Here is a 112,836-nt window from a genome sequence, read left to right as displayed (position 1 = left end):
TTCGGTCTGCAGCAGGCGGATTTCGCGCTCCAGAGCGTCGATGTTTTTCGTCAAGGCGGTCTGAGCCGGCTCGGCGGAAGCGATGTTGGGTTCGTGACTGCCTGCCAGCAGCGTGCGCAGTAGCAGGAGCGCCTTGTCGAGTACGCTGGACAAGGCCGTCTCGCTGGCCAGACGGCGTGCCAACAGGTCCTGATCGGGATCGTCGCGCAGGGCTTCGATCACACCACGGGTCACCGGCAACATCGGGCTCGAGGCTTTAACCAGATTGTCAGGGGTAGGCGACAGCGAGCCGGACAGCAACCCTTGCAGGGCCTTGAGGCGTTCGCTGTAGGCCTCCTGGATCAGCGGCGTCAATCCGCTGCCAGCGGTCGAACGCAGGGTTTCGCAGGTGTCGCAGGTCGAGACTTCGCTCTCGCCCAACACGCGAACGGCCCATTCGGATTCCTCCTGCGGCGAGGCCCAGATCTGACAAATAGCCCCACCCAGGCAGTCGCTGCTACTGATTGAGGTACTGTCATCCACCGTCCGGTTATGCAGCAGGTTGTAGCCTGCATGCACCACGTCGGAGGTCACCCGGATGGGCGTCTGCCCGCTGCCTCCAGCTTTCTGGCCGCCGACCCAGGACACCCCATTGTTGCCGTTATGGGTCTCAGTGTTTTTCACAGCAGCCACCGCATCACCGCCGGTTTGCTCCAGATTGCCCTGCATCTCCTGGTTCTTGGCCAGCGCGCCCCAGCCGGCTTGACCGACCTTGTCCGCCATCTTCTCGGCCATGGCCTGGCAGGTCAGCTTGGAGCGGTCGAAGTCAATACGCCCCTGCATCACCCCGTTGCTCAACAACTCATAGAGACCGGGGTTAGCGCGCTGGATGATTAATGCTGGTAGCGACATCACCGCTTGGGTCGCGTTCTGCACGATGTTGCCCATGATCTGCTGGAAGCCTTCGGTGGCGCCATTCAGCTGGTTTTGCAGGGTATTGGTGAGGCTCATGTTTCCGCACATCATGTTTGCTCGCCAGGCCCCGCCGACACCGAGACCGCTGGGTCGGTAGAGCGAGCTCGGTGAGCCCACCGCCGAGCCGCCACCGACGGTGTACATCACTCGGTCGTCGAGTACTTCGCCCTGAGTACCTAGGCGATAATCGTCCTCGGCGGCGTAGACATGGAGGACAATGGTCAGCAGTCCGCAGAGCAGCAGGCTCTCCACGGCAAGCCATAGTCGCGCGCGCAACCGGATCATGATGCACCGCCTTCGAAGTCGATACTGAACAGAAAGGTCTGCCCCTCACGTTTGCAGCAGCTATAGGGACGCCACAGCGACCAGGCGTAGCCGCCATCTGCGCTCTGTACCGGATCGCTGGGGAAGAGGGCGCACGAGGGCTGAACCTGAGGGTAGAGCAATTGCCATGTGTGGGTCGAAGCGTCGTTTTCAATGATCGGGCCAGGCGGCCAGTAGCCGTCGCGTTTGGCGGGCGTGAGTGGTAAGTACACATGCGGCTGCCAGTTGCGGGTCATCACATCGCCGGCCCGTTGCGCCATGACCGCGGCCGCTTTGAAGTCGTCGGGCTGTACCAGAAAGCCCTGCCGGGGATAAACGTTGCCCCACATGTTTCCCGAGGTCTGACGCCCGACTTCACGGATCCCCGGCATGAGCGACTCGGGGTAGAAACTTTCCGGGATGCCCTGGCGCCAGGCCAGAGAGTCCAGGGTGCTCAGATAGTAAGGCATGAATGCAGTTGCACCGCTGGCACAGGCGTAGCCGGATTGCGAAGCCAGTTGCGTGGCGATCCAGCCACCGGGGTGGCCGATGCCATCGACGTTCTTGAAGCGGGGCAGGTTGTCGCGGTGGGTGTTCGGCGTGATCAGGTTGCCGCCCCCTTCCGCACCGTCGATGGGAGAGGAAAGGGTGGCCATCTCGGTCCAGGGGTTATTGCCGGTGGTGGCGTAGCTTGAGACCACCAGCTCCGGAATGAAATGACGAACCTTGGTCGAGGTTTTGACTGTGCAGCCGAAGGGCGTGCAGAGGAGCCAGAAACAAATGCCGATGACCCTGTAGTCGAGACAGCTTGGCGAAAGCACGGAGGACGTGATGCTGGCGGTGTCCAGCGCCACGCTGGGGCCGCACGCCAGCAGGATGCTCAACGCCAAGGGCCGTAGCTTTGTGGGCGGGATTGACGAGCAGGCAACCGACATGATCCAGGCTCTCGGTGATTGGCCTGGGCAGGTTCGGTTAGGGGCTGAAGACTGTCAGTGAAAATTATGAAGGCGGGTCTATCGGGTTTGTGAGGCGTAAGACTATTATTTGACGTGATGGGCGCTGCGCAGGATATCGGGTTCCACAAGTAACTGATCTGCGGTAATTTCGAAAATGTTGGCGAGCTTGCACAGGACCAACAGCGACGGATTGCCCGTGCTTCGTTCGATTTGACTGACGTAGGTGCGATCCACCTCGGCCATGAGCGCCAGCTGCTCTTGGGTCAGGTTTTTCATGCGTCGCATCCAGCGGATGTTTTCCGCCAGCTGCAGACGAAGCTGTTCGTAGTCTTGAGTCATGCGCGCAAATTGCGCCTTGAGGGACTCTCAATCCACGGGATATAGTCTACATTGGCATTGATTTAGGCTATCTGCTTCGAGTGTCATTCAGTCCGTGATGGCCTTCGTGGCTGGATCTAGCGTCTAACAATAAATTAGAAAAGGTGCATATGGACGACAACTACATTTCAATTCCAGCGGCCGATGGATGCGTCAGCCTGCTGACCCCCTGGGGCAACGAATTTGCGCCGATGATCGAACGTGGCGTGCAGAGTGCCCAAGCTTGGCTTGAGTCAGCTGGGGAGATTCCACTGTGGTGGGAGCTAGCGCAAACCCGCAAGACCTTTCCTGTCGGTGACTGCCAAGATGCTTTTGAAGCCGGATTCCTGTTGAGGATTCAGCAGCGGCTCCGGGGAACATCACAATAACCAGCCGCTCAATCTAGAGAGCGCGAGGAATAGACGTCCCTATGCGGGTTCTATTCCTCGCGCTCCATCGATTCGTTCAGCTACCCGATAAGCCGCTTCCAACTCCGAGCAACCGTTCTCCTGCATCAGTGTCCAGCGTTCGGCTTTTTCCTCGGGCTCGGTCATGGCCAGGGCGAGGTAAAGACTGGGCGGCACAGCGCGAAACAGCGTTTCGAGCTTCTTCGACAGCACGACCCCCTCAGTGTATTTCCCCGGCTCCTTACTGGCGGAGAGCAACAAGGCTTTCTGTGCCGGTGTGAGCTTCTTGAAGCGAGCAATCTCTTCGATCTCCGCGGGCGGCATGTTTAAACAAATCCACCATTCGATCATGTTGAGCATGGTCTGCGCAGCAGTGGGAAAGTCGGCAAGGTTTTGCGTGGCCAGCCAAAACCACGCGCCGAGCTTGCGCCACATTTTCGTGCCCTTGACCACGAACGGTGCCAGCAATGGGTTCTTGGTGATGATATGGCCCTCGTCGGTGACCATGATGATCGGTCGGCCCAGGTACTGGTCGCGCTCGGCAAGGTTGTTCACGGTGTTCATCAGGCTGATGTAGCTGATGGACATCTGTGCCTCGTAGCCTTCGCGGGCATAGGTGGCCAGATCGACAATGGTTACATCGCTCTCAGGCCAAGGCGTGCCCTCGCGATCGAACAGTGCGCCCTCGAAACCCTGGCAAAACAGGTCGATGGACTCGCCCATTTCCTGGGCACGCTCACGACGTTTGTCCGGTAAGTGCGGGTCGGCGGCGACGCGCAGCAAGGCGTTGCGTACGTCGCGGGTCAGCACCTGACGGCCCGCCGCGACACAGGTCTGTGCCGCATCGAGAATGCACTCGCGGATCAAGCTGCGGTCGGCTCGGTTCAGGCGCGCTTCTTCCTTGGCCTCGCCGCCGGTGATCATCAACCGGGCGGTGATTTCCAGTTCGCCGAGAACATCGCGCTGGTCTTCGCGACTGCTTACCGCCTCATCGTCCAGCTCATCGATCGACAGGCTCGCCACCTGATCCGACTGCTCGACCAGGCGCCAAGCATCGGCAAAGGGCGCGAGACTGACCGAGGCGCCAGGTTTCAATTGGACCTTGTTGACCGACAGGCCCTGTGTCGCGCAGTAGTCGCCCTGTAAGCCGAATGAATTGCCGGCCTCGACGATAAACAGGCGAGGGCGGTACACCGCCATGACCTGCATCAGCAGGGTGACCAGGGTGGCCGACTTGCCGGCACCGGTGGGGCCGAACAACAGCAGATGACCGTTCATGGCCCGGTCCAGGCGTGACAACGGATCAAAGCTTAATGGTGAGCCGCCACGGTTGAACAGGGTGATGCCCGGGTGGCCGGTGCCCGTGCTGCGGCCCCAGACCGGAACCAGATTCGCCAGGTGCTGGGCGAACATCAGGCGCGTGTACCAGTTGCGCGTGTCGCGGGCCGGGTTGTAAGCCATCGGTAACCAACGCAGGTAACTGTTGCAGGCGGCGACTTCATCGCCTTCACGTACCGGTTGCAGCCCTGCACCCAGTAGTGCGTTAGCCAGGCTAACTGAGCGCTGGTGCAATTGCTGTTCATCGAGACCGCGCACGTAGAACGCCAGCGTGCCGCGGTACAGCTTGTGCTGGCGGCCGATGATCGCGCGAGCCTCTTCGACATCCTGACGGGACTGGGTCGAGGCCAGGTTTTCACCGATGGCTTTACGGGCCAGGCGGTTCAACTGATCCTCGAGTACATCCTGCGGTTTAACCACCAAGGTCAGACTCATCACCGTACCTTCGGGTAACTGGTCGAACAGCGCATTCACCGCGTCACCCTTGCGGGTTTCGCCGGTGAGTTGACCAATCAAGGGCGCCCGGCGCAGTTTGTCCACCACCATGATCCGATGGGGTTGACCATCAAAAAACCAGAGTCCGTGCTGCACATCCGAACGCGGCTCGTTGAAGAACAGTCGCTCGGCAAAGTCATGATCGAAGGGCAGTTCCAGCGACTCACCGTCGCCCGACTCCGGATAGGCCACGCGTTGATAGAACTCCTCGGGCGCTTCATCGGTGAGCCTGGGGGCTGGATTGAACCAGGGTAACAACCAGGCATATAAACCTCGGCCATCGACTCGCGTCGATTGCACCCCGCACGCTTGCAACGAAGCCGCGATACGTTCGCAAGCCTGTTGCAGGGATTGCACTGGAGTGAGGCCTGTCTCCTCAGCGTCAGACTCAAGCCAGCGATAGACCACCAGGCGCACCCGCCGGTTGTTACCGCGCCAAGGTAGGCCCGTCACCACCTTATCTTCAAACAGACCACCGGGCTTGGCGATGGCCTTCAGATGACGGCGGCTGAGCTCCAAATAGGCCTCGGTGAAGACCGTGCCTCGCGCGCTGTCCTGAATATAATCGGTAAGCCGGGTCAGGTAGGGGCTGAAGTCGTTGTCGTCCTGGCAGAAAAACTGCGCCACCCAAGGCGCTTGATCCAGTTCATCAAAACTGTCCTGCAGGGCGTCCTCAAGGGCATCGCGGGCCGCCATCAGCCAATCGGGTTCGCGCCCTTCGGTGCCGATGGGCAGCAACTCGAACACCGCACCGACCGAGCGATTGTCATCGAGCAGAAAACACTGCTCGATGTTGAGGTATTCGACCCACGGCAGGTGATCGGTGAAGCTAGGGTTGTGCGCATACAGTGCGGCGTCATCGGCTAAGGTGGCACGAGGACGTAATGGGTTGCGCCAGGCTTTCCATGTGGGAGTGCGATTGCCCGAATCGCCGCTACGCACTACAAGTCTTCCTGACGTTCACCCGGCAATGCGTACTGCACACGTTGGTAGAACGGAAACACGGTCGAGTACCCCGGAATCGGTGCCTGCTCGGTTCCACTCAGGTGCGGGTACACGTACAGCACCAGATCGGGGTTGGGCAGGCGAGGGAACAGGTTGCGGATCTCGTTCGCCGCTGTGCGCGTGTACGGTTCCTGGCGAGACGCGGAGAAATCTGCCCGAGCCAGCGAGCGGCGAAGCTGCTGCCGAGCATCCAGCAATTGCTGCTGAGTGCCTTGCGAACCGACGCCGTTCCAGATGTCCAGCATGGTTTGCTCGCCATGGGGCAGCAATGTGTCCTTGTCGGTGGAACACCCTGCCAGGACTAGGCAGAGCAGGCTAATCCAGATCAGGCAGGGAGGCAGGGTCTTTTTCATGGCGAACGCTCCGGCCCTTGGGCTCGTAGTCGATGGTGATCTCATGGTCGAGGTGCAGTGCGACTTGGGCGGCTGGTGGCACGTACACGGCCGCAAAGGCTTCGCCATACAGTTTGTTGATCCACTCGCGGATGTCGCTGACTCCACCGCTGAGCATTGAGTTCAGTGCACTGTTGCCACTGCTGCTGGTGACCCCGAGCGTACTGCCGCCCGAACTGATCACGCTGCTGTTGTTGCGCTCATCCCCGAGCAGAGCGGCGACACCGGCGCCCGCCGCGGTGATCAGGCTCTGGCTGCCGAGGTACTGCTGGGCGTTCGAGCGGCGCTCGCCGGCAATGCACGGGATGCCATACGGATCGGACAGGTAACCGAGTCCGCCACGGATCTTGTCGGTGTTCGAACTCTGGGTGGCGGAGGCATTGCGACTGGCTACCGCCTTTGGCTGCGGCACCGTGCGGATGGTGCCATCGGTAAACACAAAGGTGATTGACTCGACCTGTCCGCGAACGCAAGACAGGGTCCAGTCACCGGATGCCGTGCCGCTTATCACAGCCCCCGCAACGTCCGGCAGGTCGATACCGTTGGCGGTCAGGTTCTCGGGGCCGACCAGCACCTTGAAGGGATAGGGATCATTCACCGTGCCGTCTACTGGGACGCGGCCGATCAGCGCGGTCATCGCGACCGAGCCCATCAGCGTGGCGTTTTCGGGAATGGTGTAGACCGGCTTCGCCCCTTCGGTACGATCAGCGGATCGTGTCAGGTCGCGCTCACCCTCGGTGACTGCCCGTAGCTGTTTCTGGCTGCGATCAATAGCGTTTTCTTTTAGGCCCTCCAGTGAGTTGAAAGTGGTAGGCAGACTCAGCGCGGAGGAAGTCTTGGTTTTGCCTCGGGCGTCGGTGGTCGGCGCATCCGAGGGCTCAATCCACTGCAGTGGATCATTGGCCGAATGCTGCCCTTCGAACTGAGCCCCGTCGCCCGGCTCAAGCCCCAATCCGATCGGCATATCCTTGCCTTTGCCGGTCAGCCCTGACAACTGCTCCTGCAATTGCGTCAGCAGACCGCGAGCCTGACGACTGTCTTGTTCCGCTTTGAGTCGGGCCTCGTTGGCTTGTCGGCGGCCTTCGTCTACCTGCTGGGTCACGCTGGCAAGCGCCGTCTGGATACGCGAATCGACACTGTTTTCCCGCTCGCGCAGGCGGGTGTTCTCCGTCTGCAGTGAATCGTTGTGTTTCTTCAAACCGAGCATGTCGCTGCGCATGGCCTTCACCTGACCGACCAGGGTGGCGACGGTGTCGCGCGGGGTATCGCCCGCAATGCCGAGCGACTTGGCTTGCTCGGCGGATAACTGAAGGTTGCCCTGATCGACCGGCTTCTCTGGAGAGGAACTACTGCCCCCCGCGACCCAGGTTTTCAGGATGATCAACACCACGGCCAGTAGCGCAGCCGGTACCAGCCATTTGAGCAAGGCGTTAGCTTTCATCGTCAGCACCTCGCGCAACGGGCGGAAGCAGCATGGCGTGTTCGAGGCCGGCACCGCGGGTGACGAGGTAGGCGAGCGTGGTGTCTTCCGCACTGCCGACAGGCCCGAGGAAAGCATGCTGGAAGGCCGCGGCAAATAGCTTGGCCTGAAGTCGGCGTGGATCGAGTTGCATCGCCTCTGAACCACGATTGCGCAACTTCACCGCCGTCACCCAGTAATCACCGAGTCGCCAGGCGGCGATGGGTGTGCTGGACACATTCTCGGTCGGCAGCAGGCTCGGCAGCTCGGTGCGCAGCTTGAGCGGGACGCGGCGTACACCGGGTAGGGACTCCACGGTACGCAGCGGCGCGTACAGACTCTGTGCGGCGTAGCGCGTCAACGCGACCGGGATCGGCGTACGTTCTGGAACAGGGGCGGTGCTGGTTTCAGCCTCGGTAGCCTGCACCTGAGCATTCTTGAGAATACGCACGGGTTCCAGTGGTTGATCACCAGGTGTGGTCGCGATATCCAGCAGGATGATCTCGCCCGTCGTGACCGATTGCAGTTGCAGTCGGGTCGGGGCAATGGTTTCTGATGCGCGCAGGTACAGCGTGCCGCCGGTTGATTGCACGCGCAGCTTGTCCGTCAGGGTTGAGGGCACGCCGACGCGAACATCCTCATCGACAAAGACCACCCGCTCCTGATTGATCACCAGTGGGACCGCGAGGGGTAGGCGCTCCCAGTGCATCAGCTCGACAGCCTGCGCTGCAGCTCCCCCTAGCATCAGGGAGACAGTGAGTCCCAGGGTAGACATCCGCTTCATGGCTCACCTCCAGGCAGGGAGATTTTTTGCGGCGTGCCCTGATAACAATCCAGCGCCAGCCCCCACTTATTGCGTTCGGGGTCCAGATCAAAACGCACCACGCGCAAGGGATAACGCACCACCACCCGCTTCACTGGTTCCGCGGCGTAATACTCATCGGCGTTGAGGTCGAGCTTGACCAGCCAGCTGTCGCGATCGAGTTGCTTGACCCGGAGTTCCGGATCTTCGCTGTAGCCTCGGCCCAGAATTTCGTAGACGCCACGCACCCGCTGGCGCAGTTCGCCGGCGGCCTTGCGGTACTCGTAGTCGCCCTCGAGGAAGGCCTTGCAGGCGGGTGTCAGGTAGGACTGCAAGCCATAGATGGCGCGGCGATAGTCCTGCTCGCCATCCGAGGGCCAGCGGTTGAGTTGACCGAAGATGTACAGGGCAAAGGCATAGACATTCTCCGAGGGAATATCCCACCACTTGCGCGTGCTGCCCGAGCGCAGATCCGGTGGTACATGCACGGTCAGATCGGTCGGTGCCGAGCGCCAGCCGTACCAGAGTCCGGCACAGAGCAGGGTCAGGATTATTACCGCCAGGCGTAGGCTGAAGATATGCGCCTGTTGGGCATCGACCTTGTTCCGAAAACGGCTCATGGCTGCCACCGAGACAGGGCAGGGCGCAGTCGACGCGAACGGCGAACCGTCCAGGCGCCGGAGTGGAGAATCAAACGTCCGCGACCAAGGCGCCAATGGCTGGCAAGTACCCATTCGAGCTTGCGGTACAACCAGGTCTCGGGGCGAGCCCGTTTGGCTCGACGCAAAAGCGTGCCGCCGGCAAATAATACCAACGCCATACCCACGATCATGCCGGTCGGCGCCACCGCAATGGACGCGGTGGCGATCGCCAGAGGCACGCCCAGCAGCAGGCCAATGACGGCGCCGGTGCCAAGCGCTATCCACATCTCATCATTGGTTAACCCCCGCAATACGGCGGGATCACGATTGAGTCGCTCCGGCAGAAAGACCAAGGTGCCGTCGGCAAGATGTTCGATTGTGTCGTTCATGTCGACCTCACAAAATCGCAGCAGCCTTGGTCAGGAACCAGATGATGATTACCACCAGCAGGGCGCCGATACCCACCACCGCGCCGAGATCCTTCCAGGTTTTGCGCTGGTTTTGCACGTCGGCATACACGGTGAGCGAATGCCAGGCCACGCCCAAAAAGGCGAGTAGGGCGATCAGCAGGCCGAGCAGAATGCCGCCGTCGTAGGCGTAGTTTTTGATGGTTTCGATCAAACCGGAGCCTTCGCCACGCGAAGGGGCCTCCATGGTCGGAAGTTCGGCAAAAGCCAGGCTGGGACCAAGCACCAGCAGCAGACCGATCAAGCGCTGGTTGGTGCGATCACGCAGATTGTGTATCAGAGGGACAAGGCACTTGAGCATGACGGCGATCTCCTGGGTTAGGACAAGGTGAAAAACATCAAAATCAGCAAGACGAGCAGTACCCGTGCGGTACTCCCGCCAAATGCGCCGAAGCGCACGCTGCCGACCGCCCAACCCCGGTAAGCGGTCCACATCACCCAGGCACACCAGAGCAACGCCAGGACCAGAACCAGGGACAGCCACAGCGTCGAACTGTTCTGTGCCGAGAAACCGGAGGCGTTTTGGAAAGCTGAGGACTGGGCGTCAGTCATGCTCATGGCGAGGGCTCCGCGGGCGGAGCGTCGAGACGGTAATCGCCGGTCAGCTCGCCGGGGTCGCGGGGTTGAGCGCGGGAGGGGGACAGGTAACCCTGTACCCCTCGGCGAATGCGCTGGATGTCCTGGGTCAAGCGGGGATAATCGAAGCGGTAGCGCTCGTTGGGTTCTGATGTACGGTTTGTTTCGGCGCGAGTGGCAAGACGTTCGATAGTGTCAAGCTGCTGTTGGACTAGGTTGAGCTGATTTTGCTCATGAGCAGATGCGGCAAAGCTGATGCCACTAAAGACGGCCAACGAGAGGAGTAACAGACATTGAATAATAGAAGCAGGCATGATTATGGCCCTAAGTGCATTAGGGGCAGAATCGAGAAAGGGGAGCAAAATAACTGCAAAAAAACTGAGGCGAAAGTTATCGTTTTGCTGAGGGGGACGACGTTGGAATTTTAACCAGGTTTACTTCTGTAGCAGCACACACGGAGTGTTCAAGCTCTGAATTTGGGTTCCAGCTAGTTTTTGAGAATAGGGTTAGGCGCGTGGAGTGTGAGCTCACCTTCCGCGAATCGTTTTAGTTGCTTACTCGAGAAATAAAAATTCAGTTTGCTTGTGAGATTTCATTGGTTGCCTACCCTGCAGAGAGAAAGCCTTGGTTTTATGGGGCTTCGCTGGTGCCAGCACCTGTAAACCTTCGTTAATGCCTGCTTGGGCGAGTTCAGCTAGATCGTCCTCAATACGATTCACGATCGATGCGACGGAATGGCCTGTTTCAACACTCATGGTCATAGCAATCAACGTCAGAGGACTCAAATTCAGCGGTACGCTCAAAGCGCTCATCATCTCTAGAGTGGGGCTGCACTGGGCGCGCTCCAATTTCGAGATGTACGTCCGGCTACTTACTTCGGCAAGATTTTTCTGGGAAAGCCCGCGAGCCGTGCGGGTTGCTTTGAGTACCGAAGCAAATGCTGTTTTGAGCGACATGAGCGTCCCTAGGTATATTGGTTTGTAGCCGGGTTAAAAGCTTTATGTCAATTGCAGAGTAAGGGCGGCGGGAATGGCAACCGAGCCGCGACTTTCGGATCTCCGAGCGCGCACCTGCCGATATTTCGGGTCTTAGAAAGCGCAAATCCCGTCACTGTTTTCATATACCACTCTGCACAGGCGGCATCGACGACTCTGCGTTGAATAAAAATCAGATGCTCGCCATTTCACCGGGCCGGCCACCTTTTTTCAAGGGCTACCTTGTCCGAGTGAACACTGGACCTTGCAATTTTGATTTGACGGTATCGTACCTTCGCATCCTTGACGGCCTCACGTGATGCTTTCAGTTGATTCATCAGACGCTAGCGCGTGCCCTCAGCGAGCGATGGATTAGTGTCATCGGTTGACGTCCAGGAGAAACGAAGATCACAGGTGATGCATCGGTTGGCGAGCACATCCGTAAACAAGTGATACTCAATTTTCAAGCTCGGCAGTTCAAAGGTACTTCTTAAAAGTCGCTGCTGTGATCGCCATCACCATACCAAGCATCGCGGCGCAAGGTAAAAATACGGCCATTGGATTGAGCGAAAAGGGTAAGGACAGGTAAATGATCCAGGGCACTATCAGCAGTGGCATCACTGCTCGTTTGGCGCGGTGATAAACAAAGCTGCTTTCCCGGCCCGCGCCAAACTTGCGCAGGTCGCGGCGTATCAAACCATCCACAAAACCGGTGAACATGGCCAGCAGAAATAGCGGTGTAGCCAGAGCCAGGATGGTCAGGCGCACGACGAAGGTAAAGGTGACATACACCGCCGCCAAGACAAAATCCTCGATGCTCACGTAGAGCTGGTTGATCCAACTCCATATACCGTTGCCCTGACTCGATACCCGTGCCAGCAGGGCAAAGTCCGCAAAGCCGGTCTTGACCAACAACCACTGATTGAGAAAATCCAGCCACTGGGCAGTGGTTTGCCCGGGCTGTTGAATGATGAGTGACGATTTAAAGTTCTCGCTGAGCCAGCCCAGTTCATTGGTCAACATGGTCTGACTGTGTCGCCAGCCCTGGTCACCCCAGAACAGCAGCAAGCCAGCGAACTCGACCAGGATCGAGAACAGGAGCGAGGCGATCAATAATCCAATGATGCGCAGGACCAGGCTGATCGCCGAGACGATCAATCCTGGGCGCTGCATCGGTTGTGGAGGCGTATTTTGTGTAGAAGTCGCCATCTTTCGCTCCGTCGCGCACGGCAGGACTAACGTTGTCAGAGTGCCTTCTAAATGTGCTCTCTCGAGTCTGAAACCGCCGGCAGAGTAGGGCTACCCCACCTGATCCAGATTGAACACAATGGTTGGGCCACCCCCGCTCGCACTCCACCATTGCCCCGCGTTCTCGTTGTAGGCTGCCCGCATCCGCTGGGTGAGCTCCTGCAGGTCCTTGGGCATGGCATCGTCATTGGAGGGTTTAGGCAACGGCATTCGCACCTTCCAGAGTTGGCCGCCGGCTTGAAAGGAGAACATTTGTCCCTTGGGCAAGCTGACGATGTGGGCAGGCTCGATCAACGGTACGCTGGTGCTGCTGACACGATCCTGCGAGGACGAGGTGAAGTCCGTAGTGGCCTCAGGATCGGAGGTGTCGGTGGCGCCCGAGACCAGGGTTTTGGTCAGCACATTGACCTTGGGCAACTGCTGGGTGAGCAGCTCGGCGGTGGCGGTCTCACGCACGCGAAGCATCTGTAGGGTGTTGAAGTTGCCGATGACCTGGCCGGCTTTGGCACGGTTACCAATGCGCGCTTCGATGTCACTGAGGGTCTGGGTATAGGCTGTCACCTGGATGCCAGCGCCGCCGCCCTTGTTGATCAGCGGTATGAACTCATCGCCCATCAACTCGTTGAACTCATCAGCGTGCAGGTTGATGGGCAGTTTTTCTGTACTACTACTCTCTGCCGGTAGCCCCTGATCAATGCCATGTTTGTAGATATGCCCGGCAACCGAGACCAGATCGGCAAACATCGAGTTGCCCACCGCAGCGGCGACCTCGGCATCGGTCAGGGCATCCAGACCAACATAGACGATGCCGCGTTTTCGAATGATCTGCATCCAGTCGAAGATCGGGCGCGGGTCATTCAGGTCGGTGTAGTTGGGGGCCAGTAATTGCGCGGTCTTGCCGGTGGTGAGTTTCTCCAGCAATGGCAGCAGCGAAGCGACGATCTTGTCGAAATAGGTCCGGTCATACCGTACGGCCGAACGCAGTCCGTCCAGCACCGGATCAAATACCCGTTTCGCCGCCAGGTATTGTTCGATGGCCACCACGCGTTTTTCTCGTCCCACCATATGTCGCGGCGTGTTCTTCTCGTTGAGCTTGCCCTCGATCTGGACGATGACCTCCCACGCTTTCGGATCAGTCTTGGCGAAAAACTGCTGGGCGTACTCGATGAACAGCGCGTCAATGTTGACCACATGCCGTTGAATCTGCAGGTAGTCCGGGCGCCGACCCAGTTCGATCAGGGCGCGGGCAATGATGTTGACGAAGCGCCAGGCAAACTCGCGGAAGGCGGCTGAGTTCCCTTCGCCGCTAAGCTGTCCGGCGATGCGCGATGCCACCTCCGAAATACGCCCGAAACGTCCCACGGCGTTGTAGCGGGCCGAGATCTCCGGCCAACCCAGATGGAAGACATAAAACTCTTTCTCCCGGCCGGCTCGACGCGCTTCGACGTACATGCGCTTGAGCAGGTCGGCATCGCCCTTGGGGTCGAAGACGATCACTACTTCGTGGTCGACGCGGTGGATGTCCTGGGTGATGTACACCTCAGCCAGTCGCGTCTTGCCGACACGGGTGGTGCCCAGCACCAGGGTATGTCCCACGCGTTCGCCCAGCGGCAGGCTGACTTCCATCTCGTCCGGTTCGACGCCATGCAGCAAAGGTGAACCGCCTACCGGTGGTAGCGGACGCACTGGATTGAAAACATGGTCCCAGGCCGTGACACGCGCCAGGGCCGAGAGCGGAAATGGCGCATGCTCTAAACGCCGCTCAAGCCCACGCGCCAGACGGTAGCTGGCCGGTTGGTCGACATAACGGGCGACGGCCGGATCTTGGGCCTCGACTAAACGTTGGGTGTGCAGTCGAGTCCAGCGAAAGCCGCGGCCCATGAACAGACGCCTGCGGCTGACAGGGATCTGTCGACTGGTCAATTCGAAGCGGGGCAGCCGGCGGATATTGCGACGATAACGCAGTACCTCCCAGGCTTGGCGCAACCGGATGAAGCCGAACAAGGCATAGGCCAGCGCCGCGAACCTGCCGATCTCGGGAGACAGGGCCACGGCCCAGGGCGAATACATGCACAGCGTCGCAGCAGCGATGCAGAACGCGACGGTGTACAGCTCCACGGCGGGCCGGAGCTTGGACTCCATCACATGCTCGGCCATGGCTCGGACTCACTGTTCCAGCGAGGTGGGGGTGACCAAGACGGGGTAGTGCTCGATCTGCAAACGGCTGGCGATGTCGTTGCCGTTGACTGGCAAGATGGTGATGCCCGGAGCCGCGGCTCTGATCCGCGACAGGGCTGCGGTATCAGCGACTTCGACGGCCAGGCCGGCCGCGCCCATTTCGCGCAGTCCAGCAGCGCGTTGACGCAGCCAGGCCAGCGACTGAGGATCGTCGCCCACCAGAAAGAACGGCTGCAAGCCCGGCATGTTCAGCGGGCGAGGCGTGATCGGGCCTGGGCTCAATTGAGAGCTGCTGACCGGCAGTATCCAGGCCTCGTCTGCAAAGGTGGACAGGTCTGTAGGACTGGTCCGATCAGACGGGGCGCTGTCATTTATACGGATACCCGTCGATTGAAAATGGGGCTGTGGGAAATCGCCACGCCAGTCCTCGTCAGTCGTCAGTTCCGCCTGGGCCAGAGGTGCCAAGAGCAGGATGGAGTAACAGGTAAGGGCGATTGGTTTCATGGTGGAGTGACCTGTTCAAAGGAAACCAGCAGCCGTTCGAGCTGCCGGGAAAAGCCGACGCGGTAGCGCGCGGCCGGCGCACCTCCTGCCGGGCGGTGATAGCGTCCGGCAGCCAATACCCAATCACCGGTGGCGGCGTGATGCTCACGTAGCAGCGCGGCGGTCACGGCGAGATTTCGGTAGGGATCAAGGGCTTCGCAAGGGCTGGAAAAGCGTTGTCCGTGGTAACCCAGGTTGGTTTGTCCGAGCCCGACATCGACCCGCTTGGCCTCATGTCGGACGAGGGCCTGAAGCAAGGCGTGGCACGCCGCTTGGCGGTTGGCGAAACGGTAGGGTGTTCCGGCGATATTCAGCGTCCAGGGCCAGGGCAGCAGCCGACCACGGACACGGATACCACTCTCCTGCAGGGCGATGGCGAACAGCACCGCCGAGGGAATGTCGGCGCTATGCGCTGCCAGTTGGTAGGCCGGTGGCGGCAGCTCGTCGGCCTGAGCCGACAGCATCATCAGCATGAGGACAAGTCCACTCAGTCGAGACGCTGCCATTGTCCATTCACCTGTTGGAACGTGGCGGGCAGCGGCCCCGGCGCGCCCAGGCTGAACCAGTGGCCGCGGTCATGATTCAGGGTGATCTGTCGGCGTTGAACCCGAGTCGGGTCGATGCCTGCTTGCCGCGCCCAGGTGCGGACCGGTTCATCCTTGCCTTGGCTGCCCACCAGGTAGATGTCGAACGCTGTGTCACTGCTTTGCAGGCGCAGCGCTTCGGCGATACACGGTTGGCATTGGTCCTCCACGAATAAGGCTGGGCGAGGTGCGACGGGTGAGCTGGCAGGGGACACGGACGCCATGCCCTGGATCGGCAGCAGCCCGGGAAACAGCTTGGCCCAGGCGGCGGTATAAGCGTTCTGGTAGGCCAGTTCGCGCTCGGCGCGTTTAGCCTCCAGCGTGACTTGCAACTCGGCATAACGCTGGCGCTCCTGATCGGTTTCGGCTTCGACCCCGAGTGCCGTCAATGGATCGAGATTTGGGCTCCAGAAACCGCGAGGGCCCGCTTGGATTTGCTCGAAGCGTGACCACTCCTGCTCTGACAATCCCCAGGTCGCAGCCTGTGCCGTGCTGGAGCGCTCTAAGGGAATGGACTGAGTGTCCTGAATCTGCGAGTGGATCGCAGCGGTTTCTCCGTGTGCAGAGCCAATGGCAATCATTGACGCGAGGCAGAATACGGTTGCTAGCAGCGCTCTGTTCATGCCAATTGCTCAAGGAAACTGCACGGTTTGGTCTGGATGCTCGGTCACCGCAAAAATGGCCGAGGTGGGTTCCAGCGCTTTCAAGCGCCAGGTGTTTGATTGCTCGCCGCTATGCAGCAGTCGAACATCAGCGAGAGTGCGACTGTCATGCGGGGTAATCGCCAGAAAGCGCTCTCCACCGCGGGACTCAACACCCAACACCGAAAATGGAGGCAGGAGTGGGATGAGCTTGGGTAGAGCGGTTTTTTTCGGTTTGGCAGCAGAGGGTGGCGGTGGTAGTGGTGGTCTGGAGTTGAGGTCCAGGAGCTGCTTCTCGATCTGCTCCAGGCGTGCCCGTAACGCAGTCATGTCTGCCTCGGTAGCTCGGGCGGCCAGACCGTCGCGCAGTTCCTGAATTTCTTGTGCCCACTGATCCAGCATCGGGTCGAGGACACTGGCTTGTTGCTCGCCGGCATCGACCATCTGTCTCAGGTCTTTCACTGTGTAGTGCAATTTTTCCTGCGTATCCTTGAGAGCGTTCGAGTCATGCTGCAGGGTATCTAGAATCTGTTGGTGTTGGGCGCTACTGTCCTGTAACGCCGCCATGCGCTGAGTTTGGTTATATAAACCGCCACTCAGGCCCGCGACAGCCAGGCACAGCCCTCCAACGATCAGGGTTTGAAACGTTGCAGGTTTCATGGGCGAGTCCCCGGCTGGCGGGACGAAGTAGAGGCGACTGGCGTGGCGCGGGTGTCGACTTTTTGTGGCTCGAAGCAGACTGAGCGGTTGAAGTCGTCGACCGTGAGTTGCCAGGCCGGACCGGCCAGCACTTGAAGTGCGCCGCGCAAAGGAATCGGACCAAGTCGGTAGTGAGCCGCCGGCAATGGACGGCTGAAGAGCACTTTCATTGACGCGGCATCAGGACAGAGCGAATAACCCGAGCGCAGCAGCACATAGTGCAGCGCATCCTGCACCGAAGGACTCAGGTTCGACGGAATGTTTACGTCGATGATCTGGGCGAGAAGGTCCCGTTGCTCCGTGGTGGCTGCGGTGCTCACCAACGTATAGCGGCCATAGCGAAGTTCTGCCTGATGACCGTCATCATCCGCACCCATTTTGGATGGGCCCCGACTCATCTCACTCTCGGTCGATGGTTTGGGTGGCGATGTATTGGGGACTTGTGCAGTACACGCGCTCAGTGCGCCCAGCAGGCAAATCGGCGTGAAAAAGCGGGTCATGGAAAGATCCTCATGTCAGATTCAGTGCAGAACCTGACATGAGGGGAAGGGTGATTCAGTGAGAAAGGCGATTCAGGGAGCCGCGTATTACTGCGGCACGTTTCATGGTTGTTCGTTGAAAACCTCGAGTCCGGGTAAGACGGATGCCCAGGGGTCGAAGATCAACATTCGCACATCCGCCAACGCCGCCAGGTACAACACCTTGACCAAGGCTTCTGGCGTACCGGCATCGAGTTGTTGTTGTCTGAGGGACAAGTAAGAACCGCTGTCGATTTTCAACAGGTGCTCATCGGTCCAGGGTGTGCCGATCAGCTTGCATCCGATGCCGTCGCAGTCTGGCAATGTGAACAGCTCGAAAAACAGCCCCGTTAGCTTGGGCTCGTTGGACACCCGTTCCTGCAGATAAGACATCGCCTCTGCGGGAAGATGGGCCGTACTGATCTCCCAGGACCGACTGTAGTGCCCGGTTTCGAAGCTCAAGTGACGGATCACGGTTTGAGCTTCTTCCAGAGAGTACAGGTCACCGACATGGTGCTTCTGGCTGAGTCTTTCACCGATCACCGAGTAGATGACTTGGCGGACCTGTCCGATAGACTGGCAGCGGTCATCCAGTTCGTCCGGAATGGATTGGCCTTCGCTGATCAGGGCGAAATCGTCATTGAATACGCAGGACAACAGTTGCAGTTCATCGTCGGACAGATGGGCTTGTGAGTGATGCAAGGGGCGAAGGCAGGGTGGGCAGTAGTTGTCATAGGTGATTTGCAGCAGCCGCTCGATAGCCAGGCTGTGATAGCCACGCATAAAAGGATTTGAATCTACCCGCAGCGCGGAGACTTGATGGATAGGGTTCATAAGAGGTTCTCCAGGCTAACAATGAACAAGGCACCCGAGGGTGCCTGTAAGGGTTAAAGCCAACCGTACTCGGCAAAGGACAGCGGACGACCTTCGCCCACGATGAAGTGGTCCAATACACGCACTTCGATCAGCGCCAAGGCCTCCTTCAACCGAACGGTCAGAATGCGATCTGCTTGGCTGGGTTCGGTGCAACCAGAGGGGTGGTTGTGAACAAAAATGGCGCCTGCGGCGTTATGGGCCATGGAGCGCTTAACGACCTGGCGGGGGTATACGCTGGCCCCATCAATGCTGCCGTGAAAGAGCACTTCGAACGTCAGCACTCGGTGCTTGGCATCAAGAAAGATCACGCCGAAGACTTCATGATCCTGCTGAGCTAAATGCAGTTTCAGGAACGAAGCCACGACGTCGGGAGAGGTCAGACCGGGTCCGCGACTGAACAACCGACGATCCAGAATATGCAGTGCTTCATCGATCACGCGGTTTTCTTGCGCGAGCCGATCAGTCTCAAGCTCAGTTGTGTCAATCAGGGTGAGTTGATTGCTCATGGTAGTGCCTCCGAATTGGATCTTCAGGGGCTCACACCCAAGGGGAGTGATGTCCCCTCGGTGGGTATGAAGTTGCGGTTGTAGGCTGTTTACAACCTGGTGAACTGGTGACGTTGACCGTGTAGGGGAGAGCCGCAGCCATCGCAGGGCAGCGAGGAAAAGGCTTTGACTCCCCAGCCGGCCTCGGCATCGAAGTCGGCGCTGATGGGCATCAGTCGAGCCAATCCAGCTTGGAGAGCGGCGATGCGTTGAGCGATTTGATCCACCGTGTAGTAGAGCGAAATCGCGCCGTAGTCCTCATAAGCGGCAGCGAACAAGCATTCGTCGCAAAGCCAGAAGGATTCCATGAGAGGACTCCTATGTCGGTTAAAAAAAAGGCGCTCAAAGGAGCGCCTTGGTGAGGGCGTTACGAACCGTTCAGGCGGACTGAGCGGTTTGAGTAGAGCCACGGCGAGCCGTGCGTGGCGAAGGTTTGGCTTCGGGTTCGTTCTCTTCAGCTTCGGTATCAGCCGAGGTTGGAGCGGACTCATTGGTAGGCGCCTGCTCAGCAGGTGCTGTTGCTTCCTGCCTGGCGGGCGCTTTGTACTCGAGCGTGCCGTTGACTTTGATCCAGTCGATGAACAGCAAACGACCTTTCAGGCTGGCGCCTGGTTGACCTTGTTTGGTGCCCTTCTCGTAGAGAAAGGGGTCGATCCACAGGTCGCCGATACGAAACGACAGCAACACCTTTTTCTCAGCGTTGACGGCGTCCATGTAGAGGCGAATCAAACGTTCTGCTTCGCCTCCAGCGACCTTGCAATCGAAGCGGGTGTATTCCACCGCATCGCTAGCACCGTGCAGGGCTGCAATATCACAGGCCATGAACGGCTGTCCGCGGCGAACCTGTACTTCACGAACACGGTTGAGATAGCCGATACCGGCGGTGTGTAGATTGAAGTAAGTGGTCGCTTCTTGGGGGTGGTTGGCGTGGGCCATGGTGGTTCTCCTGTTTCAAGAAAAAAACGGCGACGCACGATCCCTGACAGGAAAGTGAGCCCCGTCAGGGTGGGTAAGGTGAAGATCCGCAATGAACGACCCGCCATCGGTAAACCGATGACGAACAGGACGATGCGTCTGGGTGAACAGCGCTACAGCAGAAGGATGTCTGCGGCAAAAGTCCGTAGACAGGGGGGGAGTGGGCATTCATCACCGCTGAAGCGGTAACCGTGCGAGCTTCCGAACGCTAATCGCACTTGGGTAAACCACCACAAACGTGGCGTAGCCTTGAAGGTTCTGGCTACCTGGGCTGGGCTGTCAACGACAGCGGACCACGCCCTTTCTATAAGCCTGTCAAAGGGGAGCGTCAAGACGCTGCAACCCGATTTTTTACACCCGGAATACAGTGGCAATCACTGGAATGAAAAAAATGAAGAGCAAGCCTGGCTGTGTCGCCAGGCGAGGAAGAGACAAGCCACCTTTGGCGATCTTATGCAGTCGAAAAGCTCCTCGCAAAGCTTGCTTCACTGCGTAACGATTCGCCAACCGACCCTTGTCGTGGCCTGGATCGGAACGTACTGGCACGCATCCGCGCACAAAGGGTGCCCAGTGTTTCGCCGGCGGGCTCCGGAATTGAATACGACCGCCGAAGCGGATGACCACTGCTGTCGCTGTGCGGCAGCAGTGGTCATCCGCTGCCACGATCAGCAACGCATGAGGGCGGAATATGATCCACGGAGAAGAAGGCTCCGAACTCATCGAGTCCGACCGAGCTGCCCGGAGCTAATCGGTCTTGGGTCGCCAACGGCGATGAACCCGAATGACTACAGCAGAAAGAGCGTCACAGCGTCAAGCCAGAGGCCAATGCTCACTTACTTCCGAGATGAGCGGCCAACTGTTCGACGGTGGCGAGGATAAAGGCGCGATCATGTTCTTTCAGTCCGCTCAGCAGCCCCATGATCATCTGACTCTGGTCGTTGGGGCGACTGCTGGACTCCGTCAGCAATTCATCCATTCGACAGTCGAAGATGTCCGCCAATTGCATCAGTTTGGCGACGGACAGCTCCACCACCCCTCGCTCCAGGCGCGATATCGCTTCGCTGCCGATCCCCAAGCGTTCAGCGACCTCTTCCTGGGTCAGATGGCGCTCGGTTCGGTGCTTCGCGATCATGCGCCCGATTTGGGTTTGGGTGGGATGCTTATGTGCCAAGTGATGAGTTCTCCAGTTCAACCCGAATGGTTGAGCAAAGACTCGTTGACATGAACATCCTTAAAAGTTGAATATCGACTACATGGGTTGTTATTTTGACTGAAATCGACATTTACCGCGACGTGGTTTCTGGTCCTTTGGGCTCCAGAGGCGTAGTGGTCAGTGTGAATGAAGGTGAGGACTGGTTGAGCATGGAAGATGAGAGCGAGGACGTCATGGACCCCATTTGGGATCGAGCAGTGGAACTGGTCATCGAGATCCATGATTCCCCGGGCAACCCCGAACACTTCGACAGTCTTGTTCACTGGCTCAATGAGAGTCCTGCTCATCTGAAAGCGTTCAACGAACTGGGGCAGATATGGATCTCGGCAGGTATCGCCTTGGCCCGTGAAATCGGACAGCCCTTGAGCGAGTTGGAGCAGGACCAGCGGCCGTTGATGATGCACTAACCCGCGCATCGATCTCAGAGTCGTACGGATCAGTATCAGGTGCGCTGGGCCTTGTTTTTGATGGGCAAGGTGCCCTTGCAGTTAGGATAACGGGCGCAAGAACAGAACGGTCCGGACTTCCCCTTACGCTTGCGCATCGTGTCGTTGCACATTGGGCAGGCTGGCCCGTTGTCCGTAGGCACTACCAGTCTAAGCGTTCCACAATGCTCGACCAGCTGCGCAATCCAGTTCGCTTGCTTGGCGACGAACGCATCAAGAGGTAGGCGTCCGGCTTCGATTTCGTCCAGGGCCTGCTCCCAAATCGCCGTCATTCCCGGATCTGCGACCGCTGCAGGCACCGCCTCGATCAGCGTATGAGCCGCGGCCGAAGACATCAAGGCGCGTTTTTTCTTCAGCAAATAACCACGGTCGATCAATCCCTTGATGATGTTGGCCCGCGTGGCTTCGGTACCGATACCGGTGGTGTCTCGAAGTTTCTGTTTCAGCCGTGGATCGCTGACCAGTTTGGCCACGTTTTTCATGGCTTTGATCAGACCGCCCTCGGTGAGTGGTTTGGGAGCCGCGGTGCGCATGGCCTTGAGTCCAGCGTCTATCACGTTGCACGGCGTGCCCTGTTGCAGAACCGGTAGTACCTGGGACTTTTGAGCGGATTCTTCATCCTCTGTGGTGTCGTAGAGCAGGCTCTTCCAACCCTGGACCAGGATCTGCTTGCCCACGGTGGTCAACCGCTGTCCGCCGCACGCCAATTCGACTTCGGTGCGATCAAATTCATGGTGAGGAAGGAATTGCGCTAGGTAATGGCTGCGAATCAGTTCGTAGACGTTGCGCTCCGGTTCGGACATCCGCGCAAGATTCGTGGGGGCGGTGGTAGGGATGATGCCGTGATGCGCAGTGACCTTGGCATCGTCCCACACCCGTGAACGCAATGATCGATTGAGTTTGTCTAAGGCGGGTTGCAGTGCGGGATCTGTTTTGAGCAAGGCATCGAGCACCGCGGGCACCTCGTTGAACATACTCTCTGGCAGATAGCGGCAATCACTGCGCGGATAGGTGGTGGCCTTGTGTGTTTCGTACAGGGCCTGGGCGATATTCAGCACCTCTTGGACGCCGAGCCCCAGCTTGCGTGAGCAGACTTCTTGCAGCGTGCTCAAGTCAAAGGGTAGGGGCGGCGCTTCGCGAAGCTGCTCAGTCTGCAGTGAGAGCACCGTGGCAACTTTGCCTGCTTTGATCGCCTGGACTGCCTTAACGGCAAGCCCTTGTTGCAGGCAACGACCTGCCTCATCCCGCCCCGAGCTTGGTGGTAACCACGACGCAAGGAACTGCTGCTCTCTCGACGATAGCTGCACCTCCACCTGCCAGTAAGGCACGGGGATGAAGCTGGCAATTGCGCGATCCCGATCAACCACCAGACGTAATGTCGGTGTCTGGACCCGTCCAACCGACAGCACACCATCGTAGCCCGCTTGCCGGCCGAGAAGGGTAAACAAGCGACTGAGGTTCATGCCGATCAACCAGTCAGCGCGGCTGCGGGCAAGGGCTGAATGGTATAGGGGGAAGGTCTCGTGGTCGGGTTTCAGCGAGGACAATGCCTTGCGGATGGAGGTCTCATTGAGAGCGGATAACCAGAGCCTTTGAATGGGGCCTCGATACTTGCAGAGCTCCAGCAGTTCGCGAGCGATCATCTCACCTTCGCGATCAGCATCGGTCGCGATCACTACGGTGGAAGCTTCTTTTAGGAGGCGCTTGATGACTTTGAATTGGGTAGCAGTTTTGGGCTTGACCTCGACTTTCCACTCCAAGGGAATGATCGGCAAATGCTCCAGCGACCAGCGTTTGTATTGTTCGCCATAGGCTTCCGGTGGGGCTGCTTCGAGTAGGTGGCCGATGCACCAGGTGACGGCTGTTTCGATACCGAGCAGGCAGCCTTCGCCGCGACGGGTGGCTCCGAGTACTTTGGCGATGTCTCGACCTTGAGAGGGTTTCTCGCAAAGGAATAAGCGCATAAGACTGCTCCAGATAAGGTCCGAAGCAGAGTTGTTGAATCAGCTAATGCGGGGTATGAGAAACCCGAATTGCAGGCTTCTCATATTAGTCAGTGGAACAGTCTTGAAGAGAGGTTGCTGCCCCTCTGCCGTCTGGGCATAACGCGCATATTCACGCGTAGGGAGTACGCGTAGTACAGCAGACCCGCGTAAAGGCGCATTTTTAATGCCAGCCCATCAATCCGTAGGTTGCTACCCTCGACGCTTCTTGGGCTTCGATGCTGGTGGACTGGCTGGCTCTGTACCTTGTCCTCCGTTTTTTCCAGTCACCGACTGTTCACTGGAACGCTCGCGCATGACCACATTTTGTACACGGTGAGGCAGGATACCGACCCGACGAGCCTCGATCTTGAAGGTCACCCGCGCATTGTCCTCACTGTCCTCCCACTCATCCTTGACCGTACGCCCCTCGACCAGCACGCGCATGCCTTTCTGATACAGCATGCTCCAATGCTCGGCTTCGCGGTGCCAGAGCTCAACCGGTGCCCAATAACCGCCCCGATCTTCATAGCTACCATCGCGCGGCACGGGATTATCGAAGTACACGTTCAGTCGCAGCAGACGCCGTGGCTCGTCATTGCCTGAGGCAAACTCCTGGAATTCTGGCGCACTGCCGATGTTGCCTTCGCCGACAAAAAAAGTACTCATCGTGATACCTCCACTGCTGTAGTGAACTGGCGCAGCCGCTCGTCGGCACTGGCCATTTTGATCGCGCAGGTGGTGGCCTGGCGCAGTATTGAATGCATCACGCTCATCTGCAGGTTCAGCACAATGCGGTCGCATTCGAATCGGTGCAAGCCCTCGCGTACCAGCTGCGGCAAGGCTCTGTTGCTGAGTTGCTGTTCCCAGACCACAACGCCCATTCGGGAGAAATCACGGGAGCGCCAGCGCAGGAAGGTGCTGCCAGCGCTGGTGTTCTGCAACACCAGGCGAAAATCCAGCAGCGAGTAAGGAAGGCGTTCTGCCTGCTGCGCCACGGTTTCCATCAAACGACATAGTTGCGCCTCGATTTCCCTCGCAACTTGCGCCAGGTGCTCCAACTCCCCCTTACCCTTAAATGGTTTTAAAAGGCCTTTTAGGGAGGCTGCGTGTTCGAGCTGTCGATAGGCATCTGATGTCAGCCCTGCGAAGGCTATCGGTTGAACAGGGTGCTTGAGATTCATGCGTCGCCCTCAGGCTCATCCACGGTCGTTGATGGTCCACTGGGCTCCTCAGCCAGAGTCTCAGCGTCATCCTTAGGCACAGCACCTCGGCGAATGATCGGTGGCGCAAACTGGGAGCGGCGATGACCCCCGAGGATGTCCATGGGGGGCAACCCCAGTTTGTCGATGGCCGCCAGGGCGCGAGCGTTGCTCGCTGCCATGTCATCGCGCGTAACACCGGCATGCCGGTAACGCTGCGCCAAGCCGAATAGGCTTCGCAGTAGATGGGCGCCGTCATCGATCCAGGTTTCCATGTCCGTGCGACCGATAAGAGCGGTGTGATGCGCCAATAGGGTATGGCGCACCAGCGTGTCGTAGTCGGTCAACAGGTACACCGCTAGGAAGCCCAACTGGCTGCCGATGTACAACGGCAAGGTTACGGGGTGGATGTTGAGGTTGTCGCCCATGTCGATTTGGGTCGGCAGGTCTTGTCTGATCCGATCAAGCTGTTGGGTCAGTTCCAGCATCCCAGCCTTGGCCTGCAGCAGTTTTTCTTCGAGTTGCACCATGGCCCAGTCGGCATACGGGTCGTCCTGTGCCGCGGTTTGCTTAATCAGGTTAGTGACGCTGATATAGCCGGCCATGCCCATAATCGAGTGAACACCTTCGCGTGCAGTCCGGCCTTGCCAGATGCGAGCGGCGTGATGGGTGTGCAGCGTTAACGTAATGCTGCTGCGCAATGAGCCCAGGTTGAGCTGGTAGTGATCGGCCACGGTGGAGTCCTCGCATAAGCTTGGCGAGCACCTTGTGACGGATGAGCCTTGAGGGCAGCGAAAAACTTGAATGCTGCCTGTTCGGTTTGAGCTTCTGGGAGATGATTCACCCGATGCCTACGGCGCTACAGGGATTGCGCTCTGGAACTCCCTGGATTTGATGCCAGTGGCATCAAATCTACTGACGTCCAGAACGTTTCCCACGCAGTTGGCGCAGTTCATCCAGGCAGGCTTGAGCAACGGCAGAGGCGGGTTCACCTTTTTTTCGAGTGGTCCGCGCTGGAGCAGATTGAGGATGCGCTGCAATGGGCGTCGTTTCTGCCTGGCCCGCCCACGGATGAAAGTCGCCTTTTAGCGCACGCTGAATCAGACCCATCAGATAAGCCGCAGGTTTGCGGATGCCGCCCGCAGCACAACGTGCCCCGGCTTCGTTGAGCACCGCCTGCCTCTCTGACAGCTTGAGTTTATTGAGCGCCACGGTGATGGCTTGACGCTCGTTCGGGCTCAGGGTCAGCGCAGTGGGCCAGAGCACGTTATCCACCGCCGGGCTCGCGTGCGGTACTGTACAAATACTTTCTTTTACTACTGTACAGGCGACGTTCGGATTCCGAACGTCGCCGGGAATATTGGCCTCTACACCTGGTTCGGAATCCGAACGAGGGGCTGCATGATTCCGAACGGGGTGATCGCCGCTTTGTTCGGCATCGTGCATCGAACCTTTTGTTTGCGAGTTAGAATTCTGATCTACCCACCGATCACCCCAGGTGTCGAGGCGGGTGGGGAGTTGGCTCAGGTCGATACTGGTATCAAGGCTGATTTCATCCAGAAGGTGCTGAGCGACGATACGCACCGCCTTGGTGGCATGATCAAGGCAATGTCCAACCAGCTCCAGATAGTCCTGATCCAGTTCCATGGCTTCGGCGAGTGTTAACGGTTCATCGTGCAGAACATACAAAGAGCCTTGCAGACGTCCACTAACTTGGTCACGCCCGCGACTCACCAAGCTGAGCCAACGAGTGAGCCTGAGCATTGTCAATACGCGAGCGATGGTTTCACGTGAGGCTGAGGTCCCATAGGGGATACTCGACAGATACGGTTGCAGATCCTCATAGCGCGGTGTGACCAGGCCCTGGCCTTGTAACATGAATCGAAAGATCTGCCAGGCATTGCGCTCCAACGGTGTCAAACGGTTATCCAGCAGCAAACGACGCGGTACGACTTCGTGTGATTGGCCACTGAACAGAAATCCAGCCTCCAGCGCTTGGTTGGAAGGTTTCTCGATGGTAGGGCGAGTGGGCCAACGTTCGCTCAATTGCTGCGCGCATTGCTGCAGGACGCGTTGCCAACGGCTGAGCGGGCGGGTGTTCATGTGTTCTTGCTGTAGTGCTCGATCTGCTGCCAGACGATGGTCAAGCTGATCTGTTGTTCCTCAGCCAACATCATCATGGCGTCGAGCTGATCTTCGGTAGGGTCTTGTGCTCGTAGCTGACACCAGCGTTGCCACAGTGCGTGCTCTTGCGCTTCGCTCAAATTCTGCGGTCGTCCCTTGCGGGTTTCTATCTTGAGCAGACGTCGACGCATTGCCGTTTCCGAATGGGCCAAGCCGAAGTTCTGATACATGATGGTGCTGCTGGCGCCGAGTTTCAGAGCTCGGTTGATCAAGCGCTCATTCTGTTCATCGCGATCGGCTTGCTCAATTAATCTGTGCAGCACCGGCGAGTCGATCTTGACCTCGACCCAAGGTACGGTCGCGTGCGCCAGACGCGCCAGGGTGGTCGGCGGTAGGGACTGCAACAAGTAGATGTCATCCTCACCCAGCCCTAACGCTTTGCAGCGCTGCAGATTACCCAACCGCAGCTCATGCAGGACCTGAGTCAACATGGCTTGATTGAGTACATTGAACGACAAGCTCATGGCAGCTTCTCCGGTGAGTCGTCTTCAACGGTAAGCGTTAATTCGATCAGGCGCCGGGCCAAGCGGATCAGGCGATACAGCTTGATCAGTAAATGGTCCGGCAGGCGTTCCAACCCCACATCCATGGTTGGTTGATCTGCCAGGGGCAACTGATACACCCCCAGCAACAGTTGCCCAAACAGGGCTGAGGGCAACAGTTTGCGGTCCTCCCAGTCCACCTCATCCTGAGCACGCAACAGGGCCAGAAGCAGTAGATGAACACCGGTCGCGCGCGGTGTCGTCAGATCAACCTGCTCCATGTCGAGGATGAAGCCCAAGCCGTCCTGCTGATTGATGATGATCTCGGGCCGCCCGGCATAGGCTGCCATCTCCCTCGCCAGCGCAGCGATGGCTGAACGCAGTTGCTCGGGAGTATCGAGCGCAGGGGCGATGCTCCAGATGTCGTGGCTCACACGAGTATCGACTTCTCTTACTGTTTCGGCGGGCGTTTCGCGATTGATCTGGTCACGAATCTGTTGAACTCGCGATGGAGGGTTTAGCTCTGGTGTGACGTTGGCCTCAGGCTGCGTGGAGGGTTTTGGCGCAGCGCCGGTCTTCGACTGGTGCTTATGGTCCGAGGGTTCAAGCTCGGAACGGAGAGGAGATTTTGTAACTCCATCTTCACCTGATGGAGGCATGTGCGTTGCTTGCGTGGTCACGGCAACGCTAGGTATCGGCAGAGGGCGTTGGGTGTCGCTCAGCTCCAAAGCCAGCATGCGGTAAGACTGCCCGAGCAATTGGCTCATTCGTTCGAGCAGTTCGTCCTGGATCTGCGCAAGGTCGAATGACTCGGGCTCGGCATCAAAAGAGGCCAGGGTGTCCAACCAGAGCTCGGTGAACTCACGGCTATTGGCCGGATAGCGATTCCAGGTTTTTTCTGCCTGGCTACGCAGACCTATTAGGCGTTCAATTTGCGATTTACCCAATCCGGCATACAGTGTTTGCGGGATAGCCGGCAGCAAATATTCCAAGGTATCGAGCATCCGGCTGATATGCGATTGCGAAATCGGATAGCCCCCGGAAGCAAGGCGTTTTGCCAGTTCGCGCTGCGAGAGTGCAGCCCCATCTAGCTCAAACATGGCCCTGAGTTTTGCGACAGCGATGGCACGTTCGATGAAAGTGAGTTGGCCGTGCAAGTCGCTTTCAGCCAGATGGCCGAGCAGGGCGGTAGCCTCATTGGTCCAAGGTCGAAACAGGCAGTGGATACGAAAGAAGCGTTCGTCATGGGTCTCTTGCCACAGCTGTCCGAGAATCGCCAGGCGGGTGTTGCCGCCGTTGCGGATGATGAAGGTCGGTTCACCCGGGCGGCGGGTGATCGGCGGTGGCTGATCCAACCCTCGTTCGCGGATTGAGGCCTTGATGTCGTCGTACATCGGATTACGAATGAATCGTGGGTTGAGGTCGTAGGGTCTTAGCTGTTCTAACGTCACCAGCATGGGGGTATCGGTGATCGGATCGGACGGTTGCTCCAAGTTCGGCCCTTGTGGGAAGTGGCCCTGCTGCAGCTTGTCGGTGATCTCCTCTTGGCTGGGCTTCTTCATTGGAAAAACCTCAGTTAACGCCGACCGCGCAAGTGGTCACCTATCTCGAATTCAACGACCTCGGCCGTACCCGATCCTTCGAAATGTTGTGAAAGTTCTGCGAGGAACCATCCCATAGCCGAGCGGCCACCCCGTAGACGAACGACCACGGTGCAGTACTCATCGCTAGGAGGTGGCTCTGATAGTTCGAGCGGTTGAACGATGAGATGGCTGTAATTCAGCATTACAGAACTCCTTGCCTAGTGCTTGAGATCAACGCTGATGCAACAGCGATGACGACGTGAGCGGGTTGTCATGAGCGCACCTGAGGACCACTCACTGAGCAGATTGCTTGGCGCCACTCAGGAAATAACTCTATGGCCAAGGCTTGTATGGTCTCCAAGGCCGACGCAGATCGACGGCCAATAGGGCGACGAGTTTCGACGCGGTGAACGGGTAGACGCAGGGAGGCAGCATTCAGATAGGCCACTCGATCGGGAACTACGGTCTGCAGGACCTGGATGGCTGAAGTCCCTATGAACGTTTCGCGCAGGCTGCGCATGATCATGCGAGTGTCCGATTTGATGTCGTTCACTTGATTCAGCAAAAGCCTCAGAGGAGGTGGAGCGATACCCAAGTCGCGAAAGGGCTCAAGTTCGTTGAGCAGTTTCAGAATTCCCCGGCGTAGTTCACGAGCAGCGAGCATTTCAGGAGTAATAGGGGAGAGGGCAAGGTCAGAGGCCAGTATGGCCATCTCCAACAGCACGCTCCGCGCGCCTTGGGTATCGATCAGAAGCAGGTCATAGCTGGGGCGGAAAGCATCGAGCAGGTTGCGCAGCCGGAGGCGTCCGTCAGGAGCATGCAATAGCAATGTGCATAGTCGACCCTCATCATCGTTGGAATGGATCAGGTCGAGTCCGGTAATCGCGGTCGTGGAGATGACCTGTGCGGGATCCGAAAGATTAAGTGCGAGCAGCTCAAACACTCCGGCGGCAGCTGTATGGCTCAATGCGTAGTAGCTGGAGAGTGTGGGCTGGCTATCCAAGTCCAGTAGGAGGACGCGCAAACCCGCATCTGCGAGTAGACCACCAAGATTGGCGGTTACCGTGGTCTTGCCTACCCCACCTTTCGTTGAAACCACCGATGCCACACGCATGACATCAATCCTGCTGTGTCAGGCGTTCGGTTACCCACCGTTCGATCTCTAGGGAGTCCCAACCGACCGCACGCATGCCGATGCGTTTAGCTTGGGGGAATTCTCCTTTCTTCATCAAATTGTAGATATGCGCACGTTTGAAGCCGGTCCTACGCTCGACCTCTTCGCGCCGCATGATATGACGCTCTATCAGCGATTGAGGTGTTCCAGTGACGAGTGAGTCTTGGCTGGACATTCTGGTCACTCCTGGCGCTGGTTGGCGCGTGATGGGAAGTAACCTGAATTCAACATCTGAAAGTGAACAATGTCATTGCAACGCAATCAAGAGGGTTGCAGTGCAATACTCCAAATTATGTTCGGGAAAGGCTACGCCTGCCGGCTGCAAATTTCTCGTCTAGCGAACGCTTACTCAACCCTGGCACGCCACTGTAATGTGCAGTTATAGAATCGACGATGGCTGCTTGGTTGTCGAATATCGAATGTCGTCTTCCTGCCTCGGATGAGCTCAGCATCGTGTTTACCAATGCTCCGATCACGTTAAGAAAGCTTGCTTTGCTTTGGTCGCTGAGGTGCTTTCCATTTTCAGCAAGTGCGCGTAGGTTCTCGCGTTCTATACCTGCGGACTGAAGTTCGCTCATTAGCGTCTGAAGTGTTGCTTCGGCTGCTTTTAATTGTACTTCTAGCGCTTCTCTATCTGCTTGCAAGGTCAGGTATGTCTCGTAGCGTATATTTTCCTGCTCAGTAGGGAGGCCAAATAAAAAAAACGGTCGCTGATCCGGATGGTGGTTGAACATCCACCATTTCAGGTCCGAATGCCTGATGGTCAGCAGTTTGTAATCAATTGGCGTGCCTGAGGGAACGGTCGTACCTAAAGCGCCATAACGTAGCTCATGATTTCGAATCGCGTCGAGAATTTTTTCAGTAGTAGCGTGTAGGCATGGCCACTGCGGGAAAGCTTTGGCGAGTAGAGCAGGGCACTCCCACGAGGACCCGAGGATCTGGGTTTCAAAAGCGATTAAGTCGCACCAGCGGATTGCAACGTCAATGGGTCTATAGAACAGCTTGGCAAGAGGATTGAATCCGTTCGATGTGTACATAGGGCAGCCTTTTAAAAAGGGCAGGCCCCGCTAGGTACAGTCTAAATGTTGGCGGTCATGGCCAAGGCTTCCGTGCGGTTGCTGTCCTAATATCGCAGTGAGTAACTAAGTCGTCATTGTCTCTTTCTTTGCAGTTCAAATAGTTAAACGTTGTAGAGGTATTGCCTCGACTAGGGCGCTTTTCTATCAGGGAATAATTCACGAAAAATGATGTAATTTGTAAATCGCGGATATTGATATGAACTATCGGCCTGGCATCGTTTCTGGTTTTTTTATGTGTCCAAGCAGCTGTGCAGTTGGGACGGTTTAGGAAGAAAATGATTAGTCCAGTGCATGTCGAAAAGTCTCGCTAATAAAACTGGTCATCTGTCAGAAGTGAGCATTTGTCTTCCGACGCTAGCATCTTAAGACTGACAGCTTATTTCCTAGTCGGACCAGCGTGGCACTCATCTTCTAGCCGGTGAGTGCCGCCATCTAGCACAAGTAGGAGCGTATTCGGAGCCCATTCTATCCGTTAATAGTCTAGAGTCGTAAATGACGCCAAGGTATGAAGCGATATATGCTGGTGGGAAGGACAGACTCAAGACTGAAAGAGCGCTTCCTTAGCCTTGCTATAAGCAAGTTTCGCAATAATTTTACCTTCACGGAAATGTAGAAGATCTAGCCCTCGCAACGATGTGGATACTCCATTCAGATGCATATCGCACCGCCACCGTATCATTATTTTGCTCGAATCAGCATCAACGAAAAGATCCTCTCCTACATACTCAATTTTTCCGAAAGAACCGTCAAAAAAAGGTGCCAAGGCCTGACGTATTTCCACCTTACCGATATGGCTCCCACCATAGATATCTTCGTAGACTGCGTCATCGCTAAAAAAAGCCATGACGACCTCGAGATTAACGGCATTATTTGCCTCAACAAACCTCTGGGTCGCTTGCGTCAGCGTTGCTCTTTCGGAAGATGTCGTGTTATCCAATTCAAATCACCTTTGCATTAAAAGTTATTTAACCGCCACTGCGACGGTCTATAATCATAAACACAGTATTTCTGCTGGGGATTGACATCAAACGCCAAATTTTTTGACTCGGCGCGACATTGATTTTTTGTGGTTGGTGCAGAGTTCGTTATATTTGCAGATGGAGAGGGTGAAATACCAAAAAAATTGCATATGAGCGTCGAGTGCAGTATGAGTAGTAAATTTCAGGGGGCGGAGTTGTCTGCCCCTTGAGTGGCACTTGGGAGATCTATTGAAGTGAAATTTTATTTATACTTGTCTTGAGTTGCTTGCTTGAGAGAGTTGATGCCGCCCGTGATAAATATCGTCATTCTTTCAACAATGTCATCTTCTGATTCTGCGTGAAGGTGTCCGTCAGTAAGCTCACCAATACGATCAACGCCTCTCAGCATATAAAGAATCATGGAAACCATAAATACTGCTCCCCAACTCACGGCAGCTGCGTCGTCTTCACCCTCACATTCCATAATTTCATGAATGAAGGCCTTTAATGTATGATCATATAGCTCTTTCCTCAAGGGTACGGCCACCTCTTCAGGTTCGCTAGCTAGCCGGGACTGCAAGCGTGCAAAATGCATCCATGCTTGTCCTCCTTCCCTGTGTTCAAATTGTGGTCTTAAGTAGGTTCGCACGATGTCATAGGTATTATAGCCTTCAGGACGGCATTTAAGTTCATCAAGGTAGTTCTGACGCTTCTTGTCTATATCGGACAATCCCCGTCGATATACTTCCATAAAAAGATTCTGTTTCGTTCCGTAGTAATAAGTAATTAGTGCTTGAGTAACGTTTGAGTTTTGCGCTATTTGCTTAAGGGTCGCTCCTAGGAACCCGTGCATAGCGAAAACCTTTTCAGCCTCATTTAAGATGAGCTCTTTATTAACGACCTCGCCGAGTTCAGAGAATCGGCGCCTACCGAGTTTAGGCCCAACTGCGGAATTTTGTGCTGATTTCGAGTCTGCCATAGGATTTTCCAGCTGGATTATAAAATAATCAGGGGATTATACATTGAAAATTTAGGGTTTTAAATACCCTCGGTTGACATGGTGAGATTTGGGGGGGGAGGATGTTTAACTAGGAAGTATGAGCATATTCTAATCTTGCATTTCACCAGAACGCTTGCGCTAATAGATTGTCGGGCTAATGTTGTTGCTGTTAGGGTGTAAGTCATTAGCTGGCAGGATGTGTAATTTAAGTGTGTCTCTCGGTGGGGGGGGGACTGCTCTAAAGTAAAGCATAGCCCGTACTGCTCGGGCGTGATTATATGTTTAGAAAGCTTGCCGATACTCTTGGCTATTAATTATTTATACTTCGCGGATATCGAGCTATCTATACTCGTTCAATTGTTCTGATATGTCTTTTGTTGGTTATTCGAACGTCGAAGCTTTTGTTGCGAGCATCACCTGTCAATGTACGGGGCTGGATATCTAGCTTGAAGGTGGGAGGGCTCTAAGACCTTTCGCGAGAGGTTCTCAGATTGAGGCAGTACCACGCGGGGACGCAGCACGCAGGTCCGGTTCGGGGAAGCGTAAGAGCTCTAGTGATGAGTCCAATTGAGCGCATAGCTGTAGCCGGGGGTATGGCGTGCGGTAGGGCGCGAGTCTCACCAGTTTCTCATTCGTCCCAGATAACAGCGGAATGAGCTGAGGCTCCGGGAATGGTGAGACGTCTGAAGGCCGGACTCGTGTGGGATATTGCTGTGTGGTCTAGTGACGTCATTCACCAGTCTCCTCTCGTCTCCCGAACGTCCCAGGACCGCGACGTGCATTGAGTTTTGAGGCTGAGGGATGTTGATTGTCAACATTCAGTGAGGCACCAGAAAACTGGTTCGATGCATTCGGGCTGGTTTGATGCGTCACGAGGTGCAATTAGCCGCTGGCATCATCTAGGATGTTGAATTTACTAAGGTATTGATAACACTGTGATCTGTGGCGCATTATCTCACAGGTGATGCGAGCGTTGCGAAATGACGCCCATGGAAGCGCTAGAGCGGAATTCACGACGTTAGCTGCTGAAGCAGAGAGCTCGCCAGCTTGGGGGAGGATTTTGGCCCCTCGCGTAGGTCGGCCTGGCACCAATATTCTCGTCTGAGAAAAAATACTCAATGGACTTAATCGTATAAACGTCAGTCACGATACATCTAAAAATAACAAGAATTCGGAGCAGCCAAATGAGTGGAAGAGACACAACCCAGATCGCGGAGACAGTACTCAGTCCTTTTCAAGAGCTCATTGAGCCTTATCTTGAACGGGTCGGTCTCGAAAAATCAATATTGGCAGATCCGGATATGGAAATACCGGATCGAAAATTCGTCGAATTATTAGAGCTGATTTCCAAAGAGCAAGATGATTTTATTGGCATACATATGGCAATGAAGCTTCGGTCACGTAACTGGGGGATATTTGGCCACGCGGTTCGCAATGCTCCAGATGTAGCGACTTTTCTGAACGTTATGGCTGGTTTTGTCAATGTTTTCTCCCAAGCTGTAGAAGAAAGGTTCGTCGAGACAAGTGACGCTATTGGGCTTAGCTATCGTTTGATCGACTCTTCTATAGGGTATCGTCGGCAAGATTCTGAGTTTTCTATAACGGCAATTATTATAATGCTTCGTGAAGCAACAGGCATGGAAATAAAAGCGAAACAGGTCCGATTTGAACACTCCGGATCTGCTGGGGCGAAACTATATAAAGAGGTTTTTGGTGTAGCTCCCAAATTCCAACAATCTATAAATTCGATCATGTTTAGCCGTTCGGTGTTGGCCATTCCAATCGTTGATGCCGATCCCAGATTGTATCGCCTTTCTATGCAATATTTAAAGGAAAGGCTATTGGAGCGCCGGGTGGAACGCAGCGTAATTGTCAGGGTATCACATATCGTCGGGCGCAAGCTGGCTGACGGGGTGCCGACATTGGCAGAGGTGGCGGACGCTATGCATATGAGTGAGAGAACGCTACAGCGCCGCTGCAGAGAGGAGGGTGTCGATTTCCTGCACCTTGTTGACGATATACGGAGAAACACGGCTATTGATCATCTTAAGAATAGCGAAAAAAACCTTACAGATATAGCTTCTGAGCTTGGTTACTCTCAACTAAGCGCATTCAGTCGGGCGTTCCGTCGCTGGACTGGATTAACGCCGATGGAGTACCGAAATACTTATAATAAACGCATGCTTTGATATCTAATGGCATTTTTAATTTGATACTTGTCCTGTTGTAGGCTGTTATAGATTGAAAGATTTCCTTTGTTTTACGGTGTTGGTCTTGGAAGTTGCTTTTTGGATAAAAAATATCTACTTATGCCCGCTTAAGCGCGTAATAAATCGGCGCGCTTGGCAAGGTCGCTTTTATCAAGAAAAATAAGCTACCGTATCGACCAGCGAGCGAGTGTCATCGATCCGTCTATTATGTAACCACGGAAGTCGTATCTATCCGTTCAGACTTGGCGGGTAAGTCAGGCTTTCATTCGCTCAAACAAAACCACTCCAGTTTCTGCCGCGCTTATGGCTCTCCAAAGAATTGCGACGTCCACTGTTACATCTAGCGAACGCACCTTGATCGCTTTAATACGGTAAATTAGCGTTTGCTTGTATACAGGTGTTTAGGACCATTTTGCCAAAAAAACGGTTTTGTCAAGAAAAACTCTCAGCATATTCTGCAACAGGCCTCCGTGTAATGCATCTTGTTCAATTAATGCACCTAGAGATGCGCCAATCAACTTGGCACATTTTATCGGCAAGTTGAAGAATCACCCAGCAAACCACGTTATTCGCTGAAAAACGCACCATGATTAGTACAGGGAAGAAGTTTGCGCCCGCCCTTTGGCGCCAGGAGCCTCACTCACCCATGCCCGTGAGCTGTTTTCGAGCCATCCACAGATTTGACTGGGCGAACAGCGTGGACAGCTGCGCTGTGTCGTTCATCAGCCCACGACAGCGCGCGTTCACGTAGCCGAAATGACGCTTGATCACCCGAGCGGATGCTCGACTGCGGCCCTTGTCTGAGCTTTTCAGTGCTCGAGCTTGCGCTTGGCCTTGTAGAGCACGCTGCGTTTATTTAGCATGAAATACGTGCTGTGCTGTGCATCGGCCATTATTGTCCGCCGCGCCATGAAACGTGATTAGTCAGTCTCGACTCGGGATCGGTGCCGATATGAGCCTTCAGCCCCAAGAAATGCTGGTTACTTTTCTTGGTCTGATGCATTTCGGGATCGCGCTGTCCATCTTCGTTCTCGGTCAAACTGCGGTATGAATAACGGTGGCATCGACGATCGTGCCCTCACGCGGCGACAGACCTCTCTCCTGCAAGTAGCCATTGATGACCGCAAATCGATCTAGAGCACGTCCTGATCCATCTCGGCAAGGAAGCGTTCCCGGGGGCTGCTTACGCTTGCCGGCGTATTCAAAGCCGAAAAAGCCCATCTGGCTGATAGGTAGCTCGAATCAAGGATCGACAAAGTTCAGTGCGTCTACTGAATTGTTCAGAGAATTCCTAAATCTCACCAATCACCCCACGATGGCCAATCTTGCCATCTCATTCAGCGTAACGGTACGAGGAGGGGTAGGGCATGAGAAATCGTCAACAAATGATCGATTCCATGGCGCTGCGATGATGGCTCGACATCAAACTCTGTGTGATATCGCTTTGATATCGTAACGCCTGGTCACTCATGCTGAAGCTATGGATATTGCGACTGCTTTTGTTAAGTTTGTCTTAAGTCTCTCAGTAAAATGTGTTATTGGAAGAGTGAGCGCCGCTTGAGGCTTCCGCGATATGGGGCTCCCAACTCAGCTGGAGGCCGTCCTGGCTGCAGTGGGCGTCAGCTTGAAACATGGAGGTCGCGATTATTCGATATTTCTACTGATGACTCGCCTCTGCCGGGTCGCAAGTCCAGGCGACCAATAAGTATTAGCTCAAACCTCTCGGCGACTCTGTTGGCAACCATGACTGGTAGACTCATAGAGTCTGCCCCCTAATTGTCGATATCCCTTAACGTCTTGCCACCGGATACCAGTTAAAATTATGTGTTGATCGATATCCTATCTCGGAGATTGACCGCACGTGGCGGCGGGCCGTGGATTCCGCCATTACTTTGCAAGCTCGTGCGTCAACAGTAGAGGTTGCGGTTTGGATGTCGACCAGGCCTTATTGGCCGCTGAGGTAAGATCACAAACCCATCCGCTTGGCTTGTTGCTGGCTCTGGTGCATTTCAGGCATACACATACAATAGGGCTGGCTGCTCCTGATCGGATATTCCGGATTTGGAATCCCCTCCCACGCGGTCGATGCGAGGGCAGCCATCGATCCAGGCTCTGGGGAAAACCTGACTAACAACGGAAGTGCGCGCTTCTATGCAAAAGCCGTCAACGGTCAAACCGCTCCTTCATCAACTCTGCAAAAGCAAAACGATTCACTTGTACGATCGTATGAGCGTCTAACGTGTTTTCCTAATTGAGTCTAATTGTCGCCCTGCTCAAGCTCATCGAAACTGGCCCAAATTCCACTGACCAGGGCTCAGAATGAAGCTAAATATTACCCCGCCCTTGAAACCAAGCCACTGGATGGCAGCGACTGCCTTGACCGACGGCGCAACGCTGCCTCTTAAGGGCGAGCATGCCGTTGACGTTGCCATAATTGGTGGCGGGTTTGTTGGGCTCTGGACTGCGATAACGATCAAGGAACATGAGCCGGACGCCCGCGTGATGCTACTTGAACAGCACGTCTGCGGGGGGGGCGCCTCAGGTCGCAACGGTGGTTTTGTCATGTCTTGGTGGCCGAAGATTGGCACCCTGCGCGGCTTCTGTAATGACGAGCAAGCCCTCTTCCTGGGGCGTAGTGCCGAGCAAGCAATCACGGAACTGGGCGAATTTTGTGAGCGATATGGTATTGATGCCCATTTCCAGCAGAGCGGCTGGCTATGGACCGCAACGACCCAACAACACGTCGACACATGGAACGGCACCCTTGCCGCCTGCGAGCGCCTCGGCGTACGTCCATTCGAGCGTCTGGATCCCCGCGAGGTGGCGCGACGCACCGGTTCGGCGGTACACCTAGCAGGTGTATTCGAGCGTAGTAATGCCACCGTGCAGCCCGCGTTACTGGTTGAGGGTATGCGGCAGGTTGCGTTGGCCAATGGCGTCGAGATTCATGAAGGGACGGGGGTGACCGACATCGAGCCGGGTCAACCAGCCTTGGTAAAAACCGCTCATGCCGCTATTCGTGCCCGTTCGGTCGTGCTTGCGGTCAATGCTTGGGCAGCAACAATACCAGCTCTGGCGAAAGTGATCGTGCCGGTCAACAGCTCTATCGTGACCACCGAGGCTATCCCACAACACCTCAAGCAAATCGGCTGGACCGGAGGCGAAGCCGTAACCGACTCGCAATTGATGGTGGATTATTACCGCACCACGCGCGACGGCCGCATCGTCTTTGGTAAAGGCACAGGCGCCTTGAGCTTCGGTTCGAAAATCGGCGATGTGTTCAGCGAGGATATGCAGAGTTTGGCACTCGTCGAAGCGGACCTACGCCGTACCTATCCCATGCTCGACGATGCATGCATCGCCGCGCAGTGGTCTGGCCCGATTGACCGAACCTACGACAGCCTGCCGGTGTTCGGTCGGCTCAATAGCCAAGAGAACATACATTATGGCATCGGCTGGAGCGGCAACGGGGTCGGCCCGAGTCGAGTGGGCGGACGCATTCTCGCCAGTTTGACCCTGGGGCGCACGGATTTCTGGAGCTCCTGCTCGCTGGTGGAGCGTAGCTGCCGCACGTTCCCGCCTGAGCCGATTCGTTATTGGGGCGGCTCTCTTGTGCGCAACGCCGTAATGCGCAAAGAACGCTCGGAACTAGCCGGTAACACTCCAGCCGCCCTCGATCTTTTCCTGGCTCGCTTTGCACCGGCTGGACTCGAAGACAAAGCCTGAGGAAGTAAACCATGTCGATTGTTCGTATCCCTGCCAGTGCGCCGCTGACCTTCGGCGAAGCTATTACTCTCGGCAGTTCGGAGCAGGAGCTCGTAGCACAAGCACGCATCGCTGCGCACCTGGAGCTGCCGGACGCCCGTGGTTCTGTTGGTGTCTGGGAATGCAGCCCTGGCAGCTTCCGACGTCAAGTGGTCCAGGCCGAGTACAGCTACATCGTCAGCGGCGCTGGCTGTTTTACGCCAGACACTGGTGAGTCTGTCAATTTCAGCGCAGGTGACGCGCTGTACTTTCCTGCCAACAGCCAAGGCACTTGGGTCATTCGCCAGAACCTTCGCAAGACATACCTGATTCTTGAGTGAGTCATTTGTCTGCCACTCCTCCCACATAACAAGACGAGGTAACAAGAAGTGGGTACACAACAACACATTGAAGAATCCTCGGGGTTGAAAGCTCATGCCCTTGGCCGGATGGAAACCATTGGCATCATCATCGGCACCAACATTGGTGCAGGCGTACTCAGCATGGCCTTCGCTGCGCGCAAAGTCGGCTATGCGCCCCTGCTGGTGTGTCTGGCGATTACGTGCCTGTTCTGCATCATTACCATGCTTTATGTCGCCGAAGCGTGCCTTCGCACCTGTGAGAACAAGCAGCTAAGTGGCCTGTCACGTAAGTATCTCGGAGCTTTCGGCGGCTGGCTGATTTTCATCGCCGTTGCCGCCAATAGCTATGGCGCTCTTGTTGCATACATGACTGGCAGCGGCAACATTCTTACCGACTTCTTCAGTCGGTTCGGTTTGAGCCGGCAAATGGGCAGCTTGCTGTTCTTCATACCTTCGGCGTTGGTGCTGTATCTGGGACTGAAGGCCTTGGGCGTTGCGGAAAAGTTGATCAGCGTCGGTATGGTGATGATTGTCTGCTTGCTGATAGGCGCAACCGTGGTCCATGACGACACTCGTTTCATGCATCTATGGCAAAGCCAGTGGCAATACGTGGTGCCGGTTTTCAACTTAGCTGTATTTGTTTTCGGCGCGCAATTCCTGGTGCCAGAACTAGTGCGCGGTAACCTGGATTCACCCAAGCGTGTCCCACGCCTGATCATCGGCGGTATGCTGCTGACTTTCGTTGTGGTGGCCGCCATTCCTGCTTCAGTGATCGCGCTAGTAGGCACTGAAAACCTCAGTGAAGTGGCTACGCTCAGTTGGGGGCGGTCGCTGGGTCAGTGGGCCTACTATGTTGCCAACACTTTTGCCTTGCTTGCGATGTTGACCTCCTACTGGGGGCTTGGTGGATGCCTGTTCACCAACATTTTCGACCACTTCCGGCTCGGTGACGAAAGCCATCGTGGCAAGCGACTCATGGTATTGGCTGTGGTGGCAATCCCGCCGTTCATCCTGGCATACTCGGGTATCAGCGGCTTTGTCAACGCGCTGTATTTTGCTGGAACCTTCGGCGGCGTACTCATGGGTATTATTCCAATCCTTTTGCTTAATGCCGCACGCAAACGTGGCGATAAGGAACCGGCGTTCAAGTGTGGCTGGTATGCTCATCCACTCATGCAAGCCGGTATTATCCTGGTCTTCGCCTCGAGTGGCGTCTACGCCGTGCTATCAGCCATAGGAATGCTGCCTGCCAGTTGGTAATGACTCGAGGCAAGGCGGGATGAGCCTGAAACCTCGAGTCATCCAATGGAGCAGCCCGCACATGTCTCATCACGTCCGTGACTTGATTGCCCACACCGAGCTCCGCTCACGCCTCTTGAGCGGTGCTGAAGGCCTTGACCGCGAAGTGCGCTGGGCACATGTCTGCGAATTGCCCGACCCCACCGAATGGCTGGGAGAGGGCGATGTGTTGATGACCACGGGGCTCGGCATTCCTGCTGACCCCCTGCAGCAACGCGAGTACGTGCAACGCCTGGCTGAAGCGGGCTTGGCCGGGATGATGATCGGTGAACATATGCAGGCGCCGGCCAACCTCCATGCCCTCTGCGAGCGGGCCGAGCAGATGAATTTCCCGGTAATCCTCACAGAATATGGCGTGCCTTTCGCTGCGGTGACCCGGGCGATCATCGATGCGAACCAGAAGGAAGAGTACCAACGCCGCAATGCGCTGGTGCGGGTATATGAGAGTGCCCGGCTGAGCATGTCTGGCCTGAGCCTGGCGGGGTTGGTCCTACGCCTTGAGGCTGATATCCACTGTCGTCTTCATGTGCTTTTGCTCGAAACATTAGAACCTTGGGCGGACGACCTTGCCCCGCTATCCGAGTCAGTCCGTTTGGCACTCCTAGGCAGCCGCCGCAAACAGGTAGAGCAGCAGCCCATGCTGCGCCGCCTTACTTTGGCGGATGGCGAAGCGCTTAGTATCGAACTGCATACCGAACAGAACTGCTTGTTGGTGGTGACCGGCGAGCGACTGCCTGACTATAGCCTGCTGCACCATCTCACCGCTGTGCTTGGGTTGGAAATTCAGCGACGTCAGGCCGAGCGTGAACGCCGTTTGCGCCTCGGCTCGGAATTACTGGACGACCTGCTGCAACAACGCTTGAGCCTTGATCAGGCAATCCAGCGCCTGGACGGTCAACTGTCTGGCCTAGCCCTTGAGCGTGCGGTCATCACCGTGGCGCGAGGACATGGACTACGGAGAAAAACGGAACTGCTGCTCAGGATACTGGACAACAGCGTACTGGCGCGCATTCAGGGTGATGAACTCATCCTAATGCACGCCGACGGCCTACAGCCGTTGCTCGGTGAAAAACTTGACATCAACCTAGGCTCAAGCGCGCCATTGCAGACATTGACACGCAGTGCGGAAGCGCTACGCGAAGCACTGTTAGCCAGCGCTCACACCCATGCACAACGGCGCATCTGCCGTTATGCAGAGCTGGAAACCGACACGCCTTGGTTGCCCAGAACACCGGACGAAGCAAAGCGCGCCTTCCACACGGTGCTGGGTGCAATTCATGATTATGACCAAGCCCAACGTACAACCTTGTTGCAGACGTTGCAGGTATTTCTCGAAGAGAACCGCTCGTGGCTGCATGCGGCGAAACGTCTACATGTGCACAAGCAAACTCTGGTTTATCGCGTTCGCCGCATCGAAGAGATCAGTGGACGCTCTATGGACAGCACCGCTGATGTGGCAGCGCTGTGGCTCGCACTCCAAAGTCGCTGGGTAGTGTCCAAATCGCCCCTAACCTGTTAGATAAATATGAACCTCTGCTTTTGCCGGATTCAACTAGTGCTGACAGGGTGCAGTAGTACGTTCCCAGCGATCAACCGATGACCGTCTAGGGCCTCTGTCCGGTGGCACGACTGGCAGAGGTCAGCCAGAATTCGCATCTCATGTCGGCAGCAGTCGGGACGCCGCAGACCGCATCATTCTTTCACCGCACCAAATCAAAAGAAATACTCCGATCAGCTCGCCGAAAATCGTCGACGATTTGAACATCCCTCCCCACAGACTCTAATGAGCTACCGGACAATTGTTTAATATAGACTTGATAGTTAGCACGCCTTTTCTGCATACGGTGAATTGGAAAGCGTTCGGAATAAATTTCACAACCGGCCAATGTGTTGGTGGGTAATAAATATTAAACATGTAGGTTGACTCGGTGATCGTCGTGCCTTCCAAGGATATCTAATAGAACTAAGCGCGGTTCGGAAATATGTAATTCGGCTTGCGAAAGCGTCCAGAATCAGGGCCTAGTCTCAAATCGTGTTCAGTGTTTCCTAAGGCGTTGGCGCGTGAAGGCATGTGAAATGGCGTCTCATGTCAAACGTGCGGTCCAAAGGATCGGTTACCTTACAAAAAAACATAAAAAAGGAGTGCCCGTATGATTATCCCGCAAAAACCCCGTCGCCATTTTCCTAAGCATAATAAGTGCAGTTTGAGGCACAGTTTTCTGTTGGTGACGTTCCTGACCTTGCTGTCTCCTCAGTTGTTCGCCAATGATGCTAAGACTGCATTTCATCTGAATCCTGATTTCGAAAAAAAATACAACTTTTCGATCGCAATTAAAGCTGGAAGTTATTTATATATCGGTGGTGTTACCGCAGTTGATAAGGAAGGGAGGGAAGTGTACGCCGGTGACGCTAGTAAACAGATGCAGCTAATCTACGAGCGAATGTCAGCCATTTTAAAAGCACATGGCGCTGACTTCAGTAAGGTTGTAAGCGAGACGATTTATTATAAGACTGATAATGATACTTATTATAAGGCTCTCGAAGCGAGGGCCGCTGCATATAATGGAGTAGTAGCGCCCAGCGCGTCGGGCGTAAGGGTAGCAGACTTTGCTAGCGATAGCGCACTAGTTGAAATAACGGCAGTGGCATATTTGGGGGAGTAGCCTAGATATAGCTGATTTTGGGTTTACAACTACTACGACCTAACTAGAAGGCGCCGGGACATGAGTGATAAAACAAAAACAAATGAAGGCTTTAGCCGCAGGTCTTTTATCGGAAGCGCGGCAGTCGTAACAGCAGGTGTTGCGGGATTGGGAGCTATTGATGCGGCTTCGGCTACGCAAAAAACGAACCGAGCAAGCACCGTCAAAGGTGGCTTCGATTACGATGTGGTAGTAGTTGGTGGAGGGTTTGCTGGCGCGACAGCCGCCCGTGAATGTGGTTTGCAGGGTTATCGAACGCTTTTATTGGAAGCGAGGTCCCGCCTAGGTGGTCGTACGTTTACCTCGCGCTTTGCAGGTCAAGAAATTGAATTTGGCGGGGCATGGGTGCACTGGCTGCAGCCGCATGTTTGGGCAGAAATGCAGCGTTATGGTCTGGGTGTAGTGGAAGATCCACTTACTAATTTAGATAAAACCTTGATCATGTATAACGACGGAAGCGTCGAGAGTATTTCGCCCGATGAATTTGGCAAAAACATTCGAATAGCTTTTGAAAAGCTTTGTCACGATGCCTGGGAAGTATTTCCTCGTCCGCATGAGCCGATGTTTACTGAGCGCGCTCGGGAATTGGATAAATCTTCTGTTCTTGATCGCATCAAAACTTTGGGCTTAAGTCGGCTGCAACAGGCTCAAATCAATAGTTACATGGCCTTGTATGCAGGTGAAACAACTGACAAATTTGGCCTGCCTGGTGTACTTAAGTTGTTTGCATGCGGCGGTTGGAACTATGACGCCTTCATGGACACTGAAACTCATTATAGAATTCAAGGGGGCACGATAGGCCTCATTAATGCAATGTTGGCCGATAGCGGTGCCGAGGTCCGCATGTCTGTGCCCGTCACTGCTGTTGAGCAAGTCAATGGTGGCGTCAAAATCAAGACCGACGACGGCGAAATTATTACCGCCGGAGTGGTCGTAATGACAGTTCCACTCAATACGTATAAACATATCGGTTTTACGCCTGCCCTTTCTAAAGGTAAACAACGATTCATCAAAGAGGGGCAGCTTAGCAAAGGTGCTAAGCTTTATGTTCATGTTAAGCAGAATCTCGGACGGGTTTTTGCGTTTGCGGATGAACAGCAACCTTTAAACTGGGTCCAGACGCACGATTACAGCGACGAGTTGGGGACAATACTGTCGATCACCATCGCTCGCAAAGAAACAATTGATGTGAATGACCGAGATGCTGTAACTCGCGAAGTTCAAAAAATGTTTCCGGGTGTTGAGGTTCTTGGTACAGCGGCTTACGACTGGACAGCTGATCCATTTTCCTTGGGGGCATGGGCGGCTTATGGAGTAGGTCAACTAAGTCGTCTCAAAGATCTACAGGCGGCTGAAGGACGTATTTTATTTGCAGGAGCTGAAACCAGTAACGGTTGGCACGCGAATATCGATGGTGCTGTTGAGAGTGGACTACGTGCCGGTAGGGAGGTTAAGCAGCTCTTAAGCTAGTACGTAAAACTACAATAAATGAGGATAAAAAATGAAACAAGCGTTGCAAGTTGTTACTCGTCATTTTGGTTCGTTAGTTCTTCTAGCATTATCTGGTGTAGCTGTAGGTGCAGATAACTGTGATCCGGAAAATGGGAAAAAGGTTTACCAAATTTGCAGTGTGTGCCACTCAAATGACACTACTGGTGTTCACGGCGCAGCGGCGCCCAATCTACACGGTCTGGAGGGCCGGAAAGTCGGCTCGGTGCCGGGTTTCAAATTTTCTTCAGCGCTACGTGATTCTGGGGACACTTGGACCCCGCAGCATTTAGATAAGTTCCTGGAGAATCCTATGGCCGTATATCCCCTAACCCGTATGGCTTTCTCAGGCCTCAAAAATGAAAAAGATCGACGTGACGTGCTTTGTTTTTTGAGCAAATCCTCTAACTGAAACTTTTGAAAGTCTATCGGGGTTTCCACAACATGACAAAAGATGGTGATGAAGGCAGCAAAAGCGGAGTATCACGCCGAAAGTTCCTTGGTAGCGCCGCGGTCGGAGTGGCAACAGCGGGCATAGCCTCGCAGCTTCTGACTCTGTCGGCGCCCGCGGAAGCGGCGGTGAAGACCAATGTTGGTCCATCACGCGCAGGCGTGGGTTATGACGTTATTGTAATCGGTGGAGGCTTCGCGGGTGTTACTGCGGCGCGAGAAGCAAGCCGTTCTGGCTTGAAAACTCTAATTCTTGAAGGTAGAAGTCGGTTGGGCGGCCGAACTTTTACGTCTAAGCTTCAGAATCAAAAAGTTGAGTTGGGAGGTACCTGGGTACATTGGACCCAGCCGAATGTTTGGACTGAGATTATGCACTATGGCCTAGAGGTGGAGGAGACGGTCGGTCTTGCGAATCCAGAGACCGTCATTTGGGTAACAGAGGATAATGTCAAAAGAGCACCTGCAGCAGAGGCGTTTGAAATTTTTGGCTCTGCCTGTAACGAATACTACAAAGAAGCACGGAATATTTATCCGCGCCCGTTTGAACCATTTTTTGAGCGAAAGAAGCTGCAGCATGTTGATGGACTTTCCGCGGCAGATTATCTTGAAAAATTGCCTTTGACCAGGGAGCAAAAGGATATGATGGATTCCTGGCTCAGTGGAAATGGACATAATTATCCGGAAACTATTGCATATAGCGAGATTATGCGTTGGTTTGCACTCAGTAACTTTAATATGCCCACAATGTTCGATTCCATTGCGCGGTACAAAATTAAAACCGGTACGCATAGTCTTTTAGAGGCCATAATGGCGGATGGTAACTCGGAAGTTAAACTTTCGACGCCAGTGACTAAGGTTAATCAAGATAAAGATAAAGTAACAGTTACCACTGAAGACGGTGTCTTCACGGCATCAGCGGTAATTGTAGCCGTCCCTATCAACACTTTGCATGATATTGAGTACTCGCCGAAGTTGTCGGCAGCTAAAGTGGATATGGGATCGCAACGGCATGCTGGTGCTGGTGTAAAGGGCTATATTCGCGTAAAACAAAATGTCGGCAATGTAATGACATATGCTCCTGCCCGGAATAAGCTCACACCATTTACCTCAGTATTCACAGATCACGTGGACGAGAGCGGTACGTTACTCATTGCATTTTCAGCCGACCCTAAGTTGATTGATATCAATGATATCAAAGCCGTCGAAAAGGCTTTGCAACCACTTTTGCCAGGCGTCGAAGTAACTGCTAGTTATGGCTACGACTGGAACCTCGATCCCTTTTCTAAGGGCACTTGGTGCACTTACCGTCCTAACCAGACGACTCGATACTTGACTGAGCTGCAGAAGCGCGAAGGACGGCTATTTTTTGCAGGCTCGGACATGGCCAATGGTTGGCGTGGATTCATTGATGGAGCAATCGAGAACGGTAGAGAGGTAGGGCATCAAGTCGCTACGTATCTAAAAAGAGAAAATGACAATGCGTGATTATCGGAAGTTTTATATAAACGGCGAATGGATAATGCCAGTGGGGGGCGAAGAACTCGAAGTGATTAACCCCGCCACTGAAAGTATAGCTGGTGTAATTACACTAGGAACAGCTGATCATGTTGACCTTGCGGTAAAATCAGCGCGCCTTGCATTTGAAAGCTGGTCCCGTACGAGCAAAGAACAACGACTTGAGTTACTTGAGAAAGTATGTCAGATATTTGAAGCCAGGATGGAGGATATCGCTGACGCAATTACCGAAGAGATGGGAGCTCCGTTCAAGCAGTTAGCCCGCCCTCTCCAGGCACCATCTGGCTTGGGGCATTTCCTAACGGCAATCTCTGTATTGCGTAATTACCAATTTGAGGAATGTTCGGGCACGACTCGTGTAGTACGTGAGCCGGTCGGAGTTTGCGGGTTAATAACACCTTGGAACTGGCCAATGAACCAAGTGGCGGCGAAGGTCGCACCAGCATTAGCAGCTGGTTGTACTGTAGTATTAAAACCCAGCGAGATTGCCCCATTTTCAGCTTATTTACTTGCGGAAATTTTGGATGAGGCGGGTCTTCCGCCTGGTGTCTTCAATCTTATTAATGGAAATGGTTCCGGTGTGGGCGCTCCTCTGGCTGCACACGTGGATGTGGATTTGATCTCTTTCACTGGTTCTACTACTGCTGGCGCGCTCGTCTCGAAAGCAGCAGCAGATTCTGTCAAGCGAGTAGCACTAGAGTTGGGTGGAAAATCGGCAAACATTATACTCGACGACGCTGATCTCGCATCTGCTGTTTCGCATGGCGTTATGACTATGATGCTCAATACCGGGCAAAGTTGCAATGCTCCATCACGCATGCTAGTTCCGACATCGAAATTGTTGGAAGTAGAGCGGATAGCAAAGAAGCTATGTGAAGAAATAATAGTCGGGAACCCGTTAGACGAACGCACAAGTCTCGGGCCGCTGGCGAGCGCCGTACAGTATGAGAGAGTTCAGGTCTGTATACGAAATGGCTTAGCTGAAGGTGCAAAGCTAGTCTGTGGAGGTTTAGGCGTCCCGGACGGAGTAAGAGCTGGGTATTATGCTAAACCGACAGTTTTTAGCAATGTCGCGAACGATATGGCGATTGCACAGGAGGAAATTTTTGGCCCTGTACTTTGCATTATCCCCTATACAGATGATGAAAATGCGATCGCAATAGCAAATGATAGTTGTTTTGGTCTGTCCGGATATGTTAGTTCGGGGAGTCTGGCGCGTGCGCGCGAGGTCGCAAATAGACTGCGTACAGGAAGTGTACATCTTAACGGGGCACCTCTGGATTTTTCAGCGCCGTTTGGTGGTTATAAAAAGTCAGGTAACGGCCGCGAATGGGGTAAATACGGCTTTGAAGAGTATCTCGAAATCAAGTCAATTATGGGCTGTTAACTAAAATAACTATTGAATAATTTAGCGTGTGGTAAGTTGCGCGCATGGTGTAGCTGGCATCTAATACATGTTCACTATTTGATGTGGCTATCGTCGGGTTGTCTTGCGGAGCTTACAATTCGAAATAAGATGAAAGTCCGGGAGCCTGATATCAGTGTATGTCAGGCTGTCTTCAGGTTCTCGGCTTCATTCTCCATCTGATATGACTTTGTTTTATGAGTATCCCTTTCTTCCTGATACTAGATTTGTCAGTTAATTGGTGAGACTTATGTCCCGATTCTGAGCGCTGCGAGCAAATGGCATATATCTGCACGTTGAGATGCTGTAACTATAAATGTCTTGTCGGGGTGGTTTTCAGAATGCACCTAGACTCCCAGAAATTCGGTTTTCAATAAATATCCAGGCTGAATGTTAATTGTGGGTCTTCTAAAAATATTTATGACTCGTGAAACCAATGGTCGGTTTTGTTATTGAACGCTGTTATTTGTTTTTTTTGGGGTGGGTAATCATTTATATCTTTTCACCTGCGGATACGATTTTGTGGGATGGAGTTTGTCGCGGTTCGTGCACGCGTAAGGAGCGTGCGATTGCAGTTCACGTCGCGGTCAGGTCGAGCTATATCTTAGACGTAAATTTATAAAGTTAAATCGAAGAAGTAGAAGCTGCCGAATATTTGCGAGCCAATATTTCTGGTTTAATTCATGAGGGCGTAATATAAAAACGATATTAAACTCTATTAATGCGCTAATGTTTTTTTTTATGCCAACACGCGCCAACTAGGTTTTTTTCAGACTGCCAGTCGGTGATCAAATTTATGGCGAAGATATTTCGATAGTGGTCAACCGAGCACGTACAGGAATCGCGGAATTCAATGTCCGGATCCAGTGGTTGACGTCATCCAGACCATCATCATCGACCACGGTGCATATACGCACCGCTGTCTTGGTACAGAAGTGCTTCCGGTTGGCTGGGACTGATAGGTGTTCGCTAGGGTGGTTGAAGTCGAGTGTTCCACGGCATCCCACCCAGTCCCATCCCGCCACGTCTTGAGTTGAGGGAAGGTCGGCAGTGGCGGATCTGGTCAGTGCTTGACAGATTACGGCACTAATTATACCGTCGTACATATAATAAATGGGGGTCCTCAGGCTTGGATGCCCCAATGAGCTTCATTGCATTGCAGGAGATTTAGCCCAGATGACAAACTTCGTTGGATCCAGAGTGACTAGAAGAGAGGATGAACGTCATCTTCACGGTCGAGGGCGCTTCGTCGCGGACATAAAGCTACCTGGAATGCTTGAGGTTGCCTTCGTCCGAAGCCCAGTTGCGCACGGCACTATTCGCGGGATTGGTAAGCCCGAGGGGGCCGAGAACCAAGTATTCACTCATGCAGATCTTGTTGGCGTAAGGCCCATTACTACACCTGTCACTACGCCGGGTTTTCAGCACAGCGAGTGTCCAGTGCTAGCGGCAGATCGCGTGCGTTTTGTGGGTGAGCCTGTCGCTCTATGCGTGGCATCAAACCGTGCTAGAGCTGAAGATCTGGTTGATTCCGTACTGCTTGATATAGACGAGTCAAAAGCAGTGACGACAATTGCAGATGCGCTTTCTATAGGAGCGCCTTTATTGCACGAGGGGTGGACGGATAATCGCTTTGTTCATATGGTAACTGAGGTTGATTTTTCTTCCATAACGGAGGAAGCGCCTATTGTCGTAGATGTAGAACTTGAACTCTCCCGTCAGACAATACATCCGCTCGAAGGTCGAGGTATAGTTGCATATTGGGATTTTGAAGCTGATCAATTAGTTTTGATAATGTCAACCCAAATTCCGCACCCTATTCGCACTGGTATGGCCCAGTTTCTAGGAATTTCTGAATCGAAAATTCGGGTTGCTCCACCCGATATTGGGGGGGGGTTCGGCTACAAGCTTCAACTTCTTCCAGAGGAAATCGCAGTCGCATGGTTAGCTCTGACCCATAAATCGCCTTTTCGCTGGGTTGAGGATAGGCGTGAGCATTTAGTAGCAGGGGCCTGTACGAGACAAGCGAAGTACAAGTTAACTGGTTATGCGACACCAGAGGGGCGCCTAATCGGGCTGGACGCTGACATATTTATCGACAACGGCGCGTATTCCGCTTGGCCTTTTACTGCCGTTTTAGAAGGATACTCTGCTAGAAGCAATTTGCCAGGTCCCTATCAGATTACCCATTATCAATCACGGGTAAGTGTAGTCGCTACAAATAAACCGAGTTTTTGTCCTTACCGCGGTATTGCGCGAGTGGGGACCTGCTTCGCAATAGAATCACTCATTGATGCGGTTGCCAATGCCGTCGGACGTGAGCCTTGCGACGTTAGAGCGTTAAATTTAGTGCCGCCCAGCGCAATGCCCTATAAGGATGTCACTGGAAAAATGTTTGACGTAGGCGATTACGGCAAGAGCTTGCGTCGTGCTAGGCAACTTATCGGGTTCGACGAGTTCAGGCTCGAGCGATCGCGCTCAGGCATAAAACCCACACGAGCCCTCACGGGTATCGGTTTCGCGACATTTTATGAACAGACTGCCAACGGTGCAGGTTTCTTCGCATCATGGGGAATGCCTGTGGTTCCTGGGTTTGATCAAGTAACGTTGAAAGTGGGGCCCGATGGAACATTGAAAGTAAACATTGGCTTGCAAAGTTTCGGCCAAGGACTCGAAACTGCTCTAGCTCAAGTGGCGGCCACAACGACCGGATTTAGCCTGGATAAGATTCGGATTTGTCTGGGTGACACGGAGTGTACACCCCATTCCGTAGGTTCGTTCACATCTCGCTCTGCTGTGATCGGTGCAGGTGCTATAGATGCGGCTTCCAAAATTTTGACACTTAAAATTCGTACACTAGCAGCAGCGCTCTTGGGCGGCGGGGATCCAGACGAAGTGCAGTTAAACGACGGTGTTGCCGCATTGGGAGCTAAAAGCATCGCTTTTGAAGAAATTACTGATATTTTTTATAACAGGCCTTATCTAATCCCTCAGTTGACTCAGGCAATCACCAGTTTGGAAGTGACTGACGGTTATAAGGTGCCCGTAGATAGTGGTATTTTTGCGTACGGAACTCATGCTGTGAAAGTTAGCGTCGATACGGAAACTGGGCACGTTAGTATTCTCGATTATATAATTGTAGAAGATTGTGGACAGCGCATTAATCCGATGATCGTGGACGGACAGACAATTGGTGGTGCTGCTCAGGGCATTGGAACAGCATTGTACGAGGAAAGTCCATATGATGAGAATGGCCAACCTCTTGCCTCGACGCTTCTCGACTACCTTCTTCCGGGCGCTGCGGAGGTGCCACGTTTTAAATTAGATCACATGGCGAATCTATCTCCTCACACGAGTTTCGGGATAAAAGGGGCCGGAGAGTCCGGTACCATCCCAGCCGCTGCTGCTCTTGCCAACGCAGTTAATGACGCGTTATCGCCGCTTGGTGCAACGCTTCGTATGCTTCCAATGAGTCCGTCGCGCATATTAGCGGCAATCACCGCTGCTGGAGATCGATAATGAGGCCTGCCGTATTTGTCTATGAAAAGGCTAACTCGATTGCGGAGGCCATTAAGTACCTTAGTGCCTCCGGTGGATTAGCGAAACCAATTGCAGGGGGGCAATCGTTGGTTCCAATGATGAACCTACGGCTGGCTCGCCCAAATGCTTTGGTATCCCTCCGAAAGCTGCCAGAGCTGTTATCGGTTGTAGAAAGTAAAACTTCAATTCATGTAGGGGCAGCGACAACCCATGCAGATATTGAAGACTGTAAAATTAAGGATGTGACATGCGGCTATCTCCCATATGTTGCGAAAGGTATTGCATACCGTGCAATACGGAACCGGGGTACAGTAGGCGGGTCGCTATGTCATGCTGACCCTGCCGCCGATTGGCTTAGTAGTTTAAGCGCGCTTGGTGCCCGGTGCCATGTCGAGGGTATTAGTGGCAAGCGCGAGATTCCTATTGAAAATTTCATGATTGCACCATTTGTAAGTGCGCTCGGAGTTGACGAAATACTGGTATCAGTAGAACTACCTTGTCTTTCGGTTGAGGCCCGATGGGCTTATGTTAAGTTCTGCCACAAAGCAGGTGAATTTGCCAAATCGATCTGCGCTATTGTTGTTGATCCGAGTAATAAAATTTACCGTATATTCATTGGTGGAACTGATGGTCCGCCTCTCTTTTTAAGAGAGGCATCCTCAGCATTGGCGACGGAGGATTATACCGAAATACTAAGTATCGCACAGCGAGAAATTCGGGCGAGTTTACCTGACGCTCAACCTGATAGTTTGAGTTTTCATTTGACAATGATCGAAAGGGCATTGGCCCGATTGGAGGCTTTCTCTCGATGATAAATATCCTAGATGTATCTGACCAGGAAACTCGTTCTATTACATTGAAGGTGAACGGTCAAAAGTGTGTCGCGCGTGTTTCTTCTCGCGATGTACTGGCGGATGTCATCCGGGAAAAGTTCCGCCTGACAGGGACCCACATTGGGTGCGATCAAGGGGTGTGCGGGGCTTGTACCATTCTTATCGATGGCACCCCTCAACGATCCTGTATCGCCTTTGCTGTAGATTGTGAAAACGTAGAGATTACTACGATTGAAGGTTTCAACGATGACCCGACTATGCAGAGCATGAGGGCGGGGTTCCGAGATAACCATGCGTTACAATGTGGTTTTTGCACATCCGGCATGCTAATAACCGCTCGCGATATGGTTCTAAGATTAGGAGAAATTCAGGAGCCGCAGATCCGAATGGAGCTGGCAGGTAACCTTTGCCGCTGTACTGGCTATACGGGAATTGTTGATGCTATTCGTGCAGTTGGTTTAGGAAAAGAACCAACCGGTAGCGCAGGGCCTGCCACACTTTCTGAACCCGAGATTGTTCAAGCTGGGGTGTTGACAGAGCAACAGCCATTACGTCAACCGCAATCAGAGACGAAACCGCATGGCAATTCCGACGATTTTCCTAATGCGATTCTACAAAGTGTAAAGGTAGACCTGTCGCCCGATGATGCTTGGGCAGTCATGCGAGATTTGAGGACAGCAGCTAGCTGCATTCCAGGAGCGGAGGTAGTTAGCTTAGATCATCATGAGGTGACTGGTAAGATGCACATGGCACTAGGTCCTATTAGAGCCCAATTTACAGGCTCCGGAACTTATGAAATTGATGATGATAACCGTCAGGGATTGATGACCGCAGGTGGACGAGACGCGTTAACTGGTTCCACAGTAACTGGGCGAATTACCTGGACTGTCAAAACAGACGGCTCAACAGGCTCGATAATTGATGTGGGGCTTGCATGGAAACTAACAGGTGCACTCGCACAGTTTGGGCGGGGTGGAATTGTCACAGAAACCGTTAGGCGTCTAGCAATTATGTTTGGAGAGAACCTCGAGCAGCTTTTACGTGAAGGAACATTAGGAGATAATCGAAACCTTCCTGTAGGGCTGAAATCACTAATCTGGCCGGTCATTAAGTCGTGGTTCGCGGGGCTTTTCAAAAGAAATGACTCTAAGTGACCAATCTCTGTAGATTTTATGGAAGATTAAATCTATTTAGCAGGAGGTATGGTATCTAAATATCTAAAAAAATTTCTGCGAAACCAATACCAATAAGAAGCGGAGCAGCATCATGACTGTTACAACTACACTGAATAGCGGTGGGTCTGAGTTCGATTATAAACTCGGGAGTGTGTTACGGAAGCGCTCGATGATAGCGACCGGTCTTGGAAATTGTCTGGAGTGGTTTGATTGGACAATTTACGCGATTTTCGCGTCCTATATCGCAAAAGCTATGTTTGATCCTAGAGATCCCGCCTCAGCGCTATTAGGAACGTTGGCTATATTCGCTGTCGGGTTTATTTCACGGCCGCTAGGCGGGATTGTATTTGGCACCCTTTCGGATTCTCGAGGCCGCAAAGCGGTGCTCCTTATCTCGATGCTGCTTATGGGGATCGGCAGCCTTGTCATCGCAGTTGCACCATCGTATGCATCAATTGGGGGTGTTGCGTCGTTTATTATTTTATCTGCCAGATTGCTCCAGGGCTTTGCACACGGGGGTGAGGCTACAGCTTCTTACACCTACCTGGCTGAAATTGCACCTAAAGGGCGGCGTGGCTTATGGTCCAGTAGTATGTATTTTTTCGCTGGTATGGGTAGTCTCTTGGCTTCATTGGTAGGCGCTTTTCTTACTCACATTATATCCCCTGAAGATATGAGCATGTGGGGTTGGCGTATCCCCTTCTATTTAGGAGCTACGCTAACCGTAATTGTCCTTTTTTTACGAAGGAATATGATTGAAAGTGAAGTCCTAGAAGATTATGCCAAGAAGTCTGATCCTGTAAGCCCAGGGGCTGCCAGGGTGGTCGAGTGGTCAAATAAGAAGATACTCCAGCGTTCACTTGGAATTTTTTTCTATCAAGCGGGAGTGGGTATTCCGTTTTATATCTGGACAGGCTATGCAGTAGTCATTGCCATCACCCAGCGAGGTATGGATCCCGGTGACGCCTTCGTGGCTACAGTACTTGCCCAGGTGGTCTATATCGTCGGGGTGCCATTTTGGGGATATGTATCTGACCGCGTGGGACGTAAGCCAGTCACCCTGTTTTACTTCGTAGCTGTTGCGTTATTGACCTTCCCAGCGATGGCCATGATCACGAATCAGGGCTGGACGCTATTCGTTGCACAAGGCGGGATGTTGGCGCTTGTGGCTTGCATAGGGGGAACAATGCCAGCCACCATAACTGAGCAAATTCCCACTCGATATCGAGCACGTGTTATGGGGGGGGCATTGTCTATCGGGGTAGCGGTTTTCGGAGGTACTGCACCTTATCTAAACTCTTGGCTTTCTGGATCAGATCGCGGGTGGGTATTTAACATTTACGTAATCACAATAGTTCTGGTGGCTGCTGCTGTCGTCGCGACTTGGCGCGAAACTAAGGGTATTGATTTGCGGGACGTTAACTAATAGTGACTTGTGCTGAAATGACTTAAGTTGCTGTCCCGTACGAAATGGTGATGAGTCAGGATGGGGCGGTGCACTCGGTCCTATCTTGCACTTATTTAAATATAAACAAGTTGCCTGGCAGTTTCTTTGACTAAGCTCTTTGTGTCGATTAATGATGGAGTCCAGTTTGCATAAGGGTTTCGCTATTCTCTATGAGGAAAGGGTGTGGTGCTTGGTGGCGTGTCTTGTTCTCTATTTCGGTTGTTAATAATTTAATGCTCTGAAATATTGAAGTTGTAGAGAAGTATCATGCGGTGTTTCGTGCTTTTTATATGAATAAGCGTCTCCCACGCCAATTCACCTCAGCTCTCCTCAATTCGTTTGATATGGTCTTCGGGTGCGGTCGTAGCGGAGGCGTTGTTGAGTGAATGGAAGTGATTCGATGCTTGCATGATAATTAGCTGTTTAAACTTCTTTGCTCTGATTTACTGCTGATAATTCTGGAGAAAACAATAATGAAAACTTACTCCATGGCACTCGTAACATCTATCTGTACTCCGGGTTTGATTACAAGTCAGATTGCCAGCGCTGAACTAATAAAAGATAGCAAAGCTAGTGTCGAAGCGCGCAACTTTTACTTTAATCGTGATCTGCATGATACTATGGATGCACAGCAATCAAAACGCGAAGAATGGGCGCAGGGATTTATCCTCAAGGCGGAATCCGGATATACCTCTGGAGCCGTCGGCTTCGGTTTGGATGCTTATGCTGGTCTCGGTTTAAAACTTGACTCTTCAGACGAGCGGGCCGGCACTAACTTGCTGCCCAGTAAATTCGGAGACGATGGTCCTGGTGGATATTCAGAGACAACCGTCACGTTGAAAGCGAAAATTTCCAAAACAGCGGTCAAACTCGGCGGCTTGATGCCTCGGCTGCCGACCGTAACTGCAAATGACTCCCGCCTTTTACCTCAGAATTTCCTTGGGGGGCACGTTAACTCCCAGGAAATAGCGGGGCTAAATTTCGATGTGGGTCAAATTAGAAAGGTCAATCAACAGGACTCTAGCGACTTCCAGGACTTGAGTCTAAATTCTGTTGGGGGTAGGCGTAACTTCAAATTTGGTAGTAACGGCAATCAGGGGGAAGACTTCAGTTTTGGTGGTGTGTCTTACAAATGGCATAGTGGTCTCACAACTGCATACAACTATGGAGAGCTAGAAAAACTTTATAAACAGCATATTATCAACATGACCTACGTACTTCCTATTGCCTCCAATCAGTCACTGAAGTCCGATCTTCGTTATGCATATTCGACTGATGACGGCGGGAGCAATGTTGATAATAGGGCTTTCGGTGCAATGCTTTCCTACTCGCTGAGCGGTCACATTCTTGGTTTGGGTTATCAAAGGATGAGTGGGGACACTGGCTACGCCTATCTCAATGGTGCAGGTGCTTTTTTGGTGAACTACGTTCAGATAGGTGACTTTGCAAGTAAAGATGAGTTTTCTTGGCAAGCGCGCTACGATTTCGATTTTGCTTCCGTTGGAGTACCGGGCCTGACATTTATGACTCGGTATATCAGAGGTACTAACATCGACCAAGGCACAGGGCTTGCTGAGGGGAAGGAGTGGGAACGGAATATGGATATAGTTTATGTTGTCCAGCAAGGGCCTTTGAAGAACCTCATGTTGAAATGGCGCAACGCTACAGTACGTAACAACTTCGCAAATGACTTTGACGAAAATCGTTTGATTCTAAGTTACACTGTGTCTCTTTACTGATGATCTGACATATGGAGCAATCGGAGTTACAATGCGGGCAGTAAGATTGAAGCGTTAATGAATGTGGCCGCCATGTCAATAAGTCCGCAGGTGGTATGACCGGAGGAGTGAGCGCGTCGTATGAAGGATCACGCGACGCAGTCGCTTATCGATCAAATCCGGACGGGTGTACGGGTACTACCCGATTTGTTCTGTGGGCTTAAACTGCATATGCACGTGTCTTACGTCAGTATAGGGATGAATACCGTCCTGACCTAATTCACACCCCAACCCGGATATTTTTCTACCCCTAAATGGAGCTGCGACATTGTCTTTGATCGGGTCGTATGATCCATACATGGCCCCTGTCGATCTCAGTGGCCGCACGCGTGGCCGATTCGAGGCTCGAGGTAAAGATCGTCGCATCCAGACCAAAATCGGCATCATTGGCCTATAGGCAATAGCCTCCTCTAGGGAGCATACACTGTAGGCGGTGATTGAAAGCTGACCCACACTGCCGATTGAAAAATGACCCGGGGCGGATTGCTGATTTTTGCCCCAACAATTGTGGATAAGCTTAGCAGTCGTGTTCCGCTTGAAGGCTGATCAAGCCCGACCGCATGTAGGCATGCAGCAGGGTATTTATGGTGCCGGTCAGAACGGTGCGTCGTCCTCGATATCCTCTGCATTCTTGCGCTTTCGTTCACGCGATTTGAACTTTGTCTGGTCTGCCAAGGTGCTGTGTTGTAGGCGGTAGGGCTCGTTGCGCGTTTGGACGATGTAGCAGTGGTGTGTAAGCTGGTCCAGTAACGCTGTGGTCATCTTGGCGTCAGCCAACACACTCGACCATTCCGAGAAATTGAGTTGGTGGTGATGACCACGCTGGTGTGTTCGTACAGCTTGGAAAGCAGGTGAAATAACAATGCGCCACCATTTTGGCTGAAGGCAAGTACCCAAGCTCATCGAGTATCATCAGGTTTGTGCGAAGTAGCTTCTGGGCGATTCGGCCTGCCTTACCATCTTACTTTTGACGCTCCAGCAGATTGACCAGAACCACCGTGGAGAAGAACCCTACTCGTTCTTATGCGTCGTTTTTCCTGACACAACCAAGGCACTGGTCAGGTGTCTTTTCCTTGTTCAAGGCCGGCCGATGAAGACCACATTTTTACGCTGGCTCCCTAACCTTCTGGTAGGATAACTCCTTGACCAGAAAGACAATCATCCCTAGAAACGCTGAAGTCAAAGTTAGCTAAATCAAGGTACATGGGAAGCTTTGGCACGTTCATCTGATGATTCACAGAGCGCACGGCGCGATCTGCCTGCTCCTGTTGGAGTAGATGCTCAAGCAGCCATTTCGAGGATGCCGTCGAAGCTTCTCCCTTCGCCGCCAACTCTTCCCAAGCTTGAGCTATGCCACGTAGACGCAGTTCTTTAAGTTCTGCCATCAATCACGCATTGCGGCTCTCCTCATCTGTTGTACGGAATTGGTCAGATCGGGCCGTGTTGGCAACGGGACCCACCCTGAGTTGCAGGCTGGTTTCTACGGAAGGCGGCTGTGCAGTAGCGGTGAGCCGGACGAGAACATTTAAGATGTGATCGGCGCTCAGACTTCCCGAGTCAAGCACCAGTTCTACGCTACTAGCACCGGATCAAGACCGGCGATGGGCGCGGCAGTGTGCACCTGCGTCATGATTCGTTCACCGTTGCTATGAAGTCTCAGGTCCCGTTTTAAAAGCCGCAACGGCTGGGGCAGATAGGTAAACGGTGCGCCATTGCGCAGTGCACCCGGCTGCGCTCGATGAGTGGGATGTAATGCTGCCAGTCAAAACTGACCTGATCTCGATCAAAGAGACGCTCGTGGCTGGCGATCATCATGTCATCGGCGATGACCACGATCCGGGATGTGTAAAGACGGCTGCTCACTCACTGGCCGACTTGCTCACAAGACACCGAGTGGCGATTTCGTGCGACACTGATGAGGCAGGTGCTGGAGACCCTCACGGTGCGCTCTACGAAGCCATCAAAGGCGGTCGGCATCGGCATCATTTCGACGCGCTCCAGCTCCAAAACTTCCGCCACCGTCAGCCCGTTGTAATGCGGATGCAGCAGCTCTTTCTAGGGCGCACGACAGCGTGGGCCGAGCCAGGCACTCAGTTCCTCAAAGGTGTGGAGCATGCAGTTTTGAGTGTCAAGCCAAATGCGCCGGCGACCGTCTTAAACGTTATTTTCGACAATGCCCTTTTCCCATCCAGAGACTACGTTGCAGAAATCCGGATCGAACAGGTAGTGCGCGGGTATCCCGGAAAACCGAGCATTGACTATGCGGCCCTTGCCTTTATAGACGTCATCGTCAACCGTTTTCAGGTTGTCGTAGATGCCGCGACGCGGCACGCCACCTAACGCTCCGAACGAGCGTATATGGGCATCGACCAGCATCTCGTGACCTTGGCGGGTACGCAACCAACCGGAATGCGCGATTGGCGCACAGCTTCATGTGGGAGACCTGGTTTCTTTGAAACAGACCACCGATCAGCAGCCCTTCTTCGCTCCAGTCAAATTGAAAGGCTTCACCGAGCGCAAACGTCAGCGGTGCTAATAGCTCGTAAAGACTTGCCTTGCTCACCTCGCCAAGAGCTTACAAACTCCGTGAGCTGCCTATAGCAGCCTTCATAACCCTCGGTGTTGACCTGCTCAAAAAGTGCTTTCGCACTTCTGCGATTGTGCTTTGCTCCGAACGAATCGACTGTCAGCATCTGTTCCAACGTGTCGTGGAAAGGGCTGAGGTTGTTGAAGGTCGAGCACCGCTGGTACGCTGGCCGAGTAGCTTCGGGCGCTTTGATCCATTTTCGGATAGTGTTTCTCGACAACCCGGTACGCTTGGCTATCTAGTGCAGCGAGAGCCCGCCGCGGAAGTACATCCGCCGGGTTTTTTCCAACATTTCCCATGCTGATCACCCCGTATTCTCATACACGGAAAGTGAGCAGGAGCAGTTGAACACCTGGGTCAGTTTTCAGTCGGCAGAAAAGCCTTTACTGGGTCAGTTCTCGCTCAGCGGCAACAGCGAAGGCGAAGCGGTGCGCCTGGCACGCGGCTCGGCTGCGGCCATTGGTGAAATCGAGGAGTTCTGCGAGGCCCATGGGATATACGCTCACTTCCGACGGGCTGGCTGGTCGTCAACGGCTACCAGCGATGCCCTGCGGGGTGCATGAAGGACGTTTTGCAGACCTGCCAGCGACTCGGCGAAGCCCTGTCCATGCCCTTGTCCAACCGCGAAATCGCCCGTCGCACTCGCCAATGCATCTGGAAGGCGTGTTGGAAATCAGTAATGCCACCGCGCGCCCGGCGCGGTTGGTACGCGGGCTACGCCGTGTGGCGCTGGAGCATGGTGCAAAGATTTCGCGAACACGCCTTAATTGGTCTGGAGCGTGGCGAGCCTGCCGTGCTGCAGGTAACAAGAGGACAGCTCACAACTTAGAACGTCGTGCTGGAGAACAACGTGTTGGCGGCGGCGATCCCCTGCGCTACGCCGCACCGTCTTGCCAGTAACTGGAACGATAATCGATATCGCGCCTATTCCCGAAAGTTTGGAAGCGATTGGCTGGATAGGCGAGGAGGCCATTACCGATTCGCAACTGATGGTCGATTACTACCGCACCACCCAGGACGGGTGAATTGCGTTCGGTAAAGGCACCCGGATGATCGGCTACGGCAGCCGGATATATGCTAGCTACGACGATAATATTCAACTCAGCCAAGACATCAAACAGGATTTTCGACGTCCTTATACGCATCTCAGTAACGTGACGATCACTCATTCGTGGTGCGGTCCCGTCGATCGAACGTTCGATAGCCTTCCGGTGGTTGGTCACCTGAAGGGAGCGACGAACATAGAGTACGGCATTGGTTGGAGCGGCAATGGCGTGGGGCCGAGCCGTCTGGGCGGACGCATTCTCGCCAGCCTGGCGCTAGGGCTGGAGGTGAGTGAGGCCACTGCGGATTGGTCGGTCGTAAACCGAAACTGTTTCCACCCTGCCGGCGGATTGATGGTGCGCAATGCAGCGCAAGGAGGCGGCAGAAGCGGACAGTCGCAGCCTCGTTCGACTGGACCCTGCGGTCGCTGGCCTGGAGTCGGCGGGGCTGGAAGACAAGAATCGTTAGAATAAAGAAAGGGTCATGCTGCAACCGATTGTATTAGCGAGTACCGCCGATTTGGTCCTTCCTGTCGCTGGCCCGGTAAGTGACCATCGACAAACCTGTGATGAGCACCGACACCCATGCTGGAGAGGGGCCAGTCGGCCTGCAGGCCGGTATCTGGGAGTGATCGCCTAAGCGCTGGCTTTGCAAGGTGCTGGCGCGTGAGTTTAGTCATTTTATTGCCAGTCATTGCATTTTCATCCGGGCGGAGGCCAGCCATTGAACGTCACGTGGGTGACGCATTGTTGTTTCCTGTGAACTGTCACGGCGTCTGGGATATCCGCGAAACCGTGCGCAAGAGTTTCGTGATCATGCCCTAAATCTGGTGACTGCCGTTGCGAGTAGAGTTTGAGGAGTGACGATCTCCCCGGGGGGGATCCAGTGCAGCGCCCGTTATGGTTCCTGTAATTTAGCAGAATCGGTGTACCGGTGATGCCGATATCATCTAGCTTGAGTGTTTAAGATGAGTGCGTCTGTGCATAAAAGGATAAGTAGCAGTTAATTGGCGCGTAGAGTCAATGTAAATGACATCTATTGTCAATTCGAGATTCTCATGGTCTGTCATAGTGGTTATCAGATACCAATAGTTATTAATATCGATTCTTTCCAGTTGATGAGAGATTTTATAGGAAATGGTATATTAAGGTTTTGGTAAGATTTATCTAGAGGATAAAACATAAACATTAAAAGATGCATTGATTGCGCTATCTAACAACATTGCTGATACCGTCAGGCGTAGGTGCAGTAAGTTATTGGCGCATATTTATCATCCTATTGCGTGCGTTATCTGGTCGAGGTGGTGGCAGCTGTGTTGCCGCGTTGCGAGCGTCGTTGCCGTTTCATGTTGCTTAAATATTTGATTGTTAGCACATGTCTTCCCGCGGAGAGGTAGGGTGAGTATCGAACTGGTAATTTAGTAAGATGGGGCGCAGAGCTATGCAGCATATTGATCTACAGGTTATTGAGCATGCGTTAGCTTGGTCTCTTGCGGGGGAGGTTGTGTGGCTGTGCACTGTCTTGGGTACTTTTGGCTCGTCACCGCGCGAACCCGGATCGATGTTAGTCGCGCGGCGAGATGGCGGGCATATTGGTTCCTTGTCGGGTGGTTGTGTCGAAGAAGATTTTATCGAGCGACTTCAAGCTGGTGAGTTTAATCATCCAACAACTATTCTGCGCTATGGTGACTCTTCAGGACCACAAGGTCCACGGATATCACTGCCATGTGGCGGCATCCTCAAAGTTTTGGTGGAGCGTTTTTCGGCTGTCCCTGAAAGTTGGTCTCAAATGGAGTGTTTACTTGCAACTTTGCGAGGGCAGCTCCGCGTGACTCGCCACGTTGATTTGCGCGACGGTAAAGTACACTTGAGTGAGGATGTTGGTTTGGGTCCTCGCGTGATTGAGGGGCCGGATGGTATGTCTCTGCAGATCCGATTCGGTCCATCTATTCGTCTTATAATTGCCGGTATCTCGCCTGTTTCTGTGGTCTGCGCAGACTTTGCGCGTACTCTAGGTTTTGAGGTTATAGTCTGTGATCCGCGAGAGGAGGCTCACATAGGTTTCAACGTGTCTGGCATTGAGGTTCGCAAACAACTGCCCTCACAATTCATTGCTGCCAACGGTTGTCATCAAGCCACAGCCGTCGTGGCATTAACCCACGACCCCCGTATTGACGACCTTGCCATTATCGAAGCGGTACGTACGCCAGCATTTTATATCGGTGTTATGGGATCTGTACGCACTTCAGCAGTCCGAGCTCAGCGACTGCGACGCTCTGGGGGGTTGAGTGAGGCGGATATCGCCCGCTTGCATATGCCTGTTGGTTTGGCGCTGGGTAGCAAGACCCCTGCTGAAATTGCGTTGGCTGCGATGGCCGATATTATTCGCGTATACCGGGCACGGCCGCGCGATGAGCTCTGAGGCTTCCTATCGGATTGTAGATATACGAGGCAGGCGATTTCGCAGCCTCCAGCTAAGTTCGATCAGTGCCTGCAATTGCGCGCGCTTGCGTTCTGAAAACGGTGCTCTGCCGCTTGAAAAATTTTTGACAGCAGTGGAGTACCTTAAGCAGGTTCATGACCTACGTACCTTGCGTCTCGCTGGGGGTAAGCCTTCGATCAGTCCGCTGTTTGATCGCTTGGAAGTGGCACTCGGGTCTCTTGACTTTGAGGGCGTGTCACTGACCAATAATGATCAATTACTGTCTCGTAAGGTTGGCATGTTGCGCGACGCCGCAATTAAGCGCATCAACGTCTCGCTGGAGACCCTCAATCCACGAGACTTTCGTCGTATCGCCCGTGGAGGGGATTTGAGTGAGGTGCTCAGTGGCATCGAAAAGGCACTCGGCGCTGGACTGCAGTTAAAGATTAACATTGTCCCTATGCGTGGACATAACTACGAGCAAATTCTGCTTGACTTCTGCCTCGCCCTGGGAGCTGGGCTACGTTTTATCGAGCTAATACGGATGGGGCATCTAGCGAGCGATTGCGAGTCCTTTTCGCAGCAATTCATTGGTATGCAAAAGATCCTTGCTCTTGTATCGCAGAGGCATTTCTTCGCACCATTAGCAGGTACGACGGTTGCCACTACGCAGCGTTCCGAGATCCCTGGTCGAGGTTGCTTTGGCATAATCGCAAATGAGAGCGCTCCGTTCTGCGTCAGTTGCACTTGCCTACGACTTACCTCAACAGGCTGGCTTTATAGATGCCTTTCGTTTAGTCGCAGCCGTTATTTTTGCAGCCTACTGGATCTACCCAAGAATGAGGCGTTGACGGCGATTAGAGAGTCATCTAAACGTGCCTTGGCGGATAAGCAGAGGCAGGAGCTTACTGGCGATATTCTGTTGATGAAATTAATCGGTGGTTGATCGACATAGCGACAGAAGGAATCTTGCGGGACCGGTTTGTGGTGTAACTTACTCTAGTTTAAGTCTTTTCAACCGCTCGCGACAACACGCGCACTGCAAACGAGCGAAAGTTATAATGTGCATTGTTTCTATCAACGGCAACGTATTCAATACAGCAGGCCCCGTCAGTTCTTAGCGATTAAAACGTATCTGAATCACAATGATTTGAATGACCAATTTTTACAGGCGTTTGCTATAGATAAACAGTTGATGGCGTCGGAACTTCTCGCTTCTGGTCTCCTTCACAAGTGGTTATTTCAAAGCTTTAGACTTGGATGGTTGGTGCTTCGATTGCGGTTCTATTGCTCTGTAGAGTCTATCGTAAGAATGGATTGCCTATTTATTTTAATGGGTTCATCTACATTGCTATAGAGGTTACTCCTTGTTCTTCGGTGTCGACAAAAAAATTCCGTATCCGATAGGTAATGATTTGTAGAAGAAGTGATCAGCTAACATAAGCGATGGCTACCATAAAGGTGCGGGGGTGAAGGGTGATAAAGTTTAGATCAGTTCAGACTTTTTTTGTCGCTCAGTCGGGAGTGGCAATGGTGTTAATTATAGCAACGTTGTTAGGCTTAAGTTTTTTGTTTGGCAAAACCAATACCGAGGAGATTAAAAAGGCTACAAACATTTTGGCTGCGGACAAGGCTCAGGCGGAACTCACCAATCTTGCAAAATCCAAAGCGACCGAAATAAGCGCCAAACTTAAATCATCACTACAAGTGGCAAAAGATCTCGCCGTAACTAACTCTTTGCTAGGAAAGAAAAATCCCTCAGGTGATCCTCTTGCAACCTTATCTAGGGAGCATCTTTCCAACTTGATTAAAGAGATGCTGATTGCGAACTCGGACCTGTCAAGTGTCTACCTTGCTTGGGAACCTGGAGCATTTGACAATGAAGATGCGCTTTATTCAGGCGAAGTATCAAATGGTTACGATGGCTCAGGTAGATTTCTAACCACTTGGTACCGTGACGCCAAACAACAGGTGAAAATTATGGCCGCCCCCTCTGTTGATAGTCGCACCAAGACGGGGACTGGGGATCGGGAAGGTGAATATTATCTTTGCGCTAAAGAAAGAAAGTTGCCATGTGTTACTGATCCAGCTGTATATGACATGGGGTCAGGTAAAAAAGAATTACTTTCCTCTTTTACGGTTCCGATTATCATAGATAATGCTTTCTTTGGTGTGGCGGGAGTCGACGTACCGTTATCGTTTATTCAGCGTCTGTTGGTTGAAAGCAATAGTGCTCTTTATAAGGGCGTAGGAACCATGACCTTGCTGTCAGCAAACAATCGTATTGTGGCAAGCACAGCTAATGAGGAAGAAATGGGGAAGCTCGCCTCTAATATTCTTTCTCCAGATGATATCTCTTTATTACAAACTGCTAAAAACCACTTTGTACGTTACGAGGTTGATGAAAAAGCTGGGGTTGTCAAGTTGTCTATGCCCTTAGAGGTCACTGATTCGGGATTATCTTGGACGTTATTTGTGAAAATTCCGCTTGAAGTTGTCATGAAGCAGGCGTGGGATTTGCAGCAGGAACTGGTGAGTAATAGCGTGCGGGATCTTCGAGCAATGGCGTTGATTAGTACATTTGTCGCAGTGGTAGGCGTTTGCCTGTTGTGGTTCATCAGCTTAGGAGTTGGGCGCCCGCTTAAGCAAGCAGCAAATCGACTTTCAGATATCGCTGATGGTGAGGGGGACCTGACACGCTCTCTGAACATTGATCGTCGTGATGAACTAGGTGCAATCGGTGCTGGATTCAATAATTTCTTAGTCAAGCTTAGGCTTTTGATAGGTCAAGTTGCTTCGCTTACTGCGGATATCGCTGATACTGCGAACACTATGCGCGCAAACTCTGACGTAACTGTGACCAAAGTAGAAAAGCAACTGGAAGCAGTCGAGCTTATCGCGGCGGCGGCCCAGGAAATGGCTGCTACTGCTCACGAAGTATCTCAAAGTGCAGGTAGGGCGGCCGATGCAGCAAACAATGCTGACCAATCTGTAAGGTCAGGTCAGGCTGTTGTGTTAGCAAGCGCTCTAGCTACGCAAAAGCTTCAAGAGGATCTGGTTCATGCTTCTGACATGGTCCAAGCACTGGCTGCGGGAAGTTCTGAGATCAACAAAATACTCCACAGTATTCAGACTATAGCAGGGCAAACAAACTTGTTGGCGTTAAATGCTGCAATCGAAGCAGCTCGGGCCGGAGAGCAAGGTCGGGGTTTTGCTGTCGTTGCGGACGAAGTTAGAAGTCTTGCAATGAAGACTCAAAGTTCTACGTTGGAAATCAACGCTATGGTTGAGAAGCTGAATATAGGTATTCGAGAGGTTGTAGTGGCTATGGAGCATAGCGGTAGTCGAATGAATGAGAGCATTCGCCACTCCGACGATACGACTACGGCGTTAAGTAGTATAGCGGTTGCTGTATCGCTTATTAATGATATGAATTTACAAATCGCTAGTGCGGCTGAAGAACAAAGTATGGTCGCTGAAGATATTAGCAGGAACATTGAGAGTATTAATAGTGCTGCTGCAGAGGTGGCGCGAGAGGCGCAGAACAGTGCCTCTGTGAGTGCGGGGCTTACTAAGCTGAGTACTCAGCAAAGGCTATTAATAAAGCAGTTTAAATATTAAGTGGCGTTGGGCAGTAACGATGGTGGTGTGTTGCCGATTTATCTATTCGATACGAGATCGAAGCCCTAAGGGCGTGCGAACGAAACCGCCAGTCGAAACTGGGAGGGTGATAGGTGCATTAGACGTTCTTCAAAATCTTGCAGGTATAAGTGGGTGGCCAGCACCCCCTAGGTGATTATTTGCTACATCCGGGACCGTCGTGTGACCGGCGTCACTGCGATTACTCTTCTTGTCGCTGATCAAGAGCGTGTCACGTCGGTTGCCTTCATAGCTTCGCCAGAGGCGCTCGACGCGAGGCCTAGCAAGGTGGGTTTGAAGTCGCGCTACCGCTCCATCTTTCGGTCAAGGCTGCGCCCGGATCGGCGCGCTGGTCATGCCGTGAGGTAAGGCGGTGAGCGCACCGATGACTACATCAGTTTTGAGTTGACAACTATATGTACAGCCATATAATTATTCTGTATCGTCTGGAGCCCAAGGTGTCGGCGCCCTTAAGTGCCCACGCCTAAGCGCATAACAAGGCATTCGCCCAAAAAATGAGGAAGCACAATGAGCATGAAACAGCGCGTAATTATCGTAGGAGGGGGGCCGGTAGGGCTGCTGACTGCCTTGGGCCTAGCAAAGGCGGGGACAAATGTGGTGGTGCTGGAAGCTGAGAGCCAACCCAGCGATAGTCCGCGCGCGCTCGTTTATCATTTTCCGGTACTGCCACACCTGAAGCGGTTGGGCGTGCTTGATGACTGCGTCGCGGCTGGTTTAATGAGGCAGAATTTTGCATGGCGCGTTCACTCTACCAGTGAAATGATCTTCTGGGACCTCAGTTGTCTTGAGGGCGATGTTGAATTGCCTTACGCGCTGCATTTGGGTCAGGACAAGCTTTCCAGGATACTAATCGAGCATCTCAAAGCCTTGCCGAATGTTGAAGTGCGATACTCATCGCCAGTCGTTGATTGCGAAGTGGGCCCGCGGTCTGTTCGGGTAGTTCTTGGGGGCGAGTCGCCGGGCGTGATTGTCGAAGGGGATTGGTTAATCGGAGCTGATGGCGCTAATAGCTTCGTGCGTCGAGAGGTTTTGAATCAAAATTTCTTTGGCATAACTTGGCCGCAACGATATGTAGCTACAAATACCAGGTTCGACTTTGACAAGCTTGGTTTTGGAAAAACTACTATGCAAGTGGACGACGTGTATGGATCTGTAATATGCAATATCGATGCTGATTCTCTATGGCGGGTCACTTTCATGGAAGATCCGAACTTGCCTATGGAAGGCATTCGTGGGCGCATCGATCAAGTGTTTAAAGAGTTGTTGCCGACGAACGATCCATACGAAGTAGTCGCCTTCTCACCATATAGAATGCACCAGCGCGTTACGGATAGAATGCGCAATGGTCGTGTGATCCTTATAGGTGATGCTGCACACGTAACCAACCCAACTGGAGGGCTTGGTTTGACGGGGGGCATGTTCGACGCCTTTGCACTAACATCGGTGTTGAATCAGGTCATACACGACGGTCGTAGTGAAGACATTCTCGACGTGTTCGAAGCCGACCGCCGACGGAAATTTATTGAACTGGTATCACCTAGAGCAAGCGACAATTTGCGTAATTTATATCATCAGAAGCCTGGTGAAGGAAAAAATGACTGGGTAAACAACACTAGAAGCATTTCAAAGGATATAGATAGGATGCGCGATGCTTTGCGTTTTCCAGAGACTATGGAAACCTTTCTGTAGACGGCTGATTAGTTGGTGGGATTCTGATTGCTATAGTTCAATAATAAAATTTTGCGAGCCTGTCATCTGTTGATGAAGCAAGGTTTCAATGGTTGTTTAGTGGTCTGTTTTATTAATTGTTCTATACGTTATTGGGTCCCGCCCAACAGGCGTGAATAAGTGTCACTCTGGTATCCGGTCGGCACGGACAACGTCTTCTTGCTCAGTGGTGGTGGCAATATGTACTACAAACTTACCGATTTTGGCGGAAAGTTTCTGACTAGTCCTCCGCACTTTAGTGCGGGTAAAAGCTATCCAGGTGTAAGCGCCTATGTTCAATGGTTTATGCCTGCTAATCCCCTGCCAGTATCGGTGACATTTATACATGGTGGTGGAGGGCAGGGTTCAGAGTTTTTAACTACTCCAGATGGGCGTCCAGGATGGGTTCATAATTTCCTGCAAGCAGGTTTTCCAGTATTTATATTAGATAGGCCTGGTCATGGACGAAATAGTTGGAACAGTGAGATTTTAGGGGCTCACGTACCGCATCCAGACTATGAAACGCTTTATCCAAGGTTCGTAGAGCCCAAAATCAAGAATCTCTGGCCGGAGTCGAGGCATCATGATCAGTGGCCGGATCATGAGCCAATCGCTGGAGACAGATTCATGGCAAGCCAAGGAGTAATGGCAACAACGCTGGCCGCAGCTCAAAAGCATGTAGAAGCGATTGCACCTCAGTTGTTTGAAGTAACTGGAGACACGATTTTAGTCTCGCACTCGGCAGGTGGGCCATGTGGCTGGGCATTGGCAGCAATAGGGGGGGCGAGGGTAAAAGCTGTAGTCGCGGTCGAGCCGTTAGGCTATCCGGGCCTTCAACACTCACTAGGAGATTTTGAAAATGGTTTATGTGCAGTTGAATTCTCTGGCTCGCATGATCCTTATGAGCGTCCAGTCGCATTGGTGACCGGGCATGCTAGTTGGATGCGAGAAGCAAATTTGAAAGCCGCAAAGTATTTACAAGACCAAAATTACGACGTCACTCATTTTCTCCTTGAGGATTACGGGGTTTTAGGTAATGGGCATATGATGATGTCTGAGAAAAATAGTAGCGATATCGCAGCAATTATAATTGATTGGGTCAATGAGTCGGTTTTTTGAGTTATATAACTCCGTGGTATATGTGAGTGCTGGTAGGGCCACACTCATAAGACCCTTATGTTCGTGGTCAAGGTGATTCTATCCATGCATAGGATGGATTATCTAGGAGGGCTGCGGCGGGTGGTAGTCTGGTACAAATGGCTTTGGAAGGTAAATAAATAATTCAAATCTTGGTTTATGCGCGGTACTGAATATTAACTTCGTCTAAAGGTGGAAGCTATGAAGGTTGTACGCGTTGGTCAAATTGTCCCAAGCTCTAATATCACTATGGAAACGGAGATCCCGGCGCTGCTTAAGGCGCGGGAGCTGGTAGCTCCTGAGCGATTCACTTTCCATTCATCTCGTATGCGTATGAAACATGTAACGAAGGAGGAACTAGCTCGAATGGATGGCGACAGTGATCGTTGTGCACTCGAACTATCAGACGCTCGCGTCGACGTGATGGGATACGCTTGCCTGGTCGCGATTATGTCCATGGGGCATGGTTATCACCGAGTATCGGCGGAGCGCTTACGAAATGTGACCGAGAATAATGATGCAGCAACACCAATTATTACCTCGGCGGGGGCGCTTATAGATGGCATCCGTGCTCTTGGTGCGAAGCGCGTGGCTGTGGTTACTCCTTACATGAAACCGTTAACAGAATTGGTAGTTGATTACATTCGACATGAAGGTATCGAAGTAGGTGACTATCGAGCACTAGAAATCTCGGATAATCTGGCGGTTGCGGCCCATGATCCAATGAATTTGCCTGGAATAATTGCGAGCATGCGCACGGACGACGTTGATGCAATTGTTATTTCTGCATGTGTCCAGATGCCATCATTAAATGCCATCACAATGGTTGAGGCGCAAACCAGAAAGCCAGTTATTTCAGCCGCAGTTGCTACTACTTGGGCGATGTTAACTGCATTAGATCTCCCTACACGAGTTCCTGGTGGTGGAACTCTTCTTTCAGGTGCCTACTAATGAAAGGGTACAACGTTTATGCAAATGGCATTCGTCAGCACATCATTCATTTTCCGGGAACGGGTTCACCGCTGCTGTTAATCCCAGGTATCACCTCTCCTGCAGTAACATGGGGGTTTGTGGCCGAGCGTCTTGCCAAATATTTTGATGTCCACGTGGTAGATGTTCGAGGCAGAGGTTTGAGTGAATCGGGTGATTTAGATTACTCATTGGACGCAATGGCTGATGATTTAGTTGCGTTAGCCCAGCGGATGGAAGGAGTGGTAGTTTTAGGACATTCAATGGGTGCGCGAATTGCCATTCGAGCAGCTAGGAAAGATTCTCAGGTGTTTTCTCGATTGATCTTAGTTGATCCACCTGTTTCTGGCCCAGGTAGACGTCCGTATCCTGCAAAGTGGTCATGGTATGCGGAGTCCATTCGTTTAGCACAAAGAGGCTGTACGGCGATGGAAATGCGGTCTTACTGCCCGACTTGGACGGACGAACAGATCGAGCTCCGGGCTGAGTGGCTACATACCTGCCAGTACACAGCGGTCAAAACCGCATTCGATGGCTTCCACACAGATGATATTCATACCGACTTGGCGCAATTGACGCTTCCTATTCAACTCGTTGTAGCTGGTGGAGCAGAAGTTATTCAGCCTGATGATATCGCGGAGATTATTAGTTTAGCTCCTCAAACTACGACGTATGTTGTTGAAGAAGCTGGGCACATGATTCCGTGGGATAATTTAGAAGGCTTCATAACTGCAGTCAGCAATCGATAGAGAGGCGCGATATGGACCATGTGAGTTTTACCGAGATATGCCTACATCAGTTGAAAATGTCAGGTGTACATGAAGGGGAGCGACTGATCGTTCTAACCCAGGGGCATGAACGTCTAGCGTACGCCGACGCATTTATGGCCGCAGGCCAGCGACTTGGAGCCGAGATGTATCATATGAGGCTACCTTCGCCATTGCCTTCTAATGGCTGGGCTGTCGGGGTTACGGGACTTGCCGATTTACCCGGTGCTGTGGAGGCGCTTAAGAACTGCGACATGTTGATTGACTGCGTATTCCTTTTGTTTTCTGCTGAACAGTTTGAAATCCAAGCGGCAGGTACGCGTATTTTAACTGCGGTGGAACCTCCTGAGCTTCTGGCCCGTATGCTGCCATTTCCAGAGCTGCGAGAGAAAGTTTCTATTGCAGCGGAGTTAGTTGAAAACGCTAAGGATATGCGGATCACATCCCCGCATGGGACAGATATTACATACAAGCTGAATACCTATCCTACTATAGCAGAGTACGCTTGTACAGATACACCAGGTCGTTGGGATCATTGGCCTTCGGGGTTTGTATTCACTGGCGGTGACGATGACGGTGTGGATGGAACCATAGTTGTCGCCCCAGGTGATGTTCTTTTACCGCAAAATCTCATGGTTAGGGAGCCAATAACTTACACTATAGAAAAAGGTTGGATAGTCGATATTCGCGGCGGTCTTGAAGCTCAGATCGTTAATTCCTATATGGACTCATTTAATGATCCCCGTGGTAAAGGAATGAGTCATGTAGGCTGGGGAATGAATCCACATGCTAAATGGCACAGCTTTGTTCCGGGGCAATTTACAGGTGGAATGGGAATGGAGCTCAGAAGTTTTTACGGCAATGTAATGTTTTCAACCGGTCCAAACAATGAGCTTGGCGGATCGAATGATACCGCCTGTCATCTTGATATTCCAATGCGTAACTGTTCATTGTTCCTTGATGATACGCCAGTGGTCATTGATGGCGACATTGTTGTTAAAGAAATTCAGCTAGTGCAAAGGTAGACGTGCTGCTAAATTGTGCGGACGCAAGGAGTATTATATGTCACAAAAAGAAGTATATGACGCTGCAGGTTTCGGTAATCCGGTGTCTAGAGGCGTGCACCCAGCTATCATTGTTGTTGATTTTTCGTATGGATTTACTGATCTTCAATATCCAACTGCCTCTGATGCCTCACTCCAGATGTCCCGCACAAAAGAAATTTGTGACTTGGCAAGGGCATTAGAATTTCCGGTGATATTTACCACAATCGCATATCATCCAGGGGAGATACCGATGCTTCCGTGGTTGGAGAAATCTTCTGGTATGGCTGCATTGCTCTATGGGTCCCGATTAGTTGAAATAGATATGGCAACAGGTATTCAGCCAAACGATGTAGTTGTTGTAAAAAAAGGAGCTTCGTCTTTTTTTGGGTCGACGTTATCCAGCCTGCTGGCAGGGACAAATACTGATACAGTTGTGGTGACAGGTGCAACGACCTCGGGGTGCGTCCGCGCTACTGTTGTAGACGCTGTACAATCCGGGTTCAAAGTGCTTGTGCCAGCGGACTGCTGTGCGGATCGTGCGAAAGGGCCACATGAAGCGAGTCTGTACGACATACAGCAAAAGTATGGTGATGTAACCGATTCCGACGACATTTTAAAATGGCTGCGATCGGTTGCGGGCTAGTCGATTTATTAATTGTAGTCCTTAATTTGGTGCGTCTCGGCACATATAATGGGCGCCGAACGCACATTTCTACTTTTTAAGTACGCATGTAATTTCAGATGCTTCGCTGAGTCAATTATTTAAGTCATAGTGTTATCGCGATTTCTGTTTTATTTGTCTCGATGACGCAGTTTTTGATTCTGTATTCGGTTGAGAATTTTGGTGATCTGTCCGTGAGTTAATTGAATTTTAGGTTTGGTGTGTGATGGATAGAGTACTTTGCAAATAAGTGTGGCAAGTAAGGCTTATATGCTTGTTCGGGGGGGGTATTTAATCTCATCGCTTTCAGGGCTGATCCATAATTAGACGATCCTAATTTCTTGTCGCGGGTTCATTGAGCAGCCGACTCCCTAGTCTTCTATATCGTTGGAAGCTAACACATTGAAGAGCTTCCATTTCTTCTGTAATGCCGTTCTGGTGGCAAGTTTGGGCGAGCCGCAACTGTGATGGAAATAGCAATGAACTGGACCTGGTTTCATAAGCTCGGCTCACCCAAGTGGTTCTACGGCATCAGCGGCAGACTGTTGCCCTGGCTGAGCGTCGCGGCCCTGTTGCTGATCGGCATCGGCCTGGTCTGGGGCCTGGCTTTCGCGCCGCCGGACTATCAGCAGGGCAACAGCTTTCGCATCATCTATATCCATGTCCCCGCGGCGATGCTGGCCCAGTCGGTCTACGTGATGCTGGCGATCTGCGGTGTGGTCGGCCTGGTGTGGAAGATGAAACTGGCCGATATCGCCCTGCAATGCGCAGCGCCCATCGGTGCCTGGATGACCGCCGTGGCGCTGGTCACCGGGGCGATTTGGGGCAAGCCGACCTGGGGTTCGTGGTGGGTCTGGGACGCACGACTGACGTCGATGCTGATCCTGCTGTTCCTGTACTTCGGTCTTATTGCGTTGGGCAACGCCATCAGCAATCGTGACAGCGCCGCCAAGGCCTGCGCGGTATTGGCGATTGTCGGCGTGATCAACATCCCGATCATCAAGTATTCGGTGCAATGGTGGAACACCCTGCACCAGGGCGCGACCTTCACCCTCACCGAAAAACCGGCGATGCCGGTCGAGATGTGGCTGCCGCTGCTACTGACCGTGTTGGGTTTCTACTGCTTCTTCGGCGCAGTGCTGCTGCTGCGCATGCGCCTCGAAGTGCTCAAGCGCGAAGCCCGGGCCAGCTGGGTGAAAGCCGAAGTACAGAACAGCCTGGAGGCCGCTCGATGAGTTTCGCGTCATTCGGCGACTTCCTCGCCATGGGCCATCACGGCCTGTATGTCTGGTCAGCCTATGGCATCTGCCTGGCGGTGCTGGCCCTCAACGTGGCGGCGCCGATCCTGGCTCGCAAGCGGTATCTGCAACAAGAGGCGCGTCGTCTGCGCCGGGAGAACGGTCAGTGAATCCGCTGCGCAAAAAACGTCTTGTCATCATCCTGGCGATCCTGGTCGGCGTCGGCGCGGCGGTCGGCCTCGCCCTCAGCGCCTTGCAACAGAACATCAACCTGTTCTACACCCCGACCCAGATCGCCAATGGCGAAGCACCCATGGACACGCGCATCCGTGCCGGCGGCATGGTGGAGCAGGGTTCGCTGGTGCGTTCCGGCGATTCGCTGGATGTGAAGTTCAACGTCACCGACTTCAACAAGACCGTGACCATCACCTATCGCGGCATCCTCCCCGACCTGTTCCGCGAAGGGCAGGGCATTGTCGCCCTGGGCAAGCTCAACGCCGATGGCGTGGTGGTGGCCGACGAGGTGCTGGCCAAGCACGATGAGAAATACATGCCGCCGGAAGTGACCAAGGCCCTGAAAGACAGCGGCCAGTCGGCGCCCGCTCCCGCTCCCGTGAAGGAGGGTTGATCGATGAATGCCGGTCTGTTTATTCCTGAGCTGGGCCATCTGGCGATGATCCTGGCGCTGTGTTTTTCCCTGGTCCAGGCCGTTGTGCCGTTGCTCGGTGCCTGGCGTGGCGACCGCTTGTGGATGAGCCTCGCCCAGCCTGCGGCATGGGGGCAGTTTGCATTCATGCTGTTCGCGTTCGGTTGCCTGACCTATGCGTTCATGGCCGACGACTTTTCCGTGGCCTATGTTGCCAGCAACTCCAACAGCGCCTTGCCCTGGTACTACAAGTTCAGCGCGGTGTGGGGCGCGCACGAAGGTTCGTTGCTGCTCTGGGCGTTGATTCTTGCCGGCTGGACCTTCGCGGTATCGGTGTTCTCCCGACAGTTGCCGCAAGTGATGCTGGCCCGGGTGCTGGCGGTGATGGGCATGATCAGCATCGGTTTCCTGCTGTTCCTGATCCTCACGTCAAACCCGTTCGAGCGCATCCTGCCGCAAGTGCCGATGGACGGCCGCGACCTCAACCCGCTGCTCCAGGACATCGGCCTGGTCGTCCATCCGCCGATGCTCTACATGGGCTACGTCGGCTTTTCCGTGGCCTTCGCGTTCGCCATCGCCGCGTTGCTCGGTGGTCGCCTCGACGCCGCGTGGGCGCGCTGGTCGCGGCCATGGACCATTGTCGCCTGGGCCTTCCTCGGCATCGGCATCACCCTCGGGTCGTGGTGGGCCTATTACGAACTCGGCTGGGGTGGCTGGTGGTTCTGGGACCCGGTGGAGAACGCCTCCTTCATGCCATGGCTGGTCGGCACCGCGTTGATCCACTCCCTGGCCGTCACCGAAAAACGTGGGGTGTTCAAGAGCTGGACTGTGCTGCTGGCGATCGCGGCGTTCTCGCTGAGCCTGCTCGGGACCTTCCTGGTGCGCTCCGGCGTGCTCACCTCGGTGCATGCCTTCGCCTCGGATCCCGAGCGTGGCGTGTTCATCCTGATATTCCTGCTGTTCGTGGTCGGCGGCTCGCTGACGCTGTTCGCCCTGCGTGCACCCGTGGTGAAAAGTCAGGTCGGCTTCAACCTCCGGTCCCGGGAAACCCTTCTGCTGGGCAATAACCTGGTGTTGGTGGTGGCGGCGTCGATGATTCTCCTCGGGACGCTGTATCCACTGGTGCTTGATGCGTTGTCCGGCGCCAAGCTGTCGGTCGGCCCGCCATATTTCAACGCACTGTTCATTCCGCTGATGGCGATTCTGATGGTGGTGATGGCGATCGGTGTGCTGGTGCGCTGGAATGACACGCCGGTCAAATGGCTGCTGGGCATGCTCACGCCGGTGCTGCTTGGCACCGCCGCCCTGGCCGTGGTGGCGGGCATCGCTTATGGCGATTTCAATTGGGCGGTGCTGGCAACGTTCGTGCTGGCGGCGTGGGTGTTGCTGGCGGGCGTGCGGGACATCTTCGACAAGACTCGCCATAAAGGTCTGGTCAAAGGCCTGCCGACCCTGACCCGCAGTTACTGGGGCATGCAGCTCGCCCACCTGGGGATCGCCGTCTGCGCCCTCGGTGTGGTGCTGTCCAGCCAGAACAGCGCCGAGCGCGACCTGCGCCTGGCGCCCGGCGAGTCTATGGACCTGGGCGGCTACCAATTCTTTTTCGAGGGCGCTAGGCATTTCGAAGGTCCGAACTTCACGTCCGACAAAGGCACCGTGCGGGTCATTCGCGACGGCCGGGAGATCACCGTGCTGCACCCGGAAAAACGCCTCTACACCGTACAGAACTCGGTGATGACCGAACCCGGGATCGACGCCGGTTTCACCCGCGACCTCTACGTGGCGCTGGGCGAACCCCTCGGTGATGGCGCCTGGGCGGTACGCGTCCACGTCAAGCCGTTCGTACGCTGGATCTGGTTCGGTGGCTTGCTCACCGGCCTGGGCGGCGTCCTCGCGGCGCTGGATCGGCGTTATCGGGTCAAAGTGAAAACCCGGGTGCGCGAAGCCCTGGGCGTGACGGGAGCCACTGCATGAAACGTTGGTTGATGGTGTTACCGCTGGCGCTGTTTTTGGTGATGGCAGTGTTCTTGTACCGCGGGCTTTACCTGAACCCGTCCGAATTGCCCTCGGCGATGATCGGCAAACCGTTCCCGGAATTCTCCCTGCCCTCGGTGCAAGGTGACAAGACCCTGACCCGCGCCAACCTGCTGGGCAAGCCGGCGCTGGTCAATGTGTGGGGCACCTGGTGCATCTCTTGCCGGGTCGAGCACCCGGTGCTGAACAAGCTGGCGCAGAACGGCGTGGTGATCTACGGCGTCAATTACAAGGACGTCAACGCCGACGCGCTGAAATGGCTCGCCGAGTTCCATAACCCTTACCAGTTGGATATTCGCGACGAGGAGGGCTCCCTGGGCCTGAACCTGGGGGTCTATGGGGCGCCGGAAACCTTCTTCATCGATGCCAAGGGCATCATCCGCGACAAGTTTGTCGGGGTGATCGACGAACAGGTCTGGCGCGAGAAGCTGGCCGCCAAATACCAGGCACTGGTTGACGAGGCCAAGCCATGAGGCGCTGGCTGGCAGCCGCCATGCTCGGATTGAGCCTGGTGGGAGTGGCCCATGCCGCCATCGACACGTACGAATTCGCCAACGAGGGCGAGCGCGAGCGGTTTCGCGAGCTGACCAAGGAACTGCGCTGCCCCAAGTGCCAGAACCAGGACATCGCCGACTCCAACGCACCGATTGCCGCTGACCTGCGCAAGGAAATCTTCCGCATGCTCGGCGAGGGCAAGGACAACCAGCAGATCATCGACTTCATGGTGGACCGCTACGGTGAGTTCGTGCGCTACAACCCCGCCTTGTCCTCCAAGACCGCGCTGCTCTGGTTCGGCCCCGCCGGGCTGTTGCTCGGTGGCTTCGTGGTCATCGCCGTGATCGTGCGTCGTCGTCGGGTGCAACGTACGGCTGCTCCGGACACGCTTTCCGTCGAAGAGCGCCAGCGCCTCGACCAACTGTTGGATACAACCAAGCATGATTGATTTCTGGCTCGCCGCAGGTCTGCTGCTCCTGATTGCCCTGAGTTTTCTGTTGATTCCTGTGTTGCGTGGTCGCCGTGCCCAGCGCGAAGAGGACCGTACCGCGCTCAACGTGGCGCTGTACCAGGAGCGCGTCGCTCAACTGCAGGCCGAGCGGGAGGAGGGCGTGCTCAACGCCGCGCAGTTGGACACCGGCCGCGCCGAAGCCGCCCGTGAGCTGCTGGCCGACACCGAGGGCGCCGAGGCGCCGCGCGAGTCGCGCCTGGGCAAGCCCTTGCCGTTGCTCGCCGCCGTGCTGGTGCCGTTGCTGGGCTTGGGGCTGTACCTGCATTTCGGTGCCAGCGACAAGGTCGAACTGACCCGTGAGTTCGCCCAGGCGCCGCAGTCGATGGAAGAAATGACCCAACGCCTGGAGCGGGCGGTGGCGGCGCAACCGGACAACGCCGAGGGCCTGTATTTCCTTGGCCGTACGTACATGGCCCAGGACCGGCCCGCGGATGCAGCGAAGATCTTCCAGCGCACCGTGGCGGTGGCGGGCCGCCAACCCGAACTGCTGGGCCAGTGGGCCCAGGCGCAGTACTTCGCCGATGGCAAGAAATGGTCGGACCAGGTCCAGGCCCTGACCGACGAAGCGCTGAAGCTCGATCCCAAGGAGGTCACCAGCCTCGGCCTGCTGGGCATCGCCGCGTTCGAAGGCGAACGCTACCAGGACGCGATTGATTACTGGAGCCGCCTGTTGGTGGAGCTGCCGGAGGGTGACAAGTCCCGCGAGGCGTTGCAGGGCGGTATCGCCCGCGCCACCGAGAAGCTCCAGGCTGCTGGCGGCCAGGTTGCGCCGGCGCAGGCCCAGGCACCCGCCGCCAAGACGGCCGCCGTGCTCAAGGTGCGTGTCGAGCTGGCGCCGGCGCTCAAGGCCAAGGTGCAGCCAGGCGACAGCGTGTTCATTTTCGCCCGCGCCGCGTCCGGCCCGCCGGCCCCGCTGGCGGCCAAGCGCCTGACCGTCGCCGACCTGCCGGTGACCGTAGAGCTGGGGGATGCGGACGCGATGATGCCGCAACTGAAACTGTCGAACTTCCCTGAAGTCCAACTGGTGGCGCGGATCTCCCGTGCCGGTCAACCCACCGCCGGTGAATGGATCGGCCGCAGCCAACCCCTGGCGAGCAGCACCACCGCGCCGCAGCACCTGACCATCGACAGCCCGGACCAATAACAGGAATTCGCACAATGACCGCCATCGCTCGTATCACTTTGCTCACGCTCGTCCTGGGCCTGAGCGTTTATGCGGTCCAGCGCTACCCTCGCCGTCATTCTTTCAACTTATGGTCGTCAGGGGGAGCGCCAATCATAGCCGGTTAGTCTCGATACATAGCACGTTCGTCGGGATTCACGCTTGGGTGGCTGGAGGTTGAGCATCTTGGTCGCATATGGGCTCGTCGTCCAGATTGTTATTTCGACTGCGCACTAAGCCTCCAAAGAGGAGACCTATCTCGAACAGGAGCCACATCGGTACCGCCAGCAGGGTCTGGGAGAAAATGTCCGGCGGAGTCAGGATCATGCCGACCACGAAGCAACCGATGATCACGTAGGGGCGGATCCTCTTCAGGTAGGCCACGTCGACCACGCCGATCCACACCAGCAACACCACGGCCACGGGGATTTCGAACGCCACGCCGAAGGCGAAGAACAGCGTCATGACGAAATCCAGGTAGCTGTTGATGTCGGTCATCATCTCCACGCCCGCCGGGGTGGCGGCGGCGAAGAACTTGAAGATCAGCGGGAACACCAGGTAATAGGCGAAGGCCATGCCGGTGTAGAACAGCAGGATGCTGGACACCAACAGCGGCACGGCGATGCGCTTTTCATGCTTGTACAGGCCCGGTGCGATGAAGCCCCAGATCTGGTGCAGGATCACCGGGATCGCCAGGAACAGCGAGACCGTCATCGTCAGCTTCAATGGTGTCAGGAACGGCGACGACACGTCGGTGGCGATCATTGTCGCGCCTACCGGCAGGTACTGGCGCAGTGGTGTGGAGACGAATGTGTAGATCTGCTGGGTGAAGGAAAACAACCCGGCGAAAATGGTGAAGACCGCTGCCACGCAGACCAGCAGTCGTGAGCGCAGCTCGGTGAGGTGCGATACCAGCGGCATTGGTTGGTCGTTCTCTGGGGTTTCGCTCATGAGGCTCGCGGTAGCAAATTAGGGAGATTTGAATTGTTAGGCGCTGGAGTCGCTGGAGGCGGCGTATCGACCGCAGATGCAGATTCATCCACCGCAGGCGTCTGAGGCACGATCTTTTGATCGGTAACGTGCGCCACCAAGGTCAGTTCCTGGTTGGTTGGTGCGAAGATTTTTCGCGCCTCATCCTCTAGGGAAATAATGCGTCCGCTGTGTAGCCGCCGACGAATTTCGTCAGCGCCGATTTCACGTGCAAGTTCCTCTTTGATGGCATTAAAGCTGCGTTTGAGGCGGCCTACCCACATACCGGCCGCACGTGCAGCACCTGGCAAGCGCTCGGGGCCCAGCACTAACAGGGAGACTAGGGCAACGAGCAACAATTCAGTGAAGCTGATCCCAAACATTAGTCAGTGCTCACGCGTTGTTACGAGTTGGCTCTTCAACTCTTTGCGCCTGCACGTCTAAGGTGCTTGGCCCATTCACAGGCTGGGTGGTCTTCGGTGATATCGATTCGGTCGGTTGCTCCGCAGACATGTTGGGGGCGGATGGTGGTTCATCATCGTTCATGGCTTTGCGAAAGCCTTTAATCGATTCGCCGACATCGGTGCCGAGGTTTTTCAATTTCTTGGTGCCAAACACCAGCACCACAACGACTAATATAACAATCCAATGTTTCCAGTCAAAAATACCCATATGCCTGTTCTCTTTAAGTTGAATTAGCTAAATTTTTAATTGTATTAAAACAGATCCAATAGTTCTGCGATCGGCTATCTGAGCTATTACATCGTCATCACTATGACTTGGCCTTTCAAACTCCAATTATTTCTGAGTATTCTCCCCGTAAGCTGACGGCTCGAGGCGAACCGCCATTCCTTACGAACTGCCAGTGTCTCATTTTTGATACCATATAAACTATAAGGCTCTACCTTGAGATACTTTAAATTCAAAAAAATTCAAATGGGTAGGAGATAATCAGTCGAGTTCGAGTGATCCTACCGCCTGTACTGATGTCGCCTGAGTGCCAAGATTGTATTAATTTAGTCGTCAATGCCTTAGCCGGACCGCTCGGGATGATATACTGAGCAATCAAATCGGTCTCCCGCTCTTCTTCAGACTTCCCATAAAGTCCAAAATAAGCTGAGTCTGCGTTAACTTTACTGCCGTCGATGTCCGTCCCACGAATATGCTTGGCTGTCAAAGTCAAACCCGGTACTCCAAACGATTGCATGTCCAGCTCATAGCGAAGCTGAACTGACTGCTCATTTGGTGCATTAAAGTCTGACAATTCAGCGGCGTTTGCTAGGTATAGACCGTCGCTAAAAACACCTGCTGCCACTCCGGGACTGACGCTTCCTATCGCTGCGTAATCGTGGGGCTGGTCACCATCATTGCGCTGAAACGCCAGTGCGAATGTGTGAGGACCCGTTGCAAGTGCTGCTGAAATTGACGCTGCTGTGACATTAATATCACCTGCCTTTGCTTCTCCCGAGTTGAGGCTGCGGTATAAGTTAAAGTCAAGCGTTAATGATTGTGATTCGGATAATGCGATAGCTTGGTTGATATTGGTATAATACTGATCCATGAGGTTCTCATACCGAGAGCCATAAAACGATATAGATGTCTGATCACTGAGCGCGTACGTACCACCAATATATCCCACCTGTGGGGTGCTGACCCTTGCGAAAGCCAGTCCGAGATCGCCGCTTCGATTGGTAGAAAGGTAACTTGTACCTGAGGTGAAAAGTCCAGCGGATAGGACGATATCCTTTAGCTCTCCGCTATCGAGCATCCAGCCAGTTGCGGTCTGGTTCAGTAACTTAGAGCTGCCGGTAGCGAACACAGGAACTTTTGGTTGTAAGTCACCGTATCTTAGTGTGGTATTGGACAGTTGAACCTTGATGCTGCCCCCCGCTTTACTATAGCTATCCGCCGGCTGACCGTTGTCGCGAACAGGGAGCGTCACAGAGCCTGTCCGTTTGCCGCTTCCGTCGAGCTTTATGGCTCCATAGGCGAAAGCATCGATGCCGAAGCCCACCACACCCTGGGTAAATCCAGAGTTGAAATCAAGCATTTCACCCTGTGTCCAATCACGCTGTGTACCCAAATCGCCAGTCTGATGCCAATAGTGATTGCGGGAAAGGAGGTTGAGATGACTGTCTTCTAAAAATCCAGCAGACTCCGATTGGGAGTTTGCATAACAAATGCCTGTAGGCATTAGTACTAGTACGGCCCCTGCAGCTAAACCTTTATGGTAGATTTTGTTATTCATTAGCTGATCTCGAGAGGAGAGTTTAGTTGGGTGTAGCGTAAAATTCGCTTGCTGGTTATATTTATTTAAATAAAGAGTTGGTTGTTATTCTGGTTGGATAATTTGCATGGTGCAGCCAGCATGATCGGATTTCATAGCATGTTAGCTTCCAGTTGGGTATAAAATCATTATACTTTTGGAGCTGTTATCCTATCTTAATTTTTTTGGCTTGTTTTACTTGCTAGGCGATATTGCGCTGGCGACTATTGCTGGATTTAGTCGCGTCCTTATGTATTATTTTTTGATGAGGATAATGAGTGTTCCTGGTTATTAGTGTCAGGCCGAATTAAGCGGTCACTTCCCCAGGTACGCCACTGCCGTTATTTCAATGAGCGCACTATCGCTGGCAAAGTCAACTACTCTCACGCCGGACGCACTTGGCGCTACCAATCCTTTATAAACGGCTGCTCTGGTCTCTAGGGCCTTAAAGTAAATGTCATTGTCTGTTTTATAGTAAATAGTTTCGCTTACAACATTGCTAAAGTCCGCGCCATGGGCTTTTAGGATAGCTGCCATTCGCTCGTAAATTAGCTGCATCTGCTTTGTAGCATCGCCGGCATAGACCTCTTTTCCGTCCTTGTCAACGGAGGTGACGCCTCCAATGCGTAGAAAATCCCCAGCTTTGACTGCAATTGAAAAGCTGTACTGCTTCTCAAATTCAGCATTCAAATGAAACGCTGCTTTGGGCTCCATTGCAAACAATTGCGTGGATAAGAATGGCAATAGAGCTAGTAATAGAATTTTACGCGTTCTGAACTTGTTGAAATGAGATGGATGCGGGGTAGGTGTTGTTTGAGTGGTCATACATGTGCTCCTTTTTGTTTTTTATTAAGCTACTCTAGCTTGTGCTTCAGGTGTTAGACATGAGCCGCCATATGCTTATACATTTTGCGCCACGGGGCCAGCCATCGCCGGGATTCTGAATTTTAAGGTGCCTTCTTGAGGAAATTGCAAAACCTGGGTTGGAAAGAGGTTTGCGCGTGCTCTCGGGGCGAGTTAAATTTATATTTCTTTTTACTGGTTGCATGTGCGATGACTCAATGCTGCAGAGCAATCCTCCCGTTGGAAATGCCGGTGTTCTCGCTCGATGCAACTGATCAAGCGTCCTTGAAGATAGTCCAGAGCCGTGAACAAGGTGACGGTGCCGTGGCGCGCATAATTGTGTGACTACGTACGGATGTGACCGATCGTCAGGGCAAACCCCGGTTGGGTCCGCTCAAGTGCTTGAACTTGGCTATTTTCATCGCAACAGAGCACCAGCGCTTTGTCCGGCGGATCCAGGTAGAGGCCGATGACGTCCCAAAACTTCTCTTCGAAATGCGGGTCATTGGGCCGTTTGAAGGTGCGGGTTAGGTGCGGCTCCAAATCGTTGGCAGCCCAGATCTTGTCCACACTGGTGGCTGAAATTCCAGCCGCCCGGGCCATGCTTCGGCGGCTCCAGCGACGTTCACGGATCCGGGGTTGTGTGACTTGCTCAAGCACGCGTTGTACAGTGTCAAGGGGCAGGAAGGGTTTACGACCGCGACCTGGCTTATCGATCAAACCGTCTAGCCGCTGATCCTGAAAACGTCGACACCAACACGTGACGACAGGAAGCGAGAACCCGGTCAGCCGGGCAATTTCTACCCGCGTGCAACCTTGGGCCGCCAACAGAATCACTTGTGCCCGACGACCGTCGCGCTGGCTGATGGTGGCCGAACGGACACGCCGGCTCAGTTCGGTGTGCTAAGCTATGCAGTTGCTGTCCCAGGTCGACGCGATGGGCCAGAAGATCCACCGCCTTGAAACGGTCAACGAGCAACTTGCTCACGAAATCGCCATCCTCAAGCGACACAAGCTCGCCAAGCGCAGCGAGCAACTGAGCCCCGACCAAGGCAGTCTGCTCGACGATCTGCTCGATACCGATATCGCAGCTATCGAAGCCGAGCTGAAGGCAGCCAATCCACAGGCCGCACCGGCGGAGCCACGTCAAGCGAAATTACCGACTTGCTCCCTTTTCGCTGGGTCAAACAGGGAGGCTGATCGTTGGGAATATCCATCAAGCGGGAAGATAGCGATAGACCTTTGTTTCTCTAACAGAAAATCCTGCTCCCTCATATAAACGGTGAGCAGATTCTCGATTTGGGTTAGACGTAAGATCCAGTTTTTTTGCGCCCAGAGCATGACTTCTTTCTACAGCTGCCTGAATGAGTGCTTTGCCGACCCGTTGTCCCCGGGCACCAGCATCCACAACAACGTCCTCGATCCACGCACGAACTACTGTCGGAATACGGAAATGAATGAGGGTTAGCGCTCCCAAGATATCTTCTCCACCTGCCCCCTTTACGACCAATAAATCCGAGCATTCTGCACCTACGATCTGCTGCAATTCTTGCATTGTCATCGCCTTCGCATTCATGGAAAGCTGGGGGAGTAGGTCATTCAAAGACTTGAGCAATACCGGATTTGTCTCTCGAACCAACTCGATCAATATGGGTTGATTTGTCATTAGAGTTCCTCGGATAGGGAGCAGTGGCGAAGGTAAGAAGTCTATCAAGACACGGCACCAAGCCTCACACCATGCGATCAGACAAATTGCAGTCTCAATATAATACAGGCTACGCATGACCCGCTGGATGACGATGGACATCTCGCTGTTTGACAGCCACAGTCAAAGAAACCAGACGGGATGACCGGACGCTTACTGATGGTGCGCCTCGCTGGCCGGGAGTAGCTGAACCTGCTCGGCGTAACGATGGATTGGATGCAAGCAGAGCTGAGTGAATTGGGTATGGGAGAGGGCGGTGTATTGCCAGATACGATCCAGTAACTGGCGGCGGTGATCGACCGCCAGTAGAGTTTGAGCTGACTCGACGGACAGGTAACCTTCAGTGACGTTCGCGGACAGCAGGGAGGAGGCTTTTGCCTTTTGCGAAGAAATAGGTTGAGAAGCATCGTGGTCTCCAGGGTGGCGGCCGGACCTATGGCCTTTTAGCCTTTTTGGATAGAGCTCTTACCCTTGAACTCCCAATTCCCCTTCGACCTTTGATCTCCTTTTGACTGCTGTCCTTTTTACGCGGTACTCGGAATATTGAAATCGCCTGACATCGGTTTCTTGAGCTGGTACTGACAAGAAAAGATTCAGTACACTGCGGCTGCATAATTTGCGGGGCCTGCTATGAACCTTACTGACGCTACGCTCGTGCTGCTCCTCGCAGCACGCATCCATGGAACAGACGAGGTTGTCAGGGCCTCAGCGAAGAGCGTGGCCAAGAAGTTGCCGCGCAGCAAGCGCGATCTGATCTACAAGGTTATCGACAGCCGAAGTCCGCTCGACCTAGTCGGGTTTCTGGCAGAAAACCTAAATAACTGACCTGCGATCTTTTCCGTAGCCCGCTGCGTCCTAGGAGGCTCTCGGAAGTAGGTAAAGTTGTCCGCGGAAAACGTGGGTATATCAATGGATAAAACTCTGCGTGCCATGAAGTACGCTGATTACGATAGGAGGATTACTAACTGAGCAGCGCGTTTGTAGTAGCTGAAACCTAGATGCGTCTTTGCCCGTAGAGCAAAGCCAAATTCCCATCGGGCACTCTCGAGCAATTCGAGTGTTTAGTAGTTCGATTTTGTTCACGTTTCCGTCGGTTGCCCAGAACCGCCAGAAGTCCTCAGTTCACCTTTACGAAGGTATTCTCCGGCCTTCTTGGTTTCGTTGAGGGGGCAACGATCGTGCGTAATGTTCCCGTAGTCGAGTTTCTTCTAGAGAATGGTTGGCTCACGCCGTGGGAAGGCGGGCTTAACCAGAGACTGGACTTACTAGTGGATAAACCAAAAGAGTACGCTCTTCGAGAAAGGCGATAAATTCCCGCACTGATTTTGGTACGTATCGGCGTGATGGATAAACGACAGAAATTTCCAGGGTCCGCGACTGCCAATCATCCAGAAGTTGCATCAGGCGTCCTGTTTTTAGGTCTTCTATCACAAGAAAATCAGGTATTAGCGCAATGCCTATGCCCGCCAACGCCATTTCTCGGATAGCTAAACTATTACTAGCTGAAAATTGACTAGAAATGTTGATGTCACTAACGTGATTTTCTTTATGAAAGCTCCATTTTGCTGGGCTTGCACCTAAAGTATACAACAAGCAGGCGTGGTCCTGGAGGTCTTGCGGAGTAGTGGGAGTGCCGTTTGCATCGAGGTATGACTTGGTAGCAACTAAGATATGGCGAACATGAGCGATACGTTTAGCTACTAAAGTTGAGTCACTTAGTTCGGCAATTCGTAAAGCCACATCCACACCTTCGGTGAGCAAGTTGATTTTTTTGTCATCCAGACGGAGGTCAATGGTTATTTTTGGATGTTTTTGTTGGAACTCAGCCATTCCTGGCAATATGTGCATCAACCCAAAGCTCATCGGAATGGCTGCAACTACCTTGCCTATTGGCTCAATACGATCCTCATCAATTTCTTTTTCTGCCTCTCGGATTGCTTGAACAGCTACTGATACGCGTGCGTAATATCGTTCCCCAGCAGCGGTGAGAGATAATTGTCGTGTAGTACGATGGATTAACCTTGTGGAAAGTGTGGTTTCTAGTGCCGTGATGTGCCTGCTCACAGCTGACCGAACCATACCGAGCTTTTTGGCTGCGGCGGAAAAAGATTTCGCCTCAATCACCGTTATAAAAATGGAAATTGCCGTTAGGTTCTCCACTTTACAGTCCTCCCCCTCTATTTTCGCCGCTGATGAGCATGTGCTGTTGGCCGTTAGAGGATAGCATCAAGGCAATCACAGTGATTAGTAACTTTAAGAGAACACTGCATTCTAGTTTGAAGCGCTTATCTTGGCGGTGATCATGCCGCACGATTGATGCATCAAATAAAGGTGGGTTTTATGATCGTAATAAATAAATCCGAGGACCGTGGATCATTCAAAAATAGCTGGTTGGATGCAAAATTTTCGTTTGAATTTGGATCTTACCGAAAACCCGAGCGCCGAGGGTTTTCGGATTTAATTGTTTTTAATGATGATATCGTTCAGCCGAAGTCTGGATTTACAGAGCATTCACATTCAAACGTAGAGGTGATGTCTTACCCTTTAATGGGTGAAATTGAACATCGAGACAGTATAGGTAACTGCCAAAGAGTTAGTTACGGTGATGTACACTTAATGCGCGCAGGAAAAGGCATTTCACACAGTGAAATGAATCCTTCGGACAGTGAGATTGAGCATCATGTACAATGGTGGATTAAGCCAAAAAATTTGGACAGTGATCCTTCCTATCAGCTATGCACGTTTACGCCTGAAGATAAAGTTGGACGGTTGTGCCTTATAGCTTCAGATAATTCGGCGGACGGGGTGCTTTGCGTTGATCAGGACGTTAGGATTTACGCCTCCATATTAACGCCGATCGAGTTGGTGTGGAAGGTGCCTATGAATCGCCGTGCATATCTTCATGTGTTAAGTGGCGGTGTAGCTATTAATGATTTTGCGCTATCGGCAGGAGATGCCATCTTTGTGGGAAACTGCACGACAATTGCAATAAGTTCGCTAGATAGTGCGGAAGTGTTGCTGTTTGATCTTCGTTAATCTAAATTACTGGTCTGGGAGAAGGAATATGTTCGGCTATGCAAAATCAATTTTGTCAGTCGCTTTAATTGTTGTCGGTCTTGTCCTCGGTCTTGGTGATGCGAAAGCAGCAGAATCGTTATCGGCGGCTAAGGTTTTAGACCAACTCACGCCAGAAAATACAGCGTTGCTATTGGTGGATTATCAACCTCAATATGCTTTTGCTACACAATCAATAAGTATTGATGCTCTCATTAACAACGCGACTGCGCTGACGAAAGTTGCCAAGGTATTTAAGCTTCCTACAGTCATTACAACGATCACCGCGGACAGCTATGGCGGACCTATGTTTCCGCAAATTAGAGCAGTTATGCCAGATGCTGAAGTTATTGATAGGACGCCGATTAATGCTTGGCAGGATGAAAAAGTTCGTAAAGCAATTCATGCCACAGGACGGAAGAAATTACTGATTGCAGGTCTGTGGACTGATAATTGTGTAATGCTACCAGCCTTGTATGCACTTAAAGAGGGCTATGAAGTTTACGTGGTCACTGATGCAAGTGGGGATTCTGACGCTGTCTCGCATGAGCGGGCAGTGCAGCGTCTTGTGCAAGCTGGAGCAGTCCCTATAACTTGGTTGCCTGTCCTGTTGGAACTTGAAACTGATTGGACTAAAGATAAAACGAACGGCGAGGTTTACAATATTTTGCGCGATCATGCTGGGGCAATGGGTATTGGCGCCTTTTATAAACAGTTTTTAAGTACAAAGTAGCTCGTTTGAACCGTCGCGGCGAGCCTCATAGATACGTCTAGATTCTCTCCGCGCGGTGCCTATGAAGCTCGGTGGTAAAAATTAAGCGTTCTGGGTGATGTGATGCGATCTAGGGTAATAGTTAAGGCCTCCTTCTCGTGTGCTGATTGATTGTTGAACACTGGTTAAACCATTAAATTTATAGTCGGTGGGGCGTGCACGATTACATCGGCTTGACTGATACTACCTACACAAACTTTAATTTTTTTCCTAGCCATGTAGGTAGGATATGGACGACCGACCGGTGCAGCGAGGATCGACTGGCACGCCCAATTGAGTTCGTGTGGGTTGGCAACCATACCTACCGTGGCGGCGAATTGCATGCCTGCTCCTCTTCATCATTTGCCGTTTTCCACCTGACTGAATGTAAGCGCGCCTTGAACCCTACATTCACTGTCACCAGTCGATCCCTGATGCTGCGCTCCCGATTTCTTTCTGGAGCCTGCCCTCGATTATGCGCCCCGACGCTAAAGTGGAAAAAAAAAGCTATCTCCATCCTAAGTCTGTGGACTTTTCGAAAACTCCTCGACGGCCTAGTGGCCCTGGTCGAACGTAAAATAGGGTGCCATTCTCGGCACCCTGTTCTTCGTTATTCTGAATCGCCACAGTAATCGGATGAAAACTCTTTATCGGGAGCGCGACGGCTTCTGGGCCTTTGGCTCAAGCGCCTCGACGCCGACCGTTTTAGAATCGCCGTCGATACCACCGACGAGGCCGTCGTTGCCTGACCCGGTATAATCCACAGCATGATTTCCATGCCTGACGTCTTCCCGGCGACCTTGCATTACTCAAGCGGTTGCTTTGTGAATCGCAATCCAAAGTCGCCTATCTCGAAGAGCAGAATGTCCTGCGGCGTCAGCGCCTGTTTGTCGCAAGTCCGAACAATCTGCCGACTCGCTAACGCCACAGTTGGCCTTGTTCAATGAGGAAGAAGCTGAGCTTGTGGCGGCTGCGAATCCAGACCCGGACGAAGAAGTCGTTGCACCGTTCAAACATCGCGGCAACGTAAGCCGCTTCCGCCCGAGCTCTTCCGGACTGAAGTCATTCACGAATTTCCCAAGCATGACCTGAATTGCGACTGCGGCTGCCGCAAGCCCATTATGGGCGAGTGTACTAGCGAACCGCTAGAGATCGTGCCGCTGCTGATCCGGGTGATCAAATACATCCGAAAAGTGTATGACTGCCGTGGCTGAAGCTGCGACGGTCACCGTAGATAAACCTGCTCAGTTAATTGAAAAGAGCCTCGCCTCAGCCATGTTTAGCGATGCTGTTGACCACTAAGTACGTCGACGGATTGCCACTTCATCGTTTCGAGAAAGTGCTGTTGCGACACGTGATCGACATCCCTCGGCAAATCCTGGCGCGATGGGTCATTCAATGTGGCGCACCTGCAGCCGCTGCTGAATGTGAAGGGCGATAACCTGCTTGAAGGACGCGTTATCCATTGTGATGAAATCTGTGTTCACGTACTCAAGGACGAAGTTCACGAGCCCAACAGCCAGTCCTTGATTTGGGTTCAAAAGGGTGGGATTCCTGCACACCCTGATGTACTTTCGATTATGCATCCAGTTGTGGGGGGACTTGCCTGTGCACCTGCTTGAAGGCTATCGCGGCTATGTCATGATTATGCCGGCTATAACGCTATCACTTTAAATGAGGGCTTCGAGCGCATGGGATGCTGGACGCATGCACGTGTTAGTTCGTCGACGCGCAGAAAGTACAACTTACGGGCAAGGCACGGCGTGCTGATGTTGCGTTGAGTCTGATCAATAAACTCTCAGGATCGAGCGTGAAATCAAGGATGTCGGCGACGCTGAGCGCCTGGTGATTGGTCAAGCATGGAGCATTTCGGTTCTGAGTGAAATACAAAGTGGCTGGAGAAAACTGCATAGGTAACGTCGCAGAATGCCCTGGAGAAAGCCGTTTATTATCCGCAAGCAACTGGAACAAGCTCAAACGTTATGTAGAGGCGGGCCATCTGCCGATCGACGACAAACTGGCAGAAAGAGCGATAAGGCCTTTTGTCATCGGGGTAAAGCTTAGCTGTTCAGCGATGCGCCGAAGGACGCCACCGCCAGCGCTCAGATCTACAGCCGGTCTAGACCGCCAGGGCGAACGGACAGGAGGCCTATCTGGGGTTGCGCCACGTACTAGAACGGCAGCCGCATGCGCAGTCGGTTGTCGAGTAAGAAGCACTATTGCCGTGGGTGGCGAGCATGTAGTTGATAAAGCTAGCTTTTGATCCGTTTGGATTGGTGAACCCCGAAGAATCCTTTCTGAGCCTTAAAGCATAGCGTGCCGGCCACGCAGTCAGCGATTGCCAGCCGGTCATTAGAAGCACACAATTGAGTCCACCAATCATAAGCTTGGCTTTGGAATCCAAAGTCTTTCAATAGGTTAGAGGATGAGTTATGATCCCGTCCGCTGCGCCATATTCGGTAACCTGGAACACTGAACGCCAGGTCACCACAGAAAGCCCGCTTAATGCGGGCTTTTTGCTGTCTGGCATTTGGCTTTTCCTTCACTGTAGGAGCGAGCATGCTCGCGATGGACGTCAACGATGACGCGGGATACCTGACACCCCGTGGTGCCCTCCAGTTTTTCGCGAGCGTGCTCGCTCCTACTCCTACATAGCTTGATTACGAGCATGACGGTAATCGCTCACAGCTTCGTAAACGGCTTTGCGCAGTCGGTTGATCCCGCCGATGGGGCGGTGTGCCTCAAGCCCGAACCAAGGGTTGAACGACTGGTTATCGCATTGCAGGTTCAGTGCCGGGGTGTCGAAATCCTGGGCGGGCAGGGTGATCCGCGCCACCGTCTCGAAGGGCGCATCGTTCTCTTGCCATTCAATACTGGTGTCCTCGATCGGCATGTACTTGCCGGGGTCCTGCCGCTGTATCTGCAAGACAAAACACGCGGGCATCCGATCGGTCGATAACTGCTGGTACAGCGCATTTCGCAGAAAATTCGGTAACTCACGGTTCTGCGCGGGCAAGGTGTAGGCCGGGCAGCTACCAGGATCCGGCACGACCCGAAACTTGGCATTGGCCTCACCGAACTTGTAGGGCGAAACCGAAAAGTAAGTGGTGCGCGTCGGGCTTTCCGGGGCGGGGGAGAGTGTCGCCAGGGCGATAATCAGATGGCGGACCTGCCAGGTGCGCGGGTCCCAGCCCGGAAAGAACGCCAGCAATTTTTTGCCATCCGCCTGGGCAGCCACATTCTGACGATACTCGGCGACATCGCTGACAAAGAAGTTCGGATGGCTGAACATCACGAAGTCCTGTTCACCTCGACCCGGTTGATCGTCAAGCAGCTGTTTGCCGGGCACATCGTGCAGCTTGATCGCCATGCCCCGGGCATCGCGGATGCTGTCGAATTGAGGGTAGGCGTTGCCGTTGGACAGGCGCAGGGTCGCCTGCCAGGTTTTGCCTGGCTCGCTGAACACACCCTGACGCAGTTCTGCCGCCAGTTCCGATAACACCTGCACTTCGGCCTTAAAGCAGCCGTGAGCCTTGGCGTGGGCATCGCGCAGGTAGCGTGTGCTTTCACGGTGCTGGTCGACGATACGCACCGCCGTCTGGATGATGTCCTGGGTCATTGCGGCTTCACCGTTGGGGATCAGCTCTTGCGTAGATACCGGTCCACGGTGCTGCCAGGCGAACCATGCCGTGGCCAATGCCCAGCCGAGTAACCCCAGGACCAGCAAACAGAGCAGGGCCTTGCCGAGAAAGGCGCCCAGGCGCATCCAGAGTCGTTTCATGGCAGTTGCGCCTCCAGAGGGCCGCCCAGCACTTTCAAATACTCCAACAACGCCCAGCGCTCTTCGGGTTGCAGCAAGCGTCCGATCACGCCGTTGCCACGCTTGCCGGCGCGGAACTCGTGCCCGCTGTTGTGATTGCCGGTTATGCGCGTGTCGAACACAAAGCCATTGCTAAAGGCTTCGGTGCGATAGCCCAAATGCCGCGGGTCGTACTCGAAGGTGCCTTTGTAGAAGGTGGTGGCGCGTTCGTCCTGGGGCGAAAGCAATTGATAAATGCTCGGCACCGAACCGTTGTGCAGGAACGGCGGCGTCGCCCATACACCCGGCAGGGGCCGGGCCTTGTAGGCGCGCAGTTCCTGGACGCCGATCGGCAGGCCGAAGCCATCCATGTCCGCGCGCTCGGCCGGCGTGACGGCGGCCTCGCGATAGGCGCGGTTGCCGACGAATGCCGTGACATACGCCAGCCCCTTGGCCACCGACAGCTGGCTCAGGTCCAGAGGTTCGGTGGGGGCTGGATGCAGTTGTACGTCCAGGCGCGCCAACTCGGCCGGGTCCCACTGCAAGGCCGTCAGGTCGAAGCGGTGATCGGCGATATTGTTGGCGGCGCCCGGGTCGGTGCCGATTACCTCCACGGGCAGCATTTTCAACTGTTGCACCGGGCGCCCTTCGCTGATGCTGACGCGCGGTACGTGGCAACTGGCGCAGTTCTCTGCGAACAACGCGCGACCTTTGGCGGCCAGCGGCTTGTCCACCGCGCCCAACCATTCTTCCGGCCAGGCCGGCGGCTTGAGTCGTTGCAAGGTTTGTTCGATCAGGTGCAGATCCCGCACCCGGACGCTGGACGGGTATCGATTGTCGTCCTTGAGGGGCTGCCCTTCGGCATCGAAAAAGCTCAGCGTAGCGCCTACTCCCAGGGCTTCACCGATATTGCGCGCCATGGGCTGCTGCGCCGAGCCATTCCACTGCACCCAGTCGAAGGTCCACATGTCCCACAACTGTGGGTAGTCGACGGGGGCATTGGCCACGCGGTAATTGGCGGGGGAAATTGCGTCGCCGAAGCTGGCGTTGGCAATGCGCCCGAACGCGTCGGTACGCCCGGGACCTTCTTCGGTGGGGTAGAGCCCGCGGTGAGTATCGTTCCAGGCCACCTTCAGGAAAGTATCCAGGGAACCCTTGAATGCCTCGCGCAGTGCCTGGTGCCCGGCCTCGTAGTCCGGTCCAAGGACGTTGCGGGCGAAACGTTCGAACTTCCAGGGGTTGTAGTAAGTGGAAGCCAGGCTCGCGACCAGCGCCTGGCCAAAGCTGCCACCCTGCAAGGTGGGTACGCTGGAGGGCAACACATGCTGCGCAGAGCCGCCGTCAATGCGCACGGCTTGCCCGTTCAAGCGCAGTTCACCGGTGTGACAGGCGGCGCAGGTAATATCCAGAAATGTATCCGCGCTGCCGGGATTCTGATGCCGTGCGAAGCCCACGGGCAGGTTGCCGGGGTTGTTCGGCGTGGGTTTCTGCTCGGGGTCGATCAGGAAACCGAAACGCGCGAGGTAGTCCGGCGCGGCGAATCGTTGTTGCGAAAAGGGCAGTTCCAGGGCGGTGAACCAGTCGTAGTGCAAGCCCTTGACCTGAGTGCCCTGGGGCGTGAAATAGTAACGCTGGCGGTCTTCGGCGTTCCATTGCTCCAGGTAATGCACCTGTTGCGCGGCCGCGTGGCGCGGCAGTTTCGGGTTGGCGACGTAGTACAGGACCACGGCCAGGGCGAGGACCACCAAAGCAACAAAAAGAGCCAGTAAGCGGAGCAAAAGGCGCACGTGGACCATCCTTGTCTATTATTGCTACCGTTATGCCTTAGGGCCAGGGATGCGGCAAGGGGCCATTACGCCAGATGTTCAGCCTCCCTGAGTGCAAGATGACGGAAGTTTCATCATCAGCATGGTGAAATGCGTTTAAACACCTGAACTTATCGCCAGTTTGTGGCTCTCATGCCGGTAGCCATTGGTCGTGGCCGCCTGATAAGCTCGCGACTTTACTCGATTGCCCTTTAGGCGCATGAACAAGGAAATAGCATGAAACAGCATCGGTTGGCGGCGGCGGTGGCCCTGGTTAGCCTGGTACTTGCGGGTTGCGATTCGCAAACCAGCGTAGAGCTGAAAACCCCGGCGCAAAAAGCTTCCTACGGAATTGGCCTGAACATGGGCAAGAGCCTGGCTCAGGAAGGCATGGATGATCTGGACTCCAAAGCCGTTGCCCAGGGCATCGAAGATGCGGTCGGCAAGAAAGAACAGAAACTCAAGGATGAAGAATTGGTAGAAGCCTTCGCCGCGCTGCAAAAGCGTGCTGAAGAGCGTATGGCCAAGATGAGTGAAGAGTCGGCAGCTGCCGGCAAGAAATTCCTCGAAGAAAACGCCAAGAAAGCTGGCGTCGTGACTACCGCTTCGGGCCTGCAATATGAAGTGGAAAAGAAAGCCGATGGCGCCCAGCCAAAGCCGACTGACGTAGTGACCGTCCACTACACCGGCAAGCTGACCAATGGCACCGTTTTCGACAGCTCCGTCGAGCGCGGCAGCCCGATTGATCTACCGGTCAGCGGTGTGATCCCGGGTTGGGTCGAAGGCCTGCAACTGATGCACGTAGGCGAGAAGTACAAGCTGTATATTCCTAGCGAACTGGCTTACGGCGCGCAAAGCCCAAGCCCGGCGATCCCGGCCAACTCGGTGCTGGTGTTCGACCTGGAACTGCTGGGAATCAAGGATCCAGCAAAAGAAGACGCTGCCAAGTAATTCGCGTCTGCTTTAACGACAACGCCTCGCTCATGCGGGGCGTTGTTGCATCTGGCGTTGATTGCACGAACCTGTACACAGGTAAACAAAGCGAACAGTTGCCGTACACTGAAGTCATAGTCAGTGTGGGGGCCGTGCCTAACCTTCGGCAGACCTCCAAGTCAATGAAATATTAGGTTTTTTTAGATGGGTAAAAAACGCCCGATCTAAGTGCAGCCCTTATGCAGCGGGCCTTTCAGCCATGAAAAGTGGCTCTGTTCACAAGGTTATCCACAATTTGTGTGGATAACATTTCTGCCGGAGGCATCATGAAAGCACCCTGGAATTTTGCTCGTTTCCTGCCCTTGGCCGGACGCCTGCTCGCCCGTGGGCGCTTGCCGACCTTACTGTTTGCGGTGGCCAGCAAAAGTGCCAGCCAGGGTAACCGGTTGGGCAAGCTCAAGGAGGATTTGCGCCTGTTACAGGCGTTGTGCCTGGCGTACTGGCGTGGCGAATACCGGGCCATCAGTCCCAAGGCGCTGATATCGGTGGTCGCCGGCCTGATGTATTTCCTCAGTCCGGTCGATGCCATTCCGGATTTTCTACCGCTGTTCGGCATGATCGATGACATCGCCGTGTTGGCCTGGCTGATGAAAGTTCTCGACGATGAACTCAACGCCTTCCGCGCCTGGCGCAAACGCCAAGTCCCGGAAAAGCTCGCGGTGGTCGAGCGATTGCCCGACACCCCTGAACAACTCAAGCTGCAGAAACCGAAAAAAACCTGATTCGATCCCGTCTGTGCTTCATATAGATAGCCCCCGCGACCTTGGCCGCTGTTAGGATTACACTTCTAGGGAAAAGTGCCGACTCGCTAAGTGTTGTTGTCCTACGGGGTAATCATGGATATTCAGATAATTACACGCGAAGGCGAGCCCGAATACGCGGTTCTGCCGTGGGCTCAGTATCAGGCTCTACTGAAAGCAGCAGGCATCAACGAAGCACCGTCACGTGCGGCCCCGACGCCGCTCGCGACAACGCCAGACACCATTCTTCCGGGTCTGGATCAATTACGCAGTTTGCGCGAAGGGAAGGGCATCGCCATCGAGGCGCTCGCCCGCACGGTAGGCATCAGCCCGTCTTACCTGGCCATGATCGAAAGTGGCGAGCGTCTGCCCGACGCCGCGATTCGCCGCAGCCTGGCCTGGGAATTGACGGTGCCAGGGTGGAGGGATGAATCGTGAGCGTACGCATCAGTCGTCAACACTGGGATGGATTGCTGGGCGAGCTGGATCAGGCGCGCCGACAGCGTCACCTCCTGACCTACCGGGCATTGCTGGAGCGATTGCAGCTTCCTACGCCCGCCATGCAAACCCTGACCGCCGCACTTGAACATCTGGCCGCATTGGATGCCAAGGCCGAACAGCCGCTGCGCAGTTCCCTGGTGATCAGTCAGGGTGCCAGTCGCTTACCGCGTACCGGGTTCTTCGAATGCGTCGAGCGCTTGGGGCGCTTCACCGGCCCGTCCGACGGCGTCGCCGCTGCCTCATGGCATGCCTCGGAAGTGGTTCGCGTATTCGAATACGAGTACCCCGAATCGGCGGAAGCCTGAGTGTTCCTGAAGCTCAAGGCGCGGGCCGGCTACTGGCTGGCCCGCCGGTTGTTTCACTGGCCATGGTTCGTGCGCCAGCCTCGCGGCTGGCGCTGGATGGAGGGTCAATTCTCACGCATGGCCAACCTGGGCGATGTCGGCGCGCAGAGTTTCTACGGGCACATCCTGACCTTTCGTGGCGTCGGCCTGGGCGCGCGGGAAGAGGGTATTCGGCTGTTGCGCATGGCCGCACTGGCCGGTGATGGCAAGGCCGCCTACCAAGTGGGTGTGATCAGTCTGGCTGGCAGCCCGAGCAAGGCGCCGGATCCGGCGGAAGCGGCGCGGTTCTGGGCAATGGCGGCCAAGGCCGGACATCCATTGGCCGAGATCAAACTCAAAGAGTTGGCGGCTGGCGGGTCTTCGCAGTAATTCGTTTATTCTTCGATAAGCAAACAAGGGCACCTGCCGCCCGCGTTGTTGAGTTTCAGACAGCGATCACTTGGTAGCCGATCGACGGGGAAGTCCACTTGAGTCTTCACCCTTCGGATCGGCATGCCAACGATAGTGACCTAGAGAGGCGACTTAATATTGTGTTGGATCTCCAGCATCCTGAACGTCACTCTTGCGCCCTCGGTGGGATAGCCGGTGTTGTCCTGCACATACGCCCCTGCTTTGAAATAGAGTGGTTTAGTCTTCCAGCTCGGGTCGATGGTGGTTCTCCAGTTGTTTCCTGCTGCGCTGATGCCCAGTGCGCCCTTCGGGCTGAGGTGGATCTGGTAGGAAAAGTCGCGGTCGAGTGGCACACCCGTCGCAATGTTAATGACCCGGCCCTCTTCATCGTCGGGGTGCATGCGTACCTTGGCGACAATGTTCCCCGTCGAAGCCGACGTTTTGTATTGGTATTCCAGCTTCACCATGGGTTTGTTGCTGTCCTTGTTGTGAATCTGTCCAATCACGATCTTGCCGGTGCTGGGGACCTGATTGACTGTCAGGCTCGCCCGCAGGATGTTATCCGCCGCTGAGTACTGCCAGTTGCGCAGCGTTCCATCACTATAGGTTTCCCGCAACTCGCTGCGCGGATAAATAGCGTTGGCCGTCCTGGAACCGGTCACAGGTGCCCAGAAGGAAAGCGTAGCGGCTTCGGAGCTGAAATACTGGTCCTTGAAGCCTTGCGCCAATCGAGGTGTTTCTATTGTGGCCGGTGGGCTGCCTTCAGGGATGCTTAAATTCCAGGTGGCGAGATCGATCATGTCAATAATCCTGTATGCGGGGGAATGTTGCGGCCACAGTTGCACTCGAACCGACGCTATTGAGCTGTATCAATTGGGCCTGCTGATTAGGAAAATCCGTATGGCGGTAGATTGACGTCAAATGCTCGTCAAGGTGTTTGGTGCAGGCTTTGTGCCTACGGGTTTTACCGTTCGTCGGCTATTTTTGTTTTGGATGGAACTAATCCGCGGTGCGCAGTCGCTGCGGAGAAGGGACCCTGGCCAACACCAGCGTTCAGGTCGGAAGGGACGAGTGCATGCACTGGATGAAGAACACGCGCAGAATCCGGTTCTAAATAACCGGCCGCCGCGCCATAAAGACAGGAGACCGCTCATGAGCCGCCGAAGCAATTTTGCGCTGTTGAGCTTTGATCCGGAGCTTGCGTCGTTGCGCGATGGCCTTTCTGTCGTTCAGCAGATTGACGACACACTCTGGGTTGCGAACGACGAAACCACGAGCCTGGAACGCCTGAAAATCCAGGATGCTGCGCCCGACGGTGTTGTAAGGTGCGACGAGCACCATTCGTTTCCGCTCCTGGACTATCTGGATCTGCCCCTACCGAAACAAGACGCCGAGATCGATATCGAGGGCTTGGCCTATGTTCCTGACAGTGGTTACCTCTGGGTGGTGGGCTCTCATAGCCTGAAGCGCAAGAAGTGCAAGGCCGGCACTTCTGCACAGAAGAATATCAAGCGCCTGTCGACGGTAGAGGCGCATGGCAATCGTTTTCTGCTGGCCCGCATCCCTGTCGTGCAGCAGAACGACAGCTATGTACTCGCCAGGAAAGTGGATGCCGATGGACGTACAGCGGCGCAGCTGCGGGGCAACGAAGTCGGTAACGACCTGACCGCGGCTATTGCTGAAGATCCTCAGCTACGCGACTTCCTGCGTATCCCGGGTAAGGACAACGGCTTCGATATCGAAGGGATGGTGATGATCGGCTCGCGTCTCCTGCTGGGGCTGCGTGGGCCGGTGCTACGCGGCTGGGCCGTGTTGTTGGAGATCGAACCCGAGCTGAACGACGCTTCGTCTGACACCCTGGTGCTAAAGAAGATCGGTCCGGATGGGTGCCGCTACCGCAAGCACTTCTTCGCGCTCAATGGCCTGGGCTTGCGTGACCTGTGCACCCGCGGTGACGATCTGCTGATCCTGGCGGGCCCCACGATGGAGCTGGACGGTCCGGTAACGGTCTTGCGCTGGGGCGGCGGTTTCGCGTCTGACGAGCAAAACGTGGTTTTCGCCGATCAATTGGAGAAGGTGCTGGAGGTGCCTTTCGGGCAAGGCAACGATCACGCTGAAGGCATGTGTCTGTTTGAATCGGGCGGGCAGCCTGGGGAGGTTCTGATGATCGTCTACGACTCTGCGGCGCAGAGTCGTAAACACGGCGATACGGATGTGGAAGGGGACCTGTTCATCCTGGATTAGCCAAGTACATCGACGTCAACGCGGGCGTCACCCATCATTGGCACCGGCTCTTCATCGTCGTGCTGCTGGCAGAGGAATTCGCGTATCGCTTCGGCGGTTCGCCTGGCGCTGGTCACCACGAAAAAATGCCCCTCGCCCTGCAGGGTGCGCAGTTCGGCTCGGCGAATGGTGCGGCGCAGGATGTGCGCGTTGTACAGCCGCACCAGGGTGTCGCGTTCGCCGGTGAGAATCAGCGTGCGCTGTCGCAGACGGAACAGCCGCAACAGGCTGGTCCAGCCGACCAGGGCGGTGAGCTGGTGGTAATAGGTTCGCGGGTTGGCCGTGAGCATGCCCTTCATCACACCGAAGCGCAGCAGTGTATGCAGTGAATTGCGCGAGCCTTTTTGCGTGTGTTGCCTGGGGCTTTTGCTGCTGGCAAAAAAGTCCAGGATGTCGGCGGGCTTCACCAGCATTGCCGGGCCAGCTGATGTTGCCGCCAGGATCAGCCGGCGCACCATGCCCGGGTAACGCAGGGCGAATTCCTGCGCCAATGCACCGCCCCAACTTACGCCGAACACATCGACCTGGTCGATGCCCAATTGCTTGAGCAGCTCGGCGATCAGGTCGGCATGGCGCGGCAGACGCATGGGCCAGCGCGGCATTTGCGATTTGCCGACCCCGGGCACGTCCAGCGTAATGGTCCTGTAGTCCGCCAGTTCATCGCGCAAGGGGTCGAAAGTACGGATCAAACCGCCCAGGCCGTTGAGCAAGAGCAGCGGTGAGCCTTGGCCGCGGATGGAAACGTTCAACTGCAGGTCTTTGATGGTGATTTTTTGCGTGGTCATGGTTTCCCCTTGGGCCTGCCCGCTGTTAAGACAGCGTCTGGGGTGCAGATGATCCCTGGCCGATTAGCCGAGGAAACCATTTCAACATCAACCCTGATGAATTCAATCGGTTGAACGACCTCGTTCTGCGAGGCCGTGGTCAATACGCTGGCCACCTGGCAATTGCCTGCCTCGTCAGAATGGGCTCGCCGTCGGCCGAACGATCAGCTCGCTTACATCCACGTCCGCAGGTTGTTCAATGGCATAGGTAATTGCTCTCGCGATGGCGTCGGCCGAAATCGCGATTTTGCGAAACTCTTTCATCTCCGCGCGCCCCCCCTCATCAGAGATGCTCTCGGCCAGCTCTGATTCAGTGACGCCTGGGGCGATGACGGTAACCCGAATATTGCCGCCCACCTCTTGTCGCAAACCTTCGGAAATGGCCCGGACGGCGTACTTGGTGGCGCAATAAACGGCCGCGGTCGGGCTCACTGCGTAGGCACCAATAGAGGCAATATTGATGATCTGCCCCGTCCGTTGGCGCTGCATCAGCGGTAGCGTGGCAGCGATACCGTGCAGCACTCCGCGAATATTCACGTCAATCATACGGTCCCACTCATCCACCTTGAGTGCCTCGAGTTTGGAAAGAGGCATCACACCCGCGTTATTGACCAGCACATCGACCCGATCGAAACAGGTAACGGCGAAGTCAATGAAGTCCTGGACATCCTTTCTGTCTGTGACGTCCAGGGCACGGAATTCAGCCCTGCCGCCGCAGGCGTTGATATCGCCAGCAATCTTTTCAAGTCGGTCGGTACGACGCGCGCCGAGTACTACTTTCGCGCCTTGGCTAGCCAGCAGTCGCGCGGTAGCCTCTCCGATACCGCTGCTTGCACCGGTAATTGCGATGACTTTGTCCTTGATGTTCAACATGATCGGTTTCCTCTTCTGTTCGCCCAGGAAGCGGGTCTGGAAACAAGGTTAGGGACGGACAACACGTTTCCGTTAGTCAAATACTGCGTACCTTTTGCCTATTTCTGCGGTGAAGCTTTTGCACTAAGGTTCAGCTCACCAGTGCATAGGGCATCTGTTGCCGCGCAGCCTTCAGGGCTCTCGCCCACCAGTTCAGCTGTACCAGCATTCGAGCCATTGGAAGCCTGGCTTGATCAGGCTGACGTAACACTCCATCCCCATCGATTAGCGCCCAAGGATCAGGGAAGGACACGAAATTGCAGATGGGTACCGCGTGCTGTCCGGCCAGTATCTGGCGAAGCTGATCAATCGCACACAGTCCACCCGACGCTGCGCCGTAGCCGATGAATGCCACCGGCCTTGCGTGCCAACGATCCGAAACCCGTTCAATGAATGCTTTCAGCTCGCAGTGATGCACATTGCGGTGTTCCGATGTAATGATCAGGAACGCATCAGCGTCGGCCAAATGACGAAGACTTTCCTGAACGACTGCATTGTCAGACCTGGCCATGAGGTGGGCGGGTTCTACCCACCAGGGTTCGAACTCAGCACGTTGCGCTAGAACATCGGCAACCCAGTTCACCAGCGCAGGCTGTAGTCCTTCTTCATCTTCACCACTGTGAATCAGGACCAGTTTCATCTCGTTATTCATCTCATCCTCCAGACTTGGTATCCAAGTGGTGGCACGTCATTTGCTGAATTTCACCTGCGCCTTTCAGGCTCTGGATTAGAGTATGAGCGGGAGCGCGGCAGATATAGCCGGTTCTGGGGCATACAACTTGTGACGTGAATTCATATGAGACGGTTGGACATAAACTGCTTCGCCGAAATGAACGTGTTCGTCAGGGTCGTTGAAGATGGCGGCTACACGGCTGCCGCCAGGCACTGTGCGATGACCCCATCAGCGGTCAGTAAGCTGGTTTCAAGGCTGGAAAACCGCTTGGGGACGCGTCTGCTCAATCGCTCGACAAGACGGCAGTTGCTCACCCCTGAAGGGGCCGCGTTCTATGAGCGCAGCCTGACTATCCTGGCCGCGCTCGATGAGGCGGAGCAGGAGGCGGCGGCAAGCAGCGCACCTCAGGGAACAGTGCGGGTCAACTGCAATGTCGACATCGGGCGTTTGTACCTGCTGCCCCTGTTGAAGACTTTCTTGCGAGACCACCCAGGGGTATCAGTGGAGGTTTTCCTCAGCGACGAAGTCGTCGACCTGATCAGCGCACGCGCTGACGTGGCCATCCGCAGCGGCCCGCTCAAAAGCTCCAATCTGGTGGCCAGGCGCTTGGGCGAGACGCGAACTCTCATCGTGGCATCACCGGACTATCTGGCAGCACGCGGCCTACCAAAAACTCCGGCCGATCTCGTAGACCACAACTGTCTGGGGTTCACTTTTGGCCAACCCATGATGGAGTGGAACTTCATGGGCGATGACGGCCTACCTGTTCCGGTATCCGTGACCGGCAATGCACGGGTCAGTGACGGCAATGGAGTACGGGAACTTGCAATCCTCGGGCTCGGCCTTGCGCGCGTAGGATTTTGCCAGGTCGAGCACGATCTTGCGGATGGCCGGCTTCTCCCGGTATTACAGGACTTCATGCCCATTGCGAAAACTGAAGTGCATGCGGTTTACGTAGGGCAGGGAGGAAAGTTGCCCACACGCGTCAGAGTCTTCATGGATTTTCTGGCGGCAAACCTCACGATCCACTAATCGCGAACTTGTAGGGCATGTCACGCTTGGCGGAAAGCGCTGGGCGTGACACCCACCTCACGACGAAAAACCTGGGAGAAATGGCTGGGGCTGGAATAACCCACTTCCAATCCAACATCAATAATGCTGCGATCGGTCTCAAGCAGCAGATGGCGGGCGCGACTCATGCGCAGACGGATGAAGTACTGCGATGGCGCCAGCCCGGTGGCGCGTTTGAACATCCGACTGAAGTGATACTCGCTCAGTTCGGCGATATCAGCCAAGTGCGCAAGGCGGAATTCATCGGCCAGATGCTCGTTCATCGCATCGATGACGCGTCGCAACTTGTAAGCCTGTAGTGCATTACTGCGTCGGGGAGCGCTGTGCAGATCGAGATAACGGCGTATCAGGTGAACGGTCAGCGCCTGAGCCAGGCTGTGTACGAACAACAGGCTGGGCTCAGGTTCCTCGATCAACTCCAGGCGCAACTGATCAAGCATGAAATTCACGCGCTCATCCCGGGCACCGGAGACATCGAGGAAAGTCACCGAAGCAGTGTGCTCGCCCAGAAGATCACGGGCAGCCTGGTCGATCAGTGGAAGGCCGAGGTAGAGATGCATCACTTCGAAGGTGTCACCCCCGATTGTCTGCCAGCGCATCTCGTAAGGCTCGCTTGTATTGGTGAGAAAGAAGTCGCCAGCCTGCACCTGGACGGCTGTCCATGTGCCACCGAGGGAGCGTTCTTCGACCCTGGCCGTTCCAGCCAGGACCAATACCAGCAGAGGCTCCACCACGGCAGGCACCAGGATCGGCTCGACGGTGCTCTGATGGCTGAACAACTGCACCACCACATCCGACATCTGCGGGAGCCGCGGCACCACCTGCGGTGTTCCCGGCAGATGGCGTGGCATCGATTCGGCCGTGATGCGCTGTGCATCGAGCGGCGTCAGGTCTTCATAGTCGTGCGGATGCACTGGCGGCTCCATCGAAAAAGCTGGGGGCGGTATTAACGTTAGCGCAAAACTCCGACAGCTTCGGCAAGCCTGCGAAAGCTCAATCCAGCCCATTGCGAGACAGTGAAGCCGTCGATAACGACAGCGCCTCACGGGCGCTGAGCCGCTGAATATCTCGGTGGCTTGCAATGCAGGAGAGCACCATGACTGAGATCAACCACAGCATCCCCAACGAAGTCGAAGGCAAAGTCGCGCTGGTCACCGGCGCTGCCAGTGGCATCGGCAAGGCTATCGCACTGTTGCTGCATGCGCGCGGCGCCAAGGTCATCGCTGAAGACCGCAATCCCAGCGTCGAAGAACTCGCCCGCCCCGGGTTAGTGCCACTGGTGGCCGATATCACCGAAGACGGCGTCGCCGAGCGCGCAGTCGGATTGGCCGTCGAGACGTTCGGTCGGCTGGACATTCTGGTCAACAACGCCGGGATCATCATCAACAAGTTGGTCATCGACATGACCCGCGAAGACTGGGAGCGCATCCAGGCGGTCAACGCAACCGCGGCCTTCCTGCATTGCCGCGAAGCGGTCAAGGCGATGATGCCCAATAAATCGGGAGCGATAGTCAACATTGCCTCTTACGCAGCCTATTTCGCATTCCCAACCATTGCCGCTTACACCGCATCAAAAGGCGCACTGGCCCAGTTGACCCGCACGCTGGCGCTCGAGGTAATCGAGCATGGCATTCGAGTCAATGCCATCGGCGTCGGCGACGTGGTGACCAACATCCTCAACGACGTGGTTGACGACGGTCCCGGCTTCCTGGCCCGGCATGGCGAAGCCGCTCCCATTGGCCGTGCCGCGCAGCCTGAGGAAATCGCCGAAGTGGTGGCATTTCTCGCCTCGGACCGCGCGAGCTTCATCGTCGGTTCCGTGGTCATGGCCGACGGTGGCATGACTGTCACCGCTGGTTGATCGGGTGACCTGGCAGTCTGAGCACTGAAGCAATGAGCAGCCTGCGCAGGTCATGGTGACCAAGCATGCTGGTAAATCCGCTGAACTCGTGGTCAGGTCAACTGCAGACGGCTGGTCAAGTGGAGTGCGATGGCGCCATCAACCATTCACTCCCTCGCCCCGTCCCCTCCAGGCTATCCATCACATGCACGCTATACCCCGGCACATCCTTGGCGTGATGCTTGGCCTGCGAGGCCATTTCCGCCAACCGGCTGGCATCGAGATGTGCGCAGGCCTGTGGGTGTAGATGCACCACGCCGACCGACAGTGACAACAATGGGAATTCCTGGCGCGTGCCCTGGCGGTTGGGGGCGATGAAGCAGCCGGCTTCCAGGTGTTCGCTGCGGTAGAAACGTCGGCACTGACCCTGGAAGTCCTCCAGCAGTTGGTTCAAGCGCTTGCGCCAGTCGTCCGGGCCCAGCACCAGCAGGAAGTCATCGCCGCCAATGTGGCCGACGAAATCTCGGGACGGATCGATGCGATCATTCAGGCATTGCGCCAGGCACAACAGCACTTCATCGCCACGGCCGTAGCCGTAGATGTCGTTGAAGGGTTTGAAGCTGTCGATGTCCACGTAGCAGATCAGCGATTCGCGTTGCTGTTGCAGCAGGCGGGTCAGGCATTGCTGGATGGGTACGTTGCCCGGCAGCAGGGTCAGGGGGTTGGCGTAGCGCGCTTGCTGGATTTTCAGTTCGGTGATCAGCTTGAGCACGTCGATCACCCGGCCCAGGCCCAGGTAATTGCCATCGAGGGTGATGATGAAGTCTTCTTCGATGCGTTGCCGGGCGCGGCTGGTGATCAACCGGCTGACTTGCTGCAGCGACTGGCCCAGCTCGACGGCGAGGAAGTCGTCGCTCATCAGGCGGCTGATCGGTTTGCGGGCGAACAGGTCGGTGGCAAACGGCTTGAGCAGGGCATCCGAAAGCGAATGGCGATGGACGATACCGCAAGGCTGGCCTTGTTCATCCAGCACCGCCAGCGAGTTCAGGTTGGCCTGGCGACGGAAGGCTTCGAGCACGGTGGCGGTCGGGGTGTGGCGGGCCACCGCGGGCTGGTCGTTGAGCAGGGCACTCAGGTCGCTGCCGTCTTCGCCCAGCGCCACGGCGCTGCTGTCGCGCCTGGGCATCAAGGTGCGGGCATCGCGCGGTGGATGTTCCTGTGGCCGGCAGAGAAGATAGCCCTGGACCAGGTCGACGCCCATTTCGGTCAGTACCGCCAGTTCTTCCGGCAATTCGATGCCTTCGGCGATCACCTGTGCCCGCGAGGCGTTGGCAATTTGCAGGATCGAGCCAACGAACTCGCGCTTGAGGGCATCCAGGTGAATGCCGTCGATGAAATGTCGGTCGATCTTCACGTAGTCGGGACGTAGTTCGGACCACAGGCGCAAGCTGGAGTAACCCGCGCCCAGATCGTCCAGCGCAATGGAAAACCCCATGGCCCGGTAATGATGCAGGGCGGTGTGCAGCAGCTGGAAGTCGTCGGTGGGGGTCTGCTCGGTGAGTTCGATGACCACCTGGTTCGGTTTAATGCCGAAATCCTGCAGCAACTGCAAGGTGCGACCGGGCTGGTGGGCGGCTTCGAGCAAGGATTCCGGGGAGACGTTGAGGAACAGTTTGCCGGGTAGCTGTTGTTCGTTGAAGCGCCGGCACGCGCTCTGTCGGCAGGCGATTTCCAGTTCGCTGAGGCGACCCGCCTGGCGGGCGACGGCGAACAGGGCGACAGGAGAGTGCAACGGACTATTGGAGGGGCCGCGGCTCAGGGCTTCGTAGCCCAGGATGCGTCGCTCGGAGAGGCTGATGATGGGTTGGAACAGGCTGTGCAAACCGCTTTGAGCCAGGATTGAACTCAAGGCACTCAGCTGTTCGGTTGTGGTCATGGCGATCTCTGGCGAAAAAAAAGGACCGGGCGTGCTCTTGGTTAAAAGAGGCGCTACCGGTCCGTTATTTCACGACAGAATGATGACTATTTGATGACGCTCCGGGGAGCGTCAGCATTAAATTGCCATCAGCTTAGTGCTTGGCTACCGCTGTATTGAGCTTCAAGTAATCCAGCAGGATGCGCCCGGTCTCGCTCAGGTAGGCGTCGTCTTCCGGCTTGGTCTTGTCGTCCTCGGCCGCGATAGCGTCTTCGTCTTCTTTCTTCAGCTCCTTGAGCGGCTCTTCGCCCTTGGCCTTGCGGCGGATATTCTCCATGGCAAGCTGCTTGGCTTCGATATCGGCGTGCTGGGCACGACGCTCGGCCTCATTGAGGCTGACGGTTTTTTCCGTCATCAGTTTTTGCGCCAGGGCCAGTTTGTCACGGATGAACACGAACTCCGCGTCCTTGGCCGTGCGTACGTCATGCTCGGACTTGAGCTGGGTGATGTACGGTTTGAACGGGTCGACCGCAGGCTTGATCGCCGCACGGATGGTGTCCCACGGCATGGCTTCGGGCAGCGCGCTTTCGCCGATTTCCTTGGTATCGATGATCGACGGGTAATCGATGTCCGGCAGTACGCCCTGATGCTGGGTGCTCTGTCCGGAAACCCGGTAGAACTTGGCCAGGGTCAGCTTGAGCTCACCATGGTTCAGCGGCTGGATGGTCTGCACGGTGCCTTTGCCGAAGGTCTGGCCGCCGATGATCAGTGCGCGGTGGTAGTCCTGCATGGCGCCAGCGAAAATTTCCGAAGCCGAGGCGGACAGGCGGTTGACCAGCAACGCCATCGGGCCTTTGTAGAAGGCGCCCGGGTTTTCATCTTCCAGGACGTCGACACGGCCATCGGCGTTACGCACGAGTACGGTCGGACCTTTGTCGATGAACAGGCTGGTCAGCTCGGTGGCTTCCTGCAAGGAGCCACCGCCGTTGTTGCGCAGGTCGATGACCACGCCGTCAACCTTGTCCTTTTGCAACTCGGTCAGCAGCTTCTTGACGTCGCGGGTGGTGCTCTTGTAATCCGGATCGCCGGCACGGAACGCCTTGAAGTCCAGGTAGAAAGCCGGGATCTCGATGACGCCGAGCTTGTAGTCCTTGCCATCCTGCTTGAGATTGAGCACCGACTTCTTCACCGCCTGGTCTTCGAGCTTAACCGCTTCGCGAGTGATCGGCACGATCTTGCTGGTCTGGTCGTTCGGTGCATTGCTGGCCGGAATCACTTCCAGGCGCACGATGGTGCCTTTGGGGCCGCGGATCAGCTTGACCACTTCGTCCAGGCGCCAGCCGACCACGTCTACCATCTCTTTGTTGCCCTGGGCAACGCCGATGATCTTGTCGGCCGGTGCGACTTGCTTGGTCTTGTCCGCCGGGCCCGCAGGCACCAGGCGCACGACCTTGACTTGATCGTTATCGCTCTGCAATACGGCGCCGATGCCCTCTAGGGACAGGCTCATGTTGATGTCGAAGTTTTCCGCGTTATCCGGCGACAGATAGTTGGTGTGCGGGTCGTAGGACATGGCGAAGGTGTTGATGTACGCCTGGAAGATGTCTTCCGCGCGGGTCTGGTCCAGGCGCGCCAGCTGGTTCTTGTAGCGCTTGGTCAGGGTTTCCTGGATTTGCTTGGAATCCTTGCCGGCGATCTTCTGCCGCAGCACTTCGTCCTTGACGCGTTTGCGCCACAGGTCGTCGAGTTCCGCGGTGGATTTGAGCCAAGGGGCATCCTTGCGGTCGATCAGCAAGGTTTCCTTGCTGGTGAAGTCGATCTTGTCGACGCCTTTGTTCAGCTCGGCAAGGGCAAAGTCCAGGCGCGATTTGACGCGGTCCAGGTAGCGCTTGTAGATGGTGAACCCGGCGTTGAGGTCGCCGCTCTTGAGGAAGTCGTCGAACTGGGTCTTCCACTTGTCGAATTCGGCGATGTCGCTGGCCATGAAGTAGCTGCGCGACGGGTCGAGCAATTTCAGGTAGCTGTCGTAGATGATCACCGAGCGCGCGTCATCGAGCGGCGGCTTGCTGTAGTGGTGGCGCTTGAGCAACTCCACGACGTTCAGACTGGCGATGACTTCGTCACGGTCGGGCTGAAGCTTGTCCCAGCTGTTGGCTGCGAAAGTATTGCCGGACATCGGCAGCAGGCCGATACCGATGAAAAGGGCGAGGGCAGTGCTGGGGAACAAACGCTTCATGTTGATTCGACGCGGGGACAATTGATAACGCATATTAGGCCGTCTTTGAAGTCGCCGGTTCCACATGGGCCGGTCGCATAATGCAAAAAGCCCGGTGCTACAAGCTTCGGGCTCAGTCCAGACTCACTATGGAGGCACTGTGAAAGCATTGCAAGGCGTTGACGGTCAAGTGGTGTGGGTTGAAGAGCCCAGTCCTGCGTGTGATGTAGGGCAAGTTCGTATTCAAGTGGCGGCAGCGGGTCTCAATCGTGCCGACTTGTTGCAGAAGGCCGGTCTTTATCCGCCACCGCCGGGTGCCAGCCAAGTGCTTGGTCTAGAGTGTTCGGGGGTGATCAGCGAGGTCGGGCCGGGGTCGTCCTGGCAGGTGGGCGATCGGGTTTGCGCCTTGCTGGCCGGGGGCGGGATGGCCCAGGAGGTGGTGGTCGACGGGCGGCACGTGTTGCCGGTTCCCGACGAAATGTCGTTGGCGGAAGCGGCCGCGTTGCCGGAAGTCTACGCAACCGTCTGGTTGAACTTGTTTCAGCTTGCGCAACTCAAGCCCGGTGAAAAAGTGCTGTTGCACGCCGGAGCGAGTGGAATCGGTTCAGCTGCCATTCAGCTGTGCAAGGCATTCGGCAATCCGTGCTGGGTCAGTGTCGGCTCTGCTGAGCGCCTGGCCTATTGCGAAGCGCTCGGCGCCCAGGGCGGTGTGGTGCGCACTGACGAACTGGACAGCCTGCGCGACTTGGGGCCATTCGACGTCGTCCTCGATCCGGTGGGCGGTAACTACGCAGCGCTGAACCTGAAACTGATGGCGACTGATGGCCGCTGGGTGCTGATCGGCCTGATGGGCGGCCGCGAGGCCACGCTCGACCTGGCGCAGGTGCTGGCCAAGCGTGTGCAGTTGCTGGGCTCGACCCTGCGCAGCCGCGATGATCAGTTCAAGGCGGATCTGTTCAGCGATCTGCGCCAGCACGTCTGGCCGCTGTTTGCGGATAAACGCTTGAGCCCGCAACTGGCCAAGGCTTTCCCGATCAAGGACGCCGAAGCGGCGTTTGCCGAGTTGGCGAGTAACAAGGTGGCGGGGAAGTTGGTGTTGGTGATTGACGAAAGCCTGCTCTGATACCGATCGTTCCTACGCTCTGCGTGGGAATGCCTCGTCGGACGCTCCGCGTTCGGCTCTGGGACGCTCTGCGTCCCGGGCTGCATTCCCACGCGGAGCGTGGGAATGATCAGGGCGAGGTACTATTTCCAGGTGTGGATTGGCCAGCCGGCCTTTTGCGCCTGCTCAAGCAACACCGGGTCGGGGTTCACCACGTGCGGGTAATCGACCTTCAGCAACAACGGCAAATCATTGCGTGAGTCCGAGTAGAAACTCGCGCCTTCCAGGTTTTCCTCTTCGGCATCCAGCCACTCCAGCAACCGGGTGATCTTGCCTTCGCGGTAGGTCAGGGTGCCGACGGTCTTGCCGGTATAGGCCCCGTGTGCCACTTCCAGTTCGATACCCAGGATTTCATCGATGCCCAGGCGTTCGGCAATCGGCTTGACCAAATGGACGCCCGAGGCCGAGATCACCAGGATCCGGTCGCCGGCCTTGCGGTGGGCGGCGATGGTTTTGGTGGCGTCGCTGAAGATGATCGGTTCGATAAAGTCTTCCACCCAAGGGCCGACCAAGTGCTCGACTTCTGCGGGAGTTCGGCCGATCAAGGGTTCCAGGCTGAAGGCCATGTAGTCCTCCATGGCCAGGTGCCCCCTGCCGTAGGCGTCCATCAATTCCTTGTCGCGACGCAGGAAGGATTCGCCGTCGACCCAGCCGAGGCGGACCATTTGTTCGCTCCACAACGAGGCGCAGTCGCCGTGGATCAGGGTTTCGTCCAGATCAAAAATTGCCAGGGCCATCAGTGCAGTTCTCTCTTCAACTTCAGCAAGGGCATCAGGCTACCTCACGCAGGGCCGTCGGATCGATGGAAAGCGCCAGGCGCTGACCATCGGGATGCAGGTCGGACGCCGAGCGGTTGAGCACATCCACCACCAGTTCCACGCCGCGGGCTTCGATCCGGTAGCGAATCACGTTGCCCAGCAGGCTGTGGCTGCGCACCTGGGCGTCGAGATCGCCGTCGAGGCTCAGTTCGATGGCCTCCGGGCGAATGGCGATGCGGTGCTTGATCGGCCGTTGCAACAGCTTCGACGCGCTGTCGGCGTCCAGCAAATTGTAGTTGCCGATGAAACCGGCGGCGAAAACGTCCACCGGTGCGGTGTAAAGGGTTTCAGCGTCACCGCTTTGTACGATCTTTCCCTGGTTCATCAGGAAAATACGGTCGGACATCGTCAGCGCTTCTTCCTGATCGTGAGTGACGAAGATGGTGGTCAGGCCCAGTTCGCGCTGGATCTGACGGATTTGTTCGCGCAGGTGCTTGCGAATCCGCGCATCCAGGGCTGACAGCGGTTCGTCCAGCAGCAACAGCCTGGGCCGGGTTACCAGCGAACGGGCGAGGGCGACGCGCTGGCACTGGCCGCCGGACAACTGATGCGGATAACGGGCGGCAAAATCTTGCAGCTCCACCAGTTTCAATACTTCTGCGACACGCTTCTGGCTGTCGTCAGGGTTGACTTTCTGCATGCGCAAACCGAAGGCGACATTCTGCTCAACGGTCATGTTGGGGAACAGCGCGTAACTCTGGAACACCATGCCGATCCCGCGTTTTTGCGGGCTTAACGGCACGATATCGACGCCATCGAGCAGGATCTTGCCGCCATCGACCGATGTCAGCCCGGCGATGCAGCGCAGCAACGTGGACTTGCCGCAACCGGACGGGCCCAGCAGGGTAACGAACTCGCCTTTCTGGATTTCGCAGTTGATGTCGCTGAATACTGTGGTGCCCGAGTAGTTTTTCTGCAGATGTTGGACGCTGACATAGCTCATTCGCTTTTGTCCCTGTTCAAGATATTGGCAATCCAGGTCAAGACCAGCACAAATAGGAAGTAGGAAATCACCAGCGCACTGGTGAAGTGACCGCTACTGTTGCGCATGTTGTTGAGATAAACCTGCAGGGTTTCGTAGCGAGTGCCGACGAGGATGTTAGCGAACACGAACTCACCGAACAGGAACGAGAACGACAGCAGCAGCGCCACCATCAAGCCTTTGCGCAGGTTCGGCAGCACCACCAGGAATGCAGCCTGGAAGGTGCTCGCGCCGAGCAACTGGGCGGCGTCCATCAGGTCGCGCAGGTTGATTGCTTGCAGGTTGTTGGTGATGGCGCGGTACATGAACGGCAGCGCTACGGTGAAATAACAGCCGATCAGGATCCATGGCGTGCCGACCATCGCAAACGGCCCGGAGCCATAGAGCTGCAAAAGCCCCACCGATGACACCACGGGCGGTACGGCAAAGGGCAGCAGGATCAGGATGTTCATCAGCGCGTCGAGTTTGGGGAAGTGGTAATGCACCACGAACAGCAGCGGCAGGATCAGCACGACCGCCAGGATCAGCGCACCGACACAAACCAGCAGTGACTGGCCGAAAGCGCTCAGGAAGCGCGGATCGCTCCACAGCTGCGCATACCATTTGATACTGAAACCGCTGGGTAGAATGGTAGCCGACCAACTGCTGGAAATCGAATAGACAAAGGTGCCGATCAGCGGCAGCAGCATGATTGCAAACAGCAGGTAGACC

Annotated in this window: 104 protein-coding genes and 8 pseudogenes (2 of these 112 cut by a window edge); 49 read left to right on the top strand and 63 right to left on the bottom strand. The window is 54.6% G+C overall.

The window, feature by feature from the left end; translation table 11 throughout:
* The 3 genes from AC1Q8Q_RS05750 to AC1Q8Q_RS05740 form a co-directional block, all read right to left on the bottom strand.
* Positions 1-1,239, bottom strand: partial view of an integrating conjugative element protein gene (locus AC1Q8Q_RS05750; RefSeq protein WP_135846695.1) — the 5' portion only. Its footprint begins 144 nt before the window's first position; 1,239 of the gene's 1,383 nt are visible here — the first part of the coding sequence; the start codon lies at positions 1,237-1,239; its stop codon lies off the left edge, out of view.
* Complete coding sequence (locus AC1Q8Q_RS05745; protein WP_135846694.1) at positions 1,236-2,192, bottom strand: TIGR03756 family integrating conjugative element protein; 957 nt, start codon at positions 2,190-2,192, stop codon at positions 1,236-1,238. The genes AC1Q8Q_RS05750 and AC1Q8Q_RS05745 overlap by 4 nt, the downstream gene beginning before the upstream one ends.
* Positions 2,193-2,297: 105 nt before the next feature.
* Positions 2,298-2,552: a helix-turn-helix domain-containing protein gene (locus tag AC1Q8Q_RS05740; protein ID WP_135846693.1), complete on the bottom strand. Its 255-nt coding sequence runs from the start codon at positions 2,550-2,552 to the stop codon at positions 2,298-2,300.
* A 149-nt stretch (positions 2,553-2,701) separates the two neighbouring features.
* Between AC1Q8Q_RS05740 and AC1Q8Q_RS05735 the strand changes: the two genes are divergently transcribed.
* On the top strand, positions 2,702-2,959 hold the full coding sequence (locus AC1Q8Q_RS05735; RefSeq protein WP_135846692.1) for a LasR-specific antiactivator QslA: 258 nt from the start codon (positions 2,702-2,704) through the stop codon (positions 2,957-2,959).
* Positions 2,960-2,998: 39 nt separating this feature from the next.
* Here the strand turns inward: AC1Q8Q_RS05735 and AC1Q8Q_RS05730 are convergent, their stop codons facing one another.
* The 22 genes from AC1Q8Q_RS05730 to AC1Q8Q_RS05625 form a co-directional block, all read right to left on the bottom strand.
* Positions 2,999-5,752, bottom strand: coding sequence for a conjugative transfer ATPase (locus AC1Q8Q_RS05730; RefSeq protein ID WP_135846691.1), 2,754 nt, complete (start codon positions 5,750-5,752; stop codon positions 2,999-3,001).
* Positions 5,752-6,168, bottom strand: coding sequence for a TIGR03751 family conjugal transfer lipoprotein (locus AC1Q8Q_RS05725; protein ID WP_135846690.1), 417 nt, complete (start codon positions 6,166-6,168; stop codon positions 5,752-5,754). The genes AC1Q8Q_RS05730 and AC1Q8Q_RS05725 overlap by 1 nt, the downstream gene beginning before the upstream one ends.
* Complete coding sequence (locus AC1Q8Q_RS05720) at positions 6,131-7,648, bottom strand: TIGR03752 family integrating conjugative element protein (protein ID WP_135846689.1); 1,518 nt, start codon at positions 7,646-7,648, stop codon at positions 6,131-6,133. Before AC1Q8Q_RS05720 ends, AC1Q8Q_RS05725 begins: the two co-directional genes overlap by 38 nt.
* Positions 7,638-8,450: a TIGR03749 family integrating conjugative element protein gene (locus tag AC1Q8Q_RS05715; RefSeq protein ID WP_135846688.1), complete on the bottom strand. Its 813-nt coding sequence runs from the start codon at positions 8,448-8,450 to the stop codon at positions 7,638-7,640. Before AC1Q8Q_RS05715 ends, AC1Q8Q_RS05720 begins: the two co-directional genes overlap by 11 nt.
* Positions 8,447-9,088, bottom strand: a complete 642-nt coding sequence (locus AC1Q8Q_RS05710; RefSeq protein WP_135846687.1) for a PFL_4703 family integrating conjugative element protein — start codon at positions 9,086-9,088, stop codon at positions 8,447-8,449. The genes AC1Q8Q_RS05715 and AC1Q8Q_RS05710 overlap by 4 nt, the downstream gene beginning before the upstream one ends.
* Entirely contained in the window at positions 9,085-9,498 is a 414-nt protein-coding gene (locus AC1Q8Q_RS05705; RefSeq protein WP_099313147.1) for a TIGR03750 family conjugal transfer protein, read from the bottom strand. The genes AC1Q8Q_RS05710 and AC1Q8Q_RS05705 overlap by 4 nt, the downstream gene beginning before the upstream one ends.
* Before the next feature lie 7 nt (positions 9,499-9,505).
* The gene (locus tag AC1Q8Q_RS05700) at positions 9,506-9,877 is read right to left on the bottom strand and encodes a TIGR03745 family integrating conjugative element membrane protein (RefSeq protein WP_095963952.1); all 372 of its coding nucleotides are present in this window, start codon (positions 9,875-9,877) and stop codon (positions 9,506-9,508) included.
* A 17-nt stretch (positions 9,878-9,894) separates the two neighbouring features.
* Entirely contained in the window at positions 9,895-10,134 is a 240-nt protein-coding gene (locus AC1Q8Q_RS05695) for a TIGR03758 family integrating conjugative element protein (RefSeq protein ID WP_095963953.1), read from the bottom strand.
* Positions 10,131-10,466, bottom strand: a complete 336-nt coding sequence (locus tag AC1Q8Q_RS05690; RefSeq protein WP_099313148.1) for an integrative conjugative element protein, RAQPRD family — start codon at positions 10,464-10,466, stop codon at positions 10,131-10,133. Before AC1Q8Q_RS05690 ends, AC1Q8Q_RS05695 begins: the two co-directional genes overlap by 4 nt.
* A gap of 240 nt (positions 10,467-10,706) precedes the next feature.
* Complete coding sequence (locus AC1Q8Q_RS05685; RefSeq protein ID WP_099313149.1) at positions 10,707-11,108, bottom strand: helix-turn-helix domain-containing protein; 402 nt, start codon at positions 11,106-11,108, stop codon at positions 10,707-10,709.
* 495 nt (positions 11,109-11,603) lie between these two features.
* Positions 11,604-12,335, bottom strand: a complete 732-nt coding sequence (locus AC1Q8Q_RS05680) for a TIGR03747 family integrating conjugative element membrane protein (protein ID WP_095963956.1) — start codon at positions 12,333-12,335, stop codon at positions 11,604-11,606.
* A 90-nt stretch (positions 12,336-12,425) separates the two neighbouring features.
* Entirely contained in the window at positions 12,426-14,531 is a 2,106-nt protein-coding gene (traD, locus tag AC1Q8Q_RS05675; RefSeq protein WP_135846686.1) for a type IV conjugative transfer system coupling protein TraD, read from the bottom strand.
* Between the two features lie 9 nt (positions 14,532-14,540).
* On the bottom strand, positions 14,541-15,056 hold the full coding sequence (locus tag AC1Q8Q_RS05670) for an integrating conjugative element protein (protein WP_099313150.1): 516 nt from the start codon (positions 15,054-15,056) through the stop codon (positions 14,541-14,543).
* The gene (locus AC1Q8Q_RS05665; RefSeq protein WP_099313151.1) at positions 15,053-15,601 is read right to left on the bottom strand and encodes a lysozyme family protein; all 549 of its coding nucleotides are present in this window, start codon (positions 15,599-15,601) and stop codon (positions 15,053-15,055) included. The genes AC1Q8Q_RS05670 and AC1Q8Q_RS05665 overlap by 4 nt, the downstream gene beginning before the upstream one ends.
* Positions 15,583-16,302 (bottom strand): TIGR03759 family integrating conjugative element protein, encoded by a 720-nt coding sequence (locus AC1Q8Q_RS05660; protein ID WP_099313152.1) that lies wholly within the window; start codon positions 16,300-16,302, stop codon positions 15,583-15,585. Before AC1Q8Q_RS05660 ends, AC1Q8Q_RS05665 begins: the two co-directional genes overlap by 19 nt.
* A gap of 9 nt (positions 16,303-16,311) precedes the next feature.
* The gene (locus AC1Q8Q_RS05655) at positions 16,312-16,980 is read right to left on the bottom strand and encodes a chemotaxis protein (RefSeq protein ID WP_099313153.1); all 669 of its coding nucleotides are present in this window, start codon (positions 16,978-16,980) and stop codon (positions 16,312-16,314) included.
* Positions 16,977-17,519 carry a PFGI-1 class ICE element type IV pilus protein PilL2 gene (pilL2, locus tag AC1Q8Q_RS05650; RefSeq protein WP_095963962.1) on the bottom strand — a complete coding sequence of 181 codons (543 nt, stop codon included), beginning with the start codon at positions 17,517-17,519 and terminating at the stop codon, positions 16,977-16,979. Before pilL2 ends, AC1Q8Q_RS05655 begins: the two co-directional genes overlap by 4 nt.
* 102 nt (positions 17,520-17,621) lie before the next feature.
* Positions 17,622-18,371, bottom strand: coding sequence for a DUF5983 family protein (locus AC1Q8Q_RS05645; RefSeq protein ID WP_095963963.1), 750 nt, complete (start codon positions 18,369-18,371; stop codon positions 17,622-17,624).
* 53 nt (positions 18,372-18,424) lie between these two features.
* On the bottom strand, positions 18,425-18,919 hold the full coding sequence (gene radC / locus AC1Q8Q_RS05640; RefSeq protein ID WP_099313155.1) for a RadC family protein: 495 nt from the start codon (positions 18,917-18,919) through the stop codon (positions 18,425-18,427).
* A gap of 89 nt (positions 18,920-19,008) precedes the next feature.
* Positions 19,009-19,266 carry a hypothetical protein gene (locus AC1Q8Q_RS05635; protein WP_095963966.1) on the bottom strand — a complete coding sequence of 86 codons (258 nt, stop codon included), beginning with the start codon at positions 19,264-19,266 and terminating at the stop codon, positions 19,009-19,011.
* A gap of 70 nt (positions 19,267-19,336) precedes the next feature.
* Positions 19,337-19,894, bottom strand: coding sequence for an STY4534 family ICE replication protein (locus AC1Q8Q_RS05630; protein WP_099313156.1), 558 nt, complete (start codon positions 19,892-19,894; stop codon positions 19,337-19,339).
* An 868-nt stretch (positions 19,895-20,762) separates the two neighbouring features.
* Positions 20,763-21,104 (bottom strand): helix-turn-helix domain-containing protein, encoded by a 342-nt coding sequence (locus AC1Q8Q_RS05625; RefSeq protein ID WP_095963968.1) that lies wholly within the window; start codon positions 21,102-21,104, stop codon positions 20,763-20,765.
* Between the two features lie 95 nt (positions 21,105-21,199).
* Here AC1Q8Q_RS05625 and AC1Q8Q_RS05620 point away from each other — a divergent pair, with 95 nt between their 5' ends.
* Positions 21,200-21,553, top strand: coding sequence for a hypothetical protein (locus AC1Q8Q_RS05620; RefSeq protein WP_237149618.1), 354 nt, complete (start codon positions 21,200-21,202; stop codon positions 21,551-21,553).
* Positions 21,554-21,588: 35 nt separating this feature from the next.
* On the opposite strand, the gene AC1Q8Q_RS05615 is transcribed toward AC1Q8Q_RS05620, so the two are convergent.
* The 12 genes from AC1Q8Q_RS05615 to AC1Q8Q_RS05560 all read right to left on the bottom strand — a co-directional run bounded on the left by AC1Q8Q_RS05615 (position 21,589) and on the right by AC1Q8Q_RS05560 (position 33,216).
* Complete coding sequence (locus AC1Q8Q_RS05615) at positions 21,589-23,556, bottom strand: DNA topoisomerase III (RefSeq protein ID WP_135846684.1); 1,968 nt, start codon at positions 23,554-23,556, stop codon at positions 21,589-21,591.
* A gap of 231 nt (positions 23,557-23,787) precedes the next feature.
* Positions 23,788-24,243 (bottom strand): single-stranded DNA-binding protein, encoded by a 456-nt coding sequence (locus AC1Q8Q_RS05610; RefSeq protein ID WP_095963970.1) that lies wholly within the window; start codon positions 24,241-24,243, stop codon positions 23,788-23,790.
* Positions 24,240-24,758, bottom strand: coding sequence for a DUF3158 family protein (locus AC1Q8Q_RS05605; protein ID WP_095963971.1), 519 nt, complete (start codon positions 24,756-24,758; stop codon positions 24,240-24,242). The genes AC1Q8Q_RS05610 and AC1Q8Q_RS05605 overlap by 4 nt, the downstream gene beginning before the upstream one ends.
* Positions 24,755-25,510 (bottom strand): PFL_4669 family integrating conjugative element protein, encoded by a 756-nt coding sequence (locus tag AC1Q8Q_RS05600; RefSeq protein WP_099313157.1) that lies wholly within the window; start codon positions 25,508-25,510, stop codon positions 24,755-24,757. Before AC1Q8Q_RS05600 ends, AC1Q8Q_RS05605 begins: the two co-directional genes overlap by 4 nt.
* 178 nt (positions 25,511-25,688) lie before the next feature.
* Entirely contained in the window at positions 25,689-26,879 is a 1,191-nt protein-coding gene (locus tag AC1Q8Q_RS05595; RefSeq protein ID WP_095963973.1) for an STY4528 family pathogenicity island replication protein, read from the bottom strand.
* The gene (locus AC1Q8Q_RS05590; RefSeq protein WP_095963974.1) at positions 26,876-27,424 is read right to left on the bottom strand and encodes a DUF2857 domain-containing protein; all 549 of its coding nucleotides are present in this window, start codon (positions 27,422-27,424) and stop codon (positions 26,876-26,878) included. The genes AC1Q8Q_RS05595 and AC1Q8Q_RS05590 overlap by 4 nt, the downstream gene beginning before the upstream one ends.
* Complete coding sequence (locus AC1Q8Q_RS05585; RefSeq protein ID WP_099313159.1) at positions 27,421-29,004, bottom strand: ParB family protein; 1,584 nt, start codon at positions 29,002-29,004, stop codon at positions 27,421-27,423. Before AC1Q8Q_RS05585 ends, AC1Q8Q_RS05590 begins: the two co-directional genes overlap by 4 nt.
* Before the next feature lie 292 nt (positions 29,005-29,296).
* Positions 29,297-30,139: a ParA family protein gene (locus AC1Q8Q_RS05580; RefSeq protein WP_135846683.1), complete on the bottom strand. Its 843-nt coding sequence runs from the start codon at positions 30,137-30,139 to the stop codon at positions 29,297-29,299.
* Between the two features lie 4 nt (positions 30,140-30,143).
* Positions 30,144-30,374 carry an AlpA family phage regulatory protein gene (locus tag AC1Q8Q_RS05575; protein ID WP_046816044.1) on the bottom strand — a complete coding sequence of 77 codons (231 nt, stop codon included), beginning with the start codon at positions 30,372-30,374 and terminating at the stop codon, positions 30,144-30,146.
* Between the two features lie 115 nt (positions 30,375-30,489).
* Positions 30,490-31,236 carry a hypothetical protein gene (locus AC1Q8Q_RS05570; protein WP_046816045.1) on the bottom strand — a complete coding sequence of 249 codons (747 nt, stop codon included), beginning with the start codon at positions 31,234-31,236 and terminating at the stop codon, positions 30,490-30,492.
* A gap of 580 nt (positions 31,237-31,816) precedes the next feature.
* Positions 31,817-32,215, bottom strand: a complete 399-nt coding sequence (locus AC1Q8Q_RS05565) for a nuclear transport factor 2 family protein (RefSeq protein WP_024087625.1) — start codon at positions 32,213-32,215, stop codon at positions 31,817-31,819.
* Positions 32,216-32,499: 284 nt separating this feature from the next.
* A complete protein-coding gene (locus AC1Q8Q_RS05560) occupies positions 32,500-33,216 on the bottom strand; it encodes a TetR/AcrR family transcriptional regulator (protein WP_052760629.1) in 717 nt (238 codons plus the stop codon).
* 1,205 nt (positions 33,217-34,421) lie between these two features.
* Here AC1Q8Q_RS05560 and AC1Q8Q_RS05555 point away from each other — a divergent pair.
* Complete coding sequence (locus AC1Q8Q_RS05555; RefSeq protein ID WP_024087623.1) at positions 34,422-35,426, top strand: AraC family transcriptional regulator; 1,005 nt, start codon at positions 34,422-34,424, stop codon at positions 35,424-35,426.
* A 657-nt stretch (positions 35,427-36,083) separates the two neighbouring features.
* Here the strand turns inward: AC1Q8Q_RS05555 and AC1Q8Q_RS05550 are convergent.
* A pseudogene (locus AC1Q8Q_RS05550) lies at positions 36,084-36,572 on the bottom strand (transposase); the annotation flags it as partial.
* A 1,194-nt stretch (positions 36,573-37,766) separates the two neighbouring features.
* On the opposite strand from AC1Q8Q_RS05550, the gene AC1Q8Q_RS05545 reads away from it, so the two are divergent.
* The 14 genes from AC1Q8Q_RS05545 to AC1Q8Q_RS05480 all read left to right on the top strand — a co-directional run bounded on the left by AC1Q8Q_RS05545 (position 37,767) and on the right by AC1Q8Q_RS05480 (position 57,146).
* On the top strand, positions 37,767-39,173 hold the full coding sequence (locus AC1Q8Q_RS05545) for an NAD(P)/FAD-dependent oxidoreductase (RefSeq protein ID WP_046816047.1): 1,407 nt from the start codon (positions 37,767-37,769) through the stop codon (positions 39,171-39,173).
* An 11-nt stretch (positions 39,174-39,184) separates the two neighbouring features.
* Positions 39,185-39,532, top strand: coding sequence for a cupin domain-containing protein (locus AC1Q8Q_RS05540; protein WP_046816048.1), 348 nt, complete (start codon positions 39,185-39,187; stop codon positions 39,530-39,532).
* 108 nt (positions 39,533-39,640) lie between these two features.
* Positions 39,641-40,813 carry an aromatic amino acid transport family protein gene (locus AC1Q8Q_RS05535; protein ID WP_371914707.1) on the top strand — a complete coding sequence of 391 codons (1,173 nt, stop codon included), beginning with the start codon at positions 39,641-39,643 and terminating at the stop codon, positions 40,811-40,813.
* Positions 40,814-40,874: 61 nt separating this feature from the next.
* Positions 40,875-42,371: a PucR family transcriptional regulator gene (locus AC1Q8Q_RS05530; protein ID WP_047934606.1), complete on the top strand. Its 1,497-nt coding sequence runs from the start codon at positions 40,875-40,877 to the stop codon at positions 42,369-42,371.
* A 631-nt stretch (positions 42,372-43,002) separates the two neighbouring features.
* Complete coding sequence (locus tag AC1Q8Q_RS05525; protein WP_135846682.1) at positions 43,003-43,515, top strand: RidA family protein; 513 nt, start codon at positions 43,003-43,005, stop codon at positions 43,513-43,515.
* Positions 43,516-43,575: 60 nt separating this feature from the next.
* Positions 43,576-45,024 carry a flavin monoamine oxidase family protein gene (locus AC1Q8Q_RS05520; RefSeq protein ID WP_080956993.1) on the top strand — a complete coding sequence of 483 codons (1,449 nt, stop codon included), beginning with the start codon at positions 43,576-43,578 and terminating at the stop codon, positions 45,022-45,024.
* 31 nt (positions 45,025-45,055) lie between these two features.
* Positions 45,056-45,454, top strand: a complete 399-nt coding sequence (locus tag AC1Q8Q_RS05515; RefSeq protein WP_080563818.1) for a c-type cytochrome — start codon at positions 45,056-45,058, stop codon at positions 45,452-45,454.
* Positions 45,455-45,486: 32 nt separating this feature from the next.
* Entirely contained in the window at positions 45,487-46,977 is a 1,491-nt protein-coding gene (locus tag AC1Q8Q_RS05510; protein ID WP_013973879.1) for a flavin monoamine oxidase family protein, read from the top strand.
* A complete protein-coding gene (locus tag AC1Q8Q_RS05505) occupies positions 46,970-48,394 on the top strand; it encodes an aldehyde dehydrogenase family protein (protein ID WP_422776047.1) in 1,425 nt (474 codons plus the stop codon). The genes AC1Q8Q_RS05510 and AC1Q8Q_RS05505 overlap by 8 nt, the downstream gene beginning before the upstream one ends.
* A gap of 1,194 nt (positions 48,395-49,588) precedes the next feature.
* Positions 49,589-51,931: a 3-succinoylpyridine monooxygenase subunit SpmA gene (gene spmA, locus AC1Q8Q_RS05500; RefSeq protein ID WP_046816054.1), complete on the top strand. Its 2,343-nt coding sequence runs from the start codon at positions 49,589-49,591 to the stop codon at positions 51,929-51,931.
* Entirely contained in the window at positions 51,931-52,764 is an 834-nt protein-coding gene (gene spmB / locus AC1Q8Q_RS05495; RefSeq protein ID WP_080956996.1) for a 3-succinoylpyridine monooxygenase subunit SpmB, read from the top strand. The genes spmA and spmB overlap by 1 nt, the downstream gene beginning before the upstream one ends.
* Complete coding sequence (gene spmC, locus AC1Q8Q_RS05490) at positions 52,761-53,939, top strand: 3-succinoylpyridine monooxygenase subunit SpmC (protein ID WP_013973876.1); 1,179 nt, start codon at positions 52,761-52,763, stop codon at positions 53,937-53,939. The genes spmB and spmC overlap by 4 nt, the downstream gene beginning before the upstream one ends.
* A gap of 112 nt (positions 53,940-54,051) precedes the next feature.
* Positions 54,052-55,386, top strand: coding sequence for an MFS transporter (locus AC1Q8Q_RS05485; protein ID WP_013973875.1), 1,335 nt, complete (start codon positions 54,052-54,054; stop codon positions 55,384-55,386).
* A 494-nt stretch (positions 55,387-55,880) separates the two neighbouring features.
* On the top strand, positions 55,881-57,146 hold the full coding sequence (locus AC1Q8Q_RS05480) for an OprD family porin (protein WP_064614984.1): 1,266 nt from the start codon (positions 55,881-55,883) through the stop codon (positions 57,144-57,146).
* 289 nt (positions 57,147-57,435) lie between these two features.
* On the opposite strand, the pseudogene AC1Q8Q_RS05475 reads toward AC1Q8Q_RS05480, so the two are convergent.
* The 3 pseudogenes from AC1Q8Q_RS05475 to istA form a co-directional block, all read right to left on the bottom strand.
* Positions 57,436-57,564 (bottom strand): annotated as a pseudogene (locus tag AC1Q8Q_RS05475) (hypothetical protein); the annotation flags it as partial.
* A 215-nt stretch (positions 57,565-57,779) separates the two neighbouring features.
* Positions 57,780-58,570 (bottom strand): annotated as a pseudogene (gene istB / locus AC1Q8Q_RS05470) (IS21-like element helper ATPase IstB).
* A gap of 3 nt (positions 58,571-58,573) precedes the next feature.
* Positions 58,574-60,010, bottom strand: a pseudogene (istA, locus tag AC1Q8Q_RS05465) (IS21 family transposase).
* A 106-nt stretch (positions 60,011-60,116) separates the two neighbouring features.
* Here istA and AC1Q8Q_RS05460 point away from each other — a divergent pair.
* On the top strand, positions 60,117-60,335 hold the full coding sequence (locus tag AC1Q8Q_RS05460; RefSeq protein ID WP_052760631.1) for a hypothetical protein: 219 nt from the start codon (positions 60,117-60,119) through the stop codon (positions 60,333-60,335).
* A gap of 312 nt (positions 60,336-60,647) precedes the next feature.
* Here AC1Q8Q_RS05460 and AC1Q8Q_RS05455 read toward each other — a convergent pair whose 3' ends face one another.
* On the bottom strand, positions 60,648-60,941 hold the full coding sequence (locus AC1Q8Q_RS05455; protein WP_135846678.1) for a hypothetical protein: 294 nt from the start codon (positions 60,939-60,941) through the stop codon (positions 60,648-60,650).
* On the opposite strand from AC1Q8Q_RS05455, the gene AC1Q8Q_RS05450 reads away from it, so the two are divergent.
* The 17 genes from AC1Q8Q_RS05450 to ccmI all read left to right on the top strand — a co-directional run bounded on the left by AC1Q8Q_RS05450 (position 60,822) and on the right by ccmI (position 79,252).
* Entirely contained in the window at positions 60,822-61,289 is a 468-nt protein-coding gene (locus AC1Q8Q_RS05450; RefSeq protein ID WP_327127016.1) for an FAD-dependent oxidoreductase, read from the top strand. The two genes, AC1Q8Q_RS05455 and AC1Q8Q_RS05450, sit on opposite strands and share 120 nt — an antisense overlap.
* Positions 61,290-62,256: 967 nt before the next feature.
* Positions 62,257-63,237 (top strand): XdhC family protein, encoded by a 981-nt coding sequence (locus tag AC1Q8Q_RS05445; RefSeq protein WP_046816056.1) that lies wholly within the window; start codon positions 62,257-62,259, stop codon positions 63,235-63,237.
* Positions 63,227-64,183, top strand: coding sequence for a radical SAM protein (locus AC1Q8Q_RS05440; RefSeq protein WP_135846677.1), 957 nt, complete (start codon positions 63,227-63,229; stop codon positions 64,181-64,183). Before AC1Q8Q_RS05445 ends, AC1Q8Q_RS05440 begins: the two co-directional genes overlap by 11 nt.
* 584 nt (positions 64,184-64,767) lie before the next feature.
* Entirely contained in the window at positions 64,768-66,858 is a 2,091-nt protein-coding gene (locus AC1Q8Q_RS05435; protein WP_135846676.1) for a methyl-accepting chemotaxis protein, read from the top strand.
* A gap of 546 nt (positions 66,859-67,404) precedes the next feature.
* Complete coding sequence (gene hspB, locus AC1Q8Q_RS05430) at positions 67,405-68,586, top strand: 6-hydroxy-3-succinoylpyridine 3-monooxygenase HspB (RefSeq protein WP_013973865.1); 1,182 nt, start codon at positions 67,405-67,407, stop codon at positions 68,584-68,586.
* 219 nt (positions 68,587-68,805) lie between these two features.
* Positions 68,806-69,723 (top strand): alpha/beta hydrolase, encoded by a 918-nt coding sequence (locus AC1Q8Q_RS05425; RefSeq protein WP_046816067.1) that lies wholly within the window; start codon positions 68,806-68,808, stop codon positions 69,721-69,723.
* Positions 69,724-69,942: 219 nt separating this feature from the next.
* The gene (locus AC1Q8Q_RS05420; protein ID WP_024087612.1) at positions 69,943-70,692 is read left to right on the top strand and encodes a maleate cis-trans isomerase family protein; all 750 of its coding nucleotides are present in this window, start codon (positions 69,943-69,945) and stop codon (positions 70,690-70,692) included.
* Complete coding sequence (locus tag AC1Q8Q_RS05415; RefSeq protein WP_013973863.1) at positions 70,692-71,459, top strand: alpha/beta fold hydrolase; 768 nt, start codon at positions 70,692-70,694, stop codon at positions 71,457-71,459. Before AC1Q8Q_RS05420 ends, AC1Q8Q_RS05415 begins: the two co-directional genes overlap by 1 nt.
* Positions 71,460-71,470: 11 nt before the next feature.
* Positions 71,471-72,502, top strand: coding sequence for a 2,5-dihydroxypyridine 5,6-dioxygenase NicX family protein (locus AC1Q8Q_RS05410; RefSeq protein WP_046816058.1), 1,032 nt, complete (start codon positions 71,471-71,473; stop codon positions 72,500-72,502).
* A 37-nt stretch (positions 72,503-72,539) separates the two neighbouring features.
* Positions 72,540-73,166, top strand: coding sequence for an isochorismatase family protein (locus AC1Q8Q_RS05405; protein ID WP_013973861.1), 627 nt, complete (start codon positions 72,540-72,542; stop codon positions 73,164-73,166).
* A gap of 497 nt (positions 73,167-73,663) precedes the next feature.
* Complete coding sequence (locus AC1Q8Q_RS05400) at positions 73,664-74,419, top strand: heme ABC transporter permease (RefSeq protein WP_046816059.1); 756 nt, start codon at positions 73,664-73,666, stop codon at positions 74,417-74,419.
* Entirely contained in the window at positions 74,416-74,592 is a 177-nt protein-coding gene (gene ccmD / locus AC1Q8Q_RS05395; RefSeq protein ID WP_007939192.1) for a heme exporter protein CcmD, read from the top strand. Before AC1Q8Q_RS05400 ends, ccmD begins: the two co-directional genes overlap by 4 nt.
* On the top strand, positions 74,589-75,050 hold the full coding sequence (ccmE, locus tag AC1Q8Q_RS05390; protein ID WP_013973859.1) for a cytochrome c maturation protein CcmE: 462 nt from the start codon (positions 74,589-74,591) through the stop codon (positions 75,048-75,050). Before ccmD ends, ccmE begins: the two co-directional genes overlap by 4 nt.
* A 3-nt stretch (positions 75,051-75,053) precedes the next feature.
* Positions 75,054-77,042 (top strand): heme lyase CcmF/NrfE family subunit, encoded by a 1,989-nt coding sequence (locus tag AC1Q8Q_RS05385; RefSeq protein ID WP_046816060.1) that lies wholly within the window; start codon positions 75,054-75,056, stop codon positions 77,040-77,042.
* A complete protein-coding gene (locus tag AC1Q8Q_RS05380) occupies positions 77,039-77,575 on the top strand; it encodes a DsbE family thiol:disulfide interchange protein (protein WP_046816061.1) in 537 nt (178 codons plus the stop codon). The genes AC1Q8Q_RS05385 and AC1Q8Q_RS05380 overlap by 4 nt, the downstream gene beginning before the upstream one ends.
* Positions 77,572-78,045 (top strand): cytochrome c-type biogenesis protein, encoded by a 474-nt coding sequence (locus AC1Q8Q_RS05375; protein WP_013973856.1) that lies wholly within the window; start codon positions 77,572-77,574, stop codon positions 78,043-78,045. The genes AC1Q8Q_RS05380 and AC1Q8Q_RS05375 overlap by 4 nt, the downstream gene beginning before the upstream one ends.
* Positions 78,038-79,252, top strand: a complete 1,215-nt coding sequence (gene ccmI / locus AC1Q8Q_RS05370) for a c-type cytochrome biogenesis protein CcmI (RefSeq protein WP_064614979.1) — start codon at positions 78,038-78,040, stop codon at positions 79,250-79,252. The genes AC1Q8Q_RS05375 and ccmI overlap by 8 nt, the downstream gene beginning before the upstream one ends.
* Positions 79,253-79,426: 174 nt before the next feature.
* On the opposite strand, the gene tatC is transcribed toward ccmI, so the two are convergent.
* From tatC to AC1Q8Q_RS05340, 6 genes and pseudogenes are all read right to left on the bottom strand, one after another.
* Positions 79,427-80,221 (bottom strand): twin-arginine translocase subunit TatC, encoded by a 795-nt coding sequence (gene tatC / locus AC1Q8Q_RS05365; protein ID WP_064614978.1) that lies wholly within the window; start codon positions 80,219-80,221, stop codon positions 79,427-79,429.
* Positions 80,218-80,622, bottom strand: coding sequence for a Sec-independent protein translocase protein TatB (gene tatB / locus AC1Q8Q_RS05360; protein ID WP_013973853.1), 405 nt, complete (start codon positions 80,620-80,622; stop codon positions 80,218-80,220). The genes tatC and tatB overlap by 4 nt, the downstream gene beginning before the upstream one ends.
* A 10-nt stretch (positions 80,623-80,632) precedes the next feature.
* Entirely contained in the window at positions 80,633-80,911 is a 279-nt protein-coding gene (locus tag AC1Q8Q_RS05355) for a twin-arginine translocase TatA/TatE family subunit (protein WP_024087607.1), read from the bottom strand.
* A 250-nt stretch (positions 80,912-81,161) separates the two neighbouring features.
* Positions 81,162-82,487 (bottom strand): OprD family outer membrane porin, encoded by a 1,326-nt coding sequence (locus AC1Q8Q_RS05350; protein WP_064614977.1) that lies wholly within the window; start codon positions 82,485-82,487, stop codon positions 81,162-81,164.
* Between the two features lie 333 nt (positions 82,488-82,820).
* The gene (locus tag AC1Q8Q_RS05345; RefSeq protein ID WP_052760636.1) at positions 82,821-83,330 is read right to left on the bottom strand and encodes a RidA family protein; all 510 of its coding nucleotides are present in this window, start codon (positions 83,328-83,330) and stop codon (positions 82,821-82,823) included.
* A gap of 264 nt (positions 83,331-83,594) precedes the next feature.
* A pseudogene (locus tag AC1Q8Q_RS05340) lies at positions 83,595-84,242 on the bottom strand (IS630 family transposase); the annotation flags it as partial.
* A 16-nt stretch (positions 84,243-84,258) separates the two neighbouring features.
* Here AC1Q8Q_RS05340 and AC1Q8Q_RS05335 point away from each other — a divergent pair.
* Positions 84,259-84,498: pseudogene (locus AC1Q8Q_RS05335) on the top strand (transposase domain-containing protein); the annotation flags it as partial.
* A 66-nt stretch (positions 84,499-84,564) separates the two neighbouring features.
* Here AC1Q8Q_RS05335 and AC1Q8Q_RS05330 read toward each other — a convergent pair.
* Positions 84,565-85,014 (bottom strand): GNAT family N-acetyltransferase, encoded by a 450-nt coding sequence (locus AC1Q8Q_RS05330; protein ID WP_080956999.1) that lies wholly within the window; start codon positions 85,012-85,014, stop codon positions 84,565-84,567.
* A 198-nt stretch (positions 85,015-85,212) separates the two neighbouring features.
* Positions 85,213-85,460 (bottom strand): annotated as a pseudogene (locus tag AC1Q8Q_RS05325) (TraI domain-containing protein); the annotation flags it as partial.
* Between the two features lie 223 nt (positions 85,461-85,683).
* Here AC1Q8Q_RS05325 and AC1Q8Q_RS05320 point away from each other — a divergent pair.
* Positions 85,684-85,878, top strand: coding sequence for a DUF7740 domain-containing protein (locus AC1Q8Q_RS05320; protein ID WP_046816069.1), 195 nt, complete (start codon positions 85,684-85,686; stop codon positions 85,876-85,878).
* A 420-nt stretch (positions 85,879-86,298) separates the two neighbouring features.
* Here the strand turns inward: AC1Q8Q_RS05320 and AC1Q8Q_RS05315 are convergent, their stop codons facing one another.
* Entirely contained in the window at positions 86,299-87,213 is a 915-nt protein-coding gene (locus AC1Q8Q_RS05315) for a LysR family transcriptional regulator (protein ID WP_095963993.1), read from the bottom strand.
* 180 nt (positions 87,214-87,393) lie between these two features.
* On the opposite strand from AC1Q8Q_RS05315, the gene AC1Q8Q_RS05310 reads away from it, so the two are divergent.
* The 3 genes and pseudogenes from AC1Q8Q_RS05310 (at position 87,394) to tnpC (ending at position 91,068) form a co-directional block, all read left to right on the top strand.
* The gene (locus AC1Q8Q_RS05310) at positions 87,394-88,089 is read left to right on the top strand and encodes a pirin family protein (RefSeq protein ID WP_158296375.1); all 696 of its coding nucleotides are present in this window, start codon (positions 87,394-87,396) and stop codon (positions 88,087-88,089) included.
* A 28-nt stretch (positions 88,090-88,117) separates the two neighbouring features.
* Positions 88,118-88,840, top strand: a complete 723-nt coding sequence (locus AC1Q8Q_RS05305; protein ID WP_080957002.1) for a hydrolase — start codon at positions 88,118-88,120, stop codon at positions 88,838-88,840.
* 785 nt (positions 88,841-89,625) lie between these two features.
* Positions 89,626-91,068, top strand: a pseudogene (gene tnpC, locus AC1Q8Q_RS05300) (IS66 family transposase).
* Between the two features lie 437 nt (positions 91,069-91,505).
* Here tnpC and AC1Q8Q_RS05295 read toward each other — a convergent pair.
* Together AC1Q8Q_RS05295 and AC1Q8Q_RS05290 are read right to left on the bottom strand one after the other, a co-directional pair.
* Positions 91,506-92,639: a catalase family protein gene (locus tag AC1Q8Q_RS05295; protein ID WP_033043082.1), complete on the bottom strand. Its 1,134-nt coding sequence runs from the start codon at positions 92,637-92,639 to the stop codon at positions 91,506-91,508.
* The gene (locus tag AC1Q8Q_RS05290; protein WP_492614880.1) at positions 92,636-94,444 is read right to left on the bottom strand and encodes a di-heme-cytochrome C peroxidase; all 1,809 of its coding nucleotides are present in this window, start codon (positions 94,442-94,444) and stop codon (positions 92,636-92,638) included. Before AC1Q8Q_RS05290 ends, AC1Q8Q_RS05295 begins: the two co-directional genes overlap by 4 nt.
* Before the next feature lie 255 nt (positions 94,445-94,699).
* Between AC1Q8Q_RS05290 and bamJ the strand changes: the two genes are divergently transcribed.
* The 5 genes from bamJ to AC1Q8Q_RS05265 all read left to right on the top strand — a co-directional run bounded on the left by bamJ (position 94,700) and on the right by AC1Q8Q_RS05265 (position 97,409).
* Entirely contained in the window at positions 94,700-95,413 is a 714-nt protein-coding gene (bamJ, locus tag AC1Q8Q_RS05285; RefSeq protein ID WP_020796775.1) for a BamJ family beta-barrel-assembly machinery protein, read from the top strand.
* A 308-nt stretch (positions 95,414-95,721) separates the two neighbouring features.
* On the top strand, positions 95,722-96,177 hold the full coding sequence (locus AC1Q8Q_RS05280) for a YkvA family protein (RefSeq protein WP_492614879.1): 456 nt from the start codon (positions 95,722-95,724) through the stop codon (positions 96,175-96,177).
* Between the two features lie 114 nt (positions 96,178-96,291).
* On the top strand, positions 96,292-96,633 hold the full coding sequence (locus AC1Q8Q_RS05275) for a helix-turn-helix domain-containing protein (RefSeq protein WP_033043089.1): 342 nt from the start codon (positions 96,292-96,294) through the stop codon (positions 96,631-96,633).
* Positions 96,630-97,001, top strand: a complete 372-nt coding sequence (locus AC1Q8Q_RS05270; RefSeq protein WP_020796778.1) for a hypothetical protein — start codon at positions 96,630-96,632, stop codon at positions 96,999-97,001. Before AC1Q8Q_RS05275 ends, AC1Q8Q_RS05270 begins: the two co-directional genes overlap by 4 nt.
* A complete protein-coding gene (locus AC1Q8Q_RS05265; RefSeq protein ID WP_083349628.1) occupies positions 97,002-97,409 on the top strand; it encodes an SEL1-like repeat protein in 408 nt (135 codons plus the stop codon). It abuts the gene before it with no gap.
* 140 nt (positions 97,410-97,549) lie between these two features.
* On the opposite strand, the gene AC1Q8Q_RS05260 is transcribed toward AC1Q8Q_RS05265, so the two are convergent.
* A complete protein-coding gene (locus AC1Q8Q_RS05260) occupies positions 97,550-98,230 on the bottom strand; it encodes a polysaccharide lyase family 7 protein (RefSeq protein ID WP_083349627.1) in 681 nt (226 codons plus the stop codon).
* A gap of 352 nt (positions 98,231-98,582) precedes the next feature.
* Here AC1Q8Q_RS05260 and AC1Q8Q_RS05255 point away from each other — a divergent pair, with 352 nt between their 5' ends.
* On the top strand, positions 98,583-99,674 hold the full coding sequence (locus AC1Q8Q_RS05255) for a DUF3616 domain-containing protein (RefSeq protein ID WP_168759221.1): 1,092 nt from the start codon (positions 98,583-98,585) through the stop codon (positions 99,672-99,674).
* On the opposite strand, the gene AC1Q8Q_RS05250 is transcribed toward AC1Q8Q_RS05255, so the two are convergent.
* The 3 genes from AC1Q8Q_RS05250 to AC1Q8Q_RS05240 form a co-directional block, all read right to left on the bottom strand.
* Positions 99,671-100,498 (bottom strand): alpha/beta fold hydrolase, encoded by an 828-nt coding sequence (locus AC1Q8Q_RS05250; protein WP_492614878.1) that lies wholly within the window; start codon positions 100,496-100,498, stop codon positions 99,671-99,673. The two genes, AC1Q8Q_RS05255 and AC1Q8Q_RS05250, sit on opposite strands and share 4 nt — an antisense overlap.
* 174 nt (positions 100,499-100,672) lie before the next feature.
* Positions 100,673-101,410, bottom strand: a complete 738-nt coding sequence (locus AC1Q8Q_RS05245) for an SDR family oxidoreductase (protein WP_454866232.1) — start codon at positions 101,408-101,410, stop codon at positions 100,673-100,675.
* 130 nt (positions 101,411-101,540) lie between these two features.
* Positions 101,541-102,101, bottom strand: coding sequence for an NADPH-dependent FMN reductase (locus AC1Q8Q_RS05240; protein WP_020796784.1), 561 nt, complete (start codon positions 102,099-102,101; stop codon positions 101,541-101,543).
* A gap of 144 nt (positions 102,102-102,245) precedes the next feature.
* Between AC1Q8Q_RS05240 and AC1Q8Q_RS05235 the strand changes: the two genes are divergently transcribed.
* Positions 102,246-103,154, top strand: a complete 909-nt coding sequence (locus AC1Q8Q_RS05235; RefSeq protein WP_033043076.1) for a LysR family transcriptional regulator — start codon at positions 102,246-102,248, stop codon at positions 103,152-103,154.
* Positions 103,155-103,174: 20 nt separating this feature from the next.
* Here AC1Q8Q_RS05235 and AC1Q8Q_RS05230 read toward each other — a convergent pair whose 3' ends face one another.
* Positions 103,175-104,044 (bottom strand): helix-turn-helix domain-containing protein, encoded by an 870-nt coding sequence (locus AC1Q8Q_RS05230; protein WP_492614882.1) that lies wholly within the window; start codon positions 104,042-104,044, stop codon positions 103,175-103,177.
* A 245-nt stretch (positions 104,045-104,289) separates the two neighbouring features.
* On the opposite strand from AC1Q8Q_RS05230, the gene AC1Q8Q_RS05225 reads away from it, so the two are divergent.
* Positions 104,290-105,054: an SDR family NAD(P)-dependent oxidoreductase gene (locus AC1Q8Q_RS05225; RefSeq protein ID WP_020796787.1), complete on the top strand. Its 765-nt coding sequence runs from the start codon at positions 104,290-104,292 to the stop codon at positions 105,052-105,054.
* A 115-nt stretch (positions 105,055-105,169) separates the two neighbouring features.
* Here the strand turns inward: AC1Q8Q_RS05225 and AC1Q8Q_RS05220 are convergent, their stop codons facing one another.
* Together AC1Q8Q_RS05220 and AC1Q8Q_RS05215 are read right to left on the bottom strand one after the other, a co-directional pair.
* The gene (locus AC1Q8Q_RS05220) at positions 105,170-106,969 is read right to left on the bottom strand and encodes a bifunctional diguanylate cyclase/phosphodiesterase (protein WP_020796788.1); all 1,800 of its coding nucleotides are present in this window, start codon (positions 106,967-106,969) and stop codon (positions 105,170-105,172) included.
* Positions 106,970-107,102: 133 nt separating this feature from the next.
* Positions 107,103-109,184, bottom strand: coding sequence for a carboxy terminal-processing peptidase (locus AC1Q8Q_RS05215; RefSeq protein WP_162276367.1), 2,082 nt, complete (start codon positions 109,182-109,184; stop codon positions 107,103-107,105).
* Positions 109,185-109,323: 139 nt separating this feature from the next.
* On the opposite strand from AC1Q8Q_RS05215, the gene AC1Q8Q_RS05210 reads away from it, so the two are divergent.
* Positions 109,324-110,286 (top strand): zinc-binding dehydrogenase, encoded by a 963-nt coding sequence (locus AC1Q8Q_RS05210; RefSeq protein WP_492614877.1) that lies wholly within the window; start codon positions 109,324-109,326, stop codon positions 110,284-110,286.
* 122 nt (positions 110,287-110,408) lie between these two features.
* On the opposite strand, the gene AC1Q8Q_RS05205 is transcribed toward AC1Q8Q_RS05210, so the two are convergent.
* The 3 genes in view from AC1Q8Q_RS05205 to AC1Q8Q_RS05195 are tightly spaced (at most 34 nt apart) and all read right to left on the bottom strand, a layout consistent with a single transcriptional unit that may run on beyond the window.
* Positions 110,409-111,062 carry an HAD family hydrolase gene (locus tag AC1Q8Q_RS05205; RefSeq protein WP_020796791.1) on the bottom strand — a complete coding sequence of 218 codons (654 nt, stop codon included), beginning with the start codon at positions 111,060-111,062 and terminating at the stop codon, positions 110,409-110,411.
* Between the two features lie 34 nt (positions 111,063-111,096).
* A complete protein-coding gene (locus AC1Q8Q_RS05200; protein WP_168758771.1) occupies positions 111,097-112,086 on the bottom strand; it encodes an ABC transporter ATP-binding protein in 990 nt (329 codons plus the stop codon).
* Positions 112,083-112,836, bottom strand: partial view of an ABC transporter permease gene (locus AC1Q8Q_RS05195; RefSeq protein WP_110749689.1) — the 3' portion only. The gene runs 47 nt beyond the window's last position; the window shows 754 of its 801 coding nt (coding positions 48-801); its start codon lies off the right edge, out of view; it ends in the stop codon at positions 112,083-112,085. The genes AC1Q8Q_RS05200 and AC1Q8Q_RS05195 overlap by 4 nt, the downstream gene beginning before the upstream one ends.

The organism is Pseudomonas sp. GW823-FHT06B06 (assembly GCF_058795195.1).
This window is presented reverse-complemented; position numbering and strand designations above follow the sequence as displayed.

Excerpts from the sequence above, each read along its gene's own strand:
- AC1Q8Q_RS05745 (WP_135846694.1), bottom strand. The coding sequence starts at position 2,192 with ATGTCGGTTGCCTGCTCGTCAATCCCGCCCACAAAGCTACGGCCCTTG.
- AC1Q8Q_RS05740 (WP_135846693.1), bottom strand. The coding sequence starts at position 2,552 with ATGACTCAAGACTACGAACAGCTTCGTCTGCAGCTGGCGGAAAACATC.
- AC1Q8Q_RS05735 (WP_135846692.1), top strand. The coding sequence starts at position 2,702 with ATGGACGACAACTACATTTCAATTCCAGCGGCCGATGGATGCGTCAGC.
- AC1Q8Q_RS05725 (WP_135846690.1), bottom strand. The coding sequence starts at position 6,168 with ATGAAAAAGACCCTGCCTCCCTGCCTGATCTGGATTAGCCTGCTCTGC.
- AC1Q8Q_RS05720 (WP_135846689.1), bottom strand. The coding sequence starts at position 7,648 with ATGAAAGCTAACGCCTTGCTCAAATGGCTGGTACCGGCTGCGCTACTG.
- AC1Q8Q_RS05715 (WP_135846688.1), bottom strand. The coding sequence starts at position 8,450 with ATGAAGCGGATGTCTACCCTGGGACTCACTGTCTCCCTGATGCTAGGG.
- AC1Q8Q_RS05710 (WP_135846687.1), bottom strand. The coding sequence starts at position 9,088 with ATGAGCCGTTTTCGGAACAAGGTCGATGCCCAACAGGCGCATATCTTC.
- AC1Q8Q_RS05705 (WP_099313147.1), bottom strand. The coding sequence starts at position 9,498 with ATGAACGACACAATCGAACATCTTGCCGACGGCACCTTGGTCTTTCTG.
- AC1Q8Q_RS05700 (WP_095963952.1), bottom strand. The coding sequence starts at position 9,877 with ATGCTCAAGTGCCTTGTCCCTCTGATACACAATCTGCGTGATCGCACC.
- AC1Q8Q_RS05695 (WP_095963953.1), bottom strand. The coding sequence starts at position 10,134 with ATGAGCATGACTGACGCCCAGTCCTCAGCTTTCCAAAACGCCTCCGGT.
- AC1Q8Q_RS05690 (WP_099313148.1), bottom strand. The coding sequence starts at position 10,466 with ATGCCTGCTTCTATTATTCAATGTCTGTTACTCCTCTCGTTGGCCGTC.
- AC1Q8Q_RS05685 (WP_099313149.1), bottom strand. The coding sequence starts at position 11,108 with ATGTCGCTCAAAACAGCATTTGCTTCGGTACTCAAAGCAACCCGCACG.
- AC1Q8Q_RS05680 (WP_095963956.1), bottom strand. The coding sequence starts at position 12,335 with ATGGCGACTTCTACACAAAATACGCCTCCACAACCGATGCAGCGCCCA.
- traD (WP_135846686.1), bottom strand. The coding sequence starts at position 14,531 with ATGGCCGAGCATGTGATGGAGTCCAAGCTCCGGCCCGCCGTGGAGCTG.
- AC1Q8Q_RS05670 (WP_099313150.1), bottom strand. The coding sequence starts at position 15,056 with ATGAAACCAATCGCCCTTACCTGTTACTCCATCCTGCTCTTGGCACCT.
- AC1Q8Q_RS05665 (WP_099313151.1), bottom strand. The coding sequence starts at position 15,601 with ATGGCAGCGTCTCGACTGAGTGGACTTGTCCTCATGCTGATGATGCTG.
- AC1Q8Q_RS05660 (WP_099313152.1), bottom strand. The coding sequence starts at position 16,302 with ATGAACAGAGCGCTGCTAGCAACCGTATTCTGCCTCGCGTCAATGATT.
- AC1Q8Q_RS05655 (WP_099313153.1), bottom strand. The coding sequence starts at position 16,980 with ATGAAACCTGCAACGTTTCAAACCCTGATCGTTGGAGGGCTGTGCCTG.
- pilL2 (WP_095963962.1), bottom strand. The coding sequence starts at position 17,519 with ATGACCCGCTTTTTCACGCCGATTTGCCTGCTGGGCGCACTGAGCGCG.
- AC1Q8Q_RS05645 (WP_095963963.1), bottom strand. The coding sequence starts at position 18,371 with ATGAACCCTATCCATCAAGTCTCCGCGCTGCGGGTAGATTCAAATCCT.
- radC (WP_099313155.1), bottom strand. The coding sequence starts at position 18,919 with ATGAGCAATCAACTCACCCTGATTGACACAACTGAGCTTGAGACTGAT.
- AC1Q8Q_RS05635 (WP_095963966.1), bottom strand. The coding sequence starts at position 19,266 with ATGGAATCCTTCTGGCTTTGCGACGAATGCTTGTTCGCTGCCGCTTAT.
- AC1Q8Q_RS05630 (WP_099313156.1), bottom strand. The coding sequence starts at position 19,894 with ATGGCCCACGCCAACCACCCCCAAGAAGCGACCACTTACTTCAATCTA.
- AC1Q8Q_RS05615 (WP_135846684.1), bottom strand. The coding sequence starts at position 23,556 with ATGCGCTTATTCCTTTGCGAGAAACCCTCTCAAGGTCGAGACATCGCC.
- AC1Q8Q_RS05610 (WP_095963970.1), bottom strand. The coding sequence starts at position 24,243 with ATGAGTACTTTTTTTGTCGGCGAAGGCAACATCGGCAGTGCGCCAGAA.
- AC1Q8Q_RS05605 (WP_095963971.1), bottom strand. The coding sequence starts at position 24,758 with ATGAATCTCAAGCACCCTGTTCAACCGATAGCCTTCGCAGGGCTGACA.
- AC1Q8Q_RS05595 (WP_095963973.1), bottom strand. The coding sequence starts at position 26,879 with ATGAACACCCGCCCGCTCAGCCGTTGGCAACGCGTCCTGCAGCAATGC.
- AC1Q8Q_RS05590 (WP_095963974.1), bottom strand. The coding sequence starts at position 27,424 with ATGAGCTTGTCGTTCAATGTACTCAATCAAGCCATGTTGACTCAGGTC.
- AC1Q8Q_RS05585 (WP_099313159.1), bottom strand. The coding sequence starts at position 29,004 with ATGAAGAAGCCCAGCCAAGAGGAGATCACCGACAAGCTGCAGCAGGGC.
- AC1Q8Q_RS05580 (WP_135846683.1), bottom strand. The coding sequence starts at position 30,139 with ATGCGTGTGGCATCGGTGGTTTCAACGAAAGGTGGGGTAGGCAAGACC.
- AC1Q8Q_RS05575 (WP_046816044.1), bottom strand. The coding sequence starts at position 30,374 with ATGTCCAGCCAAGACTCACTCGTCACTGGAACACCTCAATCGCTGATA.
- AC1Q8Q_RS05570 (WP_046816045.1), bottom strand. The coding sequence starts at position 31,236 with ATGTACACATCGAACGGATTCAATCCTCTTGCCAAGCTGTTCTATAGA.
- AC1Q8Q_RS05560 (WP_052760629.1), bottom strand. The coding sequence starts at position 33,216 with ATGGCAGACTCGAAATCAGCACAAAATTCCGCAGTTGGGCCTAAACTC.
- AC1Q8Q_RS05555 (WP_024087623.1), top strand. The coding sequence starts at position 34,422 with ATGAGTGGAAGAGACACAACCCAGATCGCGGAGACAGTACTCAGTCCT.
- AC1Q8Q_RS05545 (WP_046816047.1), top strand. The coding sequence starts at position 37,767 with ATGAAGCTAAATATTACCCCGCCCTTGAAACCAAGCCACTGGATGGCA.
- AC1Q8Q_RS05540 (WP_046816048.1), top strand. The coding sequence starts at position 39,185 with ATGTCGATTGTTCGTATCCCTGCCAGTGCGCCGCTGACCTTCGGCGAA.
- AC1Q8Q_RS05535 (WP_371914707.1), top strand. The coding sequence starts at position 39,641 with ATGGAAACCATTGGCATCATCATCGGCACCAACATTGGTGCAGGCGTA.
- AC1Q8Q_RS05530 (WP_047934606.1), top strand. The coding sequence starts at position 40,875 with ATGTCTCATCACGTCCGTGACTTGATTGCCCACACCGAGCTCCGCTCA.
- AC1Q8Q_RS05525 (WP_135846682.1), top strand. The coding sequence starts at position 43,003 with ATGATTATCCCGCAAAAACCCCGTCGCCATTTTCCTAAGCATAATAAG.
- AC1Q8Q_RS05520 (WP_080956993.1), top strand. The coding sequence starts at position 43,576 with ATGAGTGATAAAACAAAAACAAATGAAGGCTTTAGCCGCAGGTCTTTT.
- AC1Q8Q_RS05515 (WP_080563818.1), top strand. The coding sequence starts at position 45,056 with ATGAAACAAGCGTTGCAAGTTGTTACTCGTCATTTTGGTTCGTTAGTT.
- AC1Q8Q_RS05510 (WP_013973879.1), top strand. The coding sequence starts at position 45,487 with ATGACAAAAGATGGTGATGAAGGCAGCAAAAGCGGAGTATCACGCCGA.
- AC1Q8Q_RS05505 (WP_422776047.1), top strand. The coding sequence starts at position 46,970 with ATGCGTGATTATCGGAAGTTTTATATAAACGGCGAATGGATAATGCCA.
- spmA (WP_046816054.1), top strand. The coding sequence starts at position 49,589 with ATGACAAACTTCGTTGGATCCAGAGTGACTAGAAGAGAGGATGAACGT.
- spmB (WP_080956996.1), top strand. The coding sequence starts at position 51,931 with ATGAGGCCTGCCGTATTTGTCTATGAAAAGGCTAACTCGATTGCGGAG.
- spmC (WP_013973876.1), top strand. The coding sequence starts at position 52,761 with ATGATAAATATCCTAGATGTATCTGACCAGGAAACTCGTTCTATTACA.
- AC1Q8Q_RS05485 (WP_013973875.1), top strand. The coding sequence starts at position 54,052 with ATGACTGTTACAACTACACTGAATAGCGGTGGGTCTGAGTTCGATTAT.
- AC1Q8Q_RS05480 (WP_064614984.1), top strand. The coding sequence starts at position 55,881 with ATGAAAACTTACTCCATGGCACTCGTAACATCTATCTGTACTCCGGGT.
- AC1Q8Q_RS05450 (WP_327127016.1), top strand. The coding sequence starts at position 60,822 with ATGATCGGCTACGGCAGCCGGATATATGCTAGCTACGACGATAATATT.
- AC1Q8Q_RS05455 (WP_135846678.1), bottom strand. The coding sequence starts at position 60,941 with ATGAGTGATCGTCACGTTACTGAGATGCGTATAAGGACGTCGAAAATC.
- AC1Q8Q_RS05445 (WP_046816056.1), top strand. The coding sequence starts at position 62,257 with ATGCAGCATATTGATCTACAGGTTATTGAGCATGCGTTAGCTTGGTCT.
- AC1Q8Q_RS05440 (WP_135846677.1), top strand. The coding sequence starts at position 63,227 with ATGAGCTCTGAGGCTTCCTATCGGATTGTAGATATACGAGGCAGGCGA.
- AC1Q8Q_RS05435 (WP_135846676.1), top strand. The coding sequence starts at position 64,768 with ATGGTGTTAATTATAGCAACGTTGTTAGGCTTAAGTTTTTTGTTTGGC.
- hspB (WP_013973865.1), top strand. The coding sequence starts at position 67,405 with ATGAGCATGAAACAGCGCGTAATTATCGTAGGAGGGGGGCCGGTAGGG.
- AC1Q8Q_RS05425 (WP_046816067.1), top strand. The coding sequence starts at position 68,806 with ATGTACTACAAACTTACCGATTTTGGCGGAAAGTTTCTGACTAGTCCT.
- AC1Q8Q_RS05420 (WP_024087612.1), top strand. The coding sequence starts at position 69,943 with ATGAAGGTTGTACGCGTTGGTCAAATTGTCCCAAGCTCTAATATCACT.
- AC1Q8Q_RS05415 (WP_013973863.1), top strand. The coding sequence starts at position 70,692 with ATGAAAGGGTACAACGTTTATGCAAATGGCATTCGTCAGCACATCATT.
- AC1Q8Q_RS05410 (WP_046816058.1), top strand. The coding sequence starts at position 71,471 with ATGGACCATGTGAGTTTTACCGAGATATGCCTACATCAGTTGAAAATG.
- AC1Q8Q_RS05405 (WP_013973861.1), top strand. The coding sequence starts at position 72,540 with ATGTCACAAAAAGAAGTATATGACGCTGCAGGTTTCGGTAATCCGGTG.
- AC1Q8Q_RS05400 (WP_046816059.1), top strand. The coding sequence starts at position 73,664 with ATGAACTGGACCTGGTTTCATAAGCTCGGCTCACCCAAGTGGTTCTAC.
- ccmD (WP_007939192.1), top strand. The coding sequence starts at position 74,416 with ATGAGTTTCGCGTCATTCGGCGACTTCCTCGCCATGGGCCATCACGGC.
- AC1Q8Q_RS05385 (WP_046816060.1), top strand. The coding sequence starts at position 75,054 with ATGAATGCCGGTCTGTTTATTCCTGAGCTGGGCCATCTGGCGATGATC.
- AC1Q8Q_RS05380 (WP_046816061.1), top strand. The coding sequence starts at position 77,039 with ATGAAACGTTGGTTGATGGTGTTACCGCTGGCGCTGTTTTTGGTGATG.
- AC1Q8Q_RS05375 (WP_013973856.1), top strand. The coding sequence starts at position 77,572 with ATGAGGCGCTGGCTGGCAGCCGCCATGCTCGGATTGAGCCTGGTGGGA.
- ccmI (WP_064614979.1), top strand. The coding sequence starts at position 78,038 with ATGATTGATTTCTGGCTCGCCGCAGGTCTGCTGCTCCTGATTGCCCTG.
- tatC (WP_064614978.1), bottom strand. The coding sequence starts at position 80,221 with ATGAGCGAAACCCCAGAGAACGACCAACCAATGCCGCTGGTATCGCAC.
- tatB (WP_013973853.1), bottom strand. The coding sequence starts at position 80,622 with ATGTTTGGGATCAGCTTCACTGAATTGTTGCTCGTTGCCCTAGTCTCC.
- AC1Q8Q_RS05355 (WP_024087607.1), bottom strand. The coding sequence starts at position 80,911 with ATGGGTATTTTTGACTGGAAACATTGGATTGTTATATTAGTCGTTGTG.
- AC1Q8Q_RS05350 (WP_064614977.1), bottom strand. The coding sequence starts at position 82,487 with ATGAATAACAAAATCTACCATAAAGGTTTAGCTGCAGGGGCCGTACTA.
- AC1Q8Q_RS05345 (WP_052760636.1), bottom strand. The coding sequence starts at position 83,330 with ATGACCACTCAAACAACACCTACCCCGCATCCATCTCATTTCAACAAG.
- AC1Q8Q_RS05330 (WP_080956999.1), bottom strand. The coding sequence starts at position 85,014 with ATGACAAATCAACCCATATTGATCGAGTTGGTTCGAGAGACAAATCCG.
- AC1Q8Q_RS05320 (WP_046816069.1), top strand. The coding sequence starts at position 85,684 with ATGAACCTTACTGACGCTACGCTCGTGCTGCTCCTCGCAGCACGCATC.
- AC1Q8Q_RS05310 (WP_158296375.1), top strand. The coding sequence starts at position 87,394 with ATGATCGTAATAAATAAATCCGAGGACCGTGGATCATTCAAAAATAGC.
- AC1Q8Q_RS05305 (WP_080957002.1), top strand. The coding sequence starts at position 88,118 with ATGTTCGGCTATGCAAAATCAATTTTGTCAGTCGCTTTAATTGTTGTC.
- AC1Q8Q_RS05295 (WP_033043082.1), bottom strand. The coding sequence starts at position 92,639 with ATGAAACGACTCTGGATGCGCCTGGGCGCCTTTCTCGGCAAGGCCCTG.
- bamJ (WP_020796775.1), top strand. The coding sequence starts at position 94,700 with ATGAAACAGCATCGGTTGGCGGCGGCGGTGGCCCTGGTTAGCCTGGTA.
- AC1Q8Q_RS05280 (WP_492614879.1), top strand. The coding sequence starts at position 95,722 with ATGAAAGCACCCTGGAATTTTGCTCGTTTCCTGCCCTTGGCCGGACGC.
- AC1Q8Q_RS05275 (WP_033043089.1), top strand. The coding sequence starts at position 96,292 with ATGGATATTCAGATAATTACACGCGAAGGCGAGCCCGAATACGCGGTT.
- AC1Q8Q_RS05260 (WP_083349627.1), bottom strand. The coding sequence starts at position 98,230 with ATGATCGATCTCGCCACCTGGAATTTAAGCATCCCTGAAGGCAGCCCA.
- AC1Q8Q_RS05255 (WP_168759221.1), top strand. The coding sequence starts at position 98,583 with ATGAGCCGCCGAAGCAATTTTGCGCTGTTGAGCTTTGATCCGGAGCTT.
- AC1Q8Q_RS05250 (WP_492614878.1), bottom strand. The coding sequence starts at position 100,498 with ATGACCACGCAAAAAATCACCATCAAAGACCTGCAGTTGAACGTTTCC.
- AC1Q8Q_RS05245 (WP_454866232.1), bottom strand. The coding sequence starts at position 101,410 with ATGTTGAACATCAAGGACAAAGTCATCGCAATTACCGGTGCAAGCAGC.
- AC1Q8Q_RS05240 (WP_020796784.1), bottom strand. The coding sequence starts at position 102,101 with ATGAATAACGAGATGAAACTGGTCCTGATTCACAGTGGTGAAGATGAA.
- AC1Q8Q_RS05235 (WP_033043076.1), top strand. The coding sequence starts at position 102,246 with ATGAGACGGTTGGACATAAACTGCTTCGCCGAAATGAACGTGTTCGTC.
- AC1Q8Q_RS05230 (WP_492614882.1), bottom strand. The coding sequence starts at position 104,044 with ATGCCACGCCATCTGCCGGGAACACCGCAGGTGGTGCCGCGGCTCCCG.
- AC1Q8Q_RS05225 (WP_020796787.1), top strand. The coding sequence starts at position 104,290 with ATGACTGAGATCAACCACAGCATCCCCAACGAAGTCGAAGGCAAAGTC.
- AC1Q8Q_RS05220 (WP_020796788.1), bottom strand. The coding sequence starts at position 106,969 with ATGACCACAACCGAACAGCTGAGTGCCTTGAGTTCAATCCTGGCTCAA.
- AC1Q8Q_RS05215 (WP_162276367.1), bottom strand. The coding sequence starts at position 109,184 with ATGAAGCGTTTGTTCCCCAGCACTGCCCTCGCCCTTTTCATCGGTATC.
- AC1Q8Q_RS05205 (WP_020796791.1), bottom strand. The coding sequence starts at position 111,062 with ATGGCCCTGGCAATTTTTGATCTGGACGAAACCCTGATCCACGGCGAC.
- AC1Q8Q_RS05200 (WP_168758771.1), bottom strand. The coding sequence starts at position 112,086 with ATGAGCTATGTCAGCGTCCAACATCTGCAGAAAAACTACTCGGGCACC.